The sequence below is a fragment of the Kingella pumchi genome (assembly GCF_022288825.1).
GTDB lineage: Bacteria > Pseudomonadota > Gammaproteobacteria > Burkholderiales > Neisseriaceae > Kingella_D > Kingella_D pumchi.
On the sequence record NZ_JAKOOW010000006.1, the window covers coordinates 57895 to 170363 of the forward strand.

The window sequence follows — 112469 nt, forward strand, 5'->3', positions numbered from 1 at the left end:
CTGTTTTGGAAAATAAGCATACAGACGGGCGATTTTATCTGTTTAAACCGAATTTTGCCGCCGGTTTGTCGGTATCGGCTTTCAGGCTGCCTTCGTACAATCCTGCCCATTCAATCACACGCAAGGAAACACGCCATGAGCAACATCAAAATCCATTGTTTGACCACCGGCTGGGTGCAAATCAAAATCCACCACCAGCTCGCCCGCTTTTTCAGACGGCCTTTGCGCGTGATGGACGTACTCACCGACCGTAAATGGTCGCCGCATCTGCCCATCGGTTGCTGGCTGATTGAGCATCCCGAAGGCTTGATTATGGTGGACACGGGCGAACGCAGCCGCGCCAACGATGCGGGCTATCAGCCGTGGTGGCATCCGTTTATGCAGTTTTGCGAACGGCGCGGCGTGAAAGTCGAAGAAGAAGTCGGCGCGGTTTTGCGCTCGCGCGGCTTTGACCCGCTCAACGTGAAATGGGTGGTAATGACCCACATGCACGGCGACCACGCGGGCGGCATTCCCAATTTTCCCAACAGCACTTTTTTGCTCACCGAAACCGAAAAACATGCCATCGAAGCCAAAGACGCGGTGTTCAACGGTTATTTAACCATGCATTACCCCGACTGGTTTTTCAAACAAATTCAAACCGTACCGTTTTCAGACGGCGCATTTGAAACCTTTGAAAAAAGCCAAAAACTCACCCAAGACGGCAAAATCCGCCTTGTGCCCACGCCGGGGCATACGCTCGGGCATCAAATCGTGATTGTGGATATGGGCGATCATTATGTGCTCATCGGCGGCGACGCTTCCTATTGCGAACAATATATGCTCAACGGCGACATCGACGGCGTGTGCATCGACGGCAAACAACACCACGAGTCCACCACCAAAATGCGCGAACTGTGCCGCCGCAAACCCACAATTACCCAGTTTGCCCACGATTTTGACAGCGAAGTGCGGCTGCGGGAGAAGCGGTTTACGGCGGTGGGGTAAAACCGTGCTTGGCATGGCAGAAGCAGCCTGAAATAGCATTTTCAGGCTGCTTTATTTCATATTCGGATAAATGTTATCCATTTTACCCCATTTATCCAAATCCAAACCGAAACTATACTGGCAACACTTTCAAACAACGCACCGAAGGAGCTGAAAATGTACCAACCGTTTAATTCACAAGATTCCGTTCTTTTATTGATTGACCACCAAGTCGGCACAATGGGCTGGGTTGGTTCAACTTCATTTGATACCATGAAGAAAAACGCGCTGCTGCTTGCCAAAACCGCTGCCACCATCGGCATCCCCACCGTTTTAACTTCCAGTGGGATTTTGTGCGCCGCTGCTGGGACGACCCACACCGCGAATTGCAATACGCCGCGCTCGAATATCTGAAAAAAAGCAGCCTGCACATTTGGAAAACAAAGTGCAGGCTGCTTTTTATCGCGCCAATCACGCACCCACCCATGTTTTCAGGTAGCCTTTAAAAAGCGCGAGAGTAAAACATGAGGGCATTGAAGCGACCAATGATTTCTTATCGAGAAAATATATTCTTCCCCAAACGGGATGGTTCGCGCAAAAGTTTCCCGTAAAATCATCGGCATCAAAACGAATTGGGAAACACCATGAACAAAATGCCCGTATTATTTGTCGGACACGGCAGCCCGATGAACGCGCTGGACGCGGGAAACCCGTTCAACCAAGGCTTCCGCCGCATCGTGCAGAAATTTGCCAAGCCCAAAGCCATTCTGATGATTTCGGCGCACTGGTACGGCAACCGTTTGCAGGTAACGTCTGGCGAGTGCCCCGAAATGATTTACGATTTTTACGGCTTCCCCGCAGCACTCAGCCAAGTGCAATATCCCGCGCCCGGCTCGCCCGAACTGGCGGGGCAGGTGCGCTCGCTGTTGCAGCCTGAAAAGGTGGAAATGAACCCGGAACGCGGCTTCGACCACGGCGCGTGGGCGGTGCTGAAACACTTGTATCCCGAAGCCGACATTCCCGTGGTGCAGCTCAGCCTGAACCTGATGCAGCCTGCACAATGGCATTTCGATTTGGCGAAAAAACTCGCCCCGCTGCGCGAACAGGGCGTGCTGGTGGTCGGCAGCGGCAACATCGTCCACAACCTGCGTGCCATGCGCCGCAAACCCGCCGACCAAGCCGATGCTGGCTACGACTGGGCAATAGACTTCCGCAATGCCATCAACCGCGCCCTTGCCGCACGGGACAACGACACGCTGGTGCATTACGAACGGCTGGGGGACGCCGCCGCACTTTCCGTGCCGTCGCCCGAGCACTACCTGCCGCTGCTCTACACCGCCGCGCTGCGCGAACCGCAGGACGATATGGAAATCTTCAATGACGAACTCGCCTTCGGCTCAATCAGCATGACTTCCGTTTTAATCGGGTGAGAGGCTGCGGCAAAACAACGCGAGCCGGAACCCCCGCGCGCCTTCCCCAAAGCCCGCTACGAAGACGGCTCGGACATGGCGAAAAATATTGGGGTTTATCAACCCAACCTACCCTTTCTGTTTTTTGGCCAAGAAAAAACAGTAAACCTTTTCTGATTTACTGTTTCCGTGTTAGCCTTGTTCTGAACTTTAATGGTTTATCTCATTTATAATTGTATGATTTTATTGACTACATTTTCCACAAATTGCCTATCATGTTCCACAAATATAAGTGTAGGCTTTGCTTCCCTTATGATTTCCTCAATCTGTATTCTTGATATTACATCTATATAATTTAAGGGTTCATCCCAAACAAATAAATGAGCCGGCTTTGACAAACTGACGGCAATTAAAACTTTCTTTTTTTGCCCATCACTATAATTCTTCATATCCATTTCAAATAATTCTCTTGAAAAATCTAATTTTCTAAGAATTGTTTTACACAATGTTTCATCAACATCTTGCTTATGAATATATTCATTTAGGCTGCCTGTTAAATCAGATGTATCTTGAGGAATATACGATATTTCCAAATTACTTGCTAATTTTACCTCGCCTGTATACTCGTGATTCAGACCTAATAAAATTTTAATCAAGGTCGATTTTCCACTTCCATTACTACCATATATAGCTACTATATCACCTTGTTTTATCTCAAAACTCACATTCCTTAATATCTGTTTTTCTCCATAGTATGATGATAAATTACTAACCGATATTAGAGGATTTTTGCGATGATGTAACGGATGCAATAATAGATTTTCCTTCGTTTCAATATCTTTTAGTAAATTCTGTTTTTCTTCTATTGCCTTATTTTGCCTATTCTCCAAATTCTTAGACCTTTTCATCATTTTGGCTGCTTTATGACCTATATATCCTTTGTCCGGTTTTACGCCTGATATTTTCACACCATTTTTAGTCTTTTCAATTTTATCAGACCAAATTTGGCATTGCCTTGCAGCTTCTTTTAACCGTTTAATATCTCTTCTTAATTTCTCGTTTTTACTGATTTCAAATTGATCTTTCATCAATTTGTTTTCATACCATGATGTAAAATTTCCTGATTGAACATCAATAGAATTCCTGTTAATAGAGATAACATGATTGATGCAGCCGTCTAAAAAATCCCTATCATGAGATATGAGCAAAAACCCTTTTTTACTTTTCAGATATTCACTTACAATTTTTCTGCCGTGCATATCCAAATGGTTTGTCGGCTCATCAATAAGTAAAAAGCCGTCTTCTCTTGTAAATAGAATAGCTAAAAGGATTTTTGTTTGTTCTCCTTTGGAAAGCGTTTCAAATTCCCTATAAACAAGGTTCTCATCTACATTGAGCAAACTAAGTTCTCTAAATAATTTCCATTCTTCCCCATCTGGCATGAGTTCTTTATATAACTCAATCCCTGATTTTGAAGTATCAGTTATATTTGGTGGAAATTTAATAAATTCAACATCCTTGATTATTTTACCTTGATAAGTTTCTTCATTTAAAAGCAACTTAAATAGCGTTGATTTGCCAATTCCATTTCTTCCTATCAACCCTATTTTCCAGTTTGTCTCAAAGGAAAACGATACATTTTCAAATATAGGTTTTACATATCCATGATATGAGAAACTGAGGTTTTCAATTTTAATTGTCGACATAAAACACCTCCTCGTCATCCTATTTTATTAATATAATACCAAATTTAAGCCATTTTTCCTATCTCAGCTTTCTGTGGTGCTTGACAGTTACCTATAAAATTAAAAGGGGTTAACACAGATTGGCAGCAAGCGTAGCCCGCTTAGGTAGCGTGTATGCGATACGCACGCAGTTTCCAGTTTTCAGGTAGCCTTTTTCAAGCTGCCTGAAACAGTGCAGGCTGTCAGCGGTCTAAATCTCTGATTTAGCCAACCGATGTGTGTGCCTGCGATGCTACCTTTGCCCCATCACAACCATCCCGTTTTTCAGACGGCCTTCAGGCTACCTGAAAAACGAAGCGAGTTTCTGCGAAGCTAAAACGCCGCACACAAGGAATCCCCATGCCCAACCGCACCGCCGCCATCCTCGCCACTGCGCTCGCCCCGCTGATTTGGGGCAGCACTTACTTGGTGACCACCGAATTTCTGCCGCCAAACCGCCCGTTCACCGCCGCGCTTATCCGTGTTTTGCCTGCGGGGCTGTTGCTGCTGGCGTGGACGCGGCGCATACCGAAACGTGACGAATGGGCGACCGTTGTCTTGCTCGGTTTTTTGAATATCGGCTTTTTTCAGGCCATGCTGTTTGTGGCGGCGTATCGCTTGCCGGGCGGACTGGCGGCGGTCTTGAGTTCCACGCAGACGCTAATGGTGCTGGTGTTCACTTGGTTAATCGGCAAAACCATGCCGCCCAAAGCGGCTTGGGCTTGGTCGGCGGCAGGTATTTTGGGAATTGCGCTCTTGGTTTTGTCGCCGCAGGCGCGCTATGACGGGACGGGGATTTTGGCGGCATTGGCGGGCGCAGCGGCGATGGCGTTGGGTGTGTATTTGTCGAAACATCACCGCACTTCGTTGCCCGTGTTGGCGTTCACCGGCTGGCAGTTGTTTATCGGCGGTGTGTTTTTACTGCCCGTTGCCCTGCTTGCCGAGCCGCCGCTCGAATCTTTAAGCCCCACCAATATCGGCGGCTATCTGTATTTGTGTCTGTTTGGTGCTGTGTTGGCTTATGTGTTGTTTTTCAAAGGGATTGCCAAACTTTCGCCTGCTGCGGTTTCGTCGCTGGGACTACTCAGCCCTGTCTCGGCATTTGTCTTGGGCTGGCTGTTTTTAGGACAAAGCATGGACGCAAAATCGCTGGCAGGCTTCGCGCTGGTGCTGGCTTCGATATTCGGGGTACAGCGGGCAGTGGGGAAGGCTGGCTGAAAGCGGAGCTTCAACGAAGTTAAAAAGAAGTTTCTGCGAAGCTAAAAAGCAGCCTGCACTTTGTTTTGTGAATGTGCAGGCTGCTTTTTCCTGCCCGAACCGCAACCCCATCAACAATCGGGTCGCCACCCGGCTGCTTTACGCGTATCCTAACGCCATGAAACTTCAAAACAACCCCATGTCCCCGAATCAAATCCGTCAATTCACGCGCATTGCCCGCGCCATCGAATACCTTTACGACCATGCCGCCGAGCAGCCCGATTTGGCGCAGGTGGCGGCAGCAGTGCATGTCAGTCCCGAGCACTTGCAGCGCGAATTTTCCGCATGGGCGGGCATCAGTCCGAAAAAAATGCTGCAACACATCAGTATCAGCCGTGCCAAAGAAGCCCTGAAAAACAGCGAAAGCGTGGCGGAAGCGGCGCACAGCGGCGGATTGAGCGGCACGGGGCGGCTGCACGACTTATTTGTCGACATCGAAAAAATGACCCCGGGCGAATACAAAAACGGCGGCGCAGGTCTGCAAATCGATTACAGCCTGATTCCCGGCCCTTTCGGCGACCTGTTGGCAGCAGCAACAGACAAAGGCATCTGCTTCATGCGTTTTTCAGACGACCCTTCCGCCGCCCTGAACGAATTGCGCGCCGAATATCCGAACGCCCGCCTAATCGGGCAGGAAACCGCATTCCACCGCCAAGCCGCCGACATCTTCCGTACCCGGCACGGCCGCGTTACCCTGCACATCAAAGGCACACCCTTCCAGCTCAAAGTGTGGCAGGCCTTGCTCGATATTCCCGCAGGCAGCCTGCAAAGCTACGGCACGGTGGCGCAGCGCATGGGTTCGCCCAACGCCGCGCGAGCCGTTGGGACGGCCGTCGGACAGAATCCCGTTGCATTACTCATCCCCTGCCACCGCGTCATCCAAGAAAGCGGCATCATCGGCGGCTACCGCTGGCAGCGCGGACGTAAAATGGCGATATTAGCGCACGAATTAGGAGAGCCCGATGACATTTGACCTCTTCCCCGAAACCGCCGACCCGCACGCAAACATCCTACCCTACGACGGCATCGTCAGCAATTTCGGACGGATTTTCACCGTCGCCGAAGCCGACCGTTATTTTGAAATTTTGCAGCGTGATATTCCCTGGCGGCACGACGAAGCCGTGATATTCGGCAAGCACATCATCACCGCCCGCGAAGTCGCGTGGTACGGAGACACGTCCTACAACTACGGCTATTCCGGCGCAAACCGTATCGCCCTGCCGTGGGGCGGCGTCTTGCCCGAACTCAAAAACCGCGTGGAAGCCGCCATCGCCGACATCTGTCCCACCCGCTTCAACTCCTGCCTGCTCAACCGCTACAACAACGGCAACGAAGGCATGGCGTGGCACAGCGACGAAGGACAGGGGCTGGTCAAAGACAGTGCCATCGCCTCCCTCAGCCTCGGCGCAACGCGCAAATTCGCCTTCAAACATAAAGAAAGCAAGGAAAAACGCGAAATGTGGCTGGAACACGGCCAGCTTATCGTCATGCATGGCGAAACGCAGAAACACTGGCTGCACACCATCCTGAAAAGCACCCGCATCCAAGAGCCGCGGATTAATCTGACGTTTCGGGTGATGGCGGGATGAAATGGAAAAGGCCGTCTGAAAACTGAAAAGCAGCCTGCACCCCAATTCAGAACCCTTTCAGACGACCCCAAATCCTGCCATCTCTTTTAAAGAGGAAAAACGTATGGACTACCCCGCCCTGCTCGCCATTCTGCAACAACACGCGAACCCCGAACGCGCCGTGCCGATGCAGGCATACATGAAACACCGTTTTGCCTATTTCGGCATCGGCAAACCAGAGCTTGCCCGCATGTGCCGCCCGTTTTTCAAAGACGCCGCCAAACAGCCGGTCGATTGGAATTTTGTGCGCCGCTGCTGGGACGACCCGCACCGCGAACTGCAATACGCCGCGCTCGAATATCTGAAAAAAATGCAGCAACACCTGACCCCGCAAGACATCCCGCGTTTGCAAACACTGATTACCGAAAAATCATGGTGGGACAGCGCCGACGTACTCGACCGCATTGTCGGCGACATCGCCCTGCGCCACCCTGAAGTCAATACCGTCCTATTAGCATGGAGCACGCACGACAACATCTGGCTGCGCCGCGTCGCCATCGACCACCAACTGCTCCGCAAACAGCACACCGACACCGCGCTGCTGGAAAGAATCATCTGCAACAATCTGGGGCAAAAAGAATTTTTCATCAACAAAGCCATCGGCTGGGCATTGCGTGATTACAGCAAAACCAATCCCGAATGGGTACAAGGCTTTATCGACCGCCACCGGCACAAAATGGCCAAACTGAGCCTGCGCGAAGCGGGGAAATATTTGTCGCGGGAGGCTACCTGAACACGAAAAAAGCAGCCTGCACTTGTTTTGTGAATGTGCAGGCTGCTTTTTGTGTTCCAACTCCGTGGAAGCTCGCGCTTTCAGGCGGACTTATCGGGGCGGCCGTCCCATAACATGATTGTTACAATTCACGCGCCATGAATTGCTGAGCGCCCAGTGGTAATCGATGATGATGCCTTCCGAATTGGTAAAAAAGGTGCGGTCGCTGTGCTGGCCGTAGCAGACGTCGCTGTAATAGTTGGTGATGATGGGGCCGTTTTGGCTGCTGCCTTGGTATTCGCGGCCGCCGGGGTAATAGTAGGTGAAACGCCAAAAATAGGAATAGCGGTTTTCGCCAACTTTGACGCGTTCAGTGTCGGGCGCGCGGCCGTAGCGTTCGTAAACGATATCGATGGGTTTGCCGACATAGCGTTTCATGCTGGAATCAAGGCTGGAACAGGCGGCGGACAGGCAAACAAGGCCGGCCAGAAGCGCAGTGCGGACAAAGGAAATGGACATGGCGTTCTTTCTTCGGGTAAAACAAAGTGCTGGATAATAAAGAAAGAAAATAAATCGGGCAAGGCGGCCGTCTGAAAAAGCAGCCTGCACATTTAATGCACGGCAAATCCAAATATTCGACTGCACCGCCCGTTCGGTATAATCCGTGCAGGCTGCCCTCAAAGCGCAGTTTCAACGCAGCAAAACCACCAAGCCACAAGGAGACACCATGAGCAAACAACACACCTACCGCGCCACCGTCGAATGGACGGGTAATTTGGGCAGCGGCACATCGTCCTACACCGCCTATTCGCGCGATTACACCGTCCAAATCGCCGGCAAACCCGACCTTTTCGGCTCGTCCGACCCCGCCTTTCGCGGCGACGAACACCGCCACAACCCCGAAGACATGCTGCTGGCCGCCGTTTCCGCCTGCCACAAACTCTGGTATTTGCACCTGTGCAGCGCCGCCGGCATCACCGTTACCGCCTACACCGACCACGCCGAAGTTCGTAGGTCGGGCATTTATGCCCGACGAATCCTGTTCGCCAAGATTCGAGCATAAATGCCCGACCTACTACCGCACGACCATGTTCGACGGTGGCACGGCGGGGCATGTTGATTATCCTGTGTTGGGGTAAAAGGCAGCCTGAAAAAGTTTTCAGGCTGCCTTTCAAACCGATTTTCACAAACATCAAGATATGTTAAATTCGCGCCCGCGCGCGCCGAGTGCCGCGCATCCGTTTCACAAACTACAAGGAAATCCCATGAACCGTCGTCAATTTATCAGCGGCTCTGCCGCCGTATCGCTGGCTGTTGCCGCTGCTGTTGCCCAGGCCCATCCCGGCCACGACCACGGCGCGCACGACCACCAGCACGGTGCGGCCGCCAATCCCTACGAAGCCGCCCGCAAAGCTGCCGGCCACTGCGTGAGCGCCGGTCAAGCCTGCCTGGCCCATTGCATCGACCTGCTCAGCCGCGGCGATACCAGCATGAAAGACTGCGCCGCTGCCGCCAACCAGATGCTCGCCCTGTGCGGCGCGCTGCAAAACCTGGCCGCACAACGCTCGCCGCTGACTCCGGCGCTGGCCAAAGTGTGCGCGGAAGCGTGCAAACAGTGCGCCGCCGCGTGCAAAAAACACGCCGCCCACCACGCCGAGTGCAAAGCCTGCTACGAGTCTTGCACCAACTGCGCCCGCGAGTGCGAGAAAATCGCCGCCTAAGCGCTTCTTATGTGCCAACGCCCGTGATTTTGAGTTCACGGGCGTTTTTTATCGGCATGGGTTTTCAGGCTGCCTTTGGTTTGCGCCTGATTATTTCAAGGCTTCCCTTAATTTGGCGGGGTTTTGTTTGAAGTAGCTGATTTTTTCGCCGTTGGCGGTATCCGTAAATTCCAGCATATCGGGTTTGCCGCCCAACAGCAGCATACGCACTTTGGCGGTGCGGGTTTTGCCGATTTTAGATGGGTCTTGTTTGTAAGTTTTGCCGTCTTCGGAAGTGGCAAAATCGGTGGTGCGCTGGGTGAATGTTTGCGTTTTTTCGTCAAACTGCCAGCTGAATGCTTGTTTGATTTTCAGGCTGCTTTCGGGATTGTTGATAACGAAAACCATCAGGTCTGTGCCTGTGCCGTCTCTTTTCATAATGGTCATGTTCAGCAGCGAGCCTTCGCTGGTTTCGGCGCCTGCGCCCCATATCCCGACAAGGTCTTCGCTGCGGATATGTTGGGCGATTTCCAGCTTGTCTTGTTGGCTTTGCTGGGTGCTGGTTTTGCTTTCAGGCTGCGTTTTAGCCGATGCGGCAACGGCTGGGGTGCATAGGGTGAATGAGACGGCAAGCAGAACGCTGGTTAGGATGGTGTTGTTCATAAGATTTCCTTGTTGGTTTTGTGGATTAAGGCAGCCTGCGTAGCGAAGCGGAGTTGCGAAGCTAAAACTGAAATACCGGCTTTCAGGCTGCCTTTTGGCTTTCAGGCTGCCTATTCTTTCGGTGCGGGCGGTTCTACCTGCTCTTTCCAGCCGCATTCTTTTTGCGGACAGACTTTTTCCACGCCCCAGCGTTTGGTGGTTTTGAGTGTGAGCACCGGCCAGTGGCAGTTGGGGCATTCTTCGGCAAGCGGGGGGTTGGAAACGGCGTATTTGCAGTCGGGATATTCGCTGCAGCTGTAAAACAGGCTGCCGAAGCGGGATTTGCGCTCGGTCAGGTGGCCTTTTTTACATTGCGGGCAGGTAACGCCAGTGTCTTTGGGTTTTTCTTTGGACTCGATGTATTTGCATTTGGGGTAGTTGCCGCAGCCGATGAATTTGCCGAAGCGGCCTTTGCGGTACACGAGCTGGCCGCCGCATTGGGGGCAGCTTCTGCCTTCGAGTTCGGCCTGCTCGGCGGCGTCTTGGGCGATGCGCTCGGCGGCCTGCTCGGCGGTTTCGCCGATGTTGCGGGTGTAGTCGCATTCGGGGTGGCCGGAGCAGGCGATGAAGCGGCCGCGTTTGCCGAATTTGATCTGCAGCTGGTGCTTGCCGCATTTGGGGCAGGTTTCGTCGAGTGCTTCGGTGGTGATTTTGGCGCGCTCGATGCCTTCTTTCTCTTCGATTTGTTTGTGGAAACCTTTCCAGAATTTGTCCATCACCGGTATCCATTGGCGCTTGCCGCTGGCGATGTCGTCGAGCTGGTCTTCGAGTTTGGCGGTGAAGTCGTAATCGACGTACTGCTCGAAATGCTCGGTCAGGAATTTGTTGACGATTTCGCCGGTATCGGTGGGCAGGAAGCGGCGCTGGTCAACGGTTACGTATTCGCGGTCTTTGAGCGTTTTGATGATGCTGGCGTAGGTGGACGGGCGGCCGATGCCGAATTCTTCCAGCGCTTTGACCAGCGTGGCTTCGTTAAAGCGCGGCGGCGGCTGGGTGAAGTGCTGCTCGCCGTAGAGCGCGTCCACCGGCAGCACGTCGCCAACGGCCATTTCAGGCAGCTTTTTGCCCTCTTCGCTCTCGTCGTCTTCGTCCTGGCCTTCCTGATACACGCTTAAAAAGCCGGCAAACACCAGCACTTGGCCGTTGGCGCGGAACACGCCGTCGCCGACGGCAATATCGACGGTAGTGGCGTCAAAGCGGGCTTCAACCATCTGGCAGGCGACAGTGCGCTGCCAAATCATCTGGTAGAGCTTGAACTGGTCGGCGGAAAGAAAGGGCTTGACGCTCTCGGGCGTGCGGTAAACCGAAGTCGGGCGCACGGCTTCGTGGGCTTCTTGGGCGTTTTTCGATTTGGTTTTATAGACTTTGGCGGCTTTGGGCAGGTAGTCGGCACCGATTTTGTTATCAATATAGTGGCGGATTTCAGTGAGCGCGTCGTCGGACAGGGTAACGCTGTCGGTACGCATATAGGTAATCAGGCCGACGGCGCCCTGCCCCACGTCCACGCCTTCAAACAGCTGCTGGGCGGTGCGCATGGTGCGGTCGGTGGTGAAACCGAGCTTGCGCACGGCATCCTGCTGCATGGTCGAAGTGGTATAGGGCGCGGCGGGCTTGCGGGCGGCCTTTTTCTTGGCAACTTCGGCCACTTTCGCTTCTTTGCCCTGCATCGCCGCCAGCACGGCAGCCTGCGACGCTTCGTCGGGCAGCGAGAACTGCTCGAGCTTCACGCCCTGCCATTGCGCCAGCTTGGCCGTGAATTTGGTGCGGCCTTTGTGGCTGTCCAGATGCACGCTCCAGTATTCCTGGCTTTCAAAGGCGCGGATTTCATTTTCGCGCTCGCAAATCAGCCGCAGCGCCGGACTCTGCACCCGCCCCGCACTCAGGCCGCGGCGGATCTTTTTCCACAACAAGGGCGACAGATTGAAGCCGACCAGATAGTCCAGCGCACGGCGCGCCTGCTGGGCATCGACCAAGTCCATATCCAGCTTGCGCGGCTGCTGCAGGGCAGCCTGAACGCCTTTTTGGGTCACTTCGTGAAACACCACCCGCTGCGTGCGCGCTTCCAAATCCTTAATGCCGCGCTTGGATTTCAGGATTTCGTAAATATGCCAGGAAATCGCCTCGCCTTCCCGATCCGGGTCGGTAGCCAGATACAGGTTTTCCGCTTCTTTGGCAGCAGCCACGATGGCATCGATGTGCTTTTTGCTTTTGGCCGGCACTTCGTATTTCATCGCGAAATCGTGCTCGGGATCGACCGCGCCGTTTTTCGGCACCAGATCGCGCACATGGCCGAACGAGGCGAGCACTTCGAAATCGCCGCCCAGATATTTTTTGATGGATTTGATTTTGTTTGGGGATTCGACAATCAATAGGTTTTTGGACATAGTCTTCTTTTTTGTTCAACAAGGTTGTTAAAGCAGCCTGCATTTCACAATACAAAGTGCAGGCTGCCTGAAAGCTCTTTTTTTATTATTCTTAATAATATGGTGTTTTTGGCAAGGGGCAGGGTGGTTTTTGCGGCAAAAAGCAGCCTGCACCTTCGTTCAGCGGGCAATCTGTATGCTCAATACTTTTGCGCCGGGCGATGCTTTGGACGTGTTCAGCGGCAGTTCCACATCGGCTGCCTGCGTGCCGAAGTCGCCGCCTTCCACGCGCAGGCCGATTCGTGCAGGCTGCCGGGCAAATTGGGCGAATTGGCGCATTTCGATTTCGCTCATGGTGATGTGGTTCAGCCGCCCCCATTTTTGCGCAACCTGCGTCAGGCGCATGGCGGGGTGAACGCCGTCTTTTGTGCGGCAGGCGGCGGAAAAGGTTTCCAGAAAATCGATTCTGCCGCGCCGCCCTTCTTCCACATGTGCGTACACCACCGCGTTCGGCGCAACGGGCAGCCGCCACATTTCCACACCTTCCGCGTCGGATTCGCTGCGGACTTTCATGTGCGGAAAGGCGCGTTTGACTTGGGCCAGCGTCTGCCCCAGCTTCACGCCGCCGATGCCTTCGGGCGTAATCGTGCAGGCTGCATTGGCGGTGTGAAAGGGCAGCGCGGTCAGGAATAACGCGGTGAAAATGTATTTTTTCATATTCAATTCCAATCATCGTTTCGCCCGTATGTGCGGCAATGCGTACGTGCCTTATGCGGGCGGTGTCAAAAGCAGCCTGTACTTTGTCGGGCGGCAAAATGCAGGCTGCCTGCGGCATGTGTCAGTGCATGGTTCCCTTGCCGTGCAGCACGCTCATCAAATCGTCGCCAATCAGTGTGGGCAGTTCGGTGCGCTGCGCCCACAACACCAGCAATGCCAGCACTTTGGCGTTTTCCAGCGTGATTTCGTCAAAAGGCAGATGCATCAGCGCGTGAATCACAAACTCGCGCTCGGCCGGCTTTAATGCCTGCTGTTTTTCCAGAAAATACAGCAGCGAGCGCACTTCGGCGGGCAGCACTTCGCATTCGTCGTCGTGGTAAACCCGCATCGCGGTGCTGTCAAAAGCAGCGGTATCGATGTCGCCCTGCTCGTCCAGCAGCTCCAGCACCATCAGCGCCTTGCCGATTTCTTCGTCGGCAAAGCCGGCGTTTTCCAGCATCTCGCCCAAATCCTGTCCCTGCGGGCAGGCAGCGATGTCGGAAAAATTCTCGATCAAAAAGGCAACGATATGAATCATGGGCAAAGGGTTTCCAAAAAAGCCAGACAGACAAATGCCGCCCGCAGGCAGCCAAGCCGCGGTATTCTAACACCAAGCAGCCTGAAAAGTATCCCGCCACCGGCAAAATTTGCCGCAGCAGCCGCTTGGGGCGCACGAAACTGCCGCAGCCGTTTCACGCGGCGGCGCGATATATTATGATGCCGCGCTTTAACCCGCCGGAGAAAACCGTGGCCGATGCCGCCGACCTTTTGCCCGAACTGCTCGCCAAGCTGCCCGATCTCAAGGGCCGGCGGCTGACGGCTGCGCTGAGCGGCGGTGTCGATTCGGTGGTGCTGCTGCACCTGCTCGCCCGCGCCCGCGACGAGCTGGGGGCGGAACTGGCCGCCGTCCACGTCCACCACGGGCTCAATCCGCGCGCCGACGACTGGGCAGCCTGGTGCGAACGCTACTGCGCTGACTTGGATATTCCCTTTCAGGCTGCCTTTGTCCGCGTCGATCCGCGCGGACAGGGCATCGAAGCCGCCGCCCGACGCGAACGCTATGCCGTCTTCTCCCGCTTGGACACCGACTTTGTCGCCCTAGGCCACCATCGTGACGACCAAATCGAAACCTTCTGGCTGGCCGCCCTGCGCGGCGGCGGCGTGCGCGCCCTGTCGGCGATGCCTACCGAACGGCTGCTGGCCGGCGGCGGACAACAAACCGTGCGCCTGCTACGGCCGCTCTTGCCCTTTTCCCGCAACCGCATCGAAGCTTATGCCCGCAGCCGCGGTCTCGACTGGCTGGACGACGACAGCAACCGCAACCCTGCCCTGCTGCGCAACTGGCTGCGCCACCACCTGCTGCCGCAGCTCTCCGCACGGCTGCCACACGCCGAGCGCCACATTCTCGCCGCCATCACGCAGCTGCAGCAGGAGCGCGCGCTGCTCGCCGAAATCGAAGATGCCGACTGGCAGGCGCTGCACCCGCAGGGCGTGTTCGACTGCCGCCGCTGGCAGGCACTCAGCCCCGCGCGCCGCCGCAGCCAGCTGCTGCGCTTTACCCGCGAACACGCGCTTGGCAGCCCCAACCCGCGCAGTCTTGCCGCCTTTGAAAGCAGCCTGAAAAACCACGCCGGCGCTCATCTGCAATGGCCGCTGCCGCACGGCCATGCCTGCGCCGACCGCGGCCGCTTGTTTGCGGTGCCCGACGATTTTGCCGGCCGTTTTCCGTGGCACAATAAAGAAAACCATTTTTCAGGCAGCCTGAAAGCCGCCGCCGAAGCGCTCGGCCTGCGCTGGCGCCGCGCCGCCTGGGGCTTGTCCGACGAAACCCTAAACCGCCCCGGCAGCATCCGCAGCCTGAAAAGCGGCGACACCCTGCGGCTGGCCGTCGGCAGCAAAGATATCGCCAAGCTGCTGCAGGAAGCCCGCGTGCCCGCCTTCGTCCGCCCCTACTGGCCGCTGGCGCTGGACGAAAACGGCGAAGTCGCCGCCGCCGCCAACCTGCGCGCCGGCGCCAACGGCTGCGCCAACGGCTGGCTGCCCGAAGCAGGCAGCCTGAAAGGCTATTTGTGGCAGCCTGAAAGCCAAAAGCAGCCTGAAAACCCAAACGCTCCCAATACCGTTTGAATCCGGCAGACAAAAACAAGCCGGCAGCTTGGCGCTGCCGGCTTGTTTGTTCTGAATCCTAAATATTGGCGGAAACGGTGGGATTCGAACCCACGAAGGACTTGCGCCCTTAGCGGATTTCGAGTCCGCTGCATTCAGCCTCTCTGCCACGTTTCCCTGATATTAAAAAGGAGTGGCGGAAGCGGTGAGATTCGAACTCACGGGGCTGTTACACCCGACGGTTTTCAAGACCGCTGCATTAAACCGCTCTGCCACGCTTCCAAAAACAAGCCGCGAATCATAGTGGGTTTTCCCCAAATTGCCAAGCACAAACTGCCTTTCAGGCAGCCTGAAAGCACTATGCAGCTAATTTTTAAAACTTAATTTTTTATCCACAGCACCCTTGTTTTCACCCACATCGTCTTTATATAGCGCGTCAGAAGTGATTTGACACAACAAAAAAGGAATATTATGCAATTTGACAAACTGACCGCCCGTTTCCAACAGGCCTTGCAACAGGCGCACAGCTTGGCCTTGGGCAAAGACAATCCCTATCTCGAAGCCGGCCATGTACTCAAAGCCCTGCTCGACGACAAAAACAGCGGCATGGGCGCGCTTTTGGCCAATGCCGGTGCCGATCTTGGCCGCCTGCAAAGCAACGTGGCGCAGTCGCTCGCTTCGCTGCCGCGCGTTAGCGGCCAAGGGGGTGAGCTGCCGCCCAGCCGCGAGCTGCAAAACGTTTTGAACCTGATGGAAAAAGCCGCCGCCAAACGTGGCGACGCCTACATTGCCAGCGAACTCTTCCTGCTGGCGCTGATGCAGGAAAAAGGCGCGACCAACCAGCTTCTGGTCTCCGCCGGAGTGAGCGAAGCCGCCCTAAACCAAGCCATAGACACCATGCGAGGAGGACAATCCGTGGACAACCAAAATGCCGAAGACCAACGCGACGCCTTGAAAAAATACACCCTCGATTTAACCCAGCGCGCCCGCGACGGCAAGCTCGACCCAGTAATCGGCCGCGACGACGAAATCCGCCGCGCGATTCAGGTTCTGCAACGCCGTACCAAAAACAACCCCGTGCTTATCGGCGAGCCGGGCGTGGGCAAAACCGCAATTGTGGAAGGCCTGGCGCAGCGTATTGTGAACGGCGAAGTACCCGAAAGCCTGCGCAACAAACGCCTGCTGGTACTCGATTTGGCCGCGCTGATTGCCGGTGCGAAATATCGCGGCGAGTTTGAAGAACGCCTTAAAGCCGTGTTGAACGACTTGGCCAAAGACGACGGCAACACGCTGATTTTCATCGACGAAATCCACACCCTCGTGGGCGCGGGCAAAACCGACGGCGCGATGGACGCGGGCAATATGCTCAAACCTGCGCTGGCGCGCGGCGAGTTGCACTGCATCGGCGCGACCACGCTCGACGAATACCGCCAATACATCGAAAAAGATGCCGCGCTGGAGCGCCGTTTCCAAAAAGTATTGGTGGGCGAACCCAGCGTGGAAGACACGATTGCGATTTTGCGCGGTTTGCAGGAGCGTTACGAAATCCATCACGGCATCGACATCACCGACCCGGCGATTGTCGCCGCCGCCGAATTGAGCGACCGCTACATCACCGACCGCTTTCTGCCCGACAAAGCGATTGATTTGATTGACGAAGCGGCCAGCCGCATCAAAATGGAGTTGGATTCCAAACCCGAGCAGATGGACAAACTCGACCGCCGCATCATCCAGCTCAAAATGGAGCGGATGCACGTGGAAAAAGAAAGCGACGACGCCAGCAAAAAACGCTTGGAGCTGATCGACGAAGAAATCGATGGCCTGCAAAAAGAATACGCCGATTTGGACGAAATCTGGAAAGCGGAAAAAGCCGCGTCCAGCAGCACCGCCGACATCAAAAAACAAATCGACGAAATCAAGTTCAAAATCGAGCAGGCCAAACGCCAAGGCGACTTTGCCCGTGCGTCCGAACTCGAATACGGCGAGCTGCCCAAGCTCGGCCAGCAGCTTCAGGCTGCCGAAAGCAATCCCGAAGGCAAAAAGGCCAACAAACTGTTCCGCACCGAAGTGGGCGCAGACGAAGTGGCCGAAATCGTCTCCCGCATGACCGGCATTCCCGTGGCCAAAATGATGGAAGGCGAACGCGACAAGCTGCTGAAAATGGAAGAAGTATTGCATGAACGCGTGGTCGGCCAAGACGAAGCCGTGCGCGCCGTGTCCGACGCCATCCGCCGCAGCCGCTCGGGTCTTGCCGACCCCAACAAACCCTACGGCAGCTTCCTGTTTTTAGGCCCCACCGGCGTGGGAAAAACCGAGCTGTGCAAAGCGCTGGCAGGCTTTTTGTTTGACAGCGAAGACCATCTCATCCGCATTGATATGTCGGAATACATGGAAAAACACGCCGTCGCCCGCCTCATCGGCGCGCCTCCGGGCTATGTCGGCTACGAAGAGGGCGGCTACCTGACCGAACAAGTCCGCCGCAAACCGTACAGCGTGATTCTTTTGGACGAAGTGGAAAAAGCGCATCCCGACGTGTTCAACATCCTGTTGCAAGTCTTGGACGACGGCCGTCTGACCGACGGCCAGGGTCGCACGGTGGACTTTAAAAACACCGTGATTGTGATGACTTCCAACATCGGCAGCCAGCACATCCAGCAGATGGGCACGCAGGATTACGAAGCGGTGAAAGAAGTGGTGATGGAAGACGTGAAAGAGCATTTCCGCCCCGAAATGATCAACCGCATCGACGAAGTGGTGGTCTTCCACGGCTTGAACCAGGCCAATATCCGCAGCATCGCCAAAATCCAGCTCAAAGGCTTGGAAAAACGTTTGGCCGCGCAAAACCTGCGCCTGAATGTGGACGAAGCCGCACTCGACCTAATTGCCCAAGCCGGTTTCGACCCCGTGTACGGCGCCCGCCCGCTCAAACGCGCGATTCAGGCCGAAATCGAAAACCCGCTGGCCAAAGCGCTGCTCGAAGGCCGCTATGCACCGGAAAGCACGATTCATGTGCAGGCCGACGGCGACAAGCTGAGTTTCGCCTAAGCGGCAAAGCCCCAAGCAGCCTGAAAAAGCAGTTCCCAAAACTTTCAGGCTGCCTTTCGGCTCAAAGGACTGGTTATATTGAACCAGTCCTTTTTTGTGCCCGATATCCGTTTGCAGGTTTTCAGGCTGCCGGCAATCCTTGCCCAATCATTTCTTCAACACATCATCGCCTGTTTTTTTCAGGCTGCTTTCGGCGTTCGACCACGGCTTCAGGCAGCCTGAAAACGCTGCCGCGCCCTGCCCGTTTTCGCCGGACAATAAAAAGCAGGCAGCTAGGCTGCCTGAAATACCTCAAATCAGAGATTTACGCTTCACAAACATACAGGCTTGCGCCTGCCTTCGCCGCTGCGCCGGAAAGGAAGACAGCGCAGCAGCAAAGCGGGGTTTCAGGCAGCTTGCGAGTCTTGCGGCCTTTCAGGCTGCCTGAAAACTCTTTTCTCCAAAATCAGGAAAACTGGTTCATGGTGTTGTCTTTGCCGCCCGCTTTGAGCGCGGCTTCGCCGGCAAAGTATTCTTTGTGGTTGTCGCCGATATCCGAGCCGGCCATATTTTGGTGCTTCACGGTGGCGATGCCCTGGCGGATTTCCTGACGCTGCACGCCTTTCACATAGGCCAGCATGCCTTCGTCGGCAAAATAGCCTTTGGCCAGATTGTCGGTGGACAGGGCGGCGGTATGGTAGGTCGGCAGGGTAATCAGGTGGTGGAAGATGCCGGCTTCGCGCGATGCGTCGCGCTGGAAGGTGCGGATGCGCTCGTCGGCTTCTTTGGCCAGATCGGTTTCGTCGTATTCGGCGCCCATCAGTTTGTCGCGCTGGTAGGCGGAAACGTCTTTGCCGGCTTCTTTCCATGCGTCAAACACCTGCTGGCGGAAGTTCAGCGTCCAGTTGAACGACGGGCTGTTGTTGTACACCAGCTTGGCGTTCGGAATCACGGCGCGGATTTTGTCCATCATCTCTTTAATCTGGCCGACGTGGGGTTTTTCGGTTTCGATCCACAAGAGATCGGCGCCGTTTTGCAGCGAAGTGATGCAGTCGAGCACCACGCGGTCGATACCGGTGCCTTTGCGGAACTGGAAAAGATTGCTCGGCAGACGGGTCGGCTTGATGGTTTTGCCGTTGGTATTGACGATAACGTCGCCGGCTTGAATCTGGCTCACATCGGTGATTTCCTCGCCGTCCAAGAAGCTGTTGTACTGGTCGCCCAAGTCGCCTTTTTCGGAGGAGAAGGCGATTTGCTTGGTCAGACCGGCACCTAAAGAGTCGGTGCGCGCCACAATCACGCCCTCGTCCACGCCCAATTCCAAAAAGGCATAGCGCACGGCATTGATTTTCGCCAGGAAGTCGGCATGCGGCACGGTAACTTTGCCGTCTTGGTGGCCGCATTGTTTTTCATCGGAAACCTGGTTTTCGATCTGAATGCAGCAGGCGCCGGCTTCAATCATTTTTTTCGCCAGCAGATATGTGGCTTCCGCATTGCCGAAACCGGCGTCGATGTCGGCGATAATCGGTACGATATGGGTTTCAAAACCGTTGATTTTGGAAAGAATGTCCTGCTCAGCGGCTTTGTCGCCGGCCGCACGGGCTTTATCAAGCGAGCTAAACAGCAAATCCAGTTCGCGGGCATCCGCCTGGCGCAGGAAGCTGTAGATTTCCTCAATCAGCCCCGGCACCGCGGTTTTCTCGTGCATGGACTGGTCGGGCAGCGGGCCGAACTGCGAACGCATCGCCGCCACCATCCAACCTGAAAGGTAGAGATAGCGCTTGGCAGTGGATTGGTGGTGTTTTTTCACCGCAATCATCTTCTGCTGCGCCACAAAGCCGTGCCAGCAGCCGAGCGACTGGGTGTACTGCCCGTGGTCGGCATCGTAGGCAGCCATGTCGCGGCGCATAATGGCGGCGGTGTATTTGGCGATGTCCAAGCCGGTTTTGAAGCGGTTTTGCAAACGCATCCGTTCAACGTACTCGGGATTGATGGCATGCCAGCCTTCGCCATGTTCTTGCTTAAGGGTACGGGCTGCCTGAATGCCTGCTTGATAGTCAGTCATGATGGTCTCCAATGTTTTGATTTTTTTCTGATTTAGTACATGACACCAAATTTGTAGCGCCATGTAGTTTAATTTACGTTAATTTGTCCGCCTTGCCAAGACCCCTTGCAGATTTTTTTGCAATAGGCAATTTTCTCTTTACCAAAAAACCATACCGCGCAATTTATACCAACAAACCCGCCAAACAGTCGCAAAAATTACCGAAACCCCTTCAGGCAGCCTGAAAAAATCCGGTGCCGGCAGCGGCGGATGCCTTTTGCCGCCTGCTGCGATTTATGCTAACTTTGCCTTTCCTTACATTTCAGGCAGCCTGAAAAACCATGAACGTTTTACTGATCAACGGCCCCAATCTCAACCTGCTCGGCCTGCGCGAGCCGCAGCTTTACGGCAGCGACACCCTCGATACGCTGGTTACGCGCCTGCAGGACACCGCCGCCGAACTGGGCATCACGCTTCACCATTTCCAAAGTAACCACGAAGGTGCAATCGTCGATGCCATCCATCAGGCACGCACTACACACGATTACATCATCATCAACGCCGGCGCCTATACCCACACCAGCATCGCCATCCGCGACGCCCTTTTGGGTGTGGCACTGCCCTTTGTCGAAGTCCATCTGTCCAATGTTTACGCCCGCGAAGACTTCCGCCACCACTCCTATCTCTCCGACAAAGCGCTCGGCGTAATCGCCGGTCTCGGCGCCTTCGGCTATGAAGCTGCGCTGCGCTTTATCGCCGCCCGCGCCTAAACCGCCGCCCAGACTTTTCAGGCTGCCTGCCGATACGCAAAGGCAGCCTGAAAACGTTTGCGGCGTTTTCAGGCTGCCTGTTTTGATATCTGGCCGGTAGATTTTCAGGCTGCCGCTGCGGCGAGCCAGCATTTAGCGGCGCCGATGTCGGCGTGGATTTGGGCTTTGAGTTCGTCCAGGCCGGCGAATTTGGCTTCGTCGCGCAGTTTGTGCAAAAAGGTGATGTGCAGGCGCTGGCCGTAAAGGCAGCCTGAAAAATTGAACAGATGCACTTCGAGCTTGCTCTCGGGCGTATCGGACACGGTGGGGTTCAGGCCGAAGCTGGCCACGCCGTCGCGGCGGCCGAAGCTGCCTTCGGCGCGCACGGCAAACACGCCGCTTAAGGCGTAGCGGTGCGGCGGCAGGTGGATGTTGGCGGTGGGCACGCCGAAAGTGCGCCCGAGTTTGGCGCCGTGTTTGACGTGGCCGCTGAGCCGGTAATCATGGCCGAGTATGCTGCGGGCGGTGTCGAGACGGCCGGCCTGCAATGCCTGGCGCACTGCGGTGCTGCTGGCGCGCTCGCCGGCAACGAGAATGCTGGGCGTGCGTTCGGTTACAAAGTTTTCCTGCTGCTGCAGCAGGGCAAAATCGCCACTGCGGCGGTGACCGAAGCGGAAGTCGTCGCCAATCAGCAGGTAGCGGGTGTCGAGTCCGGCAAGCAGTACGCTCTGGATAAAGTCTTCGGCGCTGCGGCCGGCAAATTCGGGGTTGAAACGCTGCACCCACACCGCATCCAGGCAGCCGCTCTGACGCAGCAGGGCGAGTTTGTCGCGCAGCGGGGTCAGCCGCAACGGTGCGGGGCTGCCGTGGCGGCGGCCGAAAAATTCGAGCGGCTGCGGCTCGAAAATAACGGCAACGCTGCGCAGCTTGCGGCTGCGGGCTTCGTCGCGCAGGCGTTCGAGAATGTGCAGGTGGCCGAGATGCACGCCGTCGAAGTTGCCGACGGTTACCGCGCTGCCCTGCAGGGCAGGCGGGAGCTTGCGGCCGAGCCAGATTTCCATAGCTTGGGATGCCGTAAAAACACGAAAGGGCGGTATTCTAATGGCTTTGCTCCCAGCCTGAAACCGCAGCGCGGTTTTTTTCTTAAAGCGCTGCGGTTTTGCTGTAGAATGCGCCGTTTTTCCACGGCCGAAAGCCTTTCGGCAACAACTGTTTCGGGGAAACGGATGAGCGATTATTTCGATCTGATTTACGAGTACCGCTGGATGTTCGCCAAAGGCATCCTGCTGACTCTGGGCGTGAGCGCCCTGTCCACGCTGATGGGCGTGGTGCTGGGCATGGTCGGCGCGCTGGCGCGGCTGGCCAATGCCGAAAAAAGCGCCTGGCCGCTGCGCGCGCTGACCTGGCTGCTGCGCACGGTGTCCGGCGTTTATTTGTGGGTGTTTCGCGGCACACCGCTGTTTGTGCAGCTTTTTGTATGGGCGTATGTGTGGTTTCCCGCTTTCGTGCATCCGGACGGCGGCTGGATTCTCAGCGGCGAAGAAGCCAAAATATTCCGCCAAAACTACGGACCTTTCCTGATCGGCGTGCTGGCGCTGGGCACCAACTCGGGCGCCTACATCACCGAAATTTTCCGCGCCGGCATCCAGTCTATCGACCGCGGCCAGATGGAAGCGGCGCGCTCGCTGGGTTTGAGCTACGGCCAGGCAATGCGCTACATCATCGTGCCGCAGGCGGTACGGCGGATGCTGCCGCCTTTGGGCAACGAATTCATCACGCTGCTTAAAGACAGCTCGCTGGTTTCAACCGTTGCCCTGGCCGAACTGATGTCGGTGTATAACGCCATCTCCGGCCGCTTCTACATTTATAAAGAGCCGGCCTATACCGTGGCGCTGCTGTATCTGGCGATGACTTCCTGCCTGACCATTCTGTTTGCCTGGCTGGAAAAACGCTACGGCGGACGCCGCCGCTAAACCTTTTCAGGCTGCCTGCGCCAAAGCGCTTTCAGGCTGCCTGAAAAGCGAAAAACGCAAGTTGTTGCAAACAAATCGCGGCGACCGGCTTTAAATCGGCCGCTTTGGCCGCATTTGGCCGGCTCGGCCGCGGCTCTGTGTTAGAATCCGCCCGTTTTGCCACATGGCCATGCAAGGACAAAAGAAAGCAAACAATGCTAAGCAATCTGACCAAAAAAATCTTCGGCAGCCGCAACGACCGGCTGCTCAAGCAATACCGTAAAACCGTTTCCAAAATCAACGCGCTGGAAGAATCCATGCAGGCGCTCGATGATGAAGCGCTGCAGGCGAAAACCGCCGAATTCAAAGAGCGGCTGGCGCAGGGCGCCACGCTGGACGACATCCTGCCCGAAGCCTTTGCCGTCTGCCGCGAAGCATCGCGCCGCGTGCTGGGCATGCGCCATTTCGACGTGCAGCTGATCGGCGGCATGGTGCTGCACTACGGCAAAATCGCCGAAATGCGCACCGGCGAGGGCAAAACGCTGGTGGCCACGCTGCCGGTTTATCTGAATGCGCTCTCCGGCAAAGGCGTGCACGTGGTTACCGTGAACGACTACTTAGCCGAGCGCGACGCCGGCATTATGGAGCCGCTCTACGGCTTTCTCGGCCTGAGCGTGGGCGTGATTCTCAGCAACCAAGAGCCGTTCTACCGCCAAACCGCCTATAACGCCGACATCACCTACGGCACCAACAACGAATTCGGCTTCGACTACCTGCGCGACAATATGGTGACCGACCAATACGACAAAGTGCAGCGCGAGCTGAATTTCGCCGTGGTGGACGAAGTAGACTCGATTCTGATCGACGAAGCGCGCACGCCGCTGATTATTTCCGGCCAGGCCGACGACAACGTCCAGCTCTACCAAGTGATGAACCAGGTGCCGCCGCTGCTGTCGCGCCAAGAGAAAGAAGACAGCGACGGCGATTTCTGGGTCGATGAAAAAGCCCATCAGGTGATCCTGAGCGAAGCCGGCCACGAGCATGCCGAAGACATCCTGATCCGCATGGGTCTGCTCAAAGAAGGCGATTCGCTGTATTCCACCGCCAACATCATGCTGATGCACCACCTGATGGCCGCCCTGCGCGCCCACAACCTGTTCCATCTCGACCAGCACTATGTGGTCAAAGACGGCGAAATCGTGATTGTGGACGAACACACCGGCCGCCTAATGGACGGCCGCCGCTGGTCGGACGGTCTGCACCAGGCGGTGGAAGCCAAAGAAGGCGTTGAAATCAAGCGCGAAAACCAAACGCTGGCATCCATCACCTTCCAAAACTACTTCCGTCTTTACACCAAGCTCTCGGGCATGACCGGCACCGCCGATACCGAAGCCTACGAATTCCAGAACATCTACAATCTGGAAACCGTGATCATCCCCACAAACCGCCCGATCAAGCGCAAAGACTACAACGACCAAATCTTCCGCACCGCCGAAGAAAAATACGAAGCGGTGATCAAAGACATCCAGGCCTGCCACGAAAAAGGCCAGCCGGTACTGGTCGGCACCACCACCATCGAAAACTCCGAGCTGGTGTCGCGCCTGCTTGATAAGGCCGGCCTGCCGCACAACGTGCTCAACGCCAAAGAACACCAGCGCGAAGCGCTGATTGTGGCACAGGCGGGCAAACCCGGCATGATTACCGTCGCCACCAATATGGCCGGCCGCGGTACCGACATCGTGCTCGGCGGCAACGTCCAGCACCAAAGCGATGCCATCCGCAACGACGAAAACCTGTCGGACGACGAAAAAGAAGCGCAAATCCGCGCGCTGGAAAACAGCTGGGAAGAAGACAACCGCCGCGTGCTCGAAGCCGGCGGCCTGCACATCATCGGCACCGAGCGCCACGAAAGCCGCCGCATCGACAACCAGCTGCGCGGCCGCTCCGGCCGTCAGGGCGACCCCGGCTCCAGCCGTTTTTACCTGTCGTTTGAAGACCCGCTGCTGCGCCTGTTTGCGCTTGATCGTGCCGCCGCGATTCTCGACCGTCTCGCCCCCGAGCGCGGCGTCGCCATCGAAGCCGGCATTCTCACCCGCCAGATCGAAGGCGCCCAGCGCAAAGTAGAAGGCCGCAACTTCGATATGCGCAAGCAGGTTCTGGAATACGACGACGTTGCCAACGACCAGCGCAAAGTCATCTATCACCAGCGCAACCACATCCTGACCGAAGCCGATATCGGCGAATACACCCGCGACGTGCGCGCCGACGTGATCGGCGGTCTGGTCGATCGCTATATGCCTGCCGACAGCGTGGAAGAGCAATGGGAAATTTCCACCCTTGAAGCCGTGCTGGCCGGCGAATTCCACGTCCATGCCGACATCCAGGGCTGGCTCAAGGCAGACAACACGCTGGAAAACGAAGAAATCAAGCAGCGCCTGATCCGCCAGGTGGAAAAAGACTACCGCGAAAAAGTCGAGATGGTCGGCGAAGAAAACTTCCGCCAGTTTGAGCGCCGCATCGTGCTCGATACCATCGATACCCAATGGCGCGAGCATCTGGCGGCGATGGACTATTTGCGCCAGGGCATCCACCTACGCAGCTACGCGCAGAAAAACCCCAAGCAGGAATACAAGCGTGAAGCCTTCGCCATGTTCCAAAACCTGTGGGCGGGCATCAAGCACAGTGTGGCGATGATTCTGATTTCCCTGCAGGTGCGCCCGCAGGAAGACGTCGAAGCCGAAGTGGAAAGCCACACTCCCGAACATGTGCAGGCCGTCCACGCCGAAGCACCCGGCCTGCAGCAGGTATTCGGCGAAACCCGCGACGAATACGTGCGCGACGCCTTCAGCCCCACGCAGGAAGACAACGGCGCCTACACCCCCGAAGCGCTGGCGCACGAAGGCGTGCTGGTGCATCGCAACGATCCCTGCCCCTGCGGCAGCGGGCTGAAATACAAGCAGTGCCACGGCAAACTGGCCTAAACGCCCAAACCGTTTTCAGGCTGCCTGCATCCCCTGCAGGCAGCCTGAAAACTTTTGTGCCGGACGGCAATCCACCACATTCCTATCGCCACACGGAAAAGCAGCCTGAAACCCGAAAGCAGCCTGAAAACCAAGCAATCTGTTTTCAGGCTGCCTTTTCCATGCCGCGCACCCTTATGCTGCCAAAGCAAAACCGCCGCGCCATTTCACATTTGTAGGGTGCGCCCCGCGCACCAGCCGTCAGTCAACCGCTGCAATGGTGCACGGTGTGCACCCTACAACCGAAGCCCCAAAAGGCAGCCTGAAAACCCAAAGCAGCCTGAAAACCAGTCCTACCCGTTTTCAGGCTGCCTTTTCTACGCTACACACCGTTATTCCGCCCAGCAAAATCGTCGCACCAAACAAACGGCGGTGCCGTTTAGCAGGCAGCCTGAAAGCCGATGGCGGTGGCGATTGCGCTATAATCGCACTTTTCCATTCCCACCCCCGAAGGACGCATCGTGAACACCGTTACCGCCGAAAAAAGAATGAATGTCGAGAGCTTCAATCTCGACCACACCAAAGTCAAAGCCCCCTATGTGCGCCTCGCCTGCATTACCGACGGCGACCACGGCGACATCATCTACAAATACGACCTGCGCGTGTGCCAGCCCAACCAAGACCACATGGACATGCCCTCGCTGCACTCGCTCGAGCACCTGATGGCCGAACTCTCGCGCAACCATTCCGATAAGATTGTCGATATCAGCCCGATGGGCTGCCAAACCGGCTTTTACATCACCCTGCTGAACCTGCCCGAATATCAAGACGCGCTCGATCTGATCGAAAAAACCCTGCACGACGTAACCACCGCCAGCGAAGTGCCGGCCTGCAATGTTGTCCAATGCGGCTGGGCGGCCAGCCACAGCCTGGAAGGCGCGCAGAAAATCGCCCGCTACCTGCTCGACAAACGCGGCGAATGGACGGAGATTTTCGCATGAAGCGCATCGACACCGTTGCCGTGATCGGCGCGATGGAAGCCGAAATCGACAGCCTGAAAAACCTGCTCGAAGCGCCGCAGACCCACCGTTTCGGCAGCGACATCGTGATTTACAGCGGCGGCTTTGCCGGCCGGCAGATGGTGCTGTGCCTAAGCGGCATCGGCAAGGTAAACGCCGCCATCGCCACCACGCTGCTGATCGAGCGCTTTAATCCCGACTGCGTAATCAACACCGGCAGCGCCGGCGGCGTGGCCGACGGCCTGAAAATCGGCGATGTGCTTATCGGCAGCCAGAGCGCCCACCACGATGCCGACGTTACCGCCTTCGGCTACCAATACGGCCAGCTGCCCGGCATGCCGCCGCGTTTTGACAGCGACGAAACCCTGATGGCCGCCGCCGAAAAGGCCGCCGCCGCTTTTCAGGCTGCCTCGGTGCGCCGCGGGCTGGTGGTCAGCGGCGACAGTTTTGTCCACAGCGAAAGCGAGCTGGCGCGCATCCGCAGCCGTTTTGCCGACGTGGCGGCGGTGGAAATGGAAGCCGCCGCCATCGCCCAAACCTGCACGCGGCTGCAAAAGCCCTTTGTGATTATCCGCGCGGTGTCCGACAGCGCCTCCGACGAAGCGCAGGTCAGCTTTGAAACCTTCCTGCAAACCGCCGCCGTGCATTCGGCGCAGATGGTGCAGGATCTGATCCGCGCCCTGTAAGCCCTAGGGCGTGTTGAATGCCAACACGTCCTAGGCAGCCTGAAAACTTTTCAGGCTGCTTTCTTTTCCCGTTTTTTGCGTTTCAGGCAGCCTGAAACACCGCATCCCCGATTACCGTGAAAATACTGATTTTAGGCAGCGGTCAAGTCGGTTCCGCCATCGCGCAGGAGCTGGCGAACATGCCCAACAACGACGTCAGCATCATCGACACCGACGAAAACGCCCTGCGCAACATCGGCAGCCTGGTCGATGTGCAAACCGTGGTCGGCAACGGCGCCTCGCCGGTGCTGCTCGAGCAGGTGGGCGCCGCCGACACCGATATGCTGCTGGCGCTTACCCGCAGCGACGAAACCAATCTGCTGGCCTGCAAAATGGCCGCCGATTTTTTCAACATTCCCAACCGCATCGCCCGCGTGCGCTCGTCGGACTATCTCGACTACGGCGCCGAAGACGGGCATATCCCCGCGCTCGATGCCTTCGCCGTAACCGATTCCATCCACCCCGAACAGCTGGTTACCCGCCATCTGGCCGGCCTGCTCGACTATGTGCGGGCGCTGCAGGTGCTGCGTTTTGCCGGCGATCTCGCCCGCCTGATGGTGGTGCAGACCCGCAACGGCGACCCGCTCAACGGCCGCAGCATCATCCAAATCGGCGACATGCTGCCTGAAAACACCGACTGCCAGATTTGCGCCGTTTACCGCGGCAGCCGCCTGATTGTGCCTCAGCCCGACACCCTGATTCAGGAAGGCGACGAAGTCTGCTTTGTCGGCCACAGCCGCCAGATCGCCACCATTATGAACGTGCTGTTCCAGCGCGAGCAGAGCAACCGCCGCATTATGATTGCCGGCGGCGGCAACGTTGGCTACCGGCTGGCCAAACAGCTGGAAAACCGCTTCGACATCAAAATCGTCGAACAAAACACCCAGCGCGCCGAATGGCTCGCCGAACATCTCGACAACACCCTGGTGCTGCACGGCTCGGCCACCGACGAAGCACTGCTCGCCCGCGAATACATCGACGAAATCGACGTCTTCTGCGCCGTAACCAACGACGACGAAAACAACATCATGGCCGGCCTGCTGGCAAAAAACCTCGGCGCCCGCCGCGTGATCAGCATCATCAACCGCTCGCGCTACGTCGATCTGCTCACCGGCAACCAAATCGACATCGTCGTCTCGCCGCACATGATCACCATCGGCAGCGTGCTCGCCCACATCCGCCGCGGCGACGTTGCCGCCGTCTATCCGCTGCGCCGCGGCAACGCCGAAGTCATCGAAGTCGTGGTGCACGGCGACAAAAAAACCTCCGCCCTGGTCGGCCGCCGCGTCGAAGACGTCAAATGGCCTACAGGCTGCCACCTGGCCGCCGTGGTGCGCGGCGAAGAAGTGGCGATGGGGCGCCACCACGACCTCGAATTTGCCGACGGCGACCACCTGGTCATCTTCGTGACCCGCCGCCGCGCCCTCGCCGAAATCGAAAAACTGATCCAAGTGAAAATGGGCTTTTTCGGCTGAGCAGCCTGACAGCAACGCCCGAATATCCCGAACCCCAAAGCAGCCTGAAAACCCGACGGCACGGTTTTCAGGCTTCTTTTTTGCCGTTTTATGAACGGAATAATAAGGCCGATACGCGATCGCCCATCCCGCCGCTGCCGCAGCAGGCGGCGGAACGACAAAGGCAGCCTGAAAGCTCGAACCGGCTTTCAGGCTGCCTGTTTTGTCATCCTTGGTCTCTTCCCGTAACGTCATTCCCGCGCAGGCGGGAATGGTGGGGTAAGTGTTTTCAGGCTGCCGCGAAGTTTTGCACAGGTTTTAGGCTGCCTGTTTTGGGCTTAGATAAGGAAAAGAAAACCGCCAATCGGAGATTGGCGGTTGTTGCCGACGGTTTAAAACTTCAGTTCTACAGAGAAAGAGTAGTTGCGGCCGGGTGCATAGAAACGCTCAAGACCGGGATAGCCGCCATAAGTACGGTTGGGGCGCGCTCCGACGGAATTGACCAAACCGCCGGTAATGTTCAGGCCGCGCAGGCTGTCCCAAGTGTGGTATTTGCGGTTAAACAGATTGTACACGCCGGCGCGGACAGTTAGCTTTTCCGAAGGCTTGTAATAGCCGAACAAATCAAATACCCAAGCGGATTTGTTGAGATGTGGCCAAACGCTGTAAATACATTTTCCTTCATCACGGTTGTCAGGATCGTTACAGTTTTTGTATTTGGCATCGCCTGCGTGTTTCGCGCCGGTGTAGGTCAGACGGGAAAGCACGCCCCATTTTCCTTCAGGCTGCTCGTAGTCCAAACCGATAACGGTTTTAAACGGCTGGATGGAAAGCAGATCCGCATCACCGGCCAAATTGCCACGGCTGTAGCCCAACGTGCCGAATAATTTCCAGCCTTCGGGCAAGGGGGTAATGCTGTTGAGGTTCAGGCGGCCTGTGAGCTCGATGCCGTAGATTTTGGCCTTATCTGAGTTTTGCATCTGCTGCATCGGTTTGTAACGGTAGGGATTGTTGCTATACCAAGGGTAAAACGGGTTGTCTTCGCGCTCCAAGACTTCCTGCTCGTAGAGAAAATCTTTGTATCGGGTGTGGTGCAGGTTTACCGCCAAATTCCCTGCTTTGCCGTTGCCGTTCAGGCTGAGATTTTGCGTCAGGCTGCGTTCGGCTTTCAGATTCGGATTGGACAACCATTCGCCTGCCGCATTTCCGCGGTAGTCGAAATACATTTCCGAAGCATTGGGTACGCGGAAACCGGTGCCGATGCTGTAGCCGAGTTTCCAAGAGTTGTTCAGTTTGGCATCCGCGCCCAATACCCAACTGAAACCTTTAAAAGTGCTGTCGGCGGGTTTGGGAACCAAGCAGTTTCTGCAAGAAAGCCCGTTCAAATCCTGCGGCTGTACCTTGCTGTAGTCGTAGCGGATGCCTGCGTAGCCGGAGAAGGTGTTGTTAAACACAATACGGTCGTGCAACGAAAAATTGTATTGCGTGGTTTTCACCGGATACATCATGGTTTCTTCTTTGTAGGGCAAATACGCACCGCTTAAGAAGTAGCGGTCACGGTGCAGAATATCAAATTCCCTACGAGCGGCGGCGGCTTTAAACGACAGCGTATGCCGCGTGCTTCCCAGACTTAAAGGCTGGGTATCGGCACGCAGCGACAGGCGTTTGAGACGGGTGGTGAAAATGCGGATGTTGTCGTCGCTGGGTTCCCGTTCTTTATACCTGCCCGCCCAGTCATATCCTTCGCGCGTACCTTCGTAGTTGTAGGCGGAAGAAACGGCTTTTTGATAATCCAAATCCGCTTTGACTAAAGAGAGCCAGTCGGAATTGGGCGTAAACTCATAAAAAGCATTCCAAGTGCGGCGTTTCGCGCGGTCATCTGACTCACGGTATTTGCTGGAGCTCCACACACCGGAGTCTTCGATAATGTAGTTGTTGCCCTGCTGTCCACTCAAAGATAACCCTGCACGATGATTATCGTTAAACTGCCATGCCCATTTGGCTAAAAAGCTGTGGCTTTTGTGTTTGGCAGCATCGGGAATCTGGCGGCTGCTGCCATAGTCACGGGTTTTCAGGCTGTCTTCGGGGATGGTGTAGCCGCCCCGGCTTTTCATTTCATGGCCGTGCCGGTGCGAATACAGCAATACCGCTTCGGCTTTTTCTCCCTGATAGCCGGTACCGGCAGTATTAACCCATTCGCGGTTTTTGCTGGCATAACCGCTACGCAGCAGAAACCCGAGTTTGTTACCGGGCTGCACGATATCGGCCGCCCCCAATGTGCGGTAATTGACTCCGCCGCCAAGGCTGCCGCTGCCCTGATTAAACGAATCCGCACCTTTAACCACTTCTACCGAACGGGCAAGCTCGGGGTCTATGCTTTGGCGGGAAGTGTTTAAGTTTCCGTAGCGTTTATAAAGGGAGTTTTCTTCCGAATCGGGCAGAGATACGCCATCGATGCTGATGCCGACACGGTTGTCTTCAACGCCGCGAATGGCAAAACCTTTCTGATGGCGGCCTTGATCGGCTACACCGACATCCGGCGAATAACGGACTAAATCACGGTTGTCGCGGATCATTTGATCCTGGATAACTTCCGCATTAACCCGCTCCACCGCTGCCGGCGCATTTCTGCGGCCTTTCACTTTCACCTGCTGCAATTCGGTGCCTTGGGCAGGCGTGTCGGCGGCGGCATAGGCCGCACTGCCAAAAAGAAGTCCAACTGTTAGGGCAATCGGCGTAATTTTCTGATGTTTCATGGTATTTCCTTGATTCAAGGTAAAAGCAAAAGAAAAATTCTAAGCACATCTGTAACAACTGATGATTGTTTTCTTCCCAATCCTGTAACTGCAAACTCTTTTCTTTATTGTTTTGCTAATTGTCCGCTAACCGTATGCAAATTGCAACTTTTCTTTACGTTCCATAAAACAAACTTAATATTGATGCTACCAAATTCAGAAATTTGTTAAGTTTGTAAACTTCCCCACTTTTAAAATTTTAGAAATAAAAACCGCCAGCAGTCCATTCTGCGGGCGGCTGTTTTTTCAGGCTGCCTGAAAGCCCCAACCCCACCGCCGAAATGCTTTACAATCCGCCGCTTTGCCGCCACCACCGAAAACGCCATGAAACACATCCAATCGCCCCACAATCCTGAATTGAAGCAGTTTGCCAAACTGCTGTTGTCGGCCAAAGAGCGGCGGCGCAGCGGTTTGGCGGTTCTGGAAGGGGCGCATTTGCTGGATGCCTGCCTGAATGCCGGTTTGCTGCCGCAGCGGGTGCTGGTGCCGGACGACAAACTGGCCGACGATGAAACTGCGGCTCTGCTGGCGCGGCTGCCCGAACGCTGCGCGGCGACGGCCGACAGCCGGCTGCTGGCGCAGGCAGGCAGCCTGAACGATGGCGGCGGGATATTGTCGCTGCTGGCCGTGCCGCCGGCACCGAAGCTGCCGCAGCAAGGCGACTGCGTGGTGCTGGAAGCGGTGCAGGATCCGGGCAATCTCGGTACGGTGCTGCGCAGCGCCGCCGCCGCCGCCGTGCGCACGGTAGTGCTGGGCAAAGGCTGTGCCGACGCCTACGCGCCCAAAGTGCTGCGCGCGGGCATGGGCGCGCATTTTGCTTTGGAGATTTGCGAACGGGCGGATTTGGCGGCATGGCGGGCGGACTACCGCGGCCGGGTGCTGGCGACCACGCTGGGCGGCCGGCCGCAGTCTTTATACAGCCTGGACTTGCGCGGCGCAGGCCATGCCTGGCTGTTTGGCAACGAAGGCAGCGGGCTGTCTGCCGAACTGGCCGGCTCGGCGGATGAAACAGTGCTGATTCCGATGCAGCCGGGCACGGAATCACTGAATGTGGCGATGGCCGCCACCGTGTGCCTGTTTGAGCAGTTCCGCCAGCGCCTGCAGGCAGCCTGAAAACTTGGCCGCATTCCCAAAGACGCCATTCCCGCAAATGCCGTCATTCCCGCAATACCGTCATTCCCGCGCAGGCGGGAATCTTGTTCGGTGTTCGGCGGTGCCGGAAAAACAAACCGTTGCCTGAATTTTCACCAAGATTCCCGCCTGCGCGGGAATGACGGCTTTTGGGGCGTTCCGCCACTCAATTTTTTTAAAGCCGGTTTTTCGCCGTAATCTCCGTTTTAACAAACAATAAAACCCTGCCCGCCGTAATCAACAACGGCGGGCAGGGTTTTTCAGGCTGCTTTTTGGGCAAAGGCAGCCTGAAAAAGCGGTTTAAACGATTTCCGCTTTGGTAATCACCACCGGCTCTACCGGCACGTCGTCGTGGTAGCCGTGGCGTTTGGTGGCGACGTTTTCAATCTGATCAACCACATCCTGGCCTTCGACCACTTTGCCGAATACGGCGTAGCCCCAGCCGTGCAGGCTCGGTTCGGTGTGGTTCAAAAAGGTGTTGTCTTTGGTATTGATGAAAAACTGGGCGGATGCGCTGTGCGGGGCTTGGGTGCGCGCCATGGCGATGGTGTATTTGTCGTTTTTCAGGCCGTTTTGCGCTTCGTTTTGGATTGGATCGCGGGTGGCTTTTTCGCCCATGTTTTCGTCCATGCCGCCGCCCTGGATCATAAATCCTTTGATAACGCGGTGGAAAATCAGGCCGTCGTAAAAGCCGTCTTTCACATATTGCTCGAAGTTGGCGGCGGTAATCGGGGCTTTTTCGTGGTCGAGCTCGATGCCGATGGTGCCGAAGTTGGTGTGCAGTTTGATCATGCTGGAATCCTTTGGTGGGACGGTTTGGGAAAGGGAAAAAGCAGCCTGAAAGCCTTTCAGGCTGCCTGAAAATTTATTTGCCGCCTTTTTTCAGAATGCGGACTTTTTCGATGATAACCGGTTTGAGCGGCACGTCGGAGAAGCTGCGCTGGTAGCCGGTGCGCTGCTTGGCGATTTTCTGCACCACGTCCATGCCGCCGGTTACTTTGCCGAATACGGCATAGCCCCAGCCGGCGGTGGTTTTGTTTTTGAAGTTGAGAAAATCGTTGTCGGCCAGATTGATAAAGAACTGGCTGGTGGCGGAATTGGGCGCGGCAGTGCGTGCCATGGCGATGGTGCCGGCGGTGTTTTTCAGGCCGTTGTCTGCTTCGTTTACGATGGCTTTTTGGGTGGGTTTTTCCAGCAGGTCGGAAGTCAGGCCGCCGCCCTGAATCATAAAGCCGTCGATTACACGGTGGAAAACGGTGTGGTTGTAAAAGCCTTTTTCGGCGTATTGGACGAAGTTGGCCACGGTTTGCGGCGCTTTGGTTTCGTCTAGCGACAGCTCGATGCTGCCCATATTGGTGTCGATCACGGCGCGGGTTTCGGCGTAGGCGGCCGGGGCGCCCATCAGCGCGGCAGCCAGCAGCAGTGTGCGGAAATTCATGCGGTTTCCTTTCTGAAAAAGGGGACTCGGAAAAGGCGGCGATTTTATCAGCAAAGCGGGGGCAGACCAATAAGGATCAAGGCAGCCTGAAAAGCGTTTCAGGCTGCCTTGGCGCTATAATTACCTTTTTATTTGGGAGTGTGCGATGGAACAGGCTCAGAGACTGGAAGCGCTGCGCCGGCGCATCGGCGAAGCGGCGGTGCAGGCAGGCAGGGAAGCGGTGGCGGTACGGCTGATTGCGGTTGGCAAAACCTTTCCCGCCGCCGACATCCGCGCTTTTTACGCGCTCGGCCAGCGCGATTTCGGCGAAAACTACATCCGCGAATGGCAGCTCAAGGCCGAAGCGCTGGCCGACTGCGCCGGTTTGCTCTGGCACATTATCGGCCACGTCCAATCCAACAAAAGCCGGCCGGTGGCCGAGGGTGCGCACTGGCTGCACACGCTCGACAGCGCCAAACTCGCCCGCCGCCTGAGCGATCAGCGCCCGCCGCAGCTGCCCGATTTGCAGGTCTGCATCGAAATCAACATCAGCGGCGAAGCGGCCAAACACGGCGTCGCCCCCGAGCAGATGCTGCCGCTGGCGCGCGAAGTGGCGCAGCTGCCCCGCCTGAATCTGCGCGGCCTGATGTGCGTGGCCGAAGCCACCGACAACCACGCCGCCCTGCGCGCCCAGTTCGACGCCATGCGCAACCTGCTGGCTAAGCTGCAAACCGTCGCCCCGCAGGCCGACACGCTGTCGATGGGCATGAGCGGCGATCTGGAAACCGCCATCGCCTGCGGCGCGACTATGGTGCGCATCGGCAGCGCGCTGTTCGGCCGCCGCGATGACGGCGCAAGTGAAAACGGTTAAAATCCTTTCAGGCTGCCCTGCCCCGCAGCAAAGCAGCCTGAAAACAGTTATCCCAAACTAAAGGACATCAAAATGAACAAACGTATCACGGCCGCAGCCGTATTCTTTCTTGCCGCCGCCACAGCTTTGGCCGAACCGGTGGGCGCCGAGCAGGCGGCGGAAAAAGTGGTTGCCGCGGTAAAAGCGCACAAACTCACCAGTTTGGAAACCGAATGCCTGACACTCGTTTACAGCAACGAAGGGCGCGAAAACGACGAGGGCTACTATGAAATCGCCGTGCATGAAAAGCACGACGAACACTGCGGCGGCGACCCCGAAACTTCGCCGCGCCTGTTCAGCTTCCGCGTGGATGCGGCCAGCGGCAAAATGCAGACCGATGCTTCTGGCTGGCAGGGTGGTCCGCAGGAATGGACGGGTGATTTGCACGATATCGACTAAAAGCTGTCGTTTCAAAAGTTTTCAGGCTGCCTTGCGCGTATGCGGGGCAGCCTGAAAAAAAGCAGCCTGAAACCGGAATCTGCGGTTTCAGGCTGCCTTTTTGTGCTTGGCGCTTAATGTTAATGATGATCGTGACCGCCGTGGTCATGGCCGCCGTGGTTGTGGTCGTGGCCGCCATGATCATGGCCGTGGTCGTGCTTCATGGTGTCCTGCATTTTGCGCACGCGCACGGTTACTTGTTTGCTGCTGCCGTCTTTGAATTTCAAAGTCAGGGGGAAGGTTTTGCCCACGGTCAGCGGCTGTTTCAGATCCATCAGCATCACGTGGTAGCCGCCGGGTTCGAGTTTCTGGGTTTTGCCGGCGGGCAGCGGGATGCCGTCTTTGACTTCGCGCATTTTCATCACGCCGTTTTCATTGATATGGGTGTGCAGCTCGGTGCTGCCGGCAATGGAGGGCTGAACGCTTGCACCGACAAGGACGTTGTCCTTTTTGTCGGTATTTTTCAGGTTGACAAACACACCGCCGGCACTCTGGCCTTCAACGGTGGGGCGTGCATAGGCTGCGCCGGTTTGGATGCCTTTGGCCATAGCCATTTGGCAGAGCAGGGCTGCGCTGAGCGCCAAAGCGATTTTCTTCATGATTGCTTCCTTTGTCTTGATGGAAAAATGCCCGAACCGCCCGAAAGGCCGCGGGCCTGGCGCATCATTCGTCCTAGGGCTCGCCCTAGAGCAAATCATCGATGCACGGCCGATTATAAGTTATTCCGTAACACCGTGCTTGACCAAAATCAAACCACCCTACCCCTTCGATGCTTTTCAGGCTGCCTGCGCCGCAATTTAGCGCGCAGGCAGCCTGAAAGGTTTAGGCCGAAAGGTTTAGCGGCGGATGCAACACTTTTGCCGCTTTAGCCGGCCAGCGCCAGGCTGGTGGCGACAAATTCCTGCTGTTTGGCCAAGGCTTTGCCGCTGTCGATGGCTTCGCGCGCCATCTGTACGCCGTCTTTCAGGCTGGCGGCGCGGTTGCCGGCATACAGGCAGGCGGCGGCGTTGAGCAGCACGATGTCGCGGGCGGCGCCCTTCGCTTCGCCAGCGAGCACGGCGTTCATCAGCGCGAGCGACTGGGCGGCGTTTTCCACCGTCAGCCCGTCCAAATCGGGATAAACACTCATACCGAAATCTTCGGGGTGGACGTCGTACTCGCGCACGCTGCCCTGATAAAGCTCGGCGATGCGCGTGCTGCCGCGCACGGTGATTTCGTCCAGGCCGTCGCTGCCGTGCACCACCAAAACGTGCTGCGATCCGAGCTGCTGCAGCACGCGCGACAGGATGCCGCACAAGTCGATGTGGAACACGCCCAACAGCTGGTTGGCGGCGCCGGCAGGGTTGGTCAGCGGGCCGAGAATGTTGAACATCGTACGCACGCCCAGCGCTTTGCGCACCGGCGCCACGTAGCGCATGGCGCTGTGGTGGTTTTGGGCGAACATAAAACCGATGCCGCAGCGCTCGATGCTTTGCGCCACCTGTTCGGGGCTGAGCGTCATCGGCACGCCCAGCCGCTCGAGCACGTCGGCGGCGCCGCTGGACGACGACACCGAGCGGCTGCCGTGTTTGGCCACCTGAGCGCCGGCGGCAGCGGCAACAAACATCGCGGTGCTAGAAATATTGAAGGTGCGCGCGCCGTCGCCGCCAGTGCCGACGATATCGACCAGATCGCTGCCGTCGCGCACCGGCACTTTGGCGGAAAACTCGCGCATCACGCCGGCGGCGGCGGCGATTTCGGATACGGTTTCCACTTTAATGCGCAGGCCGACCAATATCGCGGCAATCTGCTCGGGCAGCACCTGGCCGCTCATAATCTGGCGCATCAGATCGGCCATTTCGTCGTGGAACAGCTCGTTGTTGTCGATCAGGCGGGCTATCGCCTGCTGCGGGGTAATCATGGTCTTCCTTTCATGCGGGACGAGTTTGTTTTTCAGGCTGCTTGGCTTTTCAGGCTGCCTGAAAGACACAGGCAGCCTGAAAACGGGACGGGACTATTTTTTCGGTTTTTCCGGCCGCACCCAGCCTTCGATAACGGTTTGGCGGGTGCGGGCGACGGTGAGTTTGTTTTCAGGGCAGTTGCGGGTGATGGTGCTGCCGGCACCGGTGGTGGCGCGGCTGCCGACCGTTACCGGCGCCACCAGCATGGTGCCGGAGCCGATGCGTACTTCGTCGCCGATTACCGTGCGGTGTTTGTTTACACCGTCGTAATTGCAGGTGATGGTGCCGGCGCCGATATTGCTGCCGCGGCCGATTTCGGCGTCGCCGATATAGGTCAGGTGGTTGGCCTTGCTGCCGTGCCCAATCGTGCTGTTTTTCACTTCGACGAAATTGCCGATGTGCGCTTCGTCGCCGATGTCTGCCTGCGGGCGCAGGCGAGCGTAGGGGCCGATGCGGGCGTCGCGGCCGATGCGGCAGTTTTCCAGATGCGAAAACGGCTCGATCACGCTGCCGGCGCCGATTATGGCGTTTTTGATCACGCAGTTGGCGCCGATGCGCACTCCGTCGCCCAATTCGTTGTCGCCTTCGATCACCACGTTTACGTCGATTTCCACGTCCTGCCCGTGTTTCAGGCTGCCGCGCAAATCAAAGCGCTCAGGATCGCGCAGGGTCAGGCCGGCTTTGAGCAGCGCTTGGGCCTGATTGCGCTGAAAAATGCGCTCCAGCGCGGCCAGCTGCTGTTTGTTGTTTACGCCCGCCGCCAGATAAGACGCGGCCACCTGTACCGGATGCACGGCGACGCCCTGGGCATTGGCCAGCGCAATCAGGTCGGTCAGGTAATACTCGCCCTGGGCGTTGTTGCTGTTGAGCTGCGCCAGCCAGCCTGAAAGATGGCGGTTGGGCAGCACCAGAATGCCGGTATTGGTTTCGGTGATGGCCTTTTGCGCGGCATCGGCGTCTTTTTCTTCAACAATCGCCACCACGCGCCCGTCTTGGCGGACGATGCGGCCGTAGCCGGTGGGATCGGCCAGCACATCGGTGAGCAGGCCGACCTCGTCGCCGGCGGCATCGAGCAGGGTTTGCAGGGTGGCGGCGTCAATCAGCGGCACGTCGCCGTACAGCACCAGCGTGCGGCCGTCGGCGGGTAGCTGCGGCAGCGCGGTTTTCAGCGCGTGGCCGGTACCCAGCTGCTCGGTCTGCTCCACCCATGCCACGTCGCGCCGCACCGTGTCGCGCACCGCGTCTTTGCAGTGGCCGATTACCACGCTGATGTGCTGCGGCTTGAGCGACAGCGCGGTGTCGATCACGCGCTCGAGCATGGTTTGGCCGCCGATGCGGTGCAGCACTTTGGGCAGCGCGGAATACATGCGCGTGCCTTTGCCGGCGGCAAGGATAACGATGGAAAGCGGGGCGGACATGGCAAATCTTTCTCTATATAGAAGACGGATAAAAGGGAAAACGGGTTGGCGTGGGGCGGGCGTTTTTCAGGCTGCCCTTGGACAAGGCAGCCTGAAAAATACCGCCCGCCCCGATTCAGGCAGCCTGAAAGGCATTCAGCCGGCAAAATCAAACTGCGGCAGAAACAGCTCGCTAATCTGCAGCGGGCTGCCTTCCAGCAGCAGCATGGAGCGGCGGGCATAAAGCCCACCTTCGTCGCGCCGCCATTGCAGGCTCTGGCGACGGGTGCGGCGGGCAAACAGCCACGGGCCGATGGGTTCGTCGCCCAGCTCGGTCAGGCCGGCGGCGGCACCGCGGGCGCCGGACTCGGGCAGCAGGGTTTGGGCAAACACCCACGGCACGCCGTCGCCAAACAGCATCACTTCGCGCAGCCAAACACGCTCAGACGCCGCAGCCGCAACGCCGCCGGCTTTTGCCGTTTCCAGCCCCGGTAAACCCGCGGTATCGGTTTTAGCTTCGCAGAAACTCGCTTCGTTCGTTTTCAGGCTGCCTGAAAACCAGCCCTGGCGCACGATACGCACTTTCAGGCTGCCGCAGCGGCCGCGCAGTTTTTCGGTGAGCGAACCCTGATGCAGCAGCCAAGCCGCGGTGGCGGCAGGCAGTTCTTCACCGCTGCCGCGCCAGCCGCCGCCCGCCAAAGCCTGCCGCCAAGCGGGATAGTGTTCTTGAAAAGACATCGGCGGTTTACTTCTGGCCTTCTTCGTCTTCGCCGACTTCTTTTTCCGGCAAAATGGCGTGCTGCACCGGCCGCGCGGAGTGGTAGTGGGTGTTTTGTGAAGCGGCGCCTTCGGTGTAGTAGATGCCGGTGCCGGTGGGGTATTTCTGGCGCAGGCGGGTCTGGCCGGCCTGGTTCTGGTAGGTTTCCCAAGTGCAGCCGCCCAGTGCGGTCAGCGCCAGCAGGGCAATGATTCGGGTGCGCATCGCGTGTCCTTTGCGGAAAAAATATCAAGGGCGGCATTCTAATGTTTTTCAGGCAGCCTGAAAACGAACGAAGTGAGTTTCTGCGAAGCTAAAACATCCGCCGCACCCGCCGCCCCCTTAACGCTTCCTTAACCCAAGCTTGCACAAGCAAACCGTTTTGCCTATCATCCCGTCTTTCACTTTGCCGTTTTAGGAAACCGCCATGCAGAAATTTGTCCGCCGCACGCTGTGCGCCGCCGCTCTCTTTGCCGCCGCCGCGGCTTCGGCGCATACCGAAGTCAAGCTCGCCGTTACCGGCTCTTACAGCCTGCCCGCCGAAGTGCTGGCAAAGTTTGAGAAAAACCACGATGCCAAGGTAACGGTGATCAAAATGGGCAGCGGTAACGAAATGGTCAACCGCCTGATCCTGACCCGCAGCAACAGCCCGCTGGCCGACGCGGTGTACGGCCTGGACAACAGCACCGTCTATAAAGCCCACCATGCCGGCATTCTGGCCGACAAACAGCCTGCCGGCGCGCCGGTTACCGTGTCGCTGCCTTATGCGCTGGCGGTCAATTACGGCTTCGTTACCCTGAATTACGACAAAAAATGGTTTCAGGAAAAAGGCCTGCCGCTGCCGCAGAGTCTCGACGATTTGACCAAACCGGCCTACAAAAACCTGCTGGCGGTGCCCAATCCCGGCACTTCCAGCCCCGGATTGTCGTTTCTGCTGGCCAATATCGGCGGACTGGGCGAGAAAAAAGCCTTTGAATGGTGGGGCAAAATGCGCCAAAACGGCGTGAAAGCCACCAAAGGCTGGTCGGAAGCGTATTACACCGAGTTCACGCTCAATGGCGGCTCGCGGCCGCTGATGGTCGGCTATGCCACCAGCCCCGCCGCCGAGGTGTACTACAGCAAAGGCAAGCTGAAAACGCCGAATATGGGCAATCTCTTTCTACCCGGCGGCGTTTACCTGCAGGTGGAAGGCGCAGCGGTGCTGAAAAACAGCAAACAGCCGGCACTGGCCGCCAAGCTGGTGCAGTATCTGCAAAGCCCCGATGTGCAGCAGGCGGTGCCGACCAGCATGTGGATGTATCCGGCGGTGAAAAACACCCCCGCCCACCCCGCGCTCGTCCACGCCGGCGTGCCCAAGTCGCACTTCGCCCCCAAAGGCCAGCGCATCGCCCAACAACAGAAAAGCTGGGTGAACCAATGGATACGCACGGTGGTGAAATAACCCCCATTTCACCGGATAAGCAAGCCGAAAAAGCAGCCTGAAAACCCCTTGGCGTTTTCAGGCTGCTTTGCCCTTGGCAGCGCACCACATAGCGGCAAAATGACACGAAACCCGCCAATATCGGGCAAAACTGGCGGAAAAGTTTGACAATCGTTAGCAATTTCAAACATAATCCGCCCGTTTTTTTAACCGATTTACCCCACCCGTCCCATCTCAAAAGGAAAAGACTATGAACGACAACAAAACCCTGCTGATTATCCTGGCCATCATTCTGCCGCCGCTGGCCGTATGGTTCGCAAGCGAAGGCAATGAGAAACAGATGTTCCGCACCATCGTGGCGGTAGTGGGTACCTGTATTTTCACCATTCCCGGCATTTTCTATGCGCTGGACATCGTGCTGGATTGGAAAGCCGTGTATCCGAAACTGGACGAAATGGCGAAAAAATAAGCAGCAGCAACACGAAAACGCCCTGCCGGAAAACGGCAGGGCGTTTTTGCGCTTTTCAGGCAGCCTGAAAGCCGATACGGGCATTTGGCGATATGGAGTATCTGTCGCATCCGCTATACAATGCGCGCTTTGGCAATTAAGGACAAGCCCATGGGAACCGCCCCCGCAACGCAACGCAAACCCCGCCTCGGCCTGATTTGGCAGATTGTTATCGGCCTGGTGGCCGGCGGCATCATCGGCCAGTTTGCCCACCATCTGCTCGACCAAGGCGGTGGCGCCGAACAAAAAGCACAAACGCTGATCGGCATTACCGGCATTTTCGGCAGCCTGTTTGTCGGCGCGCTCAAAGGCGTGGCGCCGTTTTTGGTGTTTATTCTGGTAACCGCCGCCATCGCCAAAAACAACAGCGGCACCAAAACCAATATGCGGCCGATTCTTTTTCTCTACCTGCTCGGCACTTTCGGCGCTGCGCTGGTGGCGGTGGCGGCAGCTTTCGTCTTCCCCAGCACGCTGACGCTGGCTGACAGCAGCGCCATCGACATCGCCCCGCCCAAGGGCATCGCCGAAGTGCTGCAGTCGCTGCTGCTGAAGCTGGTGGACAATCCTTTCCACGCGCTGACCGATGCCAACTACGTCGGCATCCTGCTGTGGGCGGTGCTGCTTGGCTTTGCCCTGCGCCGCGCTTCCGACGCCACATTGCAAGTGTTTGACGACCTTTCCCACGCCGTTTCCGCCATCGTGCGCTGGATTATCCACCTTGCCCCCATCGGCATTTTCGGCCTGGTATCGGTAACCGCCGCCACCACCGGCTTTGGCGACATGATTAAAGAATACGGCCAGCTGCTGCTGGTGTTGGTGGGCTGTATGCTGTTTGTGGCGCTGGTGATGAACCCGCTGATCGTGTTCCTGAAAATCCGCCGCAACCCCTACCCGCTGGTGCTGCTGTGCCTGCGCGAAAGCGGCATTCCCGCATTCTTTACCCGCTCGTCTGCCGCCAATATTCCGGTCAATATGGCGCTGGCGAAAAAACTCAATCTGCACGAAGACACCTATTCGGTATCGATTCCGCTGGGCGCCACTATCAATATGGCCGGTGCGGCGATTACCATTACCGTGCTCGCGCTGGCGGCGGCGCATACCAAAGGCATCGTCGTCGATTTTCCCACCGCGCTGCTGCTGAGCCTGATCGCCACCGTCAGCGCCTGCGGCGCCTCCGGCGTGGCCGGCGGCTCGCTGCTGCTGGTGCCGCTGGCCTGCAGCCTGTTCAATATTTCCAACGACACCGCCATGCAGGTGGTGGCCGTCGGCTACATCATCGGCGTGATTCAGGATTCCTGCGAAACCGCGCTCAATTCCTCCACCGACGTGCTGTTTACCGCCGCCGCCGACATCGCCGAAACCCGCAAGCAGACATCGGCACCGTCTGCGCCGTCGTCCTAATTCGCGCCATACCAAACGCCGCCTGATGATTTTCGGGCGGCGTTTTTTGTCTGAAAAAGCAGCCTGAAAAACGGTTTTCCCGCTTTCAGGCTGCCTTTGCTTTCAAAGCCGCCAATATTTTTCAGGCTGCCTCGGTCAAATCCGCAGGCAGCCTGAAAACGATAAACGGCATCGGCCGACAACAAACTACCCGCGCCGCCGTGCCGCCATAATCTTACCGATGGCGCGGCGCTGCTCTTCCGGTATCACTTCGCGGCCGAGATCAAAAAGCGGCTCTTCAATGGCGATGTGCCGGTCGTAACCGCCGGTAAAGTCCGCTAGCACCGCATTATCAAGCCCGCTGCGGCTGCCTTCAACCACCGCCAAAAGCTGGTTTTGCAAAGCCGTCCAGTTGCGGTGCAGCACAATGTGCTGGCGCTCCAGCTCCTCCACCTGCTCACGCGCCTCAGGCGCATAACGCAGCAGCGTAGGGAAAAAGTCCTGCTCCTCATCGTCGTGGTGCAGCGGCGCGGCCTGGTTGAAATAAGTGCGTATTTGCGTAACCGCCTGGCGCACGGCATCGTTGCAGCCGTGTTCGGCCAGATAGTCCGGCAGCATCTGCAGCTGCCCGCAAAAACGTTTGACCTTGCCGTGGCAGGCGTAAAGCATGTCGATGGGTTCGTCCCACGTAGCGGCTTTCTGTGTGCCGAGATTCAGCATATCTGTTTCCTAAAAATTAAATTCTGACGTTACAGGGTTAAATGAAATTAAATTACAACAAAATACCCGCACCAATACGAAAAATAACCGGCATTCGGACAATTTTGCAAACATCCCTCAAACAGCCGGAGCGTTCACAAACTCTCACAAATAAAATTTTACAAAAAATCCTTTTGCCCGTAAGCAAATGTAGTAGAATTATCCACGCAAAACCAAAACACTACAAAACCTTAATAATTTCTTAAATTTGGTATGGTTTTTGCTTGATTTTATCCTTAATCCAAGCACTCGCTTACCCATAATGCCGAGAAAGCAAATTCAAAACTTCAAGGAGTATAAAATGAAAACCGGACGGAAGCCCAGAGCAACTTCCTTGCGAATCAAGCCCATCTGCCAGGCGGTATTGGCGGCAGCAATGACCGTCGGCAGCGTATCCCAAGTTTACGGTATCGTAATTTCTGAGGACTTTACCCAGCCTAATACCACGCAAAAATGGCTGATGCCAACTCCGGGCAGCGGTCACTGGGCTGGACACTTGCGCCGAGATATCCGCAACCCTCAAGACTATATTCGCAATGCTGCCTGTTTAACAGCCAATGACGGCTCGCCGGTACAAGCAGGGAAGCTCCCCCGTTGCCAGGGAGCTAGTGATGCTGCTGGCAAAGGTGCTCTTCGTCTGACTCCTGCACAGATACAACGTGTGGGCGGCATTGTGTCCGACTTTGATTTCGCAACCAATGAGGGCGTAGATATTACCTTTACCACCTATACATGGGGGGGTAACGGTGCAGACGGCATGACCTTCTTTCTTTCCGATGCCGCCCGCCCACCGACACTTGGTGCCAGTGGTGGTTCACTCGGTTACTCCTGCTCCAACGTCAACCCGATTTTCAGCGGCGTAGATGGCGGTTATATGGCCATCGGTATTGATGAATGGGGCAACTTTGTAAATGGTGTTGGTGATAATACCAATACTGGCCCCGGATTCCGTAAAAACACAATCGGTATTCGCGGTAAAGGTATCCTAAATTTCGACTATTTTTCCAATCCCGATGGTTTCTTGGCAGATTACTGGCGTAAGAATCGCTGGGGTAGCGTGCCGAGCAATGCCAAAAATTCATGGAGACAATCTTGGAACGGTCAAGCTGGGCAAGACAGATTCCGCGACATCTGTAAAAGCGGAAAATTTGATATTGATCGCCAATGGACGGGAAGCAGGCGTACGGAAACCCTTTCAACCACTCTTCCTGAGACCAATCCTAACCACTTAAGCAACTACAAATACATTACCCATAAAACCCTTAACTTTCCACTAGATACCAAAAACGTACGCAGTAGAGACCAAGCAGTACCCATGCTCTACCGCATCCGCATTACCAAGGACGGCAAAGCCAATGTTTGGTATAGCCGTAATGGTGGCACTTATCAGCCGGTTTTGCTTGATTACGATGTAGTAACCAATAACGGGGCGCTACCTGCCAAATTCCGCTTTGGCTTCATGGGTGCGACCGGCGGTGCCCACAATAACCACGAAGTAACCTGCTTTAGGGCAGCACCAGCCAGCTTGTCCGACGGTAGTGCTGAAGTCAATACACCTGATTCGAAAATCGTCTCTGAATCTCAGGTTTACCTAACCTTTTATAACTCCCTTAATTGGACCGGTAGTGTAGTTGCGCAAAATATTGTTAAAACTCCAGATGGGAAATACCATGTAGACGGGAAAGTCAACTGGGATGCTAGTTGCGGCCTTACTGGCGGCGTATGCGAACGCAGGGAAAACAGATTATTTACTGCCCAAAATGATAGAAAATTCTTTACTTCCAGCAATGGAACTGGAGTTAGCCTGACTTGGGGGAACTTGTCTTCTCAGCAACAAAGCAGCTTGAAAGGAAGTGAAAACGACACAATAGGCCAACAACGCTTGGCTTATCTGAAAGGCGACCGCTCCCAAGAGGCAGTAAGCGTCGGAGTAGGTCAGTTCCGCCCGCGCAAAAGCGTACTGGGCGATATCATCAATTCCAGTCCGGTTTGGGTAGGCTACCCTGCAACCCAAAATTACCAGAAAGGCGAATGGAAAGACGCCCGCAACCCTGCTGCGGCCATGCCCGAACGCACCGGCCAGTCTTACCAAGACTACGCAACAGCCAACGCCCGCCGCCTGAACGTTGTGTATGCCGGTTCCAATGATGGTTTCCTGCACGGTTTTGCAGCCGGCTCTTACTCCGCACCCAAGCAGTTTGACAATACTGACAACACCGGTAAGGAAGTCTTTGCCTATATGCCCGGATCCGTACTGTCCCGCATGCACAACCCCAGCAAACCTGCTTTGGATTTCTTTAACGAACGCTACGCCCACAACTTCCATAACGATGCGGCAGCAGGAACCGGCGATGTATTCTATAACGGCAAATGGCACACTTGGATTATGAGTGGCTTGGGTGCCGGCGGCAATACTGTGTACGCTTTGGACGTTACCGATCCGGAAACCTTTAGCGAACAAAATGTTGTTGGCGAATGGTCTTTTGACGCCAACGATCCCGTTTGGAGAAACTTGGGTAATACCTATGGCACGCCCGTGTTCGGCCGTTTCCACGACGGCAACTGGGGCGCCGTATTCGGTAACGGCTGGTGCTCGACTACCGATGCCGCCAACGGCAACTGCACCGCAAGCGGGGGGGCTGCCGGTATTTATGTGATGTCGATCGACCAGACAAGCGGCAGACCCTCATTCCGCTTCATCAGCACTGGAGAGAGCGGCACACCCAACGATCCCAACGGCATTGCCCATGTTACCCCCGTTGATTTAGACGGTGACCGTATCTACGACTATGCCTATGCTGGCGACCTGAAAGGCAATGTGTGGCGCTTCGACCTGACCGATACCCAAGGTTCTTCTTGGGCAACGAAGCAACCGCAGAAAATCTTCACTACGCAATCAGGCCAGCCGATTTCCACCAAAATCGTAGTTTCCCGTGCGGAAAAAGGCAATCGTGGTGACGTACTGCTCAACTTTGGTACCGGTTTGCGTAAAGTTGGCTATACCGATGAAGCAACTACCTATGCCACAGGCACGCAAAGCATCTACGGCTTGCGCGACAGACAGGCAGCCGCTTTCCCGAACGGTGGCGGCACTACTGCTGCACAAATTAACGGCCGTACCAGATTGCAGCAACATAGGGTAACCGATAGATCCAAAGGCACGCTGAGCAACGACAAAGTCAATTGGACCAATTACGACGGTTGGTATATGGATTTGGAAACCGTTAATCTTGGCCTGGATGACAAAGGCAAGCCCAACATCCAGTATGAGCAAGTTATTTACAATCCCTATTTGGATCAGGGTAAATACTTTATCGTAAATACCTTTATTAACGGTAGCAGCCCGATTTTGACCTGTACCGAAACACAAGTTACCGGTTATACCTATCCGTTTGAGACTACTACAGGTTCCGTGGTTCGCGGTTTCTTCGATAAGAATACCGAAAATACAACCAAACGTTCTCAATATAACGCGATTGGTTCACCGCAACTGCTTAGAACCGTTGACGGGAAAATTTGGCTGCTGTCCAAAGACTCCGGCGGTAATGTCCGCCTGGATGAAGTATTCCTTCCTTCAGAACTGGGCACTTACAAAATCCGTCGACTTTCTTGGCGTGAAATCTATTAATTTAGATTGATAAAAGGCCGGACTGACAAACAGTCCGGCCTTTTCTTTTGGCACAATTTATCTTTGGATTCCCCGAGCATTCCCATCCCAACAAACCGCTGCTTGGCGATATAATCGTGCCCTGCCTTTTGCTGAGGCAGCAAGCAGTTTTTCGCCATAAAACCTAGCTATTCAGGCAGCCTGAAAATATTTTGCAGACGCCGTATAAAACCCTGCGGCGTGTGCAAAGTATTTTTATCTTTTGGAATTTTACCATGTCCTTCGAAACCATACCCCTGCCCAAAGACATCGTCCGTCCGCCGGAAACTGTGCTGGTAAACATCACGCCGCAGGAAACGCGCGTGGCGCTTTTGGAAGAAAACGACATCTGCGAACTGCACATCGAGCGCAACAGCGGTTACGGTCTGGTCGGCAATATTTATTTAGGCGTTGTCCGCCGCGTGCTGCCGGGCATGCAGAGCGCTTTTATCGACATCGGGCTGGAGCGTGCGGCCTTTTTGCACATTATGGACTTGCTCGAACAGCGCCAGAATCCGGCTGCCGACCAACGCATCGAACAGATGCTGTTTGAAGGGCAGACTATTCTGGTGCAGGTCATCAAAGATCCCATCAACAGCAAAGGCGCGCGCCTGTCCACGCAGATTTCGCTGGCGGGGCGCTTTTTGGTGCATCTGCCGCAAGACGAGCACATCGGCGTTTCCCAGCGTATCGACAACGAGAACGAACGCAACAGCCTGCGCGAGCGGCTCGACCGCCTGCTACCGGCCGATTCCTGCCACGGCTACATCATCCGCACCAGCGCCGAAACCGCCAGCGATGCCGAACTGCAGGCTGACATCGACTATCTGACCAAAGTCTGGAGCGACATCCGCAGCAAAGCGAAAACCAGCCCGCCCGAAAGCCTGCTCTACCGCGACCTGCCGCTCAGCCTGCGCGTGCTGCGCGATATGTTCAACGACAACACTCGCGCCATCTACGTCGATTCGCGCAGCAATTACGACTGCATGGCCGATTTCTGCCGTCAATACGTCCAGGGCGCCACCTCCAAACTGCAATTATTTACCGGCGAGCGGCCGCTGTTTGAAACATACGGCGTCGAAGCCGAGATCAACCGCTCGCTGCAGCCGCGCGTCAATCTCAATTTCGGCAGCTATCTGATTATCGAAGCCACCGAAGCGATGACCACCATAGACGTCAACACCGGCGGTTTCGTCGGCGCGCGCAATTTTGACGAAACCGTGTTCAAAACCAATCTTGAAGCCTGCCACGCCATCGCCCGCGAGCTGCGTCTGCGCAATCTCGGCGGCATCATCATCATCGACTTTATCGACATGAATCAGCCCGAGCACCGCGAAGCCGTGCTGCAAGAGCTGGCCAAAGCGCTCAGTTTCGACCGCACCCGCGTGACCCTCAACGGCTTCACCAGCCTCGGCCTGGTCGAACTCACCCGCAAGCGCACCCGCGAAAACCTCAACCACGTATTGTGCGAAGCCTGCCCCGTCTGCCAGGGGCGCGGCCACCTGAAAACCGCGCAGACCGTGTGTTACGAAATCCAGCGCGAAATCGTCCGCGAAAGCCGCCGCTTCGACATGAAAGAATTCCGCATCATCGCCTCCTCCGAAGTTATCGACCTGTTTTTAGACGAAGAATCGCAGTCGCTTGCCATGCTGATCGACTTTATCGGCAAACCGATATCCCTGTCCGTCGAAGGCAGCTATTCGCAGGAACAATACGACATCGTCCTTATCTGAACCGTTTTCAGGCTGCCCAAGTCGCATCTCCCCACCCCAAAGGCAGCCTGAAAACAAACGGCAAAGGCAGAGCAAACGTGAACCAAATCCCCCTGGACTTCGGCATCCCCGCCGCCTACCCCGAATTCGACAAATTCCTCGGCCGCGCCAATGCCGAACTGATCCACACCCTGCGGCAGAAGCACGAACCCTTCGTTTACATCTGGGGGCCGCCCGGCTGCGGCAAAAGCCACATCCTCCAAGCCTGGAGCGGACAAGCCGCCGCCGACGGCAGCACCGCCCGCTACAGCGACGACGGCAACCTCAGCCCCGACGACGAAGCCGACGCGCTGGCCGTGGACAACGTCCAAACCCTCACCCCCGCCGCCCAAACCGCCCTGTTCGACATTTTCAACCACATGCGCAACAGCGGCCACGGCCGCCTTTTGCTCGCCGCCGACGTCCCGCCCGCCGCCCTGCCCCTGCGCGAAGACTTGCGCACACGCATGGGCTACTGCCTGGTTTACGAAGTCAAACCACTGGGCAGCGGCGAAAAAATCGCCGCCCTCACCCACATGGCCGCCGCCCGCAGCCTGAAAATCGACCCGCAGATTTTCCACTACCTGCTCGACCACTGGCACCGCGACATGGACAGCCTCGTCGCCATGTTCAACGATCTGGCCGACTACTCCATCACCCTCAAACGCCCCATCACCCTACCCCTGCTGCGCCAGCTTTTGAAACAGCAGGAGCACGGCCCGGAATCTCAAACATAAAAAAACGCCTTCCGAAGCAGCAGCGCCGAAAGACGTTTTTCAGGCAGCCTGAAAGCCGCCCCGGCGCAAACCGCGCCCGCAAAAAAAAGGTGTGGAGTTATCGTCCACACCAAAACACACACACATCAAGAGGAAACCTTGAACAGATGGATTACATCTATCAATCAAATGCTGCCTGCATCTGAATTGATAGCCATTATAAGCGGGCGGGCGGAAACGGCTTTGATACAAGTCAATCTTTGCCGCAGATTCGGTATTTTCCCGGCAAAACAATCATAAGCGATTGTTTCAAAAAGGTTCAAAATCGAGACACCACTCAAAAAAACTGCGGCATGACTGGCGCAGGCAAAGCTGCTACACTTCCCGCCGCTGCCAAAGGGCGCCATCTGCCGTATTTTCAGGCTGCTTTCGGCTGGTTTTTTCCGCCGGAACCACCGGCCGCCGTTTTATCAAACCCTAAGGAACCACCATGCTTTTGGGCGTCAATATCGACCACGTCGCCACCCTGCGCAATGCGCGCGGCACCAACTATCCCAGCCCGTTGGAAGCCGCGCTAACCGCCGAAACCCACGGCGCCGACCTGATTACCCTGCATCTGCGCGAAGACCGCCGCCACATTAAAGACGACGACGTCGCCGCCATCCGCCGCGCGGTCAAAACCCGCATCAATCTGGAAATGGCGATGACCGAAGAAATGCTGGCCCACGCACTGTCGGTACGGCCGGATGACGTGTGCATCGTACCGGAAAAGCGCGAAGAAGTTACTACCGAAGGCGGTTTGGACGTATTGGCGCAGCGCGAGAAAGTCGCCCGTTTTACCGGCGAATTGCACGCCGCCGGCATCCGCGTGTCGCTGTTTATCGGTGCCGACCAAGAGCAGATTCAGGCTGCTTTTGATGCCGGCGCCCGCGTAATCGAGCTGCACACCGGCGCCTATGCCGATGCGCCGAGCCACCGTGAGCGCGGGCAGGAGCTCGAGCGCATCCGCCGTGCCGCCGAGTTTGCCGCATCGCTGGGAATGACGGTTAATGCCGGCCACGGGCTGACCATCCACAATGTCGCCCCCATCGCCCGCATCCCGGAAATCGTCGAACTCAATATCGGCCATTCCCTGATCAGCCAGGCGGTATTTATCGGCCTGCCCGCAGCCATCGCCCAAATGAAGGAAGCCATTTTCCGCGCCCGCAGCCAAATCGCGCGCTAAAGGCTTTCAGGCAGCCTGAAAAAAAAGACAAGGAGAAACTATGATTTACGGCATCGGCACCGACATTCTCGCCATCAAGCGGGTGGAAGCGCTATATAAAAAATACGGCACCGCCCTGCCCGAGCGCATTCTCACGACGGTGGAAAAGGAAGACATCAAACTTGCCGCCGATCCCGTGCGCTTTTTGGCAAAACGCTTTGCCGCCAAAGAAGCCTTTTCCAAAGCCGTCGGCACCGGCCTGCGCGCGCCGGTGAGCCTGCAGCAGATCGGCATCGGCCACAACTCTTTGGGCAAGCCCGAATTTTTCTGCGAAGCGCCGCTGCGCGAATGGCTGGCCGAACAAGGCATCGGCCGCGTCCACCTGAGTTTGAGCGACGAAGCCGACTATATAGCCGCCTTCGCGCTGGCCGAAGCAGCCTGAAAAACGAATCCGCCGCCTTTCAGGCTGCCTATGCCGCTTGTAGGCAGCCTAAAAGCCCAAAGCAGCCTGAAAACCCGTTTCACCACACACAAACCCGCCCGCTACCATGTCCCTACATTTTGACATTACCGCCGTTACCCCCTTCCGCCAAAACTGCACCCTGCTGTGGGACGACGAAAGCCGCGAAGCCGTACTCACCGACGTCGGCGGCGACGTGCCGCAGCTTTTAGAAGAAATCGACCGCCGCGACCTGACGCTCAAAGCCGTGTGGCTCACCCACGGCCATCTCGACCACGCCGCCGGCGCCGACGAACTGATGCGCCTGCGGCCGGTGCCGGTACTCGGCCCGCATGCCGACGACCGCTTTTTGCTCGAACAACTGCCCGTCATCACCCGCGAATACGGCTTTCCGGTATCGCCCGCTTTCGAGCCGCAGCAATGGCTGGCGGAAAACGACTGCCTGAGCGTCGGCCGCTACCGTTTCCAAGTGCTGCACATCCCCGGCCACACCCCCGGCCACGTTGTGTTTTACTGCGCCGAAGCCGGCCTGCTGGTGGCCGGCGACGTACTGTTTTACGAAACCGTCGGCCGCACCGATTTTCCGCGCAGCAACCACGGCGATTTAATCCGCAACATCAGCGAAAAACTGCTCACGCTGCCTGAAGACACCACCGTCATCCCCGGCCACGGCCGCATGACCACCGTCGGCCACGAAAAACGGCACAACCCGTTTTTGCGCTAAACCGGCGCTGCGGCATTTATCCGCCGCCGCCATTGATATTTCCGCATTTCACCCATACAAAGCGCAACACGCCGCCGCAGGTAGCCTGAAAACACCACAGCCCACGGAACCCAGCCGATGATAGGCATACTGATCATTACCCACGAAACCCTTGGCGCCGCTCACCAAAGTCTGGCGCGCCATTTTTTCCCCGACGCCGGTTTCGAGCATCTGCGCATCATCGGCGTGGACAGCTGCGAAGACCACGCCGACATCATAGGCCGCGCCCACACCCTGCTTGCCGAACTCGACAGCGGCCACGGCGTGCTGATTCTCACCGATATTTTCGGCGCCACCCCCTGCAACGCCGCCATGAAGCTGGTCGAACCCGGCCGCAGCGTCATCCTGACCGGCCTCAACGCCCCGATGCTGGTCAAAACCCTGCAGCACGCCCGCGACGAAACCCGTCTCGAACATCTGGCGCAAAGCGCCCGCGATGCCGCCGTCAAAGGCATTATGCTGTTCGACCAAGCCCTGTAAACCCGCCTTTTCCGCCTTTCAGGCAGCCTGAAACCCCGCTACGGAGACCCCGATGACGCCGCACCTGCAATACATCCGCAACCTGTGCCGCCAAGCGCAAAATTTTTGGGACGACTGGCAGCGCCAGCCGCCTGCCGCCGATGCCGACCCGCAGACCATCGCAGATTTCGGCAACCGCCTGCTCGATACGCACTGCCCCGACGTCCATCTGGAATTTGACGGCAGCGGCGCTTCAGGCTGCCTGATTTTCACCGCCGACGGCGCAACCGCCAACTTCCCGCTGGTGCAGCTTTTGGCCGACCACGCCCCCGCCGGCCTGCCTTGGCCGGTGCACGCCTTCCGCCAGCCGTCCGCCGGCTTCGCCATCGAAATGAACGGCCTGCGCCTTGATCCCGCCCAAGTTTCCGCCGCCATCGGCCTGTGGCACGAACACCCCGCGCTGATACTCGGCCTGCCCGCGCTGCCCGCCGAGCAGCAGGAAAACGCCCAACGCGCCGCGCTGATTCTGCTCGACCACATCATCGGCGAATGGGCGGCAGCGGTCAAAATCGGCGCCGTCGATTTCTGCAACGGGCAGCCTGAAGACGCCTTCCCGCTTACCGAGCTGCCCCAACAGCTCGACAAGCTGTGGCAGACGCTCGGCCGCGACGGCCGCTATCCCGAAGCCGAATGGCAGTACACCACCTACCAATGCGACCAGGAAAGCGGCCGCAGCCTGCTGATCCGCAACGAATCCGCCGCCCCGCTGGTCGGCCGCGCCGATATGCCGTGGTTTGTTTCCGTGTCCTGCCGGCTCGAAGGCGGCGACACGCTGGAACAGGCCTACGCCCTGCAGGATGCCTTTGAAGATGCCGCCGCGAAAAACCACGAAGGCATCGCCACCCTCAGCGTCAGCAACCTCGGCGCCGGCCGCCGCACCGTGTATGCCGCCACCGCCAACCCGCTGGCGCTGGCCGAAGCCGCCGAAGACCTGTGCCGCCGCTACGCCGCCCTCGGCGCCGAAGCCGTCTGCGAATACGATCCCGCCTGGGAGCACTACCGCATCGGTTAACATCCTTTCAGGCTGCTTTTGCACCAAAGCAGCCTGAAAAACACCCGCCCCGTTTCCCACCACTGCATCACATCAAAGGAAGAACCATGGATACGCTCGAACTGCTCACCACCCGCCGTTCCACCAAATCGCTCACCGCCCCCGCCCCCGACGAGCTGCAGCTCGAAACCATGCTCCAGGCCGCCAGCCAGGTACCCGACCACGGCAACCTTACTCCGTGGCGCTTTATCGTGATCAACAGCGAAAAAGGCAAAACCCGCCTGCACCAAGCCCTGCTCAAAGCGGTGGACGAGCTCAATCTCGGCGAAGACACCCGCGCCAAAACCCACAAAGTCATCAACCTCGCGCCGATGATTATCGCCGTGATCGCCAGCCCCAAAAGCGGCAAACCCGAATGGGAGCAGCAAATGAGCGCCGCCTGCTCCGCCTACGCCCTGCAGCTTGCCGCTCAGGCGCAAGGCTTCGACAGCATCTGGATCACCGGCCTGTGGGTCGGCACCGAGCAGGTGCGCGCCGCCTTTAACTGCGGCGAAAAAGAAAAAATCCTCGGCTTCATTATGGTCGGCACCGCCGAAAACGCCTGCCACCACGGCGCCAAAAACACCGACAGCACCGCCTTTACCGAAATCTGGTAAGCCGCGTTTTCCACTTTCAGGCTGCTTTGCGCCCGACGCAGGCAGCCTGAAAACCAAAAGCAGCCTGAAAACCGTAATAAAGGTTTTCAGGCTGCTTTTTATGCGGATTTAAAACGGCAGTCCGACCGGTTTTTCAGGCTGCCTAGGCGCCGAAGTCGCCCCACAGCGTTTGCAGCGCGGATATGGCGGCCAGCGCGGCGGTTTCGGTGCGCAGAACGCGCGGGCCGAGCGTAAAGGCGGCAAAACCGCGCTCCCGCGCCAGCGCTTCTTCCTGCGGCGTCCACCCGCCCTCGGGGCCGACCATCAACTGCAGGCGGCGGCTTTCAGGCTGCCTGAAAGACGACAGCGGCGCGGCCTGGTGCGGGCTGGCCAGCAGGCGCAGCGCGGTGCTGTCGGAGAGTGCATCGAGTGCGGCGGGCAAGTCCAGCAGCGGCAGCACCTGTGGCACGCGGTTGCGCCCGCACTGCTCGCAGGCGGAGACGGCAATTTCCTGCCAGCGCGCCTGCCGTTTGTCGGCGCGCTCGCCCGAAAGGCGCACCACCGAGCGGCCGCCGAGCACCGGCTGGATGGAGGCCACGCCCAGTTCGACGCTTTTTTGCAGGGTGAAATCCATGCGCTCGCCGGCAGAAACGGCCTGTATCAGGGTGATGTGCAGCGGGCTTTCGCGGTCGGTTTCGATGGGGGCATCGACGCGGCACAGGGCGCTGCGCCGTCCGAGCGACAAAAGCTCTGCCTGCGCTTCGCGGCCGCTGCCGTCAAACAGGGTCAGCGCGTCGCCGGCATTGAGCCGCAGCACTTGGATGTGGCGCACCACGCGCTCGGGCAGTTCGGCCTGGCTGCCGGCTGCGGGCAGCTCGGGGATATGGAAGCGGGGCATTTTAAATCGGGGGTGGAAAGTGATAATATCGCGGCCTGCATTTTAGCAAAGAGCGCCCATGGAACCCACCGCAAAATTAGAAGAGCTGGTTCGCGAAATCGCCTTCAGCGAAGTGATGCCGCGTTTTTTAAACGGGCAGAGCGAGCGCAAGGCCGACGGCAGCATGCTGTCGGAAGCGGACTTGGTTTCGCAGGCGGCGTTTTCCGAGCGGCTGCCTGAAATTGTCGATGCGCCGGTGTTGGGCGAAGAGATGACTTACGAGCAGCAGCTCTCGCTGTGGCGCGCGCATGCGCAAAGCGGGCTGTGGGTGGTCGATCCGATCGACGGCACCAATAATTTCGTCAACGGCCTGCCCCATTTTGCCCTGTCCGCCGCCCTGATCCGCGCCGGCCGCGCCGAATTGGGCGTGGTGTTCGACCCCTGCGCCGGCGAATGTTTTTCCGCCGCCCGCGGCCGCGGCTCGCATCTCAACGGCGTCAAACTGCCGCTGCGCCGCGTGAAAAAACGCCTGCACGAAGCGCTGGCGGGCATCGACGTCAAACGCCTGCGCAGCGGCCGGCTGGTCAGCAGCCTGAACAATTTCGCCCCTTTCGGCACCCTGCGCTGCCTGGGCAGCAGCACGCTTGATTGGTGCTATCTGGCCGCCGGCCGTTTCGACATCTATATGCACGGCGGCCAAAACCTGTGGGACTACGCCGCCGGCGCCTTGATTTTCGAAGAAGCCGGCGGCATCTACGCCACCCTCGAAGGCGACGACTTCTGGAGCGGCCGCCACGTTTTCCAGCGCTCGGTGGTTGCCGCCGGCCAGGAAGAGCTGTTTCAAAAATGGCTCGCCTGGGTGCGCGCCAACCAATAAACCCCGCCCTTGTTTCCACTTGCAGGCAGCCTTCAGGCTGCCTTGTTTTACGGTTTTTACTTTATGTTAGTCCTCGGCATCGAATCCTCCTGCGACGAAACCGGCGTCGCCCTTTACTGCAGCAAACGCGGCCTGATCGGCAATGCGCTGCACACCCAGATGGCCATGCACGCCGAATACGGCGGCGTGGTGCCCGAATTGGCCAGCCGCGACCACATCCGCCGGCTGGTGCCGCTTACCCAAGCCTGCCTGGCCGAAGCCGGCGCAGCTTACGGCGACATCGACGCCGTTGCCTACACCCAAGGCCCCGGCCTGGGCGGCGCCCTGCTCGCCGGCGCCTCCTACGCCAACGCGCTGGCCTTTGCTCTCGGCAAACCGGTGCTGCCGGTGCACCATCTCGAAGGCCACCTGCTCTCGCCGCTGCTGGCCGACGAACGCCCCGAGTTCCCTTTCGTCGCCCTGCTGGTTTCCGGCGGCCACACCCAATTTATGGCGGTGCGCGGCATCGGCGACTACACCCTGCTGGGCGAAAGCGTGGACGACGCCGCCGGCGAAGCTTTCGACAAAACCGCCAAACTGCTCGGCCTGCCCTACCCCGGCGGCGCCAAACTCTCCGAGCTGGCGCGGCTCGGCACGCCCGATGCCTTTTCCTTTCCCCGCCCGATGCTGCATTCGCACGACTTGCAGATGAGTTTTTCCGGACTCAAAACCGCCGTGCTCACCGCCGTGGAAAAAGCCCGCGCCGCGCACGGCGGCAGCCTGCCCAATTCCGTGCGCAACGACATCTGCCGCGCCTTTCAAGACGCCGTGTGCGACGTGCTGGTGCACAAAGCCCGCCGGGCGCTGCTGCAAACCGGCTACCGCACGCTAGTGGTGGCCGGCGGCGTCGGCGCCAACTGGAAACTGCGCGCCGAATTGGGCAGCCTGAAAGTCAAAACCGCGCCCAAAGCGCCGGCCGAAGCCGTGCGCACCTTTTTCCCGCCGCTGCCGCTGTGCACCGACAACGGCGCCATGATCGCCTTCGCCGGCGCCATGCGGCTGCAACACCAAGTCCAAGCCGCGCAGCCGGCCGCCGCCTTTAACGTCCGCCCGCGCTGGCCGCTGGACGAGCTGGTGCAAACGGCCTGAAAGCTGCCCGCGCAAAAAAAACGCAGCCGGTCGCAGCTGCGGATACAAACTTCAGGCTGCCCGCAGGCAGCCTGAAAACTTTACCAATACCACCACGGATAGCGCAGCGGGCTGTACCAGTCGTCGTAAAAATCGCGCGCCCTTTGCAGGCGGATTTGCGAAATGTGGTTTTGCCAGGCCATTTTGTAGCAGGCTTGGAACATCGGGTTCGACACCTTGTCCACATAACGCAGCCTGAACTGCTCGCGCTGCTTGGCATTGGCAAACGGCGGCGGATTAAACTGCTCGGCCATCAGCTTGGCGGTTTCCTCGTCGCACTGGCTGGCCAGTTCCACCTGCAGCGCCTGCTCCTGGCGCTTTTGCGCCGCCTTGCGCGCCGCCACCTGCTCCGGCGTGGCCGCGCACGCTCCCAATACCAGCGCTGCCGCCAGCGGCAGCCATATTTTCAGTTTTTCCATATCCGCGTCCTTATCGGTCAAAACCGGCGCGCCCGCCAGCGGGAAACGCTGTAAAAACAAGCCTAAAACGGTTGGAATCATACGCCCGCCGCCCCTGCCGCGCAAGGGCGCGGCAGCCGCTTTTTCGCGCCCTACCAAGGGCAGGGAGATAGCCGCCGCCTGTGGACAAACGGCCGCCGTTTCGTCCCCTCCCCTGCGCTTGCGCGGGGGAGGGTCAGGGTGGGGGTGGCAGTTCGCAGAACTGCGTTTGCCGATATCCCGCAAAAGTTTCTACAGCGGCCTGCGCCCCCACCCCAGCCCTCCCCCGCAAGCGGGAGAGGGAGCTAGGCACCTACCGTTTTCAGGCTGCTTTTACCGCCTTAAGCCGCGCAGCCGCAGCTGCCACCTGCCCCGCCGCCGCAACAGCCGCCCCGTGCCGCCAGTGCGGCGGCGATGTCGCTGCCGTCGGTTTCAGGCTGCCTTTCAGGCTGCCCCGATGCGCCGTATTGCAGCGGGTACAAATCCAGTTTGGCCATCAGCAGGCGGTCGCTGTCGGCTTCGGGGTTGTCGGTGGTCAGGAGTTTGTCGCCGTAGAAAATCGAGTTAGCGCCGGCAAGGAAACACATCGCCTGCATGGCTTCGGGCATGTCGCTGCGCCCGGCCGACAGGCGCACATAGCTTTGCGGCATGGTGATGCGGGCAACGGCGATGGTGCGCACGAATTCCGTCCAATCCAAATCTTCGGCGTCGGCCAGCGGCGTGCCTTCCACTTTGACCAACTGGTTGATCGGCACGCTTTCGGGCTGCGGGTCGAGATTGGCCAGGCTGGCGATGAGTCCGGCGCGCTCGGGGCGGCTTTCGTTCATGCCGACGATGCCGCCGCAGCAGATTTTCAAACCGGCTTTGCGCACTTTGCCCAGCGTGTCCATGCGGTCTTCGTGGCGGCGGGTGTGGATGATGTCGTTGTAGCGTTCGGGGTCGGTGTCGAGATTGTGGTTGTAATAGTCCAGCCCCGCGTCTTTGAAGTCTTCGGCCATGCCTTCTTCGAGCAGGCCGAAGGTGCCGCAGGTTTCCATGCCGATGCCTTTAACGGCCTTGATAATGGCGGACACGGTTTCCACGTCTTTAGGCTTGGGCCCGCGCCAGGCGGCGCCCATACAGAAACGGCTGGCGCCGCGCGCTTTGGCGATGCGGGCTTTTTCCAGCACGGTTTGTACATCCAGCATCTGCGATTTTTCCAGGCCGGTGTTGTAGTGGGCGGACTGCGGACAGTATTCGCAATCTTCCGAGCAGCCGCCGGTTTTCACCGACACCAGCGTGGAGAGCTGGATTTCGCGCGGGTCGAAATGGCGGCGGTGCACTTGGGCAGCCTGAAAAACCAGCTCGAGAAAGGGCAGGTTGAACAGCGCTTCAACGTCGCACTTTTTCCAATACTGCGCGGTGGGATGGGGACGGGTTTCGAGACTGCGCCGCAGCGCAACGGGGGAGAGTTTGCTCATCGGTGGCTTCCTTATGGTTTGCGGCGTCGCAATGTCGCCGACGGGCGGCCGCAGGTCGCAATGTCCCGCACCGCCGGTTTGAAAAGCGCGCAGTATAGCGGTTTTGGCGGTGGCGGCGTATGGGATTTGGAAAACGGCGGCAGCCTGAAAACCAAAAGGCAGCCTGAAAACTCCGCCAAGCCCACTGGTAACGTCATTAGCTGCGCAAGTCCGCTACGCTACCCCCGCGCAGGCGAGAATCTTAGTGGCATCCCAGCAGCGGGTTGTTTTTTCAACCATTACCGCCTGCGCGGGGATAGCGTAGCGGACTGCGCAGCCAATAACGGTACTTTTGCAACGGCATTTCTTCTTTTCAGGCTGCTTTGGCATTTGCCCGTTTGTTTTATCCCGCCCAAACAGCCGCCGTTTCGCGGCAGACGCGGACGGCGGCAGGTACAAACGCCTGCTTCCCAATCACAACCGGCTGCCGCGTAATTCCCTGCCCCGCGCTGGAGCGCCGTTTGTAGGTCGGGCATCAATGCCCGACAAGTTCCGTTCACAAAACGTCGGGCATCAATGCCCGACCTACTGCCGGAAACCAAAAGGCAGCCTGAAAAACCTATAATCCGCCTTTCCCGCTTTCAGGCTGCTTTTCCCGCTGATGAAACAGTTCTTCCAACTGATACGCCCCCGCACCTTGCCGCTGGCGGTGTCGGTAACGCTCTGCGGCACCGCGCTGGCCGCCCGCCACGGCGCGCTGCGTGCCGATGTGTTTGCGCTGGCGCTGGCCACCACCCTGCTGCTGCAGATCCTGTCCAATCTCGCCAACGACTACGGCGACGGCCAGCGCGGCACCGACCGTCTGCGCGCGCCCGACGCCCCGCCGCGCCTGTCCGCCGGCGGCGGCATCAGCCCGCAGCGCCTAAAACGCATGATGGCCGCCACCGCCACAGCCACCGTGGTTTGCGGGCTGGCGCTGCTGTTTGCTGCCCTACCCGGCCGCTTTGCGCGGCTGGTTTTCGCCGCTCTCGGCGTTTTGGCGCTTGCCGCCGCACTCGGCTACACCCTCGGCCGCCGCGCCTACGGTTATCACGCTTTGGGAGAAGCCGCCGTTTGGCTCACCTTTGGTTTGCTCGGCATCGGCGGCCACTTTTACCTGCAAGCACAGGTGTGGGATGCCGCTGTGCTGCTGCCCGCCTGCGGCAGCGGCCTGCTCGCCGCCGCCGTGCTGCACATCAACAATATCCGCGACATCCACAGCGACCGCGCCGCCGGCAAACGCACGCTGGCCAACCTGCTGGGCTTTGCCGCTGCCAAACAGCTGCACACCGCGCTGACCGCCGGCGGACTGCTGTGCTACGCCGCCTACGGCCTGCTCCACCCCCCGCCCTAGTCGCCTTTATCTGCCTGCCCGCCGCTCTGCCCCATCTTGCCCGCGTCCGCCGTGCTGCCGACTGCGCCGCCGCCGGCCGCGAACTCATCCCCGCCGTGCGCCTGCACACCCTCGCCAACCTCGGCCTGTCCGCGGGCTTGCTGTGGACGGCGTAACCCGCCGCAGGCAGCCTGAAAGCCATCAGCCATGACCAAACTCCACCTGCCTCACTGGCACCGCCCCGAAGACCTAAGCCCCATCCTGCTCGGCCTGCCCGAAAACAGGCGCAACCGCGCCCCATACCTGCTGGCGCAGCAGTTTGACTACGACCGCAACCCCCACCAACCCGCCGCCCCCATCCTGCTTGCCGCCCTGCGCCTGCTTTAGGGTCTGTTTGCATTTGGTGTTACGGCGGCTTTTTCGCCAGAAAGCAGCATCTGCTGCGTTGCAAATCCTCGCCAGGTGTTCAACCTTGCTGCGGTTTGCGCCTTGCATCTGCCGCTTTCTGACGCAAAATCCGCTTCGCAAACCAAATACAAACAGCCCCTAAGCTATCCGCATTTTCAGGCGCTGGAAAACATCAAAGAATGGCTGGCCGAAACGCTGTACAGCGACGCGGCGCACTGGATTGCCCTGCAAAACGACATCCTGCAGCTGGCAGACGCGCTCCACCCCGAAACCTGCCGCACCTACGGCGACTTCGGCGGCATGAACCACAGCGCCCAAACCCTGCAGCCTTTCGTCGAAAAACTCTTCGCCCGCCGCACCCGCCGCCCTAGGCATCGCCCGCGACTACCTGTATTGGAATGACGAGCTGTGCCGACTGCGCCCCGATTGGCAGCAATGGCTTAACCAACAAACCGCTCAAAGCCACGCCCGATAGGCAGCCTGAAACGCATCGGGCTGCCGTTTCCCTCCTCCGCTCGCGGGGGAGAGCTAGGGTGGGGGCGGTGACCGCTGCGAAAACTTTGACGGTACGACAGCGACAACCAAAGCAGTTCTGCGAACTGCCACCCCCACCCCGACCCTCCCCCGCGCTTAGGGCGCAGGGGAGGGAGTTGGGCGCGCAGCTGTCCTACGCAAACACAAAAAGCAGCCTGAAAGTCCATCAGCATTTGCGTAGCGCCCGATTGTTTGCGCCGATACACGGTGCTGCCGCCTACCGCTAGCCGTATAATTAAGGCATAACAAAAACACCCAAGAGAACACTATGCTGCCCCTTTCCCGTTTGTGGCAACTGATTCCGCCGACGCTGGCGGCGGTGCTGTGCATGTATCTGGCCGCGCTGCCGCCGCTGGCGCAAAACGGCATCAGCCCGCTGACGCTGGCGATTGTGCTGGGCATGGCGCTGGGCAACAGCGTGGCGGCGCCGCATCTGCCGCGCATTGCCGAAGGCATTGCGTTTAGCAAGGGGCGGCTGCTGCGTCTGGGGATTGTGCTTTACGGTTTCAAAATCACTTGGGCGCAGCTGGCCTTTGCCGGCTGGCCGGCGCTGTTTGCCGATGTGGGCGTGGTCTGCGGCACCTTTGCGCTGGCGCTGTGGCTGGGGCGGCGGCTGGGGATGGAGCGCGACACGGCGGCGCTGGTGGGCGCAGGCAGCGCAATTTGCGGCGCGGCGGCGGTGCTGGCGGCGCAGCCGGTACTCAAAGCCAAAGAAGCCGATGTCGGCGTGGCGGTGGCGACGGTGGTGGTGTTCGGCACGCTGGCGATGTTTGTTTATCCGCTGCTGGCGGCGCTGCTGCTGCCGTCGGTGGCAGACGCCGACGCCTGCTTCGGCTGGGGCATCTACACCGGCGCCAGCGTGCACGAAGTGGCGCAGGTGGCCGATGTGGCGGTGATTACCAAAATGATCCGCGTGCTGCTGCTGGCGCCGTTTCTGCTGGCGCTGCCGTGGCTGATGCGCCGTTTCGGCGGCGGCGCGCCAGCGGCACAAAAAGGGGCGCCGGCGCTGCCGTGGTTTGCGCTCGGCTTTCTCGGCGCGGTAGCCGCCAACAGCCCGCTGCTGCTGGCAGGCATGCTGGCGCTGTGGCTACTGCTGGGCGGCGGCACGCTATCGTATCTGGCGCTGCGGCTGTTTGCTTGAACAGGCAGCCTGAAAGGCTTTGCCCCATTCCTTGAAGCAAGTTGCATAGGTCGGATTCTCGAATCCGACAGCCGGCCGCAAGGGCGGCATTTGGGCGGGAACGGGAAATGTCGGATACAAGTATCCGACCTACGCGGCCGTATTTAAAGCGTTGGCACAAATATCTGTTGCGAGATAAAAATGGGCAAAAACATTTTCTTCAGCGTGGGACATCCGAATCAGGATTACGGCATTCTCGGAGAATACATTAACAGCAGCGCTTGGGAATGCATCGGGGAACTGCTGGATTGGGCGTTGCTGGCCAAACATCCCAAACTTCATGAAATGATTAAAGAAGAATCTTACTTACTGGGGTTTTATTCCTTTACCGAACTGGATAAAGAGCAATTTAATGTGGTTGTCTGGGAAGTTAGGGCACTGGTTGCCAACTTGGAACATCCCAGTGATTTGGAAAAAAACTGCATATCCGCTTGGAATGAATACGTTGAGCCTTTTTTAGCGGCTGATTCCCGCTACGAAGCGGAACCGCCGTTTGGATAAACACACCGGCTGCTGCATAGCGGTTTTAACGGCACAAAGGCAGCACGTAGGTCGGATTCTCGAATCCGACGGCCGGCCGTAAGGGCGGCATTCAGGCGGAACGAGAAATGTCGGATACAAGTATCCAACCTACGCGGTAGGGTGCCACACCGCGCACCCAAAGCAGCCTGAAAAACGGGAATTCCGTTTTTCAGGCTGCTTTGGGTTTGGCCAAAACCGTTTGCGCGTCCGATACCGGCAGGCCGATAAAAGGCGCCGCGGCCTGTAAATGCGGCGGCGCCGTTTTCAGGCTGCCTGCTGCTTTACATCACGTCCAAAACTTCGATGCCCAAGAGTTCCAAGCCCTGCTTCAGCACCCGGCCGGCGAGCTCGGCCAGGCGCAGGCGGCTGTTGCGCCGGGGGGCGTCGGCTTTGAGTATCGGGCAGGCTTCGTAGAAGCGGGAAAACAGGGTGGCGGTTTGGTAGAGATAGGCGGCCAGATGGTGCGGCTGGGCGCTGTCGGCGGCGGCTTCGAGTACGTCGCCAAAGCGCAGCAGCTCGAAGGCAAGCTGTTTTTCGGCGGCTTCTTCCAGCACGATATGGGCATCGTGCTGCCAATCGCCTGCTTTGCGCAGCAGGCTTTGCACGCGGGTATAGGCGTATTGCAGGTAGGGGGCGGTATTGCCTTCAAACGAGAGCATGGCGTCCCAGTCGAAAACGTAGTCGCTGTTGCGGTTTTTGCTCAAGTCGGCGTATTTGACGGCGCCGATACCGACGGCGCGGCCGACTGCAGCGGCATCGGCTTCGGGGTTTTTCTGTTTGACCAGCGCGGCGGCGCGTTCGACGGCTTCATCGAGCAGATCGACCAGTTTCACGGTGTCGCCGGAGCGGGTTTTGAAGGGGCGACCGTCTTTGCCCATCATGGTGCCGAAGGCGATGTGCTCGGCGCGGACGTTTTCAGGCAGCCAGCCGGCGCGGCGGGCAACGGTAAACAGCTGCTCGAAATGCAGGCTCTGGCGTTTGTCCACCACATACAGCAGGCGCTCGGCGCCGAGCGTGCCGACGCGGTAGCGGATGCAGGCGAGATCGGTGCTGGAATAGAGAAAGCCGCCGCCCTGTTTTTGCACGATAAAGGCGGCCGGCTCGCCTTCTTTGTTTTTGAATTCTTCGAGAAAGACGACTTTGGCGCCGTCGTCGTCCACCGCCAGTTTTTGCGCGGACAATTCGTCCACCACCGGCTGCAAATCGGGGTTGTAGAACGATTCGCCGCGCACGTCTTCAGGCTGCAGCAGCAGGCCAAGCGTTTGGTAAACCGCCTGCGCGTGGCCGAGCGAAATCTCGACAAACTGTTTCCACAGCGCCAACACGTTTGCATCGCCGCCCTGCAGCTTAACGACATAATCGCGGGCGGTATCGGCAAAGGCGGCGTCTTCGTCAAAACGCACTTTGGCGGCGCGGTAAAACTGCTCCAAATCGGAAAGTTCAAACGCGGCATTGTCTTTTTGCTGCTCGACCAGATAGGCCACCAGCATGCCGAACTGGGTGCCCCAGTCGCCCACGTGGTTTTGGCGGATCACGCGGTGGCCGAGAAAGCCGAGCAATCGGGCGATGCTGTCGCCGATAATGCTCGAGCGCAGATGGCCGACGTGCATTTCTTTGGCAAGATTGGGCGACGAATAGTCAATCACCACGGTTTGCGGTGCGTCGGTTTGATCGACGCCGCAGCGCTCGCCGTTGAGCGCGGCTTCGACCTGCTGCGCAAGAAATCCGGCATTCAGGCGCAGATTGATAAAGCCGGGGCCGGCCACTTCGGCGCTGTCGATTTTCAGGCTGCCTGAGAGCGCATCGGCCACCTTTTGCGCCAGCTCGCGCGGGTTTTGCTTCAGCGCTTTGGCGGCGCCCATCACGCCGTTGATTTGGAAATCGCCGAACTCGGGGCTTTTGGCCGGCTGCAAAACAATCGGGCTGCCGCCGATGCCGGCCTGCTTAAAGGCGGCTTCGACTTCTGCGGCAACGGTTTGGTGTAATTTCATGGTATCGCTTTCCGAAGTTCAGGCAGCCTGAAAAGACTGCCTGCGGGGTCAAAACGGTTTTCAGGCTGCCGCGCGCTCGCGCAGAAACTGCATCAGCAGCGGCACGGGGCGGCCGGTGGCGCCTTTTTCCTTGCCGGATTTCCACGCGGTGCCGGCGATGTCCAGATGCGCCCAGTGGTAGTTTTGGGCGAAATGCGCCAGGAAGGTGGCGGCGGTAATGGTGCCGGCGGGGCGGCCGCCGATGTTTTGCAGGTCGGCAAAATTGGATTTGAGCTGTTCTTTGTATTCGGCAAACAGCGGCAGCTGCCAAACTTTGTCGTTGCAGTTTTTGGCGGCGGCGGCCAGGCTGTCGGCCAGCGGCTGGTGGTTGGCCATCAAGCCGCTGGCGATGTGGCCGAGCGCGATGATGCAGGCGCCGGTGAGGGTGGCAACATCAATCACAGCGGCGGGCTGGAACTGCTCGCTGTAAGTGAGCGCGTCGCACAGCACCAAGCGGCCTTCGGCATCGGTATTGAGGTTTTCGACGGTGGTGCCGTTCATAGTGGCAACGATGTCGCCGGGCTTGCACGAGCCGCCGTCGGGCATGTTTTCGCAGGTGGCGACCACCGCGCGCAGGTTAATCGGCAGCCGCGCTTTGGCGGCGGCAACGAAAGTGCCGATTACGCTGGCGGCGCCGCACATATCGTATTTCATCTCGTCCATGCCTTCGCCGGGTTTGAGCGAGATGCCGCCGCTGTCGAAGGTTAAGCCTTTGCCCACCAGCACCACCGGTGCTTCTTCGGCATTTGCCGCGCCCTGCCAGCTCAGTTCCAAGAGTTTTGGCTCCTGCACGCTGCCTTTGGCCACCGACCAAAACGACGGCATGTTTTCGCGGATGTAGTCGCCACCGAGAATTTTTGCCGAAGCGCCAAACTGCTCGGCTTCGGTCTTACCGCGCTCGGCCAGATAAGTGGGCGTGCAGACGTTGGGCGGCATATTGCCGAGGTCTTTGCACAGGTTGATACCGTACAGCAGCGCGTCGGCTTCGCCCAAAGCAGCCTGAAGCGCGGCGGTGTCGGCGTGGACAAACTCGGCTTCAGCAAGCGCGGCGGGCTGTTTTTCGGCTTTGAAATGGTCGAAACGGTAAACCGCTTCGCCCAGCGCCAGCAGCAGCGCGGCGGCGGCGCGGGCGGCGGCGGCGGCATCCAGCGCGCCCAAGTCGATGCTCAGCGCGTCCTGTTTCTGCGCCCAGGCGGCGGCTTCTTTGGCGCCTTTTTGCAGGGTTTCGATATTGTCGTCGGCCAAGCGCAGCAGCGCGGCGGCTTTCAGGCTGCCTGAAAGCGCGATTTGGGCAGCGGCAAAACTGGTTTTGTCGTCGAGTTTCGCCGCCAGCAGCGCGGCGGTTTCACCGGCGGCGAGGCGTGCCGGGGTGCAGACGGACAGTTGTGCCGCATCGGCGCGGCTGTGGCTGGCAACGGTAAATCGCATTGTTCTTCTCCGGATAAAAGGCGCGTCGGCGCAAAAGGCGTGCATTTTATAGCGGATGATTCGATTATTCCATACGCGGCGCAGGCAGCCTGAAAAGCGCCGGGCAAAGGTGCGGTTTCAGGCTGCCGGCAAAGGGCGCCCGGCAGCGAAAGGTTTTCATTTCCGAGTACGGCGTGGTATGGTTACGCCCTTTTAAACCCGTGCCGCCGCGTTGCCGCTTCGTGCCAAGCCCGTTTGGCGCTTTCAGGCAGCCTGAAAGCCGCGCCGGCCGTTTTTCGGAGTAAGCCACATGAAAAAATCCCTAACCGCCCTGCTGTGCGCCGCCGCCCTGGCCGCCTGCGGCCAACAACAGCCGGCCGACAATGCCGCTTCCGGCACTACCACCGCCGCATCGCTGCCGGCAGCGGCCGCCGGCATGGTCAATATCGACACCAACCGCGGCCCCGCCCAAGTGCCGCTCAAACCCGAGCGGGTGGCGGTTTACGACTGGGGCGTGCTCGACACCCTGGGCGAATTGGGCGTGGAAGTCGGCGCCAGCACCGAAGAAACCAGCATCGAATACCTGCGCGACACGGTGGCCAAAGCCAAGCACGTCGGCACGTTGTTTGAGCCGAACTACGAAGCGCTCAACGAATACCAGCCGCAGCTGATTATCACCGGCGCCCGCACCGCCAAAGCCTTCGACCAGCTCAGCCAGATCGCGCCCACCATCGAAATGACGGTGGACAACACCGATGCCGTTGCCAGTGCCAAACAGCGCATCGCCGCGCTGGGCACGGTTTTCGGCAAGGAAGCCGAAGCCAAAGCACTGGAAGAGAAGCTCGACAAGGCCTTCGCCGATGCCAAAGCCGCCGCGCAGGGCAAGGGCAAAGCGCTGGTCATCCAAGTGAGCGGCGGCAAACTCTCGGCCTACGGCGCCAACTCGCGGCTGGGCGGCTGGCTGCATAAAGACATCGGCGTCGAGCCGGTCGATACCGCCATCAAAGAAGGCAGCCACGGCCAGCCGGTTTCGTTTGAATACATCAAAGAGAAAAATCCCGACTGGCTGTTTGTGCTCGACCGCACTTCCGCCATCGGCGAGAAAGGCGAAGCCGCCAAAGACGTGCTTAACAACCCGCTGGTGGCCGAAACCACCGCGTGGAAAAAAGGCCAGGTGGTTTACATCCAGCCTGCCGCCTACCTTTCCGCCGGCGGTGCCCGCCAGCTGATCAACAGCGCCAAACAGGCGCAGGAAGCGTTTGAAAAAGCAAAATAAGCCGCCACGCAAAAGCAGCCTGAAAACCGCATATCCGGTTTTCAGGCTGCTTTTTTGGGTTTTACGCACGCCATCAGAGCAAGAAAAAAACCACCTGAACGTATCAGGTGGTTTGAATCTGGCTCCCCGACCTGGGCTCGAACCAGGGACCTGCGGATTAACAGTCCGTCGCTCTACCGACTGAGCTATCGGGGAAAGAAGACGGCATTATAGCGTGGGAAACTTTTTCGTCAAGCGGCGCGCGGCAAGAAAATCAAACGCCTTTGAATGGACAAGGTTTATTTTTGCCGTGCGGATGCAAAAGGCAGCCTGAAAGGCAAAAAGCGCGTTTCAGGCTGCCTGAAAAGGCCGGATTTACTGCTTAAAGGCTTCGATTTGGATTTGGATGCCGACGGTTTTGGTCATGCCGGCATCAACCAGATAGTTCACGCCCCATTTGCTGCGATCGAGCGTGGCGGAAAAATCGCCGCCGCAGGTTTCGACTTTTTTCATCGGGTTTTGGTAGCAGTTGAATTTGTTGGCTTTAAGGGTAACGGGCTGGGTTTTGCCGTTCATGGTCAGGCGGCCGGAGACGGCGCTGACTTTTTTGCCAACGAAATGGAATTTATCCGAAACAAAGCGGATGTTCGGATGTTTTTCGGCGTTGAAAATATCGGCCGACAGCAGGTGTTTGGTGAAATGCTCGGAGCCGGTTTGCAGCTTGTTCAGCGGAATGGTGATGTCGATGGAACCGCTGCGTTTGGCAGCATCGAATTTCACCGTGCCTTCAAGCTGGTAAAAACCGCCGACATTGGTGCTGGTGCCGAAGTGGTCGATGGCAAAACGGGCGTTGGCGTGGTGCGGGTCGATTTGGTAATCGGCGGCGGTGGCGGCCGCAGCGGTGGCGGCAAGCAGCGCGCACAAAATCGTTTTTTTCATGGTGTTTTCCTTAAGCTCGGTTGTAGAAAAGGCGGAAAGCCGTTGCAGGCAGCCTGAAAGCCGCGAATGAAAACGGTTCCGCGCACAGGATAACACAAACTGCGCGCGAAACCGCATCTGCCACCAATGGCGCCTATTCGCCGGCCGCGCATACCGGCGCCGGCAGTTCTTCTTCGTGGCGGAAGGCAGTCAGACGGCGGCTCAGGATATTGAGCAGCACGCCGTAGGCCGGCACAAACAACAGCGTGCAGATGCTGAGTTTGAACAGATAATCGACAAAAGCGATGTGCGGCCAATGCTCCGCCATAAAGGCATTGGCGCCGCCGTGAAAGGCGATGGCGAAAAACAGCAGCGTGTCCACCGCATTGCCGGCAAAAGTGGACACGGTGGGCGCCACCCACCACGATTTGAGCCGGCGCAGGCGGTTGAAGACGAAAATATCCAAAAGCTGGCCGACGGCATAGGCGGAAAAACTGGCCAGCGCAATGCGGAACACTACGCTGTCAAACACCGCCAGCCCCTGCCAGCCCGCCCACGCGCCGTCGGCAAACAGCACCGACAGCACATAAGAAAGCACCAGCGCCGGCAGCATCACCCAAAAAATAATCCGCCGCGCCAGACGCTGGCCGAAAATGCGCACCGTTAAATCGGTGGCGAGAAAGATAAACGGGAAACTCAGCGCCCCCCAAGTCGAGTGCACGACAAAACCGTTGGGCAGCGTGAAGTCAAACGGAAACTGCACCAGATAGTTGCTGGCGGCAATCACGATGATGTGAAACAGCACCAGCCACCCCAACGCGCGGCGCTGCTGGATGGCGGTAAAAACATAATGGCTCATAAAACGGGAAACTTTCGCAAAAGGGTTTTCAGGCAGCCTGAAAAACGAAACGGCACGGATTTACTGCATATCGTGGGCAAACAGCCGCTCGCGCGCCAAATCGGCAAAGGGCGTGCCCGGGCGGCCGTAGTTGGCAAACGGATGGATGGCGATGCCGCCGCGCGGGGTAAATTCGCCGAACACTTCAATGTATTTGGGCTGCATCAGCGCGATCAGGTCTTTCATAATCACATTGACGCAGTCTTCGTGAAAATCGCCGTGGTTGCGGAAGCTGAAAAGATAGAGTTTGAGCGACTTGCTTTCCACCATTTTCACATCGGGAATGTAGCGGATCACGATGGTGGCAAAGTCGGGCTGGCCGGTAATCGGGCACAGACTGGTGAATTCGGGGCAGACGAATTTGACGAAATAATCGTTGCCCGGATGTTTGTTGTCGAAGGCTTCGAGCACTTCGGGCGCGTAGTCGGCGCGGTACTCGGTTTTCTGGTTTCCGAGCAGCGTGATGCCGTCGAGCTCTTGGGGATTTCTCATGGATTATCCTAGTTTTGTTAACGCGGGAGGTTTGCGAACCGCGGATGGAAAAACTTTCAGGCTGCCTGATTTCAGGCAGCCTGAAAAACGAAAGGGGCGGATTGTAAACGCTTTTTAAGCAGCCTGAAAAGCCGTCGGTGCACCGGCTTGCCCGTGCCTAAAATATGCTGCGCAGGGCGAAAAAGCTGATTACTGCCAGCAGCGCGGCGGCCGGCAGGGTAACCACCCAGGCCAGGGCGATGGGTTTCATCATTTTCCAGTTGGCATTACGGTTGACCAAACCGATGCCGAGCACGGCACCGACCAGAATATGGGTGCTGGATACCGGCAGGCCGAACACGGAAGCGGCCATCACCACCGAGGCGGCGGCCAGCTCGGCGGCGAAACCGGAAGACGGGTGCAGCTCGGCCAGCCCTTTGCCGACGGTTTGGATCACTTCCTTGCCGATAAACCACAGGCCGACAATCAGGGCGACGCCGAAAGTGAGCATGGCCTCGGGCGGCACGGCGGCGTCACTGCCGATACTGCCGGTGCGCAGCACGTCCATAATCGCGGCAAAGGGGCCGATGGCGTTGGCGATGTCGTTGGCGCCGTGGCTGAACGCAAAACCGGAGGCGGTAAACACCTGCATCCACGAAAACATCAGGAAAGTGGATTTGCTGATGTCTTTGCGCTTGAGGGTTTTGGCGTAAATAAAGGTGCCCACCCAGATGGCGGCGCCGATCATCATAATAATCAGGGTATTGGTCAGCGTGCTGACGCCGAGCTTGAGATTGCTCAGCCCTTTGAAAATCAGCATCGACGAAATCACCATGCCGCCGATGGCGGAAATGGCCGGCACCCACGAATACATGGCCTTGTAGGCGTCGATGCTGTTTTTGCGGCTGTCGATGGCATACAGGCCGCGGTAGTAGGCGGATTCGAGTTCGGCGGGATCGAAGTCGTTTTCGCCGTAGATTTGCGCATCGCGCGCCATTGCGGAAGTAATTTCGATTTTTTCCTGCTCGTCCATCGCTTCAAAGCGGTGCTTGTGGCTTTCCTTATAAGCCTTTTTCTCGGCCTTGATCGCTTTGAGCTGCTCTTCGATGGAAGCGTTGTAGTCAAGCACGTATTTTTTTACCAGCGAAAACAGCAGATAGGCCACCGCCCCGCCCAAGAGCGGCGAGAGCACCCACGAGGCGGCAATGGTGCCGATTTTGTCCCACTGCACCATCGCCCACGGGCTGCTGCCGGGCGCCGCCAGCAGAAAACCCAGGCACAGCGAGCTGCCGACGATGCCGCCGACTATCGCATGGGTGGTGGAAACCGGCAGCCCTTTTTTGGTGGCGAACAGCAGCCACAGCGCCGCCGCCAGCAGCGCCGACATCATAATGAACACCAAATCCAAAGGGCGCAGCGGCAGCGATTCGAGATTGACGATACCGCTGCGGATGGTATGGGTCACTTCGCCGCCGGCAATCACCGCGCCGCTCACTTCAAACACCGCGGCGATAATCAGCGCCTGCGGCACGGTCAGCGTGCCGGCGCCCACCGACGTGCCGAAAGAATTGGCCACATCGTTGCCGCCGATATTAAAGGCCATAAACACGCCGAAAGCGGTGGCCAGCAGAAACAGCGGCACATGGTTGTGGTTGGTGTAGCCCAGCCCCCAGAAAACAAAATAGCCGACCATGCCGCACAACAGCACGGCAAAAGCGGCATTGGTTTTGTACATCGCCGGGGCGGCGGGTTTGGTTTGGGACATCGTCTATCCTCGTCGGTGCAAAATCGGCGCAAGTATAACCCAATCCGGCTGCGGAAATACCGCCCGCGCCGCCGTTTTCAGGCTGCCTGACGGCATTTTCAGGCAGCCTGAAAACGGCAGACGGAAAAAACCGGCCTCAATGGCCGGTTTGCCTGGTTCTGGTGGAGGCGGCGGGAATCGAACCCGCGTCCGAAAGTCCTCTACAAAGCGTTCTACATACTTAGTTGTGTCTATTTGGAAATCTTATTTCTATCGCGCCGACCAACAGGCTTTCAAGAAACCAGTTACCTTAAATCTCGCTCCCCGCCAAGTAACCCGACGGAAAGCCAGTCAATGTGAAATGACGTTGCGGTAGCTTTCGCTACACAGCCCATTGACCAGCTGCTGCAACGGCAGGCCTTAGGCGGCCAGTGCGTAAGTTTCGTCGTTTGCGACTATTTGAGTTCAGTGTTTAACGGGCTTCTGAGACCCCGGTATGCCCGCATCTGCTTCGCAACCCCCGTCGAAACCAAGATCGCCCCCAGATAGGAAAGGCGGATTATACGCACATCGAAGCAGCCTGAAAAGCGGCGGCATCTTGATTTCGCGTATAATCGCGCCACCCAAACCACCGGATTCCGCCACCATGTACGACGTCAATACCCACGACGTGCGCCGCTTTTTCGCCCATGTCTGGCAGCAGCGCCTGAACCCGCTCGCGCTGGACGGCCTGCAGCAGAAAGCACTGCGTATTCTGGAAGCCCATCCCGAATACGGCCGCTATCTCGACAATATCGAAGACTATCTCGACAAAAACTGGCTGCCGGAAGACGGCGAAACCAACCCCTTTTTGCATCTGTCGCTGCATTTGTCGCTGCAAGAGCAGGCGGCCATCGACCAGCCGCCCGGCATCCGCGCCATCCATGAAGAGCTGTGCCGCAAAAACGGCGGCGACTGGGTAGCCGCCGAACACGCGATGATGGACGCGCTAGCCGAAACCCTGTGGGAAGCGCAGCGCTACGGCAAGGGGCTGGACGTCAACGCCTATATGACCCGCCTGCGCCGCCTGATCGGTTTGGGACAGGAAGACGAGAGGCGCATCAATCCGCACGAAGTTGCGCCGTCCGACCAAATTAGCGCGCGCGACTAACCCTTTCAGGCAGCCTGAAACATGATTTATCCCTGGCACCGCAACGCATGGCGGCAGCTTGCCGAACACTGGCAGCAGCAGCCCAACGCCTGGCTGCTCGCCGGCCGCGAAAACACCGGCAAAACCGAATTTGCCCGCAGCCTGGCACAAGCCTTGCTGTGTGAAAAACCGCAGGCCGACCACAGCGCCTGCGGGCATTGCCCGTCCTGCCATTTGTTCGAGCAAGACAGCCATCCCGACTTCTACCTGCTCGAGCCCGACCAAACCGAGGGCGAGAGCGGCGCCCGCCGTCTGCAGCAGATTAAAATCGACGCCGTGCGCGCCATTTTGGAGCCGCTCACCCACAGCTCGCTGCGCGGCAACCGGCGGGTGGTGATGATCGCCCCCGCCGAAAGCATGAATCTTCAGGCCGCCAACGCGCTGTTGAAAATGCTGGAAGAACCGCCCGAAGCGGTGGTTTTCTTATTGGTCAGCCACCAGCGCGACCGCCTGCTGCCCACCATCCGCAGCCGCTGCCGCCAGCTTGCCCTGCCGCTGCCCGCGCACGAACAGGCGCTGGCTTTTCTGCGCGAACGGCGCGGCGGCGGCGAAGAAGCGGCCGAGGCCGAACTGGCCTTTCACGGCGGCGCGCCGCTGTTTGACGAACCGGAAGACTGGGCGCCGCTGCGCCGGCAGCTGCTCGATTTTCTCGCCGCCCCGCGCCTGCTGGCCGCGCTTGACTACGCCGCCGAGTTCGACCGCCACAAACAGCCGCTGGCCCTGCTTTTGGAATGGCTGCACAAATGGCTGGCCGACATGGCGCTTGCCCAGCACCGCCTGCCGCCGCTCTACTACCCCGCCCGCGCCGACGCGCTCTCAGCGGCCGCCGCCAAAGCCGCGCCGGATGCGCTGTTCGGCTTTGCCGACCGTCTCAACCGCCTGCTGCCCTACGGCCGCCACAGCCTGAACGTGCGGCTGCAAACCGAAGCCCTGCTCAGCGAATATTTGATGCTGTTTCAACGCAAAAAACGCTGAATTTCGCCTTTCAGGCTGCCTGAAACCCACCCGCCGCGGCCGCCGCGCCGCCTTTTACCAACCGATTAAGGACAAACATGAGTTCCGTTGCCTCCCACGCCGCCCAATCTGCCCAATCCGCCCCCGGCCGCATGCTCAACCTGCGCCTGGAGAGCAAACCGATTATCTACGCCAGCTATATGTCGTTTCTCGAATACGGCGGCGTTTTCCTGCCCACCACCGACACTTTCGAGATGCACGAAGAAGTGCTGCTGGTTTTGGAGCTGGTCGGCAACAAAACCGACAAACTGTTCGTTAAAACCAAAGTCTGCTGGATCAACGCCCACCCCAGCCCCGGCGGCCGCCCGCGCGGCATCGGCCTGGCGTTTACCGACGACGAACAGAGCATCAAAGCCAAAGTCCTGTTTGAAAACATCCTCACCGGCCTGCTGCACAACGAGCGCCCCACCTACACTCTCTGACCGATAGGCCGCCCGCCCCGCAGGCAGCCTGAAAGACGCTTATGCCCGCCTACGATTCCCAACTTGCCGACCGCGTCCGCCAGCTTCTCTCTGCCGAAACCGGCGTGGAAGAGCAGGATATGTTCGGCGCCCTGCTCTTCCGTATGCGCGGCAAAATGCTGCTGGCGGTGGGCGGTGCCGGCATGATGTGCCGGCTGGATGCCGACCGCTACCGCGAAGCCTTATCCCAGCCCGCCTGCCGGCCGGTGGTGAGCAACGGCACGGTGTACGAAGGTTATGTCAATGTCGCCGCCTCTGCGCTGGCCGACGAAACCGCCCTGCAGCACTGGGTCGGGCAAAGCCTGCACACCGCAGCTGCCGAGCAGGAAGCCGATACGCAGACGCCGGCAAACGACGACAGCGCGGACGACCAGCCGGAAAACGGCGGCAGCCAAACCGCCAATGTCCAAACCGACACACAGGAAAATCCGGCAGCACAAGTCGAATCCGAAAAAACTGAATCCGCCCAATCGGAAAACCCCGCCGGCTAACTTTCAGGCTGCCTTGCACCGTTCAACAGGCAGCCTGAAAGCATTTACCGTCCCGCCCGTACCATAGACGGGATGGGTTTTGTGCCGGCGGCGCCATGCCCAAAGCAATCCTGTCCCAAAACCAAAAAAGCAGCCTGAAAACCGCACTACACGGTTTTCAGGCTGCTTTTTCGTTTGCCAGTTGGGGGCGGACTAAATCGAATACTCCCCGCCAAACTCCAAATCCGAAATCTCCTTGCGCAGGTGTTTGAGCGCGGGGGTAACAATGGCGACGAACATCGCTTCGCGCACGCGGCGCTGTACCGGGCTTTTCATCAGATAGCCTTTGGCGCCGCTGTGCAGCGCGGCCGATTGGGCGGCGTCCAGGCACAGTTCGGCGGCGGCGGCGCGGGTTTGCAGGGTTTCCAGCAGGCCGGCGCTGCCTGCCCAGGCTTCGTCGGCCAGGCGCACGGTTTTGGCCAGCAGGGTGTCGTAGCGCTCTTGCAATTCGTCGATGCCGTTGTCGAGATAGAAATTGACTTCGCCGCTGCCGACGTTGGCCAGCTCGATTTCTTTCAGGCAGCCGTCGATGATGCCGGCGCCGATGCCGATTTGCAGCAGGATGAAACCGGCTTTGATGCTGCGGATGTAGTCGGCAAAAGCGGCGGGCTCGGCCAGCACGTCTTCATGCGGCACGAAGACTTTATCGAAACGCAGCGCCAGCGTGCGGGTGCCTTCGAGCGCGCAGAATTCGGGGCAGGGATTGAGCGTTACCCCTTCGCGGCCGGCGCCGGTGATAAACATCACGTAGCCGTCGCCGATTTGCGCGGTATTCGCCCAAATGTGGCTGTCGCCGAGATTGGACACCCACGGCAACACGCCGCTGACCAGATAGCCGCCGTCGGTTTTTTCGGCTTTGAGAAAATGCTCTTCGATGCCGACCAGGTGTTTGACGGTATTGGACATGCCGGTGCCGGCCAGCACTTTTGCCGACAGCACGTCGGCCAGATAGCGCTCCCGAACCGCCGCGTTGGCGCTTTGGTGCAGATACCAGCCGCAGGCGGCCTGACACCAGGCGGAAAAGGCGGTGGCGCCGCATTCTTTGCCGATTTCGCGCAGCACGCCGATTTGCGCGGCCAAACCCAGTCCGCTGCCGCCTTCTTCGGGACTGCCGACGGCGGCAAACCCGCCCGCCGCGCCGACTTTGCGCAGGAAGTCTTCGGGATACAGCCCTTTGCGGTCGATGTCTTCCACCAGCGGTTTCAAATCGGTTTTCACCAGTTTGGCAATGTTGTGCAACAGGGTTTCTGCGGATTGGGACATGGGGTTTCCTTTGCGGTGCGGCTTTCAGGCTGCCTATTGGGATTAAAAGGCAGCCTGAAAACCGGTTAGGCGTAGGCCTGCAGTTCGGGGTTAATTTCGGTCTGCGCCAGATTGTTGGTGTAGTTGCACAGGGTGGCCAGCGCCACGCCCATCACCACTTCCACCGCCTGCTGCTGGTTGTAGCCGGCATTCAGAAAGGCTTGCAGCTCGGCATCGGAAACCGCACCTTTTTTCGCCATCACCGCCTGGGTGAAATCGGAGAGCGCGGCCAGTTTGGCATCGTCGAAAGCGGCGGAATCGACGGCGCGGGATGCTTTAATCGCTTGCTCGGACAGCAGTTTTTTCAAGGTTGCCAGCTTGGTGTGTCCGGCCACGCAGAAGCCGCATTCGTTGGTGCGGGCGGCGATAATCTGCACCACTTCCACTTCGCCCGCGGTCAGGCTGTTGGCGCCGTTGAGCTTGCCGACTTCCTGGTAAAACGCCAGCGCTTCGGGCGCATTGGCCAGCACGCCGATCAGGTTGGGGATAAAACCGTTGGCATTCAGCGCGGCTTCTACGCGCGCTTTGGCGCCTTCGGGAGCGGTTTCGACGGTATGGACGGTCAGGCGTGCCATGATGTGTTCCTTTCGGGGGTGTGTTGGAATCGGATGCTGCGCGCGGCGGCATCGGGAGCGCGGAATTCTATAAATGCGGCTGCGGCGGGGGAAAGATTTTGTGCTTCTGAATAATAGAACGGCGGATTATATTTGCGCCAAAACGGCAAAAAATCAGCGGCCAAGCGCTTTCAGGCTGCCTGAAAGCAGCGCCGGGTGGCCGCCGCTTCCTATCTGCCGCAGCGAAAAACGGGTAAAATGGCGCCCGCAGCCTAGTCTGCACACTACCAAAAGCAAATAAAACATCCATCATTAGGAGCACAATATGGAACACAAACTGCCGCAGCTGCCCTACGGCCTCGACGCGCTTGCGCCGCATCTGACCCGCGAAACTTTGGAGTTTCACTACGGCAAGCACCACCAAACCTATATCACCAATCTGAACACCCAGATTAAAGGCACCGAGTTTGAAGGCTTGCCTTTGGAAGACATCGTGAAAAAATCTTCCGGCGGCATCTTCAACAACGCCGCGCAAACTTGGAACCACACTTTCTACTGGCTGGGCTTCACGCCCGCCGGCAAAGGCCGCCCCACCGGCGAGCTGGCCGCCGCCATCGACGCCAAATGGGGCAGCTTCGAAGCCTTCCAAGAAGCCTTCGCCGCCTGCGCCGCCGGCACTTTCGGCTCGGGCTGGGCATGGCTGGTGAAAACGCCGGCCGGCGATTTGGACTTGGTTTCCACTTCCAACGCCGCCACCCCGCTGACCACCGACAACATCCCGCTTTTGACCTGCGACGTGTGGGAGCACGCCTACTACATCGACTACCGCAACAGCCGTCCCAACTATCTCAAAGGCTTCTGGGAAATCGTTAACTGGGACGAAGTCGCCCGCCGCTTCGCCGCCTAAGGCAAAAGCGCCATACCCAAAGACAAAGCTGCCTGAAACCGTTTGCCGGTTCAGGCAGCTTTTTTTGTTTGGGCAGACGCCGAATGGTTTTCAGGCTGCCTTTGCGGATAAGGCAGCCTGAAAACCATCAACCGTACGCTGTGGCAGCTTTACTGCGATGCCGCGCAACGGAAGCCGAGATTGCGCAAAACGTAGTTCGGCTTCAGGCTCAAGCGGATGCCGAAGCGCAGGAAGGCGGCATAATTGGTGGGATCGGTGCTGTTGGCGCTCCCGCCGCCGCAGAACATGTCTTTGGTATCGCCGCTACCGCCGTTGAGCAGGCTGCTGTTGAAGTCTTCCGTCCATTCCCAAATCATGCCGTGCATATCGTGCACGCCCCAGTAGTTCGGCCGGCCTTTGCCGACTTCGCCCAGCGGCCGTTTGCCGCCGTCGGCATACCATTCGAGAATCGTGCGTTTGTATTCGGCATCTTCGGTGCCGTTTTTCTTCAGCGCCGAAGCCATGCCGGCATATTCCCATTCGTCGATGGTTGGCAGCCGTTTGCCCTGCTCGGTGCAGTAGGCATTGGCGGCAAACCAGGAAACGTGGGTAACGGGTTTGTTCAAATCGCTGCTTTTGGGCGCGTAGCCGCTGCCGTTTTTCACCCAATGGCGCAGATATTTGTCGGTTTCGGCGTGGCGTTTGCGCACTTTGCCGCGCTGCCACTCGGGATGGCGTTTGACGAACTCGGCAAACTGGCGGTTGGTAACGGCGGTTTTGTCGAGCAAAAAGGCTTTGACCGGAATCAACGGCGTGTCTTTTTTCAAATACAGCGGCCGGTAGCTGTCGCCGGGGATTTTGGCCATATTGGCGGTATCGGCGGCGCCGGCTGCGGCGGACACGGCCAGCGCGGCAATAAGCGGGATAAGGGTCGGGTATTTCATGGTTTTTCCTTTCAGGCTGCCTGAAAACCTTGCGGCACAGGTGCGGCACTTGGCGCCGTTTGGTAAAAGCTGCCGCCGGCATACGGCGCAAACGGCAGCAGCAGGCTGTTTATCGGATGGCGTTGAAAAAAGCAGCCTGAAAGCCGTTGCTTGCTTTCAGGCTGCCTTCCCCCTTTTTTAACGGCTGACGCTTAGCGCGCTTTGGCAACGTCGGCAGCGCTTACCTGGCCGCCTTTGTTACCGAAGCTGTTGAGTACGAAAGTGAGCACGTTGGCTACTTCGTCGTCTTTCAGCGCCACAGCGGGCATTACGCTGTTGTACTCTTTGCCGTTTACGGTGATTTTACCGCTAAGGCCTTTGACTACGGCTTGAATACCGCGTTTGTGGTCGGAATTCAGGTAGTCGGAACCGGCCAGCGGAGGAAACGCACCTTCTACACCTTTGCCTTCCGGACCGTGGCAGGCGATGCAGTTGGCTTTGTACACCGCTTCGCCCAGTTTGATTTGGGCGGATTTATCGGCTTTGCCGGCATCGGCTTTTTCGGAAGCAGCTTCTTTCTTAGCCGGTTCGCTGCCTGCGGGTTTGGAAGCAGGAGCAGCCTGGCTGCCGGTAGCGGCATCAGAAGCGGACTTACCGGCTTCTTGGTACACGCCTTCAGTCAGTTGGCCGGTGTAGATAGACGGGTTTTTCTCGCCATCAACTTTCAACTGACCCAGAGAGCCTTTGTTGAAGGTACGGAAGATGGAGTGGTCAACCAGAGTGTAGCTGCCGGGAACATCGACTTTGAAATCAACGATTGCCGCACCACCGGCCGGAACCAGAGTGGTTTGAACGTTTCTATTGATCAAGTCGCCGCCCTCAACGTGTACGGTGTCGAAGATTTCGCCGATAACGTGGAAAGAAGAAACCAGGTTCGGGCCGCCGTTACCGAAGAAGATACGCACTTTGTCGCCGGCAGTGGCTTTCAGGGCGTTGTCGCCGGCAATCGAGCCTACGTGGCCGTTGAAGACAACGTATTCAGGCTGCTCTTTGATGGCTTTTTCCATGTCGAAGTCTTGCAGACCGGCTTCGCCGTATTTGCCTTTGGTGTAGAAGTCGCCTTGGACAACGTAGAACTCTTTGTCCACTTTGGGCAGGCCGCCTTTGGGCTCAACCAAAATCAAACCGTACATACCGTTGGCAATGTGCATGCCCACAGGCGCGGTGGCGCAGTGGTAGATATACAGGCCGGGTTGCAGTGCTTTGAAGCGGAAAGAAGTAACGTGGCCGGGCGCGGTAAAGGTGGCTTCGGCACCACCGCCGGTACCGGTTACCGCGTGGAAGTCCACATTGTGCGGAACGGTAGAGTCGGAACGGTTGGCAAACTGCACTTCCACGGTATCGCCGTGACGGACACGGATCATCGGGCCGGGAACACTGCCGTTGAAGGTCCAGTATTTGTACTCGACACCGTCAGCCATTTTCATGACTTTTTCCTGAACTTCCATTTTCACCATTACTTTGGCGGCATGGTTACGCTCGATGGGAGGCGGCGCTTCGGGCGCATGGGTCATCACCGCATCGATCACTTCCAGCTGATCTTCCGGAATTTCGGGCTCGTCTGCTGCAGCTACTTGTGAAGCGGCTTCAGAAGCAGCAGTATTGGCAGAAGCGGTTTCCGCCGGCGAAGCGACCGCCTGCCCGGAAGCTGCGGGTTTGGCATCCGCAGAGGGCTGCGGGCTACACGCGCCCAATGCAAACAAGGAGGCAATCAGAGTTGCCAAAAGGGTTTGTTGCTTCATAGTGGTTCCTCTCTATAAAGAAGATGATGAAAAATAAACTACACCAGGTTCCTTTATTGACATACTACAAAACTTCGAGCCGCAATCTTATCATTAAAACGGCTTGTGTCGGTTTGTGAAAATTATGTGTTAAGGCAATTTAAAGCACATTGACGCAAATCAAATTTTTATCAGCAAAAGGGTAGTATCGTGAAGCCGTGTACTGAAGTTTATGATTTTGCTTAAATACGCTTTAAACATGACGCTATTGTCCGCCAATGCGGCGATACCACACACTCCGCCAAAAGGAGTAATAAAGTAGAGTTGTATTTAAAGATATTTTCGCAAATGATAAATCCGGTTCACTCCGCTTTTGAATTCGTGTACAATCCTTAACATTCATTATTTATGAATGATAAAATTTCTTATTTGTTTGTCAAACTAGGAGCACATAATGGGTCAATACAAGAAACTCTGGTACGCGCTGATTGCCGTACTGATTGTGACCTTCTCGATACTCGGCTATCTCGGCACAGAAGTGTATCGTCAGGCACCCCCCTTCCCCGATAAGTACGTTACCGCATCGGGCGAAACCGTTATCACCAAGGAAGACATCCTTGCCGGCCAGTCTGCCTGGCAGAGCACCGGCGGTATGGAAGTCGGTTCGGTAATGGGTCACGGCGCATTCCAGGCGCCGGACTGGACGGCCGACTGGCTGCACCGTGAAGCCGAAGCCTGGCTGAATATTTCTGCCGAAGAAAAATTCCAGAAAAAATACGCCGACTTGGGCAAACCCGAACAAGCCTCCCTGCTGGCCGCTCTGCGCGAAGAATACCGCAACCAGAGCCAGCCGCGCGAAGACGGTACCGTGGTACTGTCTGAAACCCGTCTGAAAGCCATCAAGGCCATCACCCCCTACTACCTGAGCGTGTACGGCGACGATCCGGCGTTTGAAAAAACCCGCGAATCCTTCGCTATGAAAAACAACACGCTGCCCGACGCACAAGCCCGCAACAAGCTGACCAACTTCTTCTTCTGGACAGCTTGGTCCAGCTCCACCAACCGCCCGGGCCACACCTTTACCTACACCAACAACTGGCCGCACGAACCGCTGCTGAACAACGTTCCCACCACTGAAAACTACATGTGGTCGTTCGCTTCTTTCGTGTTCCTGCTGATGGGTATCGGTTTCCTGGTATGGGGTTACCACTTCCTGCGCAAGCACGATAAAGAGCCGGAAGCTCCGGCTGCCGACCCTTTGGCAAAAATCGCGCTGACTCCGTCGCAAAAAGCCCTGTGGAAATACGCTGCGCTGACCGTAGTTCTGTTTATCGTACAGATCCTTCTCGGCGGTCTGGTTGCCCACTACACCATTGAAGGCCACTCTTTCTACGGCATTCCGCTGTCTGATCTGCTGCCCTACTCTCTGGCGCGTACCTGGCACTTGCAGTCCGCCCTATTCTGGATTGCCACCGGCTTCTTGACTGCGGGTCTGTTTATCGCCCCGATCGTCAACGGCGGCAAAGACCCCAAAGGCCAACGCTTGGGTGTAAACCTGCTGTTTATCGCCCTGTTTATCGTGGTGGCCGGTTCCTACTCAGGCAACTTCTTCGCCATTACCCACATCATGCCTCCGCACCTGAACTTCTGGTTCGGCCACCAAGGTTACGAGTACCTCGACCTCGGCCGCTTCTGGCAGCTTCTGCTGTACGTCGGCCTGCTGTTCTGGCTGTTCCTGATGCTGCGTTGTACCGTTAACGCTTTCAAAGCCAACGGCGACAAAAACCTGCTGACCATCTTCGTTGCCTCCATCGTCGGCGTGGGCATGTTCTACGGCCCCGGCCTGCTCTACGGCGAGCACACCACTCTGGCCGTAATGGAATACTGGCGCTGGTGGGTGGTTCACCTGTGGGTAGAAGGCTTCTTCGAAGTATTCGCCACCGCCGCCCTGGCATTCGTGTTCTACAACCTCGGTCTGGTCAGCTACCGCTCCGCCACTACCGCTTCACTGGTTGCCGGCAGCCTGTTCTTGGTCGGCGGTGTACCCGGTACTTTCCACCACCTATACTTCACCGGTACCACCACTCCGGTAACCGCAGCCGGTGCTTCTTTCTCCGCACTGGAAGTAGTTCCCCTGATCCTGCTGGGCCATGAAGCCTACGAACACTGGTCTCACCAGCATGCCGCTCCGTGGATGAAACGTCTGCGCTGGCCGCTGATGTGCTTCGTTGCCGTAGCTTTCTGGAATATGCTCGGCGCCGGCGTGTTCGGCTTCCTGATCAACCCGCCGATCACCCTGTACTTCCTGCAAGGTCTGAACACCACCGCGGTGCACGCACACGCCGCCCTCTTCGGTGTGTACGGCTTCCTGGCTCTGGGTTTCGTGCTGATGGTCGGCTGCTACATCAAGCCGCACTTCACCTACAATGAAAAACTGATGACCACCGGTTTCTGGATGCTCAACGGCGGCCTGTCCCTGATGATTGTCAGCAGCCTGCTGCCGGTAGGTATCTTCCAAGCCGCAGCTTCCATCACCCACGGCCTGTGGTATGCCCGCAGTGAAGAATTCATGCAACAAGGCTTCTTGGAGCTGTTCCGCTGGATTCGTACCTTTGCCGACTTGATCTTCATCGGCGGCGCTTCGCTCTTCGCTTACCAAGTGATCAAAATGTCTCTCAGCCGCGACAAAAGCCAAGCCTAATGTCTGAGCGCTGAAGACACACTAAAAGCAGCCTGAAAAGTTTTCAGGCTGCTTATATTTTGCCCCGCACATGAGGGCAAGCAATAAAAGTCAAATCGGACAGTATCTTAGGCGGTTGCTTGACAAACCAGCCTGAATCGTATCGTAAGCGAGATTCGCCCTTGTGTGTTTTTGTAAAACCACAGGGGCATTTTCATGCAAAACGAACGTCAAAAAATCTACATCACGCTTGAGCTTAACGAGGGAGTTGACGTACTCAACCGTGAACATCTCTCCACCGTAAAAACGAAAGAACAAATCCCTGAATTTTTCGCCCTACTCAAACAGTTTGCCCAGCTTTCGCAGGTCGATTTGGTAACCATTCGTAGCGAACAAGAGCTTATCCGCTTCATTGAAGCGGAAAATTTTAGCCGCATGGTCGAGGCTCGCGCATGATTGCCAACACCATCGCAGCACCGCGCCCCGCAGGGGCGCAGTGCCTTCCTTGTCTAAATAGAAACATCTCAATCCGTCCATCTTTTTTATTACCCTAATCCCTTTTCAGGCTGCCGGCAGCCGCCAAACGCGGCAGGCCAAACCCGTTTGCGGGCACCGGAAAATCCCGCTAAGATACGCGCCGCCGCCGCCCCGGATAAAAGCAGGCGGCGGTATCCCGCAACCCCATACAGGAGCTTTTTATGAAACGTCTCTCTGCCCTATTACTCAGCGCCCTGCTGGCCGGCCAGGCCGCCTATGCCGCACCGGCGCCGGTGAAATTCGACGGCAAAACCTTCGGCAAAGAATTTGTCGGCGTGATGGAACACGGCAACCGGCTCAAAGAATACGTTGCCAACGGCGAATCTTTCGAAAACTGGAGCAGGCTCATCGGTATCCGCTACCAAGAAATGCCGCAGCTGAACAACGACCCCGCCGCCATGGCCAAAGCGCTGGCAGTTACCCTGCGCCAAAACAACCCGCAGGCCAAATTCGAAATCACCCACGATCCCCAGCAAAACATTGCCGTGATCGACTTTATCACTTGGAAAACCGGCGCTGCCAACGACGGCACCATGGAAATCAACGCCTTCAAATACTGGCAGAGCGCCGACAAAAAAGGACTCTACTCGCTGCAGCTTGCCCAGCGTGTGCGCACCGCCGACTACAAAGACCAGCAAAAAGCCGTGCAGGCGCTTAAAAACATTCGCAGCAGCCTGCTCAAGCAAATCCGCAGCGCCAACCACCAAGCGGTGGAAAAAGCCCTGCAGCGCTAAGCGTAGTTTTTCAGGCAGCCTGAACCCGCCCAAGCAACAGCAAAAGCCCGCGCCGGATGCGATTCCGTCGCGGGCTTTTCATAGCGCACCAAAGTTTTCAGGCTGCCTTTGCAAGCAGCCTGAAAAGGATACAGCGGCGGTGTCGCGCTATACGTTAAACAAAAAGTGCATCACATCGCCATCCTGCACCACATATTCCTTGCCCTCCACGCGCATTTTGCCCGCTTCTTTGGCTTTGGCCTCGCCGCCCAGCGCCACAAAGTCTTCGTAAGCGATGACTTGGGCGCGGATAAAGCCGCGCTCGAAGTCGGTGTGGATCACGCCGGCGGCCTGCGGCGCGGTGTCGCCTTTGTGAATCGTCCACGCACGCACTTCTTTCACGCCGGCGGTGAAGTAGGTTTGCAGGCCGAGCAAATCGTAGCCCGCGCGGATCAGGCGGTTCAAGCCCGGCTCTTCCAAGCCCATTTCGGCCAGAAACTCGGCTTTTTCGTCGTCTTCCAGCTCGGCAATTTCGCTTTCCATCGCCGCGCACACGGCAACCACCGGCGCGTTTTCTTTGGCGGCCAGCTCTTTCAGGCGGTCGAGATGCGGATTGTTGTCAAAGCCGTCTTCGGCCACATTGGCCACATACATCGCGGGTTTGACGGTGAGCAAAAACAGCGGGCGCAACAGCGCGGTTTGTTCGGCATCCAGGCCGAAAGAGCGTACCGGTTTGCCCTCGTTCAGATGCGGCAGCAGGCTCTCGAGCAGGGCGACCAGTTTTTGCGCGTCTTTGTCGCCGGATTTGGCGCGTTTGCCTTCGCGCTGGATGGCTTTTTCCACGCTCGCCAAATCCGCCAGCGCCAGCTCGGTGCCGATGGTTTCGATGTCGGCAATCGGATCGATCTTGCCGGAAACGTGGACGATATTGTCGTCGTCAAAACAGCGCACCACGTTCACAATGGCGTCGGTTTCGCGGATATTGGCGAGAAACTGGTTGCCCAGGCCTTCGCCTTTACTCGCGCCCGCCACCAGGCCGGCGATATCGACAAACTCCACAATCGCCGGCTGCATTTTTTGCGGATTAACGATTTTCGCCAGCTGTGCCATGCGCGGGTCGGGCACTTCGACGATGCCGACATTGGGCTCGATGGTGCAGAAGGGGTAGTTTGCCGCTTCGATGCCCGATTGGGTCAGGGCGTTAAACAGGGTGGATTTGCCGACGTTGGGCAGGCCGACGATGCCGCATTTCAAACTCATTTCAAGGCTTCCGTGAAGAAAATCAAAGGGGCGGATTCTAGCATAAAAGGCAGCCTGAAACGCCGCGCCGCCACATACGGCAGGCAGCCTGAAAAGCGGCGCGGGCAAAGCGGATCGGCGCTTTCAGGCTGCCTGCCGCGCGCGGATTGGGGTTTGCAGGATGCCGGCGAATCAAGCACAATGCGCCGTTTTTTATTCCGCGCCGCTTTTCAGGCTGCCTGAAAGGCGCGCGCCCGAACCGCTTATGCAGATTATCGACTCCCACTGCCACCTGAATTTCGACGGCCTGCGCGAGCGCCTGCCCGAAGTGTTCGCCAATATGCGCGCCAATAATGTGGTGCGGGCGCTGGCCATCAGCGTCAGCCGCGACAGCTTCGAGCAGGTGCTGGCCATTGCCGAGCAGTACGACCACGTTTACGCCACCGTCGGCATCCATCCCGACAGCGAAACCGCCGCCGAATTCAGTTTCGACGAACTGATCGAGCGCACCGCCCATCCCAAAGTTGTCGGCATCGGCGAAACCGGGCTGGACTACCATTGGTGCAGCGGCGATCTGGCCTGGCAGCACCGCCGCTTCGCCGTCCACATCGAAGCGGCCAAGCAAAGCGGTCTGCCGCTGATTATCCACACCCGCAAAGCCGCCGACGACACCATGGCGATGCTGCGCGAACACGCCGCACCGCAAGCGGTGATGCACTGCTTCGCCGAAGATTTGCGCGTGGCGAAAATCGCGCTGGATATGGGCTATTACCTGTCTTTCTCCGGCATCGTTACCTTTAAAAACGCCGCCGACGTGCAGGAAGCCGTGCGCTACTGCCCGCTTGATCGGCTGCTGGTAGAAACCGATTCGCCCTTTCTGGCGCCGGTGCCCTACCGCGGCAAGCCCAACGAGCCGGCCTATGTGCGCCACACCGCCGAGTTTCTCGCCACCCTGCGCGGCGACACGCTGGAAAACATCGCCCGCGCCAGCACCGAAAACTTCCACCGCCTGTTTGCCAAAGTCCCGCCGTTGCAAGCAGCCTGAACAGGCAAACCGTTTTTCAGGCTGCCTGAAACCCGCTTTAAAGCAGCCTGAAAACCGTTTCCCCCAACCTTAGCCCAAATCCATCTCCCATGACTGCACCCCATCTTCCGCGCGGCCCGGTAATGGCCGACGTTGCCGCCTACACCCTGAGCGGCCAAGAGCGCGAGCGCCTGCTCGATCCCGCCATCGGCGGCGTGATTCTGTTTCGCCGCAACTTCCAAAACGTCGAGCAGCTCAAAGCGCTCACCGCCGACATCAAATCGCTGCGCACGCCCGAGCTGATTATCGCCGTCGATCACGAAGGCGGCCGCGTCCAGCGCTTTATTGACGGCTTCACCCGCCTGCCGGCCATGGCCGCGCTGGGCAAAATGTGGGACGAACAGGGATGCGAAGCCGCCGAAAAAGCCGCCGAGCAGGTCGGCTGGGTGCTGGCCGGCGAGCTGGCCGCCTGCGGCGTCGATTTGTCGTTCACGCCGGTGCTCGATTTGGACTGGCAGCAATGCGCGGTGATCGGCAACCGCAGCTTCCACCGGCAGCCTGAAACCGTTGCCGCGCTGGCGCTGGCGCTGCAAAAAGGCTTAAACCGCGGCGGCATGAAGTCCTGCGGCAAACATTTCCCCGGCCACGGTTTTGTCAGCGGCGACAGCCACCATGTGCTGCCCGAAGACCCGCGCACGTCCGCCGAACTGGCCGCCGACATCCTGCCCTTCCGCCAACTGGCCGCTCAGGGCATGGCGGCGGTAATGCCCGCCCATGTGGTCTATCCGCAAATCGACAACTGGCCCGCCGGCTTTTCCGCCTACTGGCTGCAGCAGGTTTTGCGCCGCGATTTGGGCTTTGCCGGCGTGATTTTCTCCGACGATCTTACTATGGAAGGCGCCTGCGGCGCCGGCGGCATCAAAGAGCGCGCGCAGCTGTCGTTCGCCGCCGGCTGCGACATCGTGCTGGTGTGCAACCGCCCTGATCTGGTGGACGAGCTGCGCCAAGATTTCAAGCAGCCTGAAAACGCAAAACTGGCCGCGCGCTGGCAAAACATGGCCTGCACCCTGAGCCGCGCCGAAGCGGAAAAACTGGCTGCCGACCCGGACTTTCAGGCTGCCCAATCCGTCTGTGCCGCCTTATCTTCACCGCAAGACACCGCCGGCGGCGTGAAAGTGGGCGAAGCCTTCTGAGCAAACCGACAAAAATTTGATTTGCCGCAAAAGAACAGGCCGGCAGCCTGAAAACTTTTGCGGCAATTTTGCTGCCCGAAAGCGCCGCCGGCAATTTTTACATTTGCAAAAAATAAAATCCTGTTTAGCCAAAAACTATCCTTTTTGCCTAGTTAATGCGATTAAGTTCAAGTTTGGCAATCATTATCAGATAAATTATTCTTTTAAATTATTTATTTAATCTCCAAACTTCAGCTTGCCGCCTTTTGCCGCCGTCTTTACATTTCACAACAGCCCCAAGCAGCGACGGCACAAGCAAAAATTTTTTTCCCAATCAAGACTATTCAATAAGCGATAAACAATGTAAATTATGCATAATGTAGGTTAATGCCAAGCGCCGGGATCTTCCTTAGCGCTTTGTTTTAAGTTCAATAAGTTCAAAGAATAATATCAGTAAGACTTTGATCAAAAGGAATCGAAATGCAGACCAAAAACCGACCTGTATTTCTGGATTTGCGGGTGCTCTCGCGGCACCTGCCGATTCCGGGAATCGTCTCGATCATGCACCGCATCAGCGGCGTGCTTCTCTTTTTCGCCCTGCCCGCCCTGCTGGCGCTTTTGCACGGCTCTTTAAGCAGCGGCGATACCTTTGCCACCTATAAAGCTTGGGGCGGCAATCCCCTGATCAAACTGATGCTGTGGGGCCTGCTGTGGGGCTTCATGCACCACCTGTGCGCCGGCATCCGCTTTTTGCTGATCGATGCCGACAAAGGTGTGCAGCTGCAGCCTGCGCGCAAAAGCGCTAAAGCCGTATTGGTATGCGGTTTCGTTTCGGCTCTGATTTTGGGGGTGGCATTATGGTAAACCGCAAACTGGTCGGCGCCCATTACGGTCTGCGCGATTGGGCGATGCAGCGCATTACCGCAGTAGTCATGCTGGTTTATTCGCTGTTTTTCCTGTTTTTCCTGTTCAGTCTCGCCGGTGCGCAAGACTATTCGCAATGGCAGGCGTTTTTCGGCAAAACCTGGGTAAAACTGTTTACCCAAGTCAGCTTTATCGCCCTGTTTTTACACGCCTGGGTGGGTATCCGCGATTTGTGGATGGACTATGTGAAGCCTTTCGGCATCCGCTTGGCGCTGCACTGCCTGACCATCATCTGGCTCATCGCCTGCACCGTGTATTCCGTTCATGTAATCTGGGGCTGAAAAAATGACTTATCCTATCCGCAAATTTGATGCCGTCATCGTAGGCGGCGGCGGCGCCGGTCTGCGCGCCGCGCTGCAACTATCCAAAGCCGGCATCAACACCGCCGTTTTATCCAAAGTTTTCCCCACCCGCTCGCACACCGTGGCGGCGCAGGGCGGCATTTCCGCCTCGCTGGGCAACGTGCAGGAAGACCGCTGGGACTGGCATATGTACGACACCGTCAAGGGTTCCGACTGGCTCGGCGACCAAGACGCCATCGAGTTTATGACCCGCGCCGCACCGGCCGCGGTGATCGAGCTCGAACACATGGGCATGCCTTTTGACCGCGTGGAAAGCGGCAAAATCTACCAGCGCCCCTTCGGCGGCCACACTGCCGAGTTCGGCAAACGCGCGGTAGAGCGCGCCTGCGCGGTGGCCGACCGTACCGGCCACGCCATGCTGCACACCCTGTACCAGCAAAACGTGCGCGCCAACACCCAGTTTTTCGTCGAATGGACGGCGCTTGACCTGATCCGCAACGAAAACGGCGACGTGGTCGGCGTAACCGCAATGGAAATGGAAACCGGCGAAGTCTATATCTTCCACGCCAAAGCCGTGCTGTTTGCCACCGGCGGCGCCGGCCGTATTTACGCTTCGTCCACCAATGCCTTTATGAACACCGGCGACGGCTTGGGCATCTGCGCCCGCGCCGGCATTCCGCTGGAAGACATGGAATTCTGGCAGTTCCACCCCACCGGCGTGGCCGGTGCCGGCGTGCTGATTACCGAAGGTGTGCGCGGCGAAGGCGGCATTTTGCTCAACGCCAACGGCGAGCGCTTTATGGAACGCTACGCCCCCACTGTAAAAGACCTGGCTTCGCGCGACGTGGTTTCCCGCGCCATGGCGATGGAAATTCTCGAAGGACGCGGCTGCGGTAAAAATAAAGACCACGTGCTGCTGAAAATCGACCACATCGGCGCCGAGAAAATCATGTCCAAGCTGCCCGGCATCCGCGAGATTTCCATCCAGTTTGCCGGCATCGACCCGATTAAAGACCCGATTCCGGTGGTGCCGACCACCCACTATATGATGGGCGGCATCCCCACCAACTATCTGGGCGAAGTCATTGTGCCGCAGGGCGACAATCCCGAAGTGGTGGTCAACGGCCTGTATGCCGCCGGCGAATGCGCCTGCGCTTCGGTGCACGGCGCCAACCGCCTGGGTACCAACTCGCTGCTGGACTTGGTGGTCTTCGGCAAATCCGCCGGCGACAGCATGATCAAATACATCGGCGAACACGAAGAATGGCTGCCGCTGCCTGCCGATGCGGGCGAGCTGACCCGCCAGCGCTTGGAGCGCCTGAACAACCAGACCGGCGGCGAAGACGTTTCCGCCCTGCGCGGCGAGCTGCAGCGCACCGTCCAATCCCATGCCGGCGTATTCCGCACCGACAAGCTGCTGCAGGAAGGCGTGGAAAAAGTGCTGGCGCTGGTCGAGCGTTCCAAAAACACCGAAATCGGCGACAAGAGCCAGGTGTGGAACACCGCCCGCATCGAAGCGCTGGAATTGGACAACCTGATGGAAGTGGCCAAAGCCACCGTGATTGCCGCCGAAGCGCGCAAAGAATCGCGCGGTGCCCACGCTTCCGACGACCACCCCGATCGCGACGACGAAAACTGGATGAAACACTCGCTGTTCTACTCCGCCGACAACCGTCTGGCCTACAAACCGGTTCACACCAAGCCGCTGACGGTCGAGTACATCAAGCCCGCCAAACGCGTTTACTGATTAAAAAACCGGCCGCAAAGATTCAGGCAGCCTGAAAACCTTTCAGGCAGCCTGAAACAGCAAATCCGGATCTGACAAGGAACACCCGCCAAATGGAAAAAATCCGCCTGCAAGTGTACCGCTACAATCCCGACGTGGACGCCAAGCCGTACATGAAAGACTACGAACTGGAAATCGAACCCACCGATGTCAAACTGCTAGACGCCATCGTCAAGCTCAAAGCCCAAGATGACACCCTGTCCTTCCGCCGCTCCTGCCGCGAAGGTATCTGCGGCTCCGACGGCATGAACATCAACGGCCGCAACGGCTTGGCCTGCCTTACCGACATCCGCAGCCTGAAACAGCCCATCGTGCTGCGCCCGCTGCCCGGCCTGCCGGTTATCCGCGATTTGATTGTGGACATGACCCAGTTCTTCAAGCAATACCACTCCATCAAGCCCTATGTGGTCAACGACACCCCCGCCGACCCGCTTAAAGAGCGCCTGCAAACCCAGGAAGAGCGCGCCGAACTCGATGGTCTTTACGAGTGCATTCTCTGCGCCTGCTGCTCCACTTCCTGCCCGTCGTTCTGGTGGAACCCCGACAAATTCGTCGGCCCCTCCGGCCTTTTGAACGCCTACCGCTTCATCGCCGACAGCCGCGACACCATCACCAATGAGCGTCTGGACAACCTGAACGACCCCTACCGCCTGTTCCGCTGCCACACCATTATGAACTGCGTAGATGTTTGTCCGAAACACCTCAACCCCACCCGCGCCATCGGAAAAATCAAAGAAATCATGCTCAAACGGGCAGTGTAAAACTTTCAGGCTGCCCCGCGCTCGTTCGCGGGGCAGCCTGAAAAACACATACGCAGCAAAGCTGATTGCCGCAATAAAGAAACCCGATATCCCGCCCCCAAACGGACAGATTTATGGCACAATTTGACGACACCGCTAAACGGCGCATCCGCTTTCTCACCCGCCGCGGGCTGCTCGAGCTCGATATCCTGCTCGGCCGCTTCATGGCTACCCGATTCCAGCACCTCAGCGACGACGAACTCGCCGTGTTTGTGGAAATTCTGGATTTGCCCGACCAAGAGTTCCTTGCCCTGGTCAACCAACACCAGAAACCCGAGCGCCCCGAATTCGAGCCGCTGCTGGAAAAAATCAGGCAGTCGTAAAGTCTTTTCCGCTTTCAGGCTGCCTGTTCCCTTCCAAGTAAAAAACCTATAAGGAGCAAGAGATGTCCAACACCGTAAAACTGCAAGGCGCAGGCTTTGACACCATCGAACTGCCGGTACTGCAAGGCACATTAGGCAACGATGTCATCGACATCCGTGCGCTGAAGCAAAGCACCAACATGTTCACCCTCGATCCCGGGTTTGTGTCCACCGCCAGCTGCGAATCCAAAATCACCTTTATCGACGGCGACAAAGGCCTGCTCTACTATCGCGGCTACCCCATCGAGCAGCTTGCCGAACACAGCGACTATCTCGAAGTCTGCTATCTGCTGATTTACGGCGAGCTCCCCACCAAAGAACAGAAAAAAGCCTTCGTCAACACCGTTACCCGCCATACCATGGTGCACGAACAGCTTACTTGGTTCTTCCGCGGTTTCCGCCGCGACGCCCACCCCATGGCTATGATGGTCGGCGTAGTCGGCGCCCTGTCCGCCTTCTATCAGGACAGCCTGGAAATCGCCGATCCCGAACACCGCAAGGTCGCCATCTACCGCCTGATTTCCAAAATCCCCACCATTGCTGCCATGTGCTACCGTTATTCCAACGGCTTGCCCTTCAATTTCCCGCGCAATGACCTCTCCTACACCGCAAACTTCATGCACATGATGTTTGCCACCCCCTGCGAAGCCTACGAACCCAACCCCGTTCTGGTACGCGCGCTCGACCGCATCTTCATCCTGCACGCCGACCACGAGCAAAACGCCTCCACCTCCACCGTGCGTCTGGCCGGCTCTTCCGGCGCCAACCCCTTCGCCTGCATCGCCGCTGGCATCGCCAGCTTGTGGGGTCCGTCCCACGGCGGCGCCAACGAAGCCGTGCTCAACATGCTGGCCGAAATCGGCGACGTTTCCAACGTAGCCTCCTTTATGGAAGGCGTCAAAGCCAAGAAATACCGCCTGATGGGCTTCGGCCACCGCGTGTACCGCAATATGGATCCGCGCGCCGCCATCATGAAGCAGACCTGCGACGAAGTGCTGAACGAACTCGGCCTGCACGATGATCCGCGCTTCAAACTGGCGATGGAGCTGGAACGCATCGCCCTGAGCGATCCCTACTTCATCGAGAAAAAACTGTATCCGAACGTCGATTTCTACTCCGGCATCGTACTTTCCGCGCTCGGCATCCCCGTGTCCATGTTTACCGTTATCTTCGCCCTCGCCCGCACTGTCGGCTGGATTTCGCACTGGCACGAAATGATCAGCGAAGGCCAGAAAATCGGCCGCCCGCGCCAGCTCTACACTGGCTCCCCGCGCCGCGACTTCGTTGCCGAAGACAAACGCTAATCCCTTAGTAAAGCAAACAGGCAGCCTGAATTTCAGGCTGCCTGTTTTGATTCGGCTTTAATCTGCATCGCATTCGTTCTGCCCGTTTAGGCAGCCTGAAACCAAAAACCGGCATCCGCCGAATCATGCGGGCGCCGGTTCCGGCTTTTCAGGCTGCCTACTGGCTACTGCGGTAGAAACTGCTGCGCCAGTAGTGGCTGCTGGCTTCCTGCAGCAGCACCATCGACACCGCGGCCAGCGGCAGCGCGAGTAGCAGGCCGGCAAAGCCCATCATCTGGCCGAAAGCCATCAAAGAAAAAATTACCCAAAACGGCGACAAACCGATGCGGTCGCCAACGATTTTCGGCGTGATAAAGAAACTCTCCAAAAACTGACCGACGGCAAACACGCTCCACACCGTCAGCAAGCCGTGCCACGAACCGAATTGCAGCAGCGCCGCCAAAGTGGCCAGAAGCAGGCCGGTGAACGCGCCCAAATACGGCACAAACACCAGCAGTCCCGCCACCATACCGATGGCAAAGCCGGATTCCAAACCGGTAAGCATCAGCCCCAGCCCGTAAAGCAGCCCCATAATCAGCATTACCAGCAGCTGCCCGCGCAAAAAGGCGCCCAGCACTTTATCGATATTGCCGCCGACGCGGTTATAGGCGGCCAGATAGCGGCGCGGCACCATTTTGCGGATACCGTCCTCCCAGCGCGCCCAATCGAGCAAAAAGTAATACAGCAGCAGCGGCAGCAGCACCAGATTGCTTAGGCCGACAGCCAGCGACGAGCCGCGCTGCAGCAGCATGGGCATCGCCTGCTGCAGTTGCCGGCTGATGTTTTGCGCGTTATTGCGCACCCAAGTAGAAATGGTGTCGGCATCCAAAGTCAGATGCTGCCCCAGATGGCCGTTTAACCACGGCAGCGCGGTGTGCTGCACATAATCGGCCATCTGTGGAATGAGCAACACAATCTTCTGAATCTGCCCCGCCAGCATCGGCACAATCACCAGCAAAAGCGCCGTCAGCACAAAAAAACCAAACAGCATCACCCACATCGCCGCCCTACCCCGCTTGATGCCGTGCTTTTCAATCCGGCTCACCAATGGATTCAGAATATAGGCCAGCACCGCGGCAATGATAAAAGGCATCAGGATATCGCGCAGCAGGTGGAAAAACAGCACCAGCGCGGCAATCAGCGCGAACCCGGCCAGCCACGGCAGCCACGGCCGCTTTTTATGGGAAAGATACATAAACACAGTCCTCAACAGGTTTTCAGGCTGCCTATTATCGCAAAGGCAGCCTGAAAAAGGCATTATTTCCAAATCTGCGGTCCGCCGCCGAGATAGCGCGCGTCGTCAAACGTTTTCAGCACCTGCGGCAGCAACGAAACGAATACGGCGGTAAAGATGCCGTTTAAGAATCCTTCGCCCCACGAAATCAGGAAAAACACTGGATACACCGATTCGCGCAACACCGCAGCGGGAAACACGCCCGCCCACAGCAAAGAGAGCGTAACCAGCGTGCCGGCCAGCAGCATGCCCAACACAGCGGCAACAAAACCGAAAATAAAAATATAGATAAACAAATGCTTGGGTAAAGCCCGCTCGCCCCAGCGGCGCACCCCCACGCTAAGCACGCAGGCCGGCAGCACCACCGCCAGCACATTCAAAGGCAGCGCCGCAAGCATCGCATGCTCGGGCTGCAGCAGCGCATACAGCAGCGCCCACGCCGAGCCGATCCAAAAGGCCGCCGGCGCACCCACCATCAGGCACACCAGATTCAAGCCGAGGAAATGGTAATCCATCCCCGCCATATGCCCGGCCTGAATATCGATCCGCAGTAGCCAGGCAAACCCTGCCGCAGCCGCGGCCAGCACCGCCGATTGCGGCGACGACCGAACAGCACACAGCGCCGGCTTAGCCGTTGCCGCCAAGAGCGCCAGCCACAACACAGCCGCCGCCCACAAGAGCGAAGCGGGAAACCAATCGGCGTGGAAGTTCATGGGCTTATTCCTAATCGATTTTCAGGCTGCCTGACAAAGCAGCCTGAAAACACTGCTGAAAAAAGGGCGCAGTATAGCGTTTTTTACGCATCAGCGGCTTTCAGGCTGCCTGAAACGCACAAACAGCAAAAACGGATATTTGCCATACCGCTTGCGGTGCCAAATATCCGTTATGCCGTGCCGCTATCATTACCACGGACGCAAATCAACGACGGCAATGATTTTCTCCTGCTTGCTATCCAGCAAAACCGCCATATCCACCGCCGGCGCTTTCAGCGGCTGGTAGCTGTCAGCCTCAGGGTGAGTGGCGAGAATTTGCTTGACTTGTTGTGTGTCGTTGTATTTTTCCAGCTCATCCAAAGTGTGCTGTGTTTTTTTTATTTCACGCCATGTGCCACCGTCTATCGGCTGATAGAGATCAGCCTGCATAGCAGGACTGATACCTTCTTGGAGTTCAAGAAAAGTGCGCTCGTTTTGCTCAGCTACATCTTTATAAGGACGAACGGCAAGCCACTGCGGAGAAAACCATGGGTTATTTTGGTACTCCGGAAGTATGACCTTAGCAGAATCGCGAGAAACCGTATCTGCCTGCACTATTTCGAATCTTACTTTATCAAATGCTAAATATACTGGCCGACTAATAGCAATGCTATACATGCCGTAAAGATAAGCAGAAAACTGAATAATTAAAATTACAAGTAAGTCAAATTTTAACGTTTTTTTCTCTTTACTGCTGGCAACAATCAGAGTGAGTAAAGGACCCAACACCACATCAATACCCAGCATTATCAAGAAAATACGGGTAACGCCCACTGCTTTTTGCAGTGGATCCGGATGCCAGACATTGAAGACTAAATACAGTCCGCACAAGGCAACCAAACCAGAACACAATAAATGGATTCCAGCCACCTTGAATCTGAATTTCATTACACTCCCTAATTACAAAAGTATTGCTATATCACTGACAAGTACTCGGCAAACGAGTCTTTCCTACGGTTCCTTCACACCGCCAAGTAATGATCTGTCGATTATTCGGATTTGGAGTTGGAACTATGACTACGGTTTTACCAGAATTGGCACCTTTATCAAAGGTTGCAACGATAATACCGTTATTCGGCTGTACTTGCACTCCGCCAGCAGAAAAATACTTTCCTTTAAGCGCCCCTGCAGCACTCATAATAGGATTTCCCGCAACAGGAAACACTCCCGTTTGCCAATAATAGGCACCGATATCGGTTTTTAATCCCTCCACAGATTTTATTGCTTCCAGCGCTTGAGCACGGGCAACATAATCCTGATAAGAAGGCAGAGCAATCGCTGCCAAAATCCCAACAATAGCAATTACAATCATCAGTTCAATCAGGGTAAAACCACGGCTCATCCTGTGTATGTTTTTCATCATTATTCTCTTTAATAAATAGATTCTTGATTCGGAAAAGAAGCCCTGCTTAGGCAGGGCTTCTTTAATCACACACCTTCTAACCAATTATTGGCAAGAAGAAGGCAAACGGGATTTTTCAATAGTACCAGCACAAGTCCACTTAGTAATCTGACCATTGGCGGCATTAGCAGTAGGAGTGATAATCAAGTTCTTACCGCTGTTAGCACCAGCATTGAAGGGGACGGTGATTACGCCAGCAGTCACAGTCACAGTATTCTTGGCAAAATATTTACCACTCAGTTCTGCTACTGCAGTTTTCAGCGGCTCATTGGTGCTATCAGGCAGCGTATTGGTATCAGCATAAATAGCGGCAATATCAGACTGGATACCAGAAGTAGCTTTAAAGCCCTCAGTAGCTTGCGAACGAGCGATGTAGTCTTGGTAAGCCGGCAGGGCGATGGCGGCCAAAATACCGATAATGGCGATTACGATCATCAGTTCGATCAGGGTGAAACCTTTTTGGATTGCTTTCATGTTTTATCTCCAGATAAAAATACAGCACCTGTGTGAATGAATATCTTGCCGTGCGGTGCTGCGGGTTGGTTTCGGCAAGTATCTTTGCTTGCAAGGTATTAAGCTTTTGCGGTGCCAGTTTTGCCAAAAAATAAATAAGTTAATGAATAAAAATGAAAAAATATCCTAAAAATATTTTCAGGCTGCCGAAAAAATGCGGCGGACATGGCGTGTTTGCGGCAGCAGTCTGCCGTTTTTTGTCATTTTGATTGCGGCGGACGGGCGTTTTGCGCCTGTGCGATGGCTCGGGCGCGCAGATAAAGTGCCAAACAGGCGATTTGGGCGAAGGCGGCGGCAAAGGAAAACACAAAGGCGGCTACGCCGAATTGGCGGCTGCCGGCGGCCAGCAGATAGCTGCCGGCGGCCACCAGGGCTATAAACAGCAGGGTAAAGAAAACAAGCAGGATAAAGTAACGGCGGACAGGATTCATGGCAAAAGACCGGTAGTTGTGAATAAAAGCGGGGGAATATTTTTGGGCTGAACGCCATTACACCAATGGTAATGGCAGCGCTTTGGCGCATCTTCATAATGGAAAAGCAGCCTGAAAAGAGTTTCGGGGCTTTTCAGGCTGCTTTTGGCTTTAATGTTTAGGGGAACATCATCATCAGATAGAAGAGCTGGAGAATCAGCACAATCAAAGCGGCGATGGTGGCAATGGTCCAGTTGATTTCGTGGGTGGCAGCCGGCGGCAGGGCGGGCGGGGACGGCGGCTGGTTGGGCACGGCGGGCGAGAGCGGCTGCGGGGCGGCGGGATCACCTACCAGCGTGAACACCAGATTGTCGGTATGGATGGTGATGTTCTCGCCCTGCGGGGTGCGTGCCTGCATGCGGGTGCCGTTTTCTGCCGGCAGCAGCTGCGGCACGTTGGCGGTTTGCTCTTCGCGCTCGAGCAGGTTGAAGGCAAACGGCGCGCTTTCTACTTCGGCAAACTCGGTGCGCTTGGCCTGCGCCGCGGCTTTGCCAGCCGGCTGGGCTTTGGGGATGCGGTATTCTCTGGCCGCTGCGTTTTTGCCGGCTGCCGGCTTGGCTCGGGCGGCCGGATTCGCTTTTTCAGGCTGCTTGGGCGCGGCTTTGCCGGCTTGGGCGGCCTCAGAGGGCACGGCCACGGTTTCTACTGCTTTATTGCTTTTGCCGGTTTGCTTGAGCACGCGGAACATATGATGGCAGTCTTTACAGACCACATGCCCCTGAGTTTTGACCAGGGTTACGCGGCTGTAGCTTTGCGGCTTGCCGCAATCCGGACAGTTGATTTTGATTTCGTTCATAGCGCTTAAAGCCTGTTGTTATCGCTTGCGGCCGCTGAGGCACACCCAGCCTTCGTCGCAGACGGCCGGCTGCATGTCGAACCATTCGGCGTAAACCGCGTTCAATTCTTCGGCCTGCTCCTGCAAAATACCGGAAAGGACGATGCGGCCGCCGCTTTTGGTGCGCTGCGCCAGCATGCTGCCGAGCATCCGCAGCGGATTGGCCAGGATGTTGGCCAGTACGATGTCGTATTGTTCGCCTTCGGGCAGCTCGTCCGGCGTGCCGAAGGCAGCCTGAACGGCGTTTTGCCCGGCATTGGCGCGGGCGGCTTTCACGGCCTGCGGGTCGATATCGACACCCGCTGCTTCGCCGGCGCCGAGCTTGAGCGCGGCAATGGCGAGAATGCCGGAGCCGCAGCCGTAATCGAGCACACGCTCGCCGCCGGCCAGGTTTTGGTCGAGCCAGCGCAGGCACAGGCGGGTGGTGGGATGGCTGCCGGTGCCGAAAGCCAGGCCGGGATCCAGGCGCAGGTTCAGCGCTTCCGGGTCGGGCGAATCGTGCCAGGTGGGGGTAATCCACAGACGCGGGGAAATTTGGATGGGGTCGAACTGCGACTGGGTGAGCCGCACCCAGTCTTGCTCTTCCAGCTCTTCGAGCCGCCACTCGGGCAGGGCAATGCCGATTTGTTCGGCGGCGGCGGCCAGCGCGGCGGCAGGATCGGCGGCGGTATCAAACAGCGCCGTTACCTGGCTTTGCTGCCACACCTGCTGCGCGGGCATGCCCGGCTCGCCGAAAATCGGCTGTTCCTGCTCGGTGCCGGCGTAGGCGTCTTCAATGGTGCTGCACAGCGCACCCTGCTCCATCAGGGCATCGGAGAAGGCTTCGGCGAGCTTTTCGGGAACGGGAACGGTGGCTTGCTGGTAGGACATGGCAACTCGGCACGCGGCGGCGTTAAGATAAAACGGCGGATTCTAGCAGTATTTTGCACTTTCTTAATAACGGATTTGCGTTTTCAGGCTGCCTGCGGGCGCTTTTGTGTTGCGCCTGACGCCGCTTTTGCCCGCGCAAGCGGCCGAGCGCGCGGGAAAAACGACAAACTGCTTGCCAATGTGCAGGCGGATGTTTAGAATGCCGCGTTTTTATTAAACCATTAAACCCTGTATTTAGGAGTAAGAACTTATGGCCAATAGCGCACAAGCCCGCAAGCGCGCCCGTCAGTCCGTGAAACACCGTGCCCACAACGCCAGCCTGCGCACCGCCTTCCGCAGCGCGGTAAAAAAAGTGTTGAAAGCCGTTGCAGCCGGCGACAAAGCCGCTGCCGAAGAAGTTTACCGCCAGTCTGTTAAAGTAATCGACCGCATTGCCGACAAAGGCGTATTCCACAAAAACAAAGCCGCCCGCCACAAAAGCCGTTTGGCTGCCAAAGTGAAAGCGCTGGCTTAATTGTTTGCCCCGTTTGCAAAAACCCGCCCGATACGGCGGGTTTTTTGTTGTTCAAACAAGGGCAAAAGCAGCCTGAAAACTTTTCAGACTGCTTTTCAGGCTGCCTATTCGCGGTGGTAGGGATGGTTGTTGAGTATCGACACCGCGCGGTAGAGCTGCTCGGTCAGCAGCACGCGCACCATGCCGTGCGGCAGGGTCAGGCTGGACAGGCGCAGCAGCAGGCGGGCGCGGGATTTGAGCGCGTCGCTCATGCCGTCGGCACCGCCGATGACAAAGCAGACGTGTTCGCCGTTTTGCTGCCAGTTTTTCAGATGCTGCGCCAGCTGCAATGAAGTCGGCGCTTCGCCGCGCTCGTCGAGCGCCACCAACAGCGCGTTTTCCGGCAGCGCTTCGAGTATGCGCTTTTCTTCCGCCGCCATGCCCTGCTCGGCGCCGATGCCGCCACCGCGCTTTTGCGGTTTGATTTCTTTGAGCGTGTAGCGGATGTCGCGACCAAAGCGCTTGGCATATTCGGCCACCGCTTCGTCCACCCAGCGCGGCATTTTGCTGCCGACGGCCAGTACGGTAATGTTCATTGTGCTTCCTTTTCGGTTTTCAGGCTGCCTGATTGCTTTCAGGCAGCCTGAAAAATATTCTGCGCCGCAAACGCCCTATTCCAGCGGCTCGGCAGGCGGCACCGCCACCGGCGGCATTTCGACGGCCGCCTGGCGCAGGCGGCGCTGGCTACGCCAGGCGGAATAAGCCAGCAGCAGCAGCCACGGCTGGCAGATAGCGACTGCCAGATAGCGCGGGTCGGCAAAAGATACTGTCAGCCGCCCCTGCGCAAAGTCGGCAAACGCCCACAGCCACTGCCACAGCGCCGGCGCGGCAAACACCGCCACAATCAGCAATGCCGTCTGCCGCCAGCCGTTTACCACCAGCATCCGCCCGCGCGCTGCCGAGCGCGACTGCGCCAGCACCGACAGCAAAGCCAAACCCACTACCAGCGCCATACCGCCGTTGGCCAGCACCTGCAGCCAGCCGAAAGCAAATTCGGGCGACACCGGCAGCCCGTCTTTGGGCAGCGGCGCGGCGGACGGCAGCAGTGCCGATTTCACGTTGCCGACCAGTCCGAAAAGCAAATCGGCCAGCACCAGATAGGCGGCCGGCACCGATAAAAACCTCATGGCGCGCTCCGTTGTGGGAAAAACGGCGCATTGTATAGCGAAAGCCGCCGGCGGGCTATGCCGTCCGCCGCCCCGCCCCGCCGCCCTTTTCAGGCTACCTTGCGCCCGATGCGCGCCGCTTTTGCCAGCAGCCTGAAAACCGGCGCGCGCGTTTTCGCTATACAATGCGCCTTTTCCAAGCAGCGAGAAACGACAATGAACTACCGCATCAACCGCCCCGACGGCCAGCCGATGAACCCCGAAGAAGCAGCAAGCGGCAGCTGGGAACAAAACACCCTCAACCGCGTACTGCTCGCCGCCTACCACGAACAGCGCCGCGAGCGCCTGTGGCGCAACATCTGGCGCTTTATCAAGCTCGGCGTTTTCCTATTGGTGCTGGCGCTGGTATTCGGCAAAGGCCAAAACCGCGAAGACTCCGCCTTTGCCGCCGCCCGCAGCGAGCATACCGCCGTTGTCCGCCTTGAAGGCCAAATCGGCGGCAATCCGCACAAAGACCAGGTGGAAATGCTGCGCAAAGGCATGGAAGCGGCCTATGCCAACAATAAAGCCAAAGCCATCATCATCCGCGCCAACAGCCCCGGCGGCTCGCCCGTCGTTTCCAATATCGCCTATGCCGAAATCCGCCGCCTGAAAGCCGAGCATCCGAATATTCCCGTTTACGTCGTTGCCGAAGACGTTTGCGCTTCAGGCTGCTACTACATCGCCGCCGCCGCCGACAAAATCTATGCCGATCCGTCCAGCCTGGTCGGCAGCATCGGCGTGATCGGCAGCAGCTTCGATCTGACCGGCCTGATCGACAAACTCGGCATCAAACGCCGCGTCCACATCGCCGGCAGCAACAAAGACATGGGCGACCCCTTCGTGCCCGAAACCCCGCAGCAGCAGGCCATCTGGCAGCAGATGCTCGACCAGATCCACAACGAATTCATCAAAGCCGTGCGCGAAGGCCGCAGCAAACGCCTCAAAGAAGCCGAAAACCCCGATCTCTTCAGCGGCCGCATCTACACCGGCATCGAAGCGCAAAAAGCCGGCCTGATCGACGGCTACGGCAACGTTTACAGCATTGCCCGCGACGTAGTCAAAGCCCCCAAACTGGTGGACTACACCCCCGAAGACGACAGCCTCAGCGCCCTTCTGAACCAAGGCCTGCGCTCCGAAGCCCAGCAGCAAATCGACAGCCTGATCCGGCACAAAGGCTGGTAAGCCCCGCAGGCAGCCTGAAAGACGTTTTCAGGCTGCTTTTTTGTACCGATCAGGCAGCCTGAAAGCAGCCTGAAACCAAGGAGAAACCATGTCCGCATTCCCCAAAGCCGCCGTACTGGCCGCAGCATTTGTTCTCGCCGCCCACGGCGCCGCCGCCAAAGAACTGTGGCGCCCCTATCAGGATTTGGACGGCCAAACCCGCTATGTCGCCTTTGCCGAGCGCAGCACCACCGAATCCAACAAACCGCTGGCCGAGCGCACTCTGACCGAATTCCAAGGCTATGCTGATGTCAAAAACGCACCCGATGCCGCTTTCGATCGCCTTGGCGATCTCTCCGTGCTGGTAAACGCCGAAGGCGCCGGCCTGGCCGCCATCTTCAATATCGGCAAGCTCTCCTACAACCCGCACCGCCCCGAAGATGCCGCCGAACTTGCCCGTGCCCGCAGTTTTGATTTCTATGAATTCGGCATGCAGCGGCTCAGCCATGGCCGCTACACCGCACCCAACGGCATCTGCCAAGACTTCCGCAACGGCAGCGTACATCTCAGCCTAAGCACCAGCTATTACCCAGAAAACAGCTTCACCGACTACTACACCAGCCACATCGAAGCCGAACTTTCCGCCCCGCGCTCCGCCGCCATAAGCACCTACCGCGCCGCCTTCACCGGCAGCGACACACGCCTGCAGCAGCAGATACGCGAACTCGTATCCCAATACGGTCAGCAGGTTGCCGAAGACAACGTCCGCGAAAAGCTAACCGTGCTGCGCAATGCGCTCTGCCGCTAAAAATCGGAAAAACAGCAAAAGCAGCCTGAAAAGCGGTTTTCTGCTTTCAGGCTGCTTTGTTTGCTTCCGCTTGGCAACCTGAAAACGCAAAAACGCCCGCGAAACTCGCGGGCGTTTTTGCTTGCCGGTTTGGGTGGCTTATTGCTGTTGCTGTTGCTGCATGCCTTGCAGCAGTTTTTTCGCCGCGCCTTTTTCCACTTTGTTGACTTTGATGTCAAACACCAGCACGGAATTGGCGGGGATTTTCGGGCTGGGCGCGCGCTCGCCGTAGGCCAGGTTGGCGGGGATGTAGAGGGTGTATTCTCCGCCTTCTTTCATCAGCTGCAGGCCTTCGATCCAGCCTTGGATTACGGTGTTGTCCACCAGCGGTACGGCAAAGGCATCTTGGCCTTTGTTGGTGTCGAACACTTCGCCGTTGGTCAGGCGGCCTTCGTATTCCACGGATACCACGTCGCCTTTGGCGGCCTGGGCGCCGCTGCCTTCTTTGTTGACTTTGTACTGCAGGCCGGAAGCGGTGGTCTTCACGCCTTCCTTACCTTTGTTTTCTTCCAGGAATTTCTCGCCGGCGGCTTTGGCTTCACCGGCTTTTTTCTCGGCTACTTCGGCGGCTTTCTTGCTCAGGGATTCGGAAAGCTGCTGCGCCTGCTGTTCGCTGATTTTAGAAGGTTTGCCATCCAGGCTCTCGGCGATGGCTTCGGCCAGGACTTTGGTGTCGATTTCGACGCCGTTGCTTTTGAGCTCGGCCACCACCGGCGATTTGCCCAGCTCGTAGCCGATCAGATAGCTGACCTGTTTGGCTTCGGTATCCAAGCCGGCGGGGGCGGCGGCACCAGAGGCGGCAGGTGCAGCGCCAGAAGCGCCAGAAGCGGCAGGAGCCGGAGCTGCAGCGCCGGAAGCAGCGTTATTCTGAACCTGCTGCTGGCAGGCGGCAAGGGCGAAAACGGCGGCCAGTGCGCCGGCAAGCAGAGTGCGGTTGTGTTTCATAATCCGTATATCCTTTTCATCGGGTTGATGGGGTTGAATGAACCGTCCGGCACGCGGCCGAATGCGCGGCATTATATACAATCCGGCCGACGCCGTCATACCGGCAGCCTGAAAGCGGGCAGACAGGGCTTTCAGGCTGCCGCTGCCGTGTGGCGGATGCGGCGAACATTCCCTATAATCGCCCGTTTTTCCACGGAGCCGCCGGCCATGACCACCGACCCCACCGCCCAGATGCAGGAATTGTTTGCCGCCGCAGGCAGCCTGAAAACCGTGCGCGACCTGCTGCGCTTTGCCGTCAGCCGTTTTTATCAGGCCGGGCTGTTTTTCGGCCACGGCAGCGACAATGCCTACGACGAGGCCGCCTATCTGATTTTGCACACGCTGCACCTGCCGCCCGATACGCTCGAGCCTTATCTGGATGCCGAACTTTTGCCGCAGGAGCGCGAGGCGGTGCTGGCGGTGCTGGCGCGCCGCGTGCTCGAGCGCATCCCCGCCGCCTACATCACCAACGAAGCATGGCAGGGCGAGTTTGATTTTTATGTGGACGAGCGGGTGCTGGTGCCGCGCTCGTTTATCAGCGAACTCTTGGGCGAGCCGCTGCTGCCGTGGTTGGAGCATGAAGAGCTGGTTCACCGCGCGCTCGATTTGTGCACCGGCAGCGGCTGTCTGGCGGTGCAGATGGCGCACCACTACCCCGCCGCCGAAATCGACGCCGCCGATATCAGCCTGGACGCGCTGGAAGTGGCGGCAATCAATGTCGAGCGCTACGGACTGGAAGAGCGCATCAAGCTGATTCACACCGATTTGTTTGAGGGGCTGGACGGTGCTTACGATCTGATTGTCTCCAATCCGCCCTATGTCGATGCCGAATCGGTGGCCGATTTGCCCGAAGAATACCTGTGCGAGCCGGAAATCGCGCTGGGCAGCGGCGAAGACGGGCTGGACGCGGTGCGACGCATTCTCGACCAGGCCGCCGCCCTGCTCAAACCGCGCGGCGTGCTGCTGGTGGAAATCGGCCACAACCGCGAAGTGCTCGAAGCCGCCTTTCCCGAGCTGCCCTTTGTCTGGCTCGACACCAGCGGCGGCGACGGCTTCGTCTTTCTGCTGACCCGCGAACAGCTGCTCGGCGAAGCCGCTTTTTAATCTTTTCAGGCTGCCTGAAAACATCCGCAGGCAGCCTGAAAGCCGTTTTTTCCACGGTGCGAAACCCGGTTCCCCGTACCCCAATCCAACCATGAAAAAAGCCAAACAATATCCCTTTTACCGCATCTGGCAGCAACGTTTCCGGCTGCATAGCGAAGACCGCTCGGGCTTTCCCGGCCTGCCCGCCGCGCAGCAGTGGCGCCGCTGGATCTGGCAGGCACTCAAGCACGACGGCTCCCGCGCCGAAATCGGCCTGCTGCTGCTGGACGAAGCCGAAGCCCGTGCCTACAATCGCGACTACCGCGGCAAAGACTACGCCACCAACGTGCTCAGTTTTGCTCTGAACGAAGGCGAAATCCTGCCGCCGGAAGACGACGGCGTTTTGCGCGGCGATTTGCTGATCTGCCCGCAAGTCGTCGCCCGCGAAGCCGCCGAGCAGGGCAAAACCCTGACCCAGCACTGCGCCCATCTGGCGGTGCACGGCACCCTGCATCTGATGGGTTACGACCACATCGACGACGCCGAAGCCGAAGACATGGAAGCGCTGGAAACCCGTCTGCTCGCCCAAATGGGCTATCCCGACCCTTACGCACAGGAGCGCGACTGATGGATACCGCCGGCAAACCGGAAAGCCTGCTTGAGCGCCTGCGCCGCCGTTTCGGCCGCCACCGCCGCGAAGCCCGCGCCGAAGACATTCTGCAGATGCTGCAGCAGGCGCGCCGCGAGCAAACCATCGGCGCCGACACCCTGCAGCAGCTGGAAAACGTGCTGCGCTTCAGCAGCATGAGCGTGCGCGACGCAATGGTCAGCCGCGCGCGCATGGACGTCATCAAAACCACCGACAGCATCGAGCGCATCATCGGTTATGCCGTTGAAACCGCCCATTCGCGCTTTCCGGTCATCGCCGATGACAAAGACCACGTGCTCGGCATCCTGCATGCCAAAGACCTGCTCAAATACACTTTGAATCCCGAACATTTCCGGCTGGAAAACATCCTGCGCCCCGCCGTGTTCGTACCTGAGAGCAAAAGCCTGCACGCCCTGCTCACCGAGCTGCAGCAGCAGCGCAACCACATGGTGATCGTGGTGGACGAATACGGCGGCATCAGCGGTCTTTTGACCTTTGAAGACCTGATCGAACAAATCGTCGGCAAAATCGAAGACGAGTTCGACGAAGACGAAAGCGCCGACAATATTTTTCCCGTTTCCGCCGAACGCTGGCGCATCAAAGCCGCCACCGAAATTGCCGACATCAACGCCTTTTTCGGCACCGATTTGAGCAGCGAAGAAGCCGACACCATCGGCGGTCTGCTGATCGAAGAACTCGGCCACCTGCCCGGCCGCGGCGAAAAAGCCCAAATCGGCAGCCTGCTGTTTACCGTCGCTCGCGCCGACAAACGCCGGCTGCATACCCTGATGGCCACCCGCGTCAAAGACGAAGCCTCCGCCTAAAGCACAGCCCAAGTTTCAGGCTGCCTGAAAATCCGGTTTTCCCATCCGAATCATTCCGACAGAGCCCACCATGAACCGTCCCGCCCCCCTGCCGCGCCGCGCCGCCGCGCTGATTTACGAAGCCCTGATGGTCGGCGCCGTCAGCGCGGCAGCCGGGCTGGCTGCGGGCATCGCCAACACCCTGATCGTGCGCCTTCTTCCCGCCGCCACCGCCTTAACCGTACCGCTGACCGGCCTGCTGCTGCTGGCCGGCTGGTGGTACTACTTCAAGCTCAACTGGCTGCGCGAAGGCCAGACCCTGCCGATGCGGGTGTGGCGCATCGGCCTGGCCGACACCGCCGGCGGCCGGCCGACGCCGGGCCATTATCGCCGCCGCTTCGCCGCCGCCGCCGCGCTGCTGGTGGCGCTGCCGCTGGCCGCCTACGCCGCCCTGCGCCGCGCCGGCATCCCGCCCAAACCTGCCGCCGCCGCCGCGTTGTGCTGGTGGATACTGCCGTGGGGCTTTGCCCTGTTAAACCGCCGCCGCCAGTTTCTCTACGACTATTGGGCAGGAACGGAACTGACCGATTTGCGCGACGGAGCGCGGCAGGAAGCGGGTAAATAAAACTGCAGATGGTTTTCAGGCTGCTTTGCCTTTACAGGCAGCCTGAAAAACGGCACGTTCGTTATCAACCCCATACGGCAGCGGGGCAGCGGGGCAGCGGGCACTCTGCCACCGCAGCGTTTGGCCGGACGGATAAATTTCAGGCTGCTTCAATTTCTTGAAGCAGCCTGAAAACTTTGGCGGCCGGTTATCTGTTCGATGTCGGTGTCGGTGCCGAAGCGCTTTGGGCTTCGGTCGAGAACCATTTCTGATAGATCTTATCGTAGGTGCCGTCGGCCTTGATTTGCTCCAAACCGCGGTTGAGCTTGTTGAGCAGTTCGGTATTACCTTTTTTCACTGCCAAAGCATAATGTTCTTTAGGCAAGGTGTTGTCGCTTACTACACGCAGCTTTTGTTCTTTGTAGTTATTGGAGTAATAGTACAAAGGACCCAAGTCGGCGAATGCACCATCAGCTTCTTTAAGCATCACTTGGCGGACTGCCTCCCACACAGACGGGCTTTGAACCACAGTACCGTTGCCGGCCTGCAGTTTAGCCAAGGTAGACTCCCCCACTGTGCCGACTACTGTAGCAATCTTTCTGCCTTTTACGTCGTTCAATGAAGTAATCGGGCTGTTTTCAGGCACAATCAGACCCAGTGATGTTTCAAAGTGTGAGTTGGTAAAATCAACGATAGTTTTACGCTCGTCGGTAATTGAAATTGCGGAAACCGCGATGTCTGCACCATTACCTAAATCTTCCAGCATACCCACAAACGGGTGGGGAACGAAGTTTACTTGAAAGCCTTGTTTGTCACCGATGGCGGTAACAATATCGATACCGAAGCCGGATGGGCGGTTGTCGGCATCCGCCATCACAAAGGGCGCAAAGCCGCGGGACTCGAAAAATACGTTTTGCACGGGGCGGGTATCCTCCACAAGGTTTCCCGCAGCCGATGCGCTTTTCGTTTCGCTGTCGCCGTTGCCGGAGCCGCCGCAGGCTGCCAAAGAAAACATTACCACCAGGGACATAAAACGCCGTAATGAAATCATTATAGTTCTCTCTCTACTGTGTAATTGAAAAAACGGTTAGGGCAGCCTGAAACTATTTGCGCAGGCTGATGACGATGGCGGCGCTGCGGTTGCGCCAACTAATCGGGATAACGAAGGAGCGGTCTTTACGCGGCAGCAGAATTTCGTCGGGCGCACCACGTAATACGATGGGCACCGAAATTTCAAATTCTTCGCCAAATTCGCTGCGGGCGTTGCCGGCAATGGTATTGGCCACTTCGCCCACCAAATCGACCATCAGGGCTTCGCTGGTGTCTTTTTCACCGAGCAATACCAGTAAACGCTCGAGCAGCTCGCGCGGTGCGGTGAAATAGACCACGCCTTGGTTTTTGCCGGAAATGGCAATCACGCCGGTAAAGTCTTTGGCGGACGGGACTTTGTTTTCAATCAGATAAGGGGTGCCGACCACCAATTCTTCGCCGATAATCATTTGGGCGAAGTATTTTTGCACGCCATCGATAAATACCTGTAACTTTTCTTCTTTCATTTTCTAACCTTACTTTTCGAATCGGGATGTTTCAGGCTGCCTGCACAAGCACTGCGTGCAGGCAGCCTGAAATTACTCTTCCAGCATTTCTTCTAGCGCATGGAACAAATCTTCGTCGGAAAACGGTTTGTAAAGAAAACCGCGCGCGCCAAGCTGCAGGGCTTTGATGCCGGTCGCCTTGTCCGACAAGGCGGATATCACCAGAATATTGGCGTCTTCATCCATGCTGGTAATCTGGTAGATGCATTCCAAACCGTCCATTTTCGGCATGGTCAAGTCCATCGTAACCACATCGGGGCGGTGCTGGCGGTACAGTGCGACGGCCTCTTCGCCGTTGGATGCCGATGCCACCACTTCAAAATCCATTGTGCTTGAGCCGCGTGAAATGCGATTGCGGATAACGTTGGAGTCATCAACAATCATAATGCGTTTTGCCATGGTTTAAATCCTTCTCTCAATTTTTTGGCAGGGTAAAGCTGAAGCGGGTATAACCCTGTGGGCGGCTGGTGACGTTTACCGTTCCTTTTAGTGAAACCACGCGGTCTTTGATAATGTCCAAGCCCACGCCCCTGCCGGCATCTTCGGTGCTCTTGTCGGTAGTGGAGAAACCGGGGCTGAACAGCAGGGAAACCAGCTTCCGCTTGTCCAATTTGGCGACTTCGTCCAAAGTGTATTTGCCTAGATTCACCGCTTTTTGCGCGATGGCGTCGTAATCGATGCCGTTGCCGTCGTCTTCAACAGTCAGCAGGAATTTGTCGCCTTGCTCCTGCAGGCTCATGTGGACGTGGCCGACGGGCAGTTTGCCGCGCTTGTTGCGAACGTCCGGCGTTTCAATACCGTGCACCACCGCATTGCGCAGCAGTTGGATGGCGATTTCGCCGATCACGCCGTCCACCGTATCGCTGCCGGTGCTTTCCAAGCCGCTGTAGGTAAAGGCGGCTTCTTTGTGGTTACGCTTGGCGATGTCGGCAACAAACATAGCGTAGCGGCTGTTGTTGCTGCGCGGAGCCGCAGCTGCTTCGTTGCCATTTAAGACGATGGGCGCATTGCTGCCGATTTTCGCCAGCAAATCTTCAATGGTGTGGTTCAAGCGGATCAATTCTTCCAGCTGCACCGCCAAGCCGAGGAAGTTTTCACCTGACAACCTGGGTGTCTGCTTCAGACGGTTCAGGTTGGCCTCGAAGTTTTCCGCCATATTGGTAAAGCCGCTTAATTTCAGCGCGGACGATTCGCCTTTCATGCTGTGCACTTCGCGGTAAATGGCGTCCACCTTACCATGCAGCGAGGCATTGTCTTCGCCTTGTGATTTAAGCACGGTATTGATGCTTTGGATGTGGCGGTTGGTATTGCTGATAAAGTCGTTCAGAGAATCGCGGTCGGCCTGCAAAATGGTGCTGAGCATTTCCAGCTGCACGTCGTTTTGCTCGCGCTCCTGCTCCATTTTCTGTTCCAAAAGCACGGCATCGGTTACATCTTCCACGTTTACCAGCACGCGGGTAATGTCCTTACCGTGATAAACGCGGCGGAAATTGAAGTCCAAAAAGCGCTCTTTCTCGTCGATATTCACTTTTTGGCGGATCAGGGGGTTGAGCGAGGCGATCAAACGCTCTTTGGTACGCGCATTATAGAGCTGGCCGATGAAGTCGTTGGCGGTGTTCAAGTCGGAAGTATTGATGAAGCTGGCCAACACATCGAGCAAGTTTTTGCCGCCTACGCCTTTCTGGCCGATAAGCGTTTCGAGCTGCTTGGAGTATTGCGAACCGATGGTCAGGTTTTTGTCCACCAGGAACAGACCGGTAGTTACCGTATCCATAATCTCGGTGGTTTCTTTTTTCGCTTCATCTGCCAATTTGTCAGCGGTGAGCAGTTTGCGGATGAAGTAGCTCAAGAACAGGGCAAGGTACAACACCGCACCCACGATACCAAAAACCTCTACGTTTTTTAATTGGGCGGAAAGTTGTTCCAATTTGGCACGCTTGTCTGCCAGCAAGAAATTGGTGATTTCGGTAAAGCGGGCGTTGTTGTTTTGCAGACTCAATAACGCAGCATCAACCAGAGCAGCATCGGCAGTGGGGTCTTCGGCTTTTTTGAGATATGCATCTACGATGAGTTTGGAATCTTTCCATTTTTTCACCATCTCCGCCATCATGGCTTTTTTCTCGCCTTTATCGAAGGCGTCCACCAAGTATTGCCTACCGTCAATGGAAAGATAATCGCCGCCTGCAGCGATAGCCTGCAGCGAACGCGAAAAAACGTCTTGCGATTCTTTGGCGCGTTTTAACGCACCTTGCACCACGGGGCTTCGCGGGTCTTGGTGGGTATTGAGCATGAGTAGCTGGACGTTTTCCAGCAATTCGCCATACGAGTTACCCATTTCGGCGGCAACGTAACTTTGGATGGAGTCTTCTTCAATCTCGCTGGAAATGTTGCTGGCATAAATCAACAACCCCGCCAGCAATACAACGAAGATACCAATGGAGATAATCATCCCCTGGTACCGTTTTAAACCGGTGTAATCGGTTTTGGGCGCGGCATTCTCACTCATGGATTTCCTTTCGTTCGATAGAAACGTGTTTTCAGACCGGCAAAATGGCAAGCAAACAAATCGATGCCCATCCAAAAATTACGCAAGCAAGCTTAACGCATTGCGGGCGGATTTATTTTGCGGATGGGTAATACGAATGACGGCATAGCATAGTGTAAATATGACGTCTGTTTACTTTCTTAAAATTTTGTAAATTATTACAAAAAATCTTGCGCAAAACAAGTTGCGCAATAGCTGCCTGCTGAAACATCTCAGAATTTAAATGGATAAATATTTACAAGCAAAATTCGTGCATATTTTTGCCAAGCACACCCTGATATGCCAGACTGTTTTTTTCTATCGGATTTTAATGTGATTTTCCCCGTGAGTCGGGCAGTTTGTGCGGATACGGGCACCATGTACTGCGGCGAATCGGCATCGACGGGATAATAAATATGCCCAATTGCAGCCTGAAAACAGAATTTTCCGCTTTCAGGCTGCCTAGGGCGTGTTGACATTTAACTTTTGCAGCGGATTTTTCGTCAGAAAATGGCAGATGTAAGGCAAAAATGCGAGCCTATGCCGCCCATAGGCGAGTATTTTTAACGCGGCAGATGCCGTTTTATGGCGAAAAAG

General features: G+C 57.6%; 109 protein-coding genes, 3 tRNA genes, 1 other RNA gene, 2 pseudogenes and 1 riboswitch. Of the genes and pseudogenes, 65 read left to right on the forward strand and 50 right to left on the reverse strand.

Going from position 1 to position 112469, the window contains the following annotated elements; genetic code table 11:
* Positions 1 to 135 precede the first annotated feature (135 nt).
* The 3 genes and pseudogenes from MB824_RS01670 (at position 136) to ygiD (ending at position 2396) form a co-directional block, all read left to right on the forward strand.
* On the forward strand, positions 136 to 987 hold the full coding sequence (locus MB824_RS01670; protein WP_238745318.1) for an N-acyl homoserine lactonase family protein: 852 nt from the start codon (positions 136 to 138) through the stop codon (positions 985 to 987).
* 323 nt (positions 988 to 1310) lie between these two features.
* Positions 1311 to 1400, forward strand: a pseudogene (locus tag MB824_RS01675) (DNA alkylation repair protein); the annotation flags it as partial.
* Between the two features lie 210 nt (positions 1401 to 1610).
* Positions 1611 to 2396 carry a 4,5-DOPA-extradiol-dioxygenase gene (gene ygiD, locus MB824_RS01680; protein ID WP_238745321.1) on the forward strand — a complete coding sequence of 262 codons (786 nt, stop codon included), beginning with the start codon at positions 1611 to 1613 and terminating at the stop codon, positions 2394 to 2396.
* Between the two features lie 206 nt (positions 2397 to 2602).
* Here the strand turns inward: ygiD and MB824_RS01685 are convergent, their stop codons facing one another.
* Complete coding sequence (locus MB824_RS01685; RefSeq protein WP_238745323.1) at positions 2603 to 4081, reverse strand: Lsa family ABC-F type ribosomal protection protein; 1479 nt, start codon at positions 4079 to 4081, stop codon at positions 2603 to 2605.
* A gap of 378 nt (positions 4082 to 4459) precedes the next feature.
* On the opposite strand from MB824_RS01685, the gene MB824_RS01690 reads away from it, so the two are divergent.
* The 4 genes from MB824_RS01690 to MB824_RS01705 all read left to right on the forward strand — a co-directional run bounded on the left by MB824_RS01690 (position 4460) and on the right by MB824_RS01705 (position 7717).
* The gene (locus MB824_RS01690) at positions 4460 to 5317 is read left to right on the forward strand and encodes an EamA family transporter (RefSeq protein ID WP_238745326.1); all 858 of its coding nucleotides are present in this window, start codon (positions 4460 to 4462) and stop codon (positions 5315 to 5317) included.
* 178 nt (positions 5318 to 5495) lie between these two features.
* A complete protein-coding gene (locus tag MB824_RS01695; protein WP_238745329.1) occupies positions 5496 to 6329 on the forward strand; it encodes a bifunctional transcriptional activator/DNA repair enzyme AdaA in 834 nt (277 codons plus the stop codon).
* Complete coding sequence (locus tag MB824_RS01700; protein ID WP_238745333.1) at positions 6319 to 6945, forward strand: alpha-ketoglutarate-dependent dioxygenase AlkB family protein; 627 nt, start codon at positions 6319 to 6321, stop codon at positions 6943 to 6945. The genes MB824_RS01695 and MB824_RS01700 overlap by 11 nt, the downstream gene beginning before the upstream one ends.
* 103 nt (positions 6946 to 7048) lie before the next feature.
* Positions 7049 to 7717 carry a DNA alkylation repair protein gene (locus MB824_RS01705; protein WP_238745336.1) on the forward strand — a complete coding sequence of 223 codons (669 nt, stop codon included), beginning with the start codon at positions 7049 to 7051 and terminating at the stop codon, positions 7715 to 7717.
* A gap of 90 nt (positions 7718 to 7807) precedes the next feature.
* On the opposite strand, the gene MB824_RS01710 is transcribed toward MB824_RS01705, so the two are convergent.
* Positions 7808 to 8215, reverse strand: a complete 408-nt coding sequence (locus MB824_RS01710) for a hypothetical protein (protein WP_238745337.1) — start codon at positions 8213 to 8215, stop codon at positions 7808 to 7810.
* 208 nt (positions 8216 to 8423) lie between these two features.
* Between MB824_RS01710 and MB824_RS01715 the strand changes: the two are divergent.
* A pseudogene (locus tag MB824_RS01715) lies at positions 8424 to 8702 on the forward strand (OsmC family protein); the annotation flags it as partial.
* Between the two features lie 259 nt (positions 8703 to 8961).
* Positions 8962 to 9417 carry a four-helix bundle copper-binding protein gene (locus MB824_RS01720; protein ID WP_238745338.1) on the forward strand — a complete coding sequence of 152 codons (456 nt, stop codon included), beginning with the start codon at positions 8962 to 8964 and terminating at the stop codon, positions 9415 to 9417.
* Positions 9418 to 9507: 90 nt separating this feature from the next.
* On the opposite strand, the gene MB824_RS01725 is transcribed toward MB824_RS01720, so the two are convergent.
* From MB824_RS01725 to MB824_RS01740, 4 genes are all read right to left on the reverse strand, one after another.
* A complete protein-coding gene (locus MB824_RS01725) occupies positions 9508 to 10059 on the reverse strand; it encodes a hypothetical protein (protein WP_238745339.1) in 552 nt (183 codons plus the stop codon).
* A 110-nt stretch (positions 10060 to 10169) separates the two neighbouring features.
* On the reverse strand, positions 10170 to 12482 hold the full coding sequence (topA, locus tag MB824_RS01730) for a type I DNA topoisomerase (RefSeq protein WP_238745340.1): 2313 nt from the start codon (positions 12480 to 12482) through the stop codon (positions 10170 to 10172).
* A 159-nt stretch (positions 12483 to 12641) separates the two neighbouring features.
* Positions 12642 to 13178 carry a hypothetical protein gene (locus tag MB824_RS01735; RefSeq protein WP_238745342.1) on the reverse strand — a complete coding sequence of 179 codons (537 nt, stop codon included), beginning with the start codon at positions 13176 to 13178 and terminating at the stop codon, positions 12642 to 12644.
* 121 nt (positions 13179 to 13299) lie between these two features.
* Positions 13300 to 13755 (reverse strand): DUF494 family protein, encoded by a 456-nt coding sequence (locus MB824_RS01740; RefSeq protein ID WP_238745345.1) that lies wholly within the window; start codon positions 13753 to 13755, stop codon positions 13300 to 13302.
* A gap of 176 nt (positions 13756 to 13931) precedes the next feature.
* On the opposite strand from MB824_RS01740, the gene tilS reads away from it, so the two are divergent.
* The gene (gene tilS, locus MB824_RS01745) at positions 13932 to 15344 is read left to right on the forward strand and encodes a tRNA lysidine(34) synthetase TilS (RefSeq protein ID WP_238745347.1); all 1413 of its coding nucleotides are present in this window, start codon (positions 13932 to 13934) and stop codon (positions 15342 to 15344) included.
* 66 nt (positions 15345 to 15410) lie between these two features.
* Here the strand turns inward: tilS and MB824_RS01750 are convergent.
* Positions 15411 to 15500, reverse strand: a tRNA-Ser gene (locus MB824_RS01750).
* A gap of 17 nt (positions 15501 to 15517) precedes the next feature.
* Positions 15518 to 15605: transfer RNA gene (locus tag MB824_RS01755), tRNA-Ser, on the reverse strand.
* Between the two features lie 189 nt (positions 15606 to 15794).
* On the opposite strand from MB824_RS01755, the gene clpB reads away from it, so the two are divergent.
* Entirely contained in the window at positions 15795 to 18368 is a 2574-nt protein-coding gene (gene clpB, locus MB824_RS01760) for an ATP-dependent chaperone ClpB (RefSeq protein ID WP_238745349.1), read from the forward strand.
* Positions 18369 to 18813: 445 nt separating this feature from the next.
* Here the strand turns inward: clpB and MB824_RS01765 are convergent, their stop codons facing one another.
* On the reverse strand, positions 18814 to 20412 hold the full coding sequence (locus MB824_RS01765) for an isocitrate lyase (protein ID WP_238745350.1): 1599 nt from the start codon (positions 20410 to 20412) through the stop codon (positions 18814 to 18816).
* A gap of 320 nt (positions 20413 to 20732) precedes the next feature.
* On the opposite strand from MB824_RS01765, the gene aroQ reads away from it, so the two are divergent.
* Entirely contained in the window at positions 20733 to 21161 is a 429-nt protein-coding gene (aroQ, locus tag MB824_RS01770; protein WP_238745352.1) for a type II 3-dehydroquinate dehydratase, read from the forward strand.
* A 104-nt stretch (positions 21162 to 21265) separates the two neighbouring features.
* On the opposite strand, the gene ribF is transcribed toward aroQ, so the two are convergent.
* Positions 21266 to 22201, reverse strand: a complete 936-nt coding sequence (ribF, locus tag MB824_RS01775) for a bifunctional riboflavin kinase/FAD synthetase (RefSeq protein ID WP_238745354.1) — start codon at positions 22199 to 22201, stop codon at positions 21266 to 21268.
* Between the two features lie 165 nt (positions 22202 to 22366).
* On the opposite strand from ribF, the gene MB824_RS01780 reads away from it, so the two are divergent.
* From MB824_RS01780 to trkA, 5 genes are all read left to right on the forward strand, one after another.
* A complete protein-coding gene (locus tag MB824_RS01780; protein WP_238745356.1) occupies positions 22367 to 23113 on the forward strand; it encodes an amino acid ABC transporter permease in 747 nt (248 codons plus the stop codon).
* A gap of 194 nt (positions 23114 to 23307) precedes the next feature.
* Positions 23308 to 26073 (forward strand): preprotein translocase subunit SecA, encoded by a 2766-nt coding sequence (secA, locus tag MB824_RS01785; protein WP_238745358.1) that lies wholly within the window; start codon positions 23308 to 23310, stop codon positions 26071 to 26073.
* A gap of 527 nt (positions 26074 to 26600) precedes the next feature.
* Positions 26601 to 27053: an S-ribosylhomocysteine lyase gene (locus tag MB824_RS01790; RefSeq protein WP_238745582.1), complete on the forward strand. Its 453-nt coding sequence runs from the start codon at positions 26601 to 26603 to the stop codon at positions 27051 to 27053.
* Positions 27032 to 27757, forward strand: coding sequence for a 5'-methylthioadenosine/S-adenosylhomocysteine nucleosidase (mtnN, locus tag MB824_RS01795; RefSeq protein ID WP_238745361.1), 726 nt, complete (start codon positions 27032 to 27034; stop codon positions 27755 to 27757). The genes MB824_RS01790 and mtnN overlap by 22 nt, the downstream gene beginning before the upstream one ends.
* 116 nt (positions 27758 to 27873) lie before the next feature.
* Positions 27874 to 29271, forward strand: a complete 1398-nt coding sequence (gene trkA, locus MB824_RS01800) for a Trk system potassium transporter TrkA (RefSeq protein WP_238745363.1) — start codon at positions 27874 to 27876, stop codon at positions 29269 to 29271.
* A gap of 371 nt (positions 29272 to 29642) precedes the next feature.
* Here the strand turns inward: trkA and MB824_RS01805 are convergent, their stop codons facing one another.
* A complete protein-coding gene (locus MB824_RS01805) occupies positions 29643 to 32006 on the reverse strand; it encodes a TonB-dependent hemoglobin/transferrin/lactoferrin family receptor (RefSeq protein ID WP_238745366.1) in 2364 nt (787 codons plus the stop codon).
* Between the two features lie 363 nt (positions 32007 to 32369).
* Between MB824_RS01805 and MB824_RS01810 the strand changes: the two genes are divergently transcribed.
* A complete protein-coding gene (locus tag MB824_RS01810) occupies positions 32370 to 33158 on the forward strand; it encodes a TrmH family RNA methyltransferase (protein ID WP_238745368.1) in 789 nt (262 codons plus the stop codon).
* Positions 33159 to 33476: 318 nt separating this feature from the next.
* Here MB824_RS01810 and MB824_RS01815 read toward each other — a convergent pair whose 3' ends face one another.
* Positions 33477 to 33968: a peptidylprolyl isomerase gene (locus tag MB824_RS01815; RefSeq protein ID WP_238745372.1), complete on the reverse strand. Its 492-nt coding sequence runs from the start codon at positions 33966 to 33968 to the stop codon at positions 33477 to 33479.
* Positions 33969 to 34041: 73 nt separating this feature from the next.
* Positions 34042 to 34614: a peptidylprolyl isomerase gene (locus MB824_RS01820; RefSeq protein ID WP_238745375.1), complete on the reverse strand. Its 573-nt coding sequence runs from the start codon at positions 34612 to 34614 to the stop codon at positions 34042 to 34044.
* 145 nt (positions 34615 to 34759) lie between these two features.
* On the opposite strand from MB824_RS01820, the gene MB824_RS01825 reads away from it, so the two are divergent.
* Positions 34760 to 35464, forward strand: a complete 705-nt coding sequence (locus MB824_RS01825) for a YggS family pyridoxal phosphate-dependent enzyme (protein WP_238745377.1) — start codon at positions 34760 to 34762, stop codon at positions 35462 to 35464.
* A 72-nt stretch (positions 35465 to 35536) separates the two neighbouring features.
* Positions 35537 to 35902 (forward strand): hypothetical protein, encoded by a 366-nt coding sequence (locus tag MB824_RS01830; RefSeq protein WP_238745379.1) that lies wholly within the window; start codon positions 35537 to 35539, stop codon positions 35900 to 35902.
* A 119-nt stretch (positions 35903 to 36021) separates the two neighbouring features.
* On the opposite strand, the gene MB824_RS01835 is transcribed toward MB824_RS01830, so the two are convergent.
* From MB824_RS01835 to MB824_RS01855, 5 genes are all read right to left on the reverse strand, one after another.
* Positions 36022 to 36540 carry a copper chaperone PCu(A)C gene (locus MB824_RS01835; RefSeq protein WP_238745383.1) on the reverse strand — a complete coding sequence of 173 codons (519 nt, stop codon included), beginning with the start codon at positions 36538 to 36540 and terminating at the stop codon, positions 36022 to 36024.
* A 266-nt stretch (positions 36541 to 36806) separates the two neighbouring features.
* Complete coding sequence (gene trpD, locus MB824_RS01840) at positions 36807 to 37841, reverse strand: anthranilate phosphoribosyltransferase (RefSeq protein WP_238745386.1); 1035 nt, start codon at positions 37839 to 37841, stop codon at positions 36807 to 36809.
* Between the two features lie 93 nt (positions 37842 to 37934).
* Positions 37935 to 39299, reverse strand: coding sequence for a bifunctional UDP-N-acetylglucosamine diphosphorylase/glucosamine-1-phosphate N-acetyltransferase GlmU (gene glmU / locus MB824_RS01845; RefSeq protein WP_238745388.1), 1365 nt, complete (start codon positions 39297 to 39299; stop codon positions 37935 to 37937).
* Positions 39300 to 39434: 135 nt separating this feature from the next.
* Positions 39435 to 40016: a chorismate--pyruvate lyase family protein gene (locus tag MB824_RS01850; RefSeq protein WP_238745391.1), complete on the reverse strand. Its 582-nt coding sequence runs from the start codon at positions 40014 to 40016 to the stop codon at positions 39435 to 39437.
* 7 nt (positions 40017 to 40023) lie between these two features.
* Positions 40024 to 40260: a hypothetical protein gene (locus MB824_RS01855; RefSeq protein WP_238745393.1), complete on the reverse strand. Its 237-nt coding sequence runs from the start codon at positions 40258 to 40260 to the stop codon at positions 40024 to 40026.
* A 202-nt stretch (positions 40261 to 40462) separates the two neighbouring features.
* Here MB824_RS01855 and MB824_RS01860 point away from each other — a divergent pair, with 202 nt between their 5' ends.
* The 3 genes from MB824_RS01860 (at position 40463) to sstT (ending at position 43364) form a co-directional block, all read left to right on the forward strand.
* Entirely contained in the window at positions 40463 to 41476 is a 1014-nt protein-coding gene (locus MB824_RS01860; RefSeq protein ID WP_238745396.1) for a thiamine ABC transporter substrate-binding protein, read from the forward strand.
* 229 nt (positions 41477 to 41705) lie between these two features.
* Positions 41706 to 41924: a YqaE/Pmp3 family membrane protein gene (locus tag MB824_RS01865; RefSeq protein WP_238745399.1), complete on the forward strand. Its 219-nt coding sequence runs from the start codon at positions 41706 to 41708 to the stop codon at positions 41922 to 41924.
* Positions 41925 to 42074: 150 nt separating this feature from the next.
* On the forward strand, positions 42075 to 43364 hold the full coding sequence (gene sstT, locus MB824_RS01870) for a serine/threonine transporter SstT (RefSeq protein WP_238745402.1): 1290 nt from the start codon (positions 42075 to 42077) through the stop codon (positions 43362 to 43364).
* A 186-nt stretch (positions 43365 to 43550) separates the two neighbouring features.
* Here sstT and MB824_RS01875 read toward each other — a convergent pair whose 3' ends face one another.
* The gene (locus tag MB824_RS01875) at positions 43551 to 44063 is read right to left on the reverse strand and encodes a hemerythrin domain-containing protein (protein ID WP_238745404.1); all 513 of its coding nucleotides are present in this window, start codon (positions 44061 to 44063) and stop codon (positions 43551 to 43553) included.
* Between the two features lie 301 nt (positions 44064 to 44364).
* Here MB824_RS01875 and MB824_RS01880 point away from each other — a divergent pair, with 301 nt between their 5' ends.
* The 9 genes from MB824_RS01880 (at position 44365) to MB824_RS01920 (ending at position 54808) form a co-directional block, all read left to right on the forward strand.
* Positions 44365 to 47730 carry a pilus assembly protein gene (locus tag MB824_RS01880; RefSeq protein WP_238745407.1) on the forward strand — a complete coding sequence of 1122 codons (3366 nt, stop codon included), beginning with the start codon at positions 44365 to 44367 and terminating at the stop codon, positions 47728 to 47730.
* 254 nt (positions 47731 to 47984) lie between these two features.
* Positions 47985 to 49481, forward strand: a complete 1497-nt coding sequence (gene rng, locus MB824_RS01885) for a ribonuclease G (protein ID WP_238745410.1) — start codon at positions 47985 to 47987, stop codon at positions 49479 to 49481.
* Positions 49482 to 49558: 77 nt separating this feature from the next.
* Positions 49559 to 50236 carry a DnaA regulatory inactivator Hda gene (gene hda / locus MB824_RS01890; protein ID WP_407659215.1) on the forward strand — a complete coding sequence of 226 codons (678 nt, stop codon included), beginning with the start codon at positions 49559 to 49561 and terminating at the stop codon, positions 50234 to 50236.
* Between the two features lie 469 nt (positions 50237 to 50705).
* Positions 50706 to 51440, forward strand: a complete 735-nt coding sequence (gene pdxJ / locus MB824_RS01895; RefSeq protein ID WP_238745414.1) for a pyridoxine 5'-phosphate synthase — start codon at positions 50706 to 50708, stop codon at positions 51438 to 51440.
* Positions 51441 to 51480: 40 nt separating this feature from the next.
* Positions 51481 to 51861, forward strand: coding sequence for a holo-ACP synthase (gene acpS / locus MB824_RS01900; protein WP_238745416.1), 381 nt, complete (start codon positions 51481 to 51483; stop codon positions 51859 to 51861).
* Positions 51862 to 51967: 106 nt separating this feature from the next.
* Positions 51968 to 52603: an MBL fold metallo-hydrolase gene (locus tag MB824_RS01905; protein WP_238745419.1), complete on the forward strand. Its 636-nt coding sequence runs from the start codon at positions 51968 to 51970 to the stop codon at positions 52601 to 52603.
* A gap of 117 nt (positions 52604 to 52720) precedes the next feature.
* The gene (locus tag MB824_RS01910; protein ID WP_238745422.1) at positions 52721 to 53122 is read left to right on the forward strand and encodes a PTS sugar transporter subunit IIA; all 402 of its coding nucleotides are present in this window, start codon (positions 52721 to 52723) and stop codon (positions 53120 to 53122) included.
* Positions 53123 to 53174: 52 nt separating this feature from the next.
* Positions 53175 to 54173 (forward strand): hypothetical protein, encoded by a 999-nt coding sequence (locus MB824_RS01915; RefSeq protein ID WP_238745425.1) that lies wholly within the window; start codon positions 53175 to 53177, stop codon positions 54171 to 54173.
* Between the two features lie 86 nt (positions 54174 to 54259).
* A complete protein-coding gene (locus MB824_RS01920; protein WP_238745428.1) occupies positions 54260 to 54808 on the forward strand; it encodes a nitroreductase family protein in 549 nt (182 codons plus the stop codon).
* A gap of 142 nt (positions 54809 to 54950) precedes the next feature.
* Here the strand turns inward: MB824_RS01920 and MB824_RS01925 are convergent, their stop codons facing one another.
* On the reverse strand, positions 54951 to 55685 hold the full coding sequence (locus MB824_RS01925; protein WP_238745431.1) for a 16S rRNA (uracil(1498)-N(3))-methyltransferase: 735 nt from the start codon (positions 55683 to 55685) through the stop codon (positions 54951 to 54953).
* Between the two features lie 58 nt (positions 55686 to 55743).
* Here MB824_RS01925 and MB824_RS01930 point away from each other — a divergent pair, with 58 nt between their 5' ends.
* Positions 55744 to 56541, forward strand: a complete 798-nt coding sequence (locus MB824_RS01930; RefSeq protein ID WP_238745434.1) for an inositol monophosphatase family protein — start codon at positions 55744 to 55746, stop codon at positions 56539 to 56541.
* 63 nt (positions 56542 to 56604) lie between these two features.
* Entirely contained in the window at positions 56605 to 57669 is a 1065-nt protein-coding gene (tsaD, locus tag MB824_RS01935; RefSeq protein ID WP_238745436.1) for a tRNA (adenosine(37)-N6)-threonylcarbamoyltransferase complex transferase subunit TsaD, read from the forward strand.
* Between the two features lie 80 nt (positions 57670 to 57749).
* Here the strand turns inward: tsaD and MB824_RS01940 are convergent, their stop codons facing one another.
* Both MB824_RS01940 and bioB read right to left on the reverse strand, forming a co-directional pair.
* A complete protein-coding gene (locus MB824_RS01940) occupies positions 57750 to 58127 on the reverse strand; it encodes a hypothetical protein (RefSeq protein WP_238745439.1) in 378 nt (125 codons plus the stop codon).
* 359 nt (positions 58128 to 58486) lie between these two features.
* Positions 58487 to 59605, reverse strand: a complete 1119-nt coding sequence (bioB, locus tag MB824_RS01945) for a biotin synthase BioB (RefSeq protein ID WP_238745442.1) — start codon at positions 59603 to 59605, stop codon at positions 58487 to 58489.
* Positions 59606 to 59665: 60 nt separating this feature from the next.
* On the opposite strand from bioB, the gene MB824_RS01950 reads away from it, so the two are divergent.
* The 7 genes from MB824_RS01950 to MB824_RS01980 all read left to right on the forward strand — a co-directional run bounded on the left by MB824_RS01950 (position 59666) and on the right by MB824_RS01980 (position 63579).
* Complete coding sequence (locus MB824_RS01950; RefSeq protein ID WP_238745444.1) at positions 59666 to 60079, forward strand: hypothetical protein; 414 nt, start codon at positions 59666 to 59668, stop codon at positions 60077 to 60079.
* A gap of 166 nt (positions 60080 to 60245) precedes the next feature.
* Positions 60246 to 60977, forward strand: coding sequence for a 1,4-dihydroxy-2-naphthoate octaprenyltransferase (gene menA, locus MB824_RS01955; protein ID WP_238745447.1), 732 nt, complete (start codon positions 60246 to 60248; stop codon positions 60975 to 60977).
* The gene (locus MB824_RS01960; RefSeq protein WP_238745450.1) at positions 60938 to 61132 is read left to right on the forward strand and encodes a hypothetical protein; all 195 of its coding nucleotides are present in this window, start codon (positions 60938 to 60940) and stop codon (positions 61130 to 61132) included. The genes menA and MB824_RS01960 overlap by 40 nt, the downstream gene beginning before the upstream one ends.
* Before the next feature lie 31 nt (positions 61133 to 61163).
* Positions 61164 to 61343 carry a hypothetical protein gene (locus MB824_RS01965; RefSeq protein ID WP_238745453.1) on the forward strand — a complete coding sequence of 60 codons (180 nt, stop codon included), beginning with the start codon at positions 61164 to 61166 and terminating at the stop codon, positions 61341 to 61343.
* 102 nt (positions 61344 to 61445) lie between these two features.
* Positions 61446 to 61766 (forward strand): hypothetical protein, encoded by a 321-nt coding sequence (locus MB824_RS01970; protein ID WP_238745455.1) that lies wholly within the window; start codon positions 61446 to 61448, stop codon positions 61764 to 61766.
* 400 nt (positions 61767 to 62166) lie between these two features.
* Entirely contained in the window at positions 62167 to 63039 is an 873-nt protein-coding gene (locus MB824_RS01975) for a YeiH family protein (RefSeq protein WP_238745458.1), read from the forward strand.
* A 180-nt stretch (positions 63040 to 63219) separates the two neighbouring features.
* Positions 63220 to 63579 (forward strand): hypothetical protein, encoded by a 360-nt coding sequence (locus MB824_RS01980; RefSeq protein ID WP_238745460.1) that lies wholly within the window; start codon positions 63220 to 63222, stop codon positions 63577 to 63579.
* 302 nt (positions 63580 to 63881) lie between these two features.
* Here the strand turns inward: MB824_RS01980 and argS are convergent, their stop codons facing one another.
* Together argS and MB824_RS01990 are read right to left on the reverse strand one after the other, a co-directional pair.
* Positions 63882 to 65591, reverse strand: coding sequence for an arginine--tRNA ligase (gene argS / locus MB824_RS01985; protein WP_238745462.1), 1710 nt, complete (start codon positions 65589 to 65591; stop codon positions 63882 to 63884).
* Between the two features lie 60 nt (positions 65592 to 65651).
* Positions 65652 to 67058, reverse strand: a complete 1407-nt coding sequence (locus MB824_RS01990; protein ID WP_238745463.1) for a leucyl aminopeptidase — start codon at positions 67056 to 67058, stop codon at positions 65652 to 65654.
* 289 nt (positions 67059 to 67347) lie between these two features.
* Here MB824_RS01990 and MB824_RS01995 point away from each other — a divergent pair, with 289 nt between their 5' ends.
* Entirely contained in the window at positions 67348 to 68313 is a 966-nt protein-coding gene (locus MB824_RS01995; RefSeq protein WP_238745466.1) for a siderophore ABC transporter substrate-binding protein, read from the forward strand.
* Between the two features lie 119 nt (positions 68314 to 68432).
* Here the strand turns inward: MB824_RS01995 and MB824_RS02000 are convergent.
* From MB824_RS02000 to ssrA, 6 genes are all read right to left on the reverse strand, one after another.
* Positions 68433 to 68508, reverse strand: a tRNA-Asn gene (locus MB824_RS02000).
* Between the two features lie 159 nt (positions 68509 to 68667).
* A complete protein-coding gene (locus MB824_RS02005) occupies positions 68668 to 69231 on the reverse strand; it encodes a YceI family protein (RefSeq protein WP_238745470.1) in 564 nt (187 codons plus the stop codon).
* A gap of 133 nt (positions 69232 to 69364) precedes the next feature.
* Positions 69365 to 70069, reverse strand: a complete 705-nt coding sequence (locus MB824_RS02010) for a 7-cyano-7-deazaguanine/7-aminomethyl-7-deazaguanine transporter (protein ID WP_238745472.1) — start codon at positions 70067 to 70069, stop codon at positions 69365 to 69367.
* A gap of 60 nt (positions 70070 to 70129) precedes the next feature.
* Positions 70130 to 70600, reverse strand: coding sequence for a preQ(1) synthase (queF, locus tag MB824_RS02015; RefSeq protein WP_238745475.1), 471 nt, complete (start codon positions 70598 to 70600; stop codon positions 70130 to 70132).
* 2 nt (positions 70601 to 70602) lie between these two features.
* Positions 70603 to 70648: riboswitch (PreQ1 riboswitch) on the reverse strand.
* Positions 70649 to 70757: 109 nt separating this feature from the next.
* Positions 70758 to 72344, reverse strand: a complete 1587-nt coding sequence (locus tag MB824_RS02020) for an inorganic phosphate transporter (protein WP_238745477.1) — start codon at positions 72342 to 72344, stop codon at positions 70758 to 70760.
* 159 nt (positions 72345 to 72503) lie between these two features.
* Positions 72504 to 72866, reverse strand: a transfer-messenger RNA (tmRNA) gene (ssrA, locus tag MB824_RS02025).
* A 103-nt stretch (positions 72867 to 72969) separates the two neighbouring features.
* On the opposite strand from ssrA, the gene MB824_RS02030 reads away from it, so the two are divergent.
* The 4 genes from MB824_RS02030 (at position 72970) to MB824_RS02045 (ending at position 75478) form a co-directional block, all read left to right on the forward strand.
* Complete coding sequence (locus MB824_RS02030; RefSeq protein ID WP_238745586.1) at positions 72970 to 73473, forward strand: DUF1841 family protein; 504 nt, start codon at positions 72970 to 72972, stop codon at positions 73471 to 73473.
* 21 nt (positions 73474 to 73494) lie between these two features.
* Positions 73495 to 74487 (forward strand): DNA polymerase III subunit delta', encoded by a 993-nt coding sequence (gene holB, locus MB824_RS02035; protein ID WP_238745480.1) that lies wholly within the window; start codon positions 73495 to 73497, stop codon positions 74485 to 74487.
* Positions 74488 to 74564: 77 nt separating this feature from the next.
* Positions 74565 to 74948, forward strand: coding sequence for a PilZ domain-containing protein (locus tag MB824_RS02040; RefSeq protein ID WP_238745482.1), 384 nt, complete (start codon positions 74565 to 74567; stop codon positions 74946 to 74948).
* A gap of 41 nt (positions 74949 to 74989) precedes the next feature.
* Positions 74990 to 75478, forward strand: coding sequence for a TfoX/Sxy family protein (locus tag MB824_RS02045; protein ID WP_238745484.1), 489 nt, complete (start codon positions 74990 to 74992; stop codon positions 75476 to 75478).
* Positions 75479 to 75670: 192 nt separating this feature from the next.
* Here MB824_RS02045 and MB824_RS02050 read toward each other — a convergent pair whose 3' ends face one another.
* Both MB824_RS02050 and MB824_RS02055 read right to left on the reverse strand, forming a co-directional pair.
* On the reverse strand, positions 75671 to 76780 hold the full coding sequence (locus tag MB824_RS02050; RefSeq protein ID WP_238745487.1) for an acyl-CoA dehydrogenase family protein: 1110 nt from the start codon (positions 76778 to 76780) through the stop codon (positions 75671 to 75673).
* 65 nt (positions 76781 to 76845) lie between these two features.
* The gene (locus MB824_RS02055; protein WP_238745489.1) at positions 76846 to 77394 is read right to left on the reverse strand and encodes a carboxymuconolactone decarboxylase family protein; all 549 of its coding nucleotides are present in this window, start codon (positions 77392 to 77394) and stop codon (positions 76846 to 76848) included.
* 304 nt (positions 77395 to 77698) lie between these two features.
* Here MB824_RS02055 and MB824_RS02060 point away from each other — a divergent pair, with 304 nt between their 5' ends.
* Positions 77699 to 78280: a superoxide dismutase gene (locus MB824_RS02060; RefSeq protein WP_238745492.1), complete on the forward strand. Its 582-nt coding sequence runs from the start codon at positions 77699 to 77701 to the stop codon at positions 78278 to 78280.
* 149 nt (positions 78281 to 78429) lie between these two features.
* Here MB824_RS02060 and MB824_RS02065 read toward each other — a convergent pair whose 3' ends face one another.
* Together MB824_RS02065 and nirK are read right to left on the reverse strand one after the other, a co-directional pair.
* Positions 78430 to 79203, reverse strand: coding sequence for a formylglycine-generating enzyme family protein (locus MB824_RS02065; protein WP_238745496.1), 774 nt, complete (start codon positions 79201 to 79203; stop codon positions 78430 to 78432).
* 191 nt (positions 79204 to 79394) lie between these two features.
* Positions 79395 to 80984: a copper-containing nitrite reductase gene (nirK, locus tag MB824_RS02070; RefSeq protein WP_238745498.1), complete on the reverse strand. Its 1590-nt coding sequence runs from the start codon at positions 80982 to 80984 to the stop codon at positions 79395 to 79397.
* A gap of 433 nt (positions 80985 to 81417) precedes the next feature.
* Between nirK and MB824_RS02075 the strand changes: the two genes are divergently transcribed.
* The 3 genes from MB824_RS02075 to MB824_RS02085 all read left to right on the forward strand — a co-directional run bounded on the left by MB824_RS02075 (position 81418) and on the right by MB824_RS02085 (position 84914).
* Positions 81418 to 83664: a nitric-oxide reductase large subunit gene (locus MB824_RS02075; protein WP_238745501.1), complete on the forward strand. Its 2247-nt coding sequence runs from the start codon at positions 81418 to 81420 to the stop codon at positions 83662 to 83664.
* Positions 83665 to 83859: 195 nt separating this feature from the next.
* Complete coding sequence (locus tag MB824_RS02080; protein WP_238745504.1) at positions 83860 to 84099, forward strand: hypothetical protein; 240 nt, start codon at positions 83860 to 83862, stop codon at positions 84097 to 84099.
* 242 nt (positions 84100 to 84341) lie between these two features.
* A complete protein-coding gene (locus tag MB824_RS02085) occupies positions 84342 to 84914 on the forward strand; it encodes a hypothetical protein (protein WP_238745507.1) in 573 nt (190 codons plus the stop codon).
* Positions 84915 to 85061: 147 nt separating this feature from the next.
* Here the strand turns inward: MB824_RS02085 and ychF are convergent, their stop codons facing one another.
* Complete coding sequence (gene ychF, locus MB824_RS02090; RefSeq protein ID WP_238745509.1) at positions 85062 to 86153, reverse strand: redox-regulated ATPase YchF; 1092 nt, start codon at positions 86151 to 86153, stop codon at positions 85062 to 85064.
* A 244-nt stretch (positions 86154 to 86397) separates the two neighbouring features.
* Here ychF and MB824_RS02095 point away from each other — a divergent pair, with 244 nt between their 5' ends.
* The 8 genes from MB824_RS02095 (at position 86398) to gltA (ending at position 93806) form a co-directional block, all read left to right on the forward strand.
* A complete protein-coding gene (locus MB824_RS02095) occupies positions 86398 to 87177 on the forward strand; it encodes a TatD family hydrolase (RefSeq protein WP_238745512.1) in 780 nt (259 codons plus the stop codon).
* Between the two features lie 89 nt (positions 87178 to 87266).
* Positions 87267 to 88349, forward strand: coding sequence for a beta-N-acetylhexosaminidase (gene nagZ / locus MB824_RS02100; RefSeq protein ID WP_238745515.1), 1083 nt, complete (start codon positions 87267 to 87269; stop codon positions 88347 to 88349).
* Positions 88350 to 88808: 459 nt separating this feature from the next.
* On the forward strand, positions 88809 to 89192 hold the full coding sequence (gene sdhC / locus MB824_RS02105) for a succinate dehydrogenase, cytochrome b556 subunit (protein ID WP_238745516.1): 384 nt from the start codon (positions 88809 to 88811) through the stop codon (positions 89190 to 89192).
* Positions 89186 to 89533 carry a succinate dehydrogenase, hydrophobic membrane anchor protein gene (gene sdhD / locus MB824_RS02110; protein ID WP_238745518.1) on the forward strand — a complete coding sequence of 116 codons (348 nt, stop codon included), beginning with the start codon at positions 89186 to 89188 and terminating at the stop codon, positions 89531 to 89533. Before sdhC ends, sdhD begins: the two co-directional genes overlap by 7 nt.
* 4 nt (positions 89534 to 89537) lie before the next feature.
* Positions 89538 to 91301 carry a succinate dehydrogenase flavoprotein subunit gene (sdhA, locus tag MB824_RS02115; protein ID WP_238745520.1) on the forward strand — a complete coding sequence of 588 codons (1764 nt, stop codon included), beginning with the start codon at positions 89538 to 89540 and terminating at the stop codon, positions 91299 to 91301.
* A 92-nt stretch (positions 91302 to 91393) separates the two neighbouring features.
* Positions 91394 to 92101: a succinate dehydrogenase iron-sulfur subunit gene (locus MB824_RS02120; protein WP_238745522.1), complete on the forward strand. Its 708-nt coding sequence runs from the start codon at positions 91394 to 91396 to the stop codon at positions 92099 to 92101.
* A 113-nt stretch (positions 92102 to 92214) separates the two neighbouring features.
* Complete coding sequence (locus tag MB824_RS02125; RefSeq protein WP_238745524.1) at positions 92215 to 92463, forward strand: FAD assembly factor SdhE; 249 nt, start codon at positions 92215 to 92217, stop codon at positions 92461 to 92463.
* Between the two features lie 62 nt (positions 92464 to 92525).
* Positions 92526 to 93806, forward strand: coding sequence for a citrate synthase (gene gltA / locus MB824_RS02130; protein ID WP_238745526.1), 1281 nt, complete (start codon positions 92526 to 92528; stop codon positions 93804 to 93806).
* Positions 93807 to 93963: 157 nt separating this feature from the next.
* Here the strand turns inward: gltA and MB824_RS02135 are convergent, their stop codons facing one another.
* From MB824_RS02135 to prmA, 8 genes are all read right to left on the reverse strand, one after another.
* Positions 93964 to 95040: an AI-2E family transporter gene (locus MB824_RS02135; RefSeq protein ID WP_238745529.1), complete on the reverse strand. Its 1077-nt coding sequence runs from the start codon at positions 95038 to 95040 to the stop codon at positions 93964 to 93966.
* A 62-nt stretch (positions 95041 to 95102) separates the two neighbouring features.
* A complete protein-coding gene (locus MB824_RS02140) occupies positions 95103 to 95792 on the reverse strand; it encodes an energy-coupling factor ABC transporter permease (RefSeq protein ID WP_238745532.1) in 690 nt (229 codons plus the stop codon).
* A 189-nt stretch (positions 95793 to 95981) separates the two neighbouring features.
* Positions 95982 to 96719, reverse strand: coding sequence for a TfpX/TfpZ family type IV pilin accessory protein (tfpZ, locus tag MB824_RS02145; RefSeq protein WP_238745535.1), 738 nt, complete (start codon positions 96717 to 96719; stop codon positions 95982 to 95984).
* Positions 96720 to 96750: 31 nt separating this feature from the next.
* Positions 96751 to 97263, reverse strand: a complete 513-nt coding sequence (locus MB824_RS02150; protein WP_328516365.1) for a pilin — start codon at positions 97261 to 97263, stop codon at positions 96751 to 96753.
* A 15-nt stretch (positions 97264 to 97278) separates the two neighbouring features.
* Entirely contained in the window at positions 97279 to 97707 is a 429-nt protein-coding gene (locus MB824_RS02160) for a pilin (RefSeq protein WP_328516366.1), read from the reverse strand.
* Positions 97708 to 97946: 239 nt separating this feature from the next.
* The gene (locus MB824_RS02170) at positions 97947 to 98177 is read right to left on the reverse strand and encodes an NGO_0222 family membrane protein (RefSeq protein ID WP_238745537.1); all 231 of its coding nucleotides are present in this window, start codon (positions 98175 to 98177) and stop codon (positions 97947 to 97949) included.
* A 157-nt stretch (positions 98178 to 98334) separates the two neighbouring features.
* Positions 98335 to 99012, reverse strand: coding sequence for a hypothetical protein (locus MB824_RS02175; RefSeq protein WP_238745539.1), 678 nt, complete (start codon positions 99010 to 99012; stop codon positions 98335 to 98337).
* Between the two features lie 18 nt (positions 99013 to 99030).
* Positions 99031 to 99921 carry a 50S ribosomal protein L11 methyltransferase gene (gene prmA, locus MB824_RS02180; protein WP_238745541.1) on the reverse strand — a complete coding sequence of 297 codons (891 nt, stop codon included), beginning with the start codon at positions 99919 to 99921 and terminating at the stop codon, positions 99031 to 99033.
* Positions 99922 to 100171: 250 nt separating this feature from the next.
* On the opposite strand from prmA, the gene rpsT reads away from it, so the two are divergent.
* A complete protein-coding gene (gene rpsT, locus MB824_RS02185; RefSeq protein WP_238745544.1) occupies positions 100172 to 100435 on the forward strand; it encodes a 30S ribosomal protein S20 in 264 nt (87 codons plus the stop codon).
* A gap of 104 nt (positions 100436 to 100539) precedes the next feature.
* Here rpsT and rlmH read toward each other — a convergent pair whose 3' ends face one another.
* Positions 100540 to 101010, reverse strand: coding sequence for a 23S rRNA (pseudouridine(1915)-N(3))-methyltransferase RlmH (gene rlmH / locus MB824_RS02190; protein WP_238745547.1), 471 nt, complete (start codon positions 101008 to 101010; stop codon positions 100540 to 100542).
* Between the two features lie 75 nt (positions 101011 to 101085).
* Positions 101086 to 101601 carry a hypothetical protein gene (locus tag MB824_RS02195; RefSeq protein WP_238745550.1) on the reverse strand — a complete coding sequence of 172 codons (516 nt, stop codon included), beginning with the start codon at positions 101599 to 101601 and terminating at the stop codon, positions 101086 to 101088.
* Between the two features lie 195 nt (positions 101602 to 101796).
* Between MB824_RS02195 and MB824_RS02200 the strand changes: the two genes are divergently transcribed.
* Together MB824_RS02200 and MB824_RS02205 are read left to right on the forward strand one after the other, a co-directional pair.
* Entirely contained in the window at positions 101797 to 102804 is a 1008-nt protein-coding gene (locus MB824_RS02200; RefSeq protein WP_238745552.1) for a S49 family peptidase, read from the forward strand.
* 88 nt (positions 102805 to 102892) lie between these two features.
* Positions 102893 to 103591, forward strand: a complete 699-nt coding sequence (locus MB824_RS02205; protein ID WP_238745554.1) for a hypothetical protein — start codon at positions 102893 to 102895, stop codon at positions 103589 to 103591.
* A 138-nt stretch (positions 103592 to 103729) separates the two neighbouring features.
* On the opposite strand, the gene MB824_RS02210 is transcribed toward MB824_RS02205, so the two are convergent.
* Entirely contained in the window at positions 103730 to 104575 is an 846-nt protein-coding gene (locus MB824_RS02210) for an FKBP-type peptidyl-prolyl cis-trans isomerase (RefSeq protein WP_238745556.1), read from the reverse strand.
* Positions 104576 to 104782: 207 nt separating this feature from the next.
* Between MB824_RS02210 and prmB the strand changes: the two genes are divergently transcribed.
* From prmB to MB824_RS02230, 4 genes are all read left to right on the forward strand, one after another.
* Entirely contained in the window at positions 104783 to 105718 is a 936-nt protein-coding gene (prmB, locus tag MB824_RS02215; protein ID WP_238745558.1) for a 50S ribosomal protein L3 N(5)-glutamine methyltransferase, read from the forward strand.
* A 91-nt stretch (positions 105719 to 105809) separates the two neighbouring features.
* Positions 105810 to 106325, forward strand: coding sequence for an rRNA maturation RNase YbeY (ybeY, locus tag MB824_RS02220; RefSeq protein ID WP_238745560.1), 516 nt, complete (start codon positions 105810 to 105812; stop codon positions 106323 to 106325).
* Entirely contained in the window at positions 106325 to 107170 is an 846-nt protein-coding gene (locus MB824_RS02225) for an HlyC/CorC family transporter (protein ID WP_238745562.1), read from the forward strand. The genes ybeY and MB824_RS02225 overlap by 1 nt, the downstream gene beginning before the upstream one ends.
* A gap of 70 nt (positions 107171 to 107240) precedes the next feature.
* Positions 107241 to 107774 carry an RDD family protein gene (locus MB824_RS02230; RefSeq protein WP_238745564.1) on the forward strand — a complete coding sequence of 178 codons (534 nt, stop codon included), beginning with the start codon at positions 107241 to 107243 and terminating at the stop codon, positions 107772 to 107774.
* A 187-nt stretch (positions 107775 to 107961) separates the two neighbouring features.
* On the opposite strand, the gene MB824_RS02235 is transcribed toward MB824_RS02230, so the two are convergent.
* The 4 genes from MB824_RS02235 to MB824_RS02250 all read right to left on the reverse strand — a co-directional run bounded on the left by MB824_RS02235 (position 107962) and on the right by MB824_RS02250 (position 111854).
* A complete protein-coding gene (locus tag MB824_RS02235) occupies positions 107962 to 108783 on the reverse strand; it encodes a substrate-binding periplasmic protein (protein ID WP_238745566.1) in 822 nt (273 codons plus the stop codon).
* Between the two features lie 73 nt (positions 108784 to 108856).
* The gene (locus tag MB824_RS02240; RefSeq protein ID WP_238745568.1) at positions 108857 to 109309 is read right to left on the reverse strand and encodes a chemotaxis protein CheX; all 453 of its coding nucleotides are present in this window, start codon (positions 109307 to 109309) and stop codon (positions 108857 to 108859) included.
* A 72-nt stretch (positions 109310 to 109381) separates the two neighbouring features.
* A complete protein-coding gene (locus MB824_RS02245; RefSeq protein ID WP_238745570.1) occupies positions 109382 to 109747 on the reverse strand; it encodes a response regulator in 366 nt (121 codons plus the stop codon).
* A 16-nt stretch (positions 109748 to 109763) separates the two neighbouring features.
* A complete protein-coding gene (locus MB824_RS02250) occupies positions 109764 to 111854 on the reverse strand; it encodes an ATP-binding protein (RefSeq protein WP_238745572.1) in 2091 nt (696 codons plus the stop codon).
* Between the last annotated feature and the right edge of the window lie 615 nt (positions 111855 to 112469).

Bases quoted from the DNA above. Each gene is read 5' to 3' on its own strand.
- MB824_RS01670 (WP_238745318.1), top strand. From the start codon at position 136: ATGAGCAACATCAAAATCCATTGTTTGACCACCGGCTGGGTGCAAATC.
- ygiD (WP_238745321.1), top strand. From the start codon at position 1,611: ATGAACAAAATGCCCGTATTATTTGTCGGACACGGCAGCCCGATGAAC.
- MB824_RS01685 (WP_238745323.1), bottom strand. From the start codon at position 4,081: ATGTCGACAATTAAAATTGAAAACCTCAGTTTCTCATATCATGGATAT.
- MB824_RS01690 (WP_238745326.1), top strand. From the start codon at position 4,460: ATGCCCAACCGCACCGCCGCCATCCTCGCCACTGCGCTCGCCCCGCTG.
- MB824_RS01695 (WP_238745329.1), top strand. From the start codon at position 5,496: ATGTCCCCGAATCAAATCCGTCAATTCACGCGCATTGCCCGCGCCATC.
- MB824_RS01700 (WP_238745333.1), top strand. From the start codon at position 6,319: ATGACATTTGACCTCTTCCCCGAAACCGCCGACCCGCACGCAAACATC.
- MB824_RS01705 (WP_238745336.1), top strand. From the start codon at position 7,049: ATGGACTACCCCGCCCTGCTCGCCATTCTGCAACAACACGCGAACCCC.
- MB824_RS01710 (WP_238745337.1), bottom strand. From the start codon at position 8,215: ATGTCCATTTCCTTTGTCCGCACTGCGCTTCTGGCCGGCCTTGTTTGC.
- MB824_RS01720 (WP_238745338.1), top strand. From the start codon at position 8,962: ATGAACCGTCGTCAATTTATCAGCGGCTCTGCCGCCGTATCGCTGGCT.
- MB824_RS01725 (WP_238745339.1), bottom strand. From the start codon at position 10,059: ATGAACAACACCATCCTAACCAGCGTTCTGCTTGCCGTCTCATTCACC.
- topA (WP_238745340.1), bottom strand. From the start codon at position 12,482: ATGTCCAAAAACCTATTGATTGTCGAATCCCCAAACAAAATCAAATCC.
- MB824_RS01735 (WP_238745342.1), bottom strand. From the start codon at position 13,178: ATGAAAAAATACATTTTCACCGCGTTATTCCTGACCGCGCTGCCCTTT.
- MB824_RS01740 (WP_238745345.1), bottom strand. From the start codon at position 13,755: ATGATTCATATCGTTGCCTTTTTGATCGAGAATTTTTCCGACATCGCT.
- tilS (WP_238745347.1), top strand. From the start codon at position 13,932: ATGATGCCGCGCTTTAACCCGCCGGAGAAAACCGTGGCCGATGCCGCC.
- clpB (WP_238745349.1), top strand. From the start codon at position 15,795: ATGCAATTTGACAAACTGACCGCCCGTTTCCAACAGGCCTTGCAACAG.
- MB824_RS01765 (WP_238745350.1), bottom strand. From the start codon at position 20,412: ATGACTGACTATCAAGCAGGCATTCAGGCAGCCCGTACCCTTAAGCAA.
- aroQ (WP_238745352.1), top strand. From the start codon at position 20,733: ATGAACGTTTTACTGATCAACGGCCCCAATCTCAACCTGCTCGGCCTG.
- ribF (WP_238745354.1), bottom strand. From the start codon at position 22,201: ATGGAAATCTGGCTCGGCCGCAAGCTCCCGCCTGCCCTGCAGGGCAGC.
- MB824_RS01780 (WP_238745356.1), top strand. From the start codon at position 22,367: ATGAGCGATTATTTCGATCTGATTTACGAGTACCGCTGGATGTTCGCC.
- secA (WP_238745358.1), top strand. From the start codon at position 23,308: ATGCTAAGCAATCTGACCAAAAAAATCTTCGGCAGCCGCAACGACCGG.
- MB824_RS01790 (WP_238745582.1), top strand. From the start codon at position 26,601: ATGAATGTCGAGAGCTTCAATCTCGACCACACCAAAGTCAAAGCCCCC.
- mtnN (WP_238745361.1), top strand. From the start codon at position 27,032: ATGGACGGAGATTTTCGCATGAAGCGCATCGACACCGTTGCCGTGATC.
- MB824_RS01805 (WP_238745366.1), bottom strand. From the start codon at position 32,006: ATGAAACATCAGAAAATTACGCCGATTGCCCTAACAGTTGGACTTCTT.
- MB824_RS01810 (WP_238745368.1), top strand. From the start codon at position 32,370: ATGAAACACATCCAATCGCCCCACAATCCTGAATTGAAGCAGTTTGCC.
- MB824_RS01815 (WP_238745372.1), bottom strand. From the start codon at position 33,968: ATGATCAAACTGCACACCAACTTCGGCACCATCGGCATCGAGCTCGAC.
- MB824_RS01820 (WP_238745375.1), bottom strand. From the start codon at position 34,614: ATGAATTTCCGCACACTGCTGCTGGCTGCCGCGCTGATGGGCGCCCCG.
- MB824_RS01825 (WP_238745377.1), top strand. From the start codon at position 34,760: ATGGAACAGGCTCAGAGACTGGAAGCGCTGCGCCGGCGCATCGGCGAA.
- MB824_RS01830 (WP_238745379.1), top strand. From the start codon at position 35,537: ATGAACAAACGTATCACGGCCGCAGCCGTATTCTTTCTTGCCGCCGCC.
- MB824_RS01835 (WP_238745383.1), bottom strand. From the start codon at position 36,540: ATGAAGAAAATCGCTTTGGCGCTCAGCGCAGCCCTGCTCTGCCAAATG.
- trpD (WP_238745386.1), bottom strand. From the start codon at position 37,841: ATGATTACCCCGCAGCAGGCGATAGCCCGCCTGATCGACAACAACGAG.
- glmU (WP_238745388.1), bottom strand. From the start codon at position 39,299: ATGTCCGCCCCGCTTTCCATCGTTATCCTTGCCGCCGGCAAAGGCACG.
- MB824_RS01850 (WP_238745391.1), bottom strand. From the start codon at position 40,016: ATGTCTTTTCAAGAACACTATCCCGCTTGGCGGCAGGCTTTGGCGGGC.
- MB824_RS01855 (WP_238745393.1), bottom strand. From the start codon at position 40,260: ATGCGCACCCGAATCATTGCCCTGCTGGCGCTGACCGCACTGGGCGGC.
- MB824_RS01860 (WP_238745396.1), top strand. From the start codon at position 40,463: ATGCAGAAATTTGTCCGCCGCACGCTGTGCGCCGCCGCTCTCTTTGCC.
- MB824_RS01865 (WP_238745399.1), top strand. From the start codon at position 41,706: ATGAACGACAACAAAACCCTGCTGATTATCCTGGCCATCATTCTGCCG.
- sstT (WP_238745402.1), top strand. From the start codon at position 42,075: ATGGGAACCGCCCCCGCAACGCAACGCAAACCCCGCCTCGGCCTGATT.
- MB824_RS01875 (WP_238745404.1), bottom strand. From the start codon at position 44,063: ATGCTGAATCTCGGCACACAGAAAGCCGCTACGTGGGACGAACCCATC.
- MB824_RS01880 (WP_238745407.1), top strand. From the start codon at position 44,365: ATGCCGAGAAAGCAAATTCAAAACTTCAAGGAGTATAAAATGAAAACC.
- rng (WP_238745410.1), top strand. From the start codon at position 47,985: ATGTCCTTCGAAACCATACCCCTGCCCAAAGACATCGTCCGTCCGCCG.
- pdxJ (WP_238745414.1), top strand. From the start codon at position 50,706: ATGCTTTTGGGCGTCAATATCGACCACGTCGCCACCCTGCGCAATGCG.
- acpS (WP_238745416.1), top strand. From the start codon at position 51,481: ATGATTTACGGCATCGGCACCGACATTCTCGCCATCAAGCGGGTGGAA.
- MB824_RS01905 (WP_238745419.1), top strand. From the start codon at position 51,968: ATGTCCCTACATTTTGACATTACCGCCGTTACCCCCTTCCGCCAAAAC.
- MB824_RS01910 (WP_238745422.1), top strand. From the start codon at position 52,721: ATGATAGGCATACTGATCATTACCCACGAAACCCTTGGCGCCGCTCAC.
- MB824_RS01915 (WP_238745425.1), top strand. From the start codon at position 53,175: ATGACGCCGCACCTGCAATACATCCGCAACCTGTGCCGCCAAGCGCAA.
- MB824_RS01920 (WP_238745428.1), top strand. From the start codon at position 54,260: ATGGATACGCTCGAACTGCTCACCACCCGCCGTTCCACCAAATCGCTC.
- MB824_RS01925 (WP_238745431.1), bottom strand. From the start codon at position 55,685: ATGCCCCGCTTCCATATCCCCGAGCTGCCCGCAGCCGGCAGCCAGGCC.
- MB824_RS01930 (WP_238745434.1), top strand. From the start codon at position 55,744: ATGGAACCCACCGCAAAATTAGAAGAGCTGGTTCGCGAAATCGCCTTC.
- tsaD (WP_238745436.1), top strand. From the start codon at position 56,605: ATGTTAGTCCTCGGCATCGAATCCTCCTGCGACGAAACCGGCGTCGCC.
- MB824_RS01940 (WP_238745439.1), bottom strand. From the start codon at position 58,127: ATGGAAAAACTGAAAATATGGCTGCCGCTGGCGGCAGCGCTGGTATTG.
- bioB (WP_238745442.1), bottom strand. From the start codon at position 59,605: ATGAGCAAACTCTCCCCCGTTGCGCTGCGGCGCAGTCTCGAAACCCGT.
- MB824_RS01950 (WP_238745444.1), top strand. From the start codon at position 59,666: ATGTCCCGCACCGCCGGTTTGAAAAGCGCGCAGTATAGCGGTTTTGGC.
- menA (WP_238745447.1), top strand. From the start codon at position 60,246: ATGAAACAGTTCTTCCAACTGATACGCCCCCGCACCTTGCCGCTGGCG.
- MB824_RS01965 (WP_238745453.1), top strand. From the start codon at position 61,164: ATGACCAAACTCCACCTGCCTCACTGGCACCGCCCCGAAGACCTAAGC.
- MB824_RS01975 (WP_238745458.1), top strand. From the start codon at position 62,167: ATGCTGCCCCTTTCCCGTTTGTGGCAACTGATTCCGCCGACGCTGGCG.
- MB824_RS01980 (WP_238745460.1), top strand. From the start codon at position 63,220: ATGGGCAAAAACATTTTCTTCAGCGTGGGACATCCGAATCAGGATTAC.
- argS (WP_238745462.1), bottom strand. From the start codon at position 65,591: ATGAAATTACACCAAACCGTTGCCGCAGAAGTCGAAGCCGCCTTTAAG.
- MB824_RS01990 (WP_238745463.1), bottom strand. From the start codon at position 67,058: ATGCGATTTACCGTTGCCAGCCACAGCCGCGCCGATGCGGCACAACTG.
- MB824_RS01995 (WP_238745466.1), top strand. From the start codon at position 67,348: ATGAAAAAATCCCTAACCGCCCTGCTGTGCGCCGCCGCCCTGGCCGCC.
- MB824_RS02005 (WP_238745470.1), bottom strand. From the start codon at position 69,231: ATGAAAAAAACGATTTTGTGCGCGCTGCTTGCCGCCACCGCTGCGGCC.
- MB824_RS02010 (WP_238745472.1), bottom strand. From the start codon at position 70,069: ATGAGCCATTATGTTTTTACCGCCATCCAGCAGCGCCGCGCGTTGGGG.
- queF (WP_238745475.1), bottom strand. From the start codon at position 70,600: ATGAGAAATCCCCAAGAGCTCGACGGCATCACGCTGCTCGGAAACCAG.
- MB824_RS02020 (WP_238745477.1), bottom strand. From the start codon at position 72,344: ATGTCCCAAACCAAACCCGCCGCCCCGGCGATGTACAAAACCAATGCC.
- MB824_RS02030 (WP_238745586.1), top strand. From the start codon at position 72,970: ATGTACGACGTCAATACCCACGACGTGCGCCGCTTTTTCGCCCATGTC.
- holB (WP_238745480.1), top strand. From the start codon at position 73,495: ATGATTTATCCCTGGCACCGCAACGCATGGCGGCAGCTTGCCGAACAC.
- MB824_RS02040 (WP_238745482.1), top strand. From the start codon at position 74,565: ATGAGTTCCGTTGCCTCCCACGCCGCCCAATCTGCCCAATCCGCCCCC.
- MB824_RS02045 (WP_238745484.1), top strand. From the start codon at position 74,990: ATGCCCGCCTACGATTCCCAACTTGCCGACCGCGTCCGCCAGCTTCTC.
- MB824_RS02050 (WP_238745487.1), bottom strand. From the start codon at position 76,780: ATGTCCCAATCCGCAGAAACCCTGTTGCACAACATTGCCAAACTGGTG.
- MB824_RS02055 (WP_238745489.1), bottom strand. From the start codon at position 77,394: ATGGCACGCCTGACCGTCCATACCGTCGAAACCGCTCCCGAAGGCGCC.
- MB824_RS02060 (WP_238745492.1), top strand. From the start codon at position 77,699: ATGGAACACAAACTGCCGCAGCTGCCCTACGGCCTCGACGCGCTTGCG.
- MB824_RS02065 (WP_238745496.1), bottom strand. From the start codon at position 79,203: ATGAAATACCCGACCCTTATCCCGCTTATTGCCGCGCTGGCCGTGTCC.
- nirK (WP_238745498.1), bottom strand. From the start codon at position 80,984: ATGAAGCAACAAACCCTTTTGGCAACTCTGATTGCCTCCTTGTTTGCA.
- MB824_RS02075 (WP_238745501.1), top strand. From the start codon at position 81,418: ATGGGTCAATACAAGAAACTCTGGTACGCGCTGATTGCCGTACTGATT.
- MB824_RS02080 (WP_238745504.1), top strand. From the start codon at position 83,860: ATGCAAAACGAACGTCAAAAAATCTACATCACGCTTGAGCTTAACGAG.
- MB824_RS02085 (WP_238745507.1), top strand. From the start codon at position 84,342: ATGAAACGTCTCTCTGCCCTATTACTCAGCGCCCTGCTGGCCGGCCAG.
- ychF (WP_238745509.1), bottom strand. From the start codon at position 86,153: ATGAGTTTGAAATGCGGCATCGTCGGCCTGCCCAACGTCGGCAAATCC.
- MB824_RS02095 (WP_238745512.1), top strand. From the start codon at position 86,398: ATGCAGATTATCGACTCCCACTGCCACCTGAATTTCGACGGCCTGCGC.
- nagZ (WP_238745515.1), top strand. From the start codon at position 87,267: ATGACTGCACCCCATCTTCCGCGCGGCCCGGTAATGGCCGACGTTGCC.
- sdhC (WP_238745516.1), top strand. From the start codon at position 88,809: ATGCAGACCAAAAACCGACCTGTATTTCTGGATTTGCGGGTGCTCTCG.
- sdhD (WP_238745518.1), top strand. From the start codon at position 89,186: ATGGTAAACCGCAAACTGGTCGGCGCCCATTACGGTCTGCGCGATTGG.
- sdhA (WP_238745520.1), top strand. From the start codon at position 89,538: ATGACTTATCCTATCCGCAAATTTGATGCCGTCATCGTAGGCGGCGGC.
- MB824_RS02120 (WP_238745522.1), top strand. From the start codon at position 91,394: ATGGAAAAAATCCGCCTGCAAGTGTACCGCTACAATCCCGACGTGGAC.
- MB824_RS02125 (WP_238745524.1), top strand. From the start codon at position 92,215: ATGGCACAATTTGACGACACCGCTAAACGGCGCATCCGCTTTCTCACC.
- gltA (WP_238745526.1), top strand. From the start codon at position 92,526: ATGTCCAACACCGTAAAACTGCAAGGCGCAGGCTTTGACACCATCGAA.
- MB824_RS02135 (WP_238745529.1), bottom strand. From the start codon at position 95,040: ATGTATCTTTCCCATAAAAAGCGGCCGTGGCTGCCGTGGCTGGCCGGG.
- MB824_RS02140 (WP_238745532.1), bottom strand. From the start codon at position 95,792: ATGAACTTCCACGCCGATTGGTTTCCCGCTTCGCTCTTGTGGGCGGCG.
- tfpZ (WP_238745535.1), bottom strand. From the start codon at position 96,719: ATGAAATTCAGATTCAAGGTGGCTGGAATCCATTTATTGTGTTCTGGT.
- MB824_RS02160 (WP_328516366.1), bottom strand. From the start codon at position 97,707: ATGAAAGCAATCCAAAAAGGTTTCACCCTGATCGAACTGATGATCGTA.
- MB824_RS02170 (WP_238745537.1), bottom strand. From the start codon at position 98,177: ATGAATCCTGTCCGCCGTTACTTTATCCTGCTTGTTTTCTTTACCCTG.
- MB824_RS02175 (WP_238745539.1), bottom strand. From the start codon at position 99,012: ATGAACGAAATCAAAATCAACTGTCCGGATTGCGGCAAGCCGCAAAGC.
- prmA (WP_238745541.1), bottom strand. From the start codon at position 99,921: ATGTCCTACCAGCAAGCCACCGTTCCCGTTCCCGAAAAGCTCGCCGAA.
- rpsT (WP_238745544.1), top strand. From the start codon at position 100,172: ATGGCCAATAGCGCACAAGCCCGCAAGCGCGCCCGTCAGTCCGTGAAA.
- rlmH (WP_238745547.1), bottom strand. From the start codon at position 101,010: ATGAACATTACCGTACTGGCCGTCGGCAGCAAAATGCCGCGCTGGGTG.
- MB824_RS02195 (WP_238745550.1), bottom strand. From the start codon at position 101,601: ATGAGGTTTTTATCGGTGCCGGCCGCCTATCTGGTGCTGGCCGATTTG.
- MB824_RS02200 (WP_238745552.1), top strand. From the start codon at position 101,797: ATGAACTACCGCATCAACCGCCCCGACGGCCAGCCGATGAACCCCGAA.
- MB824_RS02205 (WP_238745554.1), top strand. From the start codon at position 102,893: ATGTCCGCATTCCCCAAAGCCGCCGTACTGGCCGCAGCATTTGTTCTC.
- MB824_RS02210 (WP_238745556.1), bottom strand. From the start codon at position 104,575: ATGAAACACAACCGCACTCTGCTTGCCGGCGCACTGGCCGCCGTTTTC.
- prmB (WP_238745558.1), top strand. From the start codon at position 104,783: ATGACCACCGACCCCACCGCCCAGATGCAGGAATTGTTTGCCGCCGCA.
- ybeY (WP_238745560.1), top strand. From the start codon at position 105,810: ATGAAAAAAGCCAAACAATATCCCTTTTACCGCATCTGGCAGCAACGT.
- MB824_RS02225 (WP_238745562.1), top strand. From the start codon at position 106,325: ATGGATACCGCCGGCAAACCGGAAAGCCTGCTTGAGCGCCTGCGCCGC.
- MB824_RS02230 (WP_238745564.1), top strand. From the start codon at position 107,241: ATGAACCGTCCCGCCCCCCTGCCGCGCCGCGCCGCCGCGCTGATTTAC.
- MB824_RS02235 (WP_238745566.1), bottom strand. From the start codon at position 108,783: ATGTCCCTGGTGGTAATGTTTTCTTTGGCAGCCTGCGGCGGCTCCGGC.
- MB824_RS02240 (WP_238745568.1), bottom strand. From the start codon at position 109,309: ATGAAAGAAGAAAAGTTACAGGTATTTATCGATGGCGTGCAAAAATAC.
- MB824_RS02245 (WP_238745570.1), bottom strand. From the start codon at position 109,747: ATGGCAAAACGCATTATGATTGTTGATGACTCCAACGTTATCCGCAAT.
- MB824_RS02250 (WP_238745572.1), bottom strand. From the start codon at position 111,854: ATGAGTGAGAATGCCGCGCCCAAAACCGATTACACCGGTTTAAAACGG.